Annotated in this window: 104 protein-coding genes (1 of these 104 cut by a window edge); 61 read left to right on the forward strand and 43 right to left on the reverse strand. The window is 59.6% G+C overall.

Features of this window, described 5'->3' with window-relative positions:
- Window positions 1–154: 154 nt before the first annotated feature.
- Complete coding sequence (locus tag FBZ97_RS05885; protein WP_145317150.1) at window positions 155–715, reverse strand: nucleotidyltransferase family protein; 561 nt, start codon at window positions 713–715, stop codon at window positions 155–157.
- Between the two features lie 122 nt (window positions 716–837).
- The gene (gene fumC / locus FBZ97_RS05890; protein ID WP_145317152.1) at window positions 838–2,229 is read right to left on the reverse strand and encodes a class II fumarate hydratase; all 1,392 of its coding nucleotides are present in this window, start codon (window positions 2,227–2,229) and stop codon (window positions 838–840) included.
- 406 nt (window positions 2,230–2,635) lie between these two features.
- Between fumC and FBZ97_RS05895 the strand changes: the two genes are divergently transcribed.
- On the forward strand, window positions 2,636–4,534 hold the full coding sequence (locus tag FBZ97_RS05895) for a L,D-transpeptidase family protein (protein WP_145317154.1): 1,899 nt from the start codon (window positions 2,636–2,638) through the stop codon (window positions 4,532–4,534).
- Window positions 4,535–4,633: 99 nt separating this feature from the next.
- On the opposite strand, the gene FBZ97_RS05900 is transcribed toward FBZ97_RS05895, so the two are convergent.
- Together FBZ97_RS05900 and FBZ97_RS05905 are read right to left on the reverse strand one after the other, a co-directional pair.
- Window positions 4,634–5,809: a TIGR02281 family clan AA aspartic protease gene (locus FBZ97_RS05900; protein WP_186449452.1), complete on the reverse strand. Its 1,176-nt coding sequence runs from the start codon at window positions 5,807–5,809 to the stop codon at window positions 4,634–4,636.
- Between the two features lie 177 nt (window positions 5,810–5,986).
- Complete coding sequence (locus FBZ97_RS05905) at window positions 5,987–6,661, reverse strand: HAD family hydrolase (protein WP_113333104.1); 675 nt, start codon at window positions 6,659–6,661, stop codon at window positions 5,987–5,989.
- A 195-nt stretch (window positions 6,662–6,856) separates the two neighbouring features.
- Between FBZ97_RS05905 and rpiA the strand changes: the two genes are divergently transcribed.
- From rpiA to FBZ97_RS05930, 5 genes are all read left to right on the forward strand, one after another.
- On the forward strand, window positions 6,857–7,558 hold the full coding sequence (gene rpiA / locus FBZ97_RS05910) for a ribose-5-phosphate isomerase RpiA (RefSeq protein WP_113333105.1): 702 nt from the start codon (window positions 6,857–6,859) through the stop codon (window positions 7,556–7,558).
- 13 nt (window positions 7,559–7,571) lie between these two features.
- Window positions 7,572–8,126, forward strand: a complete 555-nt coding sequence (locus FBZ97_RS05915) for a DUF2059 domain-containing protein (RefSeq protein ID WP_069613069.1) — start codon at window positions 7,572–7,574, stop codon at window positions 8,124–8,126.
- 184 nt (window positions 8,127–8,310) lie between these two features.
- Window positions 8,311–9,696, forward strand: a complete 1,386-nt coding sequence (gene gor, locus FBZ97_RS05920; protein WP_145317158.1) for a glutathione-disulfide reductase — start codon at window positions 8,311–8,313, stop codon at window positions 9,694–9,696.
- Window positions 9,697–9,850: 154 nt separating this feature from the next.
- The gene (locus FBZ97_RS05925; RefSeq protein WP_113390945.1) at window positions 9,851–11,224 is read left to right on the forward strand and encodes a 3-deoxy-7-phosphoheptulonate synthase class II; all 1,374 of its coding nucleotides are present in this window, start codon (window positions 9,851–9,853) and stop codon (window positions 11,222–11,224) included.
- A gap of 159 nt (window positions 11,225–11,383) precedes the next feature.
- Entirely contained in the window at window positions 11,384–11,809 is a 426-nt protein-coding gene (locus FBZ97_RS05930) for a GFA family protein (RefSeq protein ID WP_145317160.1), read from the forward strand.
- A 3-nt stretch (window positions 11,810–11,812) separates the two neighbouring features.
- On the opposite strand, the gene FBZ97_RS05935 is transcribed toward FBZ97_RS05930, so the two are convergent.
- Window positions 11,813–12,349 carry a DUF1003 domain-containing protein gene (locus tag FBZ97_RS05935; protein ID WP_145317162.1) on the reverse strand — a complete coding sequence of 179 codons (537 nt, stop codon included), beginning with the start codon at window positions 12,347–12,349 and terminating at the stop codon, window positions 11,813–11,815.
- Between the two features lie 156 nt (window positions 12,350–12,505).
- The gene (locus tag FBZ97_RS05940; protein WP_246661703.1) at window positions 12,506–14,380 is read right to left on the reverse strand and encodes an LTA synthase family protein; all 1,875 of its coding nucleotides are present in this window, start codon (window positions 14,378–14,380) and stop codon (window positions 12,506–12,508) included.
- A 246-nt stretch (window positions 14,381–14,626) separates the two neighbouring features.
- On the opposite strand from FBZ97_RS05940, the gene FBZ97_RS05945 reads away from it, so the two are divergent.
- The 3 genes from FBZ97_RS05945 to FBZ97_RS05955 all read left to right on the forward strand — a co-directional run bounded on the left by FBZ97_RS05945 (window position 14,627) and on the right by FBZ97_RS05955 (window position 19,069).
- Window positions 14,627–16,306: an NAD+ synthase gene (locus tag FBZ97_RS05945; RefSeq protein ID WP_145317640.1), complete on the forward strand. Its 1,680-nt coding sequence runs from the start codon at window positions 14,627–14,629 to the stop codon at window positions 16,304–16,306.
- A 31-nt stretch (window positions 16,307–16,337) separates the two neighbouring features.
- On the forward strand, window positions 16,338–17,162 hold the full coding sequence (locus FBZ97_RS05950; RefSeq protein ID WP_145317166.1) for a TolB family protein: 825 nt from the start codon (window positions 16,338–16,340) through the stop codon (window positions 17,160–17,162).
- 164 nt (window positions 17,163–17,326) lie between these two features.
- The gene (locus FBZ97_RS05955; RefSeq protein WP_145317168.1) at window positions 17,327–19,069 is read left to right on the forward strand and encodes an ankyrin repeat domain-containing protein; all 1,743 of its coding nucleotides are present in this window, start codon (window positions 17,327–17,329) and stop codon (window positions 19,067–19,069) included.
- Window positions 19,070–19,118: 49 nt separating this feature from the next.
- Here the strand turns inward: FBZ97_RS05955 and FBZ97_RS05960 are convergent, their stop codons facing one another.
- Both FBZ97_RS05960 and FBZ97_RS05965 read right to left on the reverse strand, forming a co-directional pair.
- On the reverse strand, window positions 19,119–19,874 hold the full coding sequence (locus FBZ97_RS05960; RefSeq protein WP_145317170.1) for a hypothetical protein: 756 nt from the start codon (window positions 19,872–19,874) through the stop codon (window positions 19,119–19,121).
- 195 nt (window positions 19,875–20,069) lie between these two features.
- A complete protein-coding gene (locus FBZ97_RS05965; protein ID WP_162749471.1) occupies window positions 20,070–22,382 on the reverse strand; it encodes an NADP-dependent malic enzyme in 2,313 nt (770 codons plus the stop codon).
- Between the two features lie 428 nt (window positions 22,383–22,810).
- Here FBZ97_RS05965 and FBZ97_RS05970 point away from each other — a divergent pair, with 428 nt between their 5' ends.
- The 6 genes from FBZ97_RS05970 to FBZ97_RS05995 all read left to right on the forward strand — a co-directional run bounded on the left by FBZ97_RS05970 (window position 22,811) and on the right by FBZ97_RS05995 (window position 29,221).
- Window positions 22,811–23,617, forward strand: coding sequence for a UDP-2,3-diacylglucosamine diphosphatase (locus FBZ97_RS05970; RefSeq protein ID WP_069613061.1), 807 nt, complete (start codon window positions 22,811–22,813; stop codon window positions 23,615–23,617).
- Window positions 23,618–23,783: 166 nt separating this feature from the next.
- Window positions 23,784–25,001, forward strand: coding sequence for an MFS transporter (locus tag FBZ97_RS05975; protein WP_145317172.1), 1,218 nt, complete (start codon window positions 23,784–23,786; stop codon window positions 24,999–25,001).
- 150 nt (window positions 25,002–25,151) lie between these two features.
- Window positions 25,152–26,312 (forward strand): ABC transporter permease, encoded by a 1,161-nt coding sequence (locus tag FBZ97_RS05980; RefSeq protein ID WP_145317174.1) that lies wholly within the window; start codon window positions 25,152–25,154, stop codon window positions 26,310–26,312.
- Window positions 26,313–26,324: 12 nt separating this feature from the next.
- Window positions 26,325–27,188 (forward strand): ATP-binding cassette domain-containing protein, encoded by an 864-nt coding sequence (locus FBZ97_RS05985; protein WP_113333113.1) that lies wholly within the window; start codon window positions 26,325–26,327, stop codon window positions 27,186–27,188.
- Window positions 27,189–27,197: 9 nt separating this feature from the next.
- Window positions 27,198–28,568 (forward strand): MlaD family protein, encoded by a 1,371-nt coding sequence (locus FBZ97_RS05990; protein ID WP_113390937.1) that lies wholly within the window; start codon window positions 27,198–27,200, stop codon window positions 28,566–28,568.
- Window positions 28,569–28,606: 38 nt separating this feature from the next.
- A complete protein-coding gene (locus tag FBZ97_RS05995) occupies window positions 28,607–29,221 on the forward strand; it encodes an ABC-type transport auxiliary lipoprotein family protein (protein WP_112721200.1) in 615 nt (204 codons plus the stop codon).
- Between the two features lie 6 nt (window positions 29,222–29,227).
- On the opposite strand, the gene FBZ97_RS06000 is transcribed toward FBZ97_RS05995, so the two are convergent.
- A complete protein-coding gene (locus FBZ97_RS06000; protein WP_145317177.1) occupies window positions 29,228–29,626 on the reverse strand; it encodes an SRPBCC family protein in 399 nt (132 codons plus the stop codon).
- Window positions 29,627–29,921: 295 nt separating this feature from the next.
- Here FBZ97_RS06000 and gndA point away from each other — a divergent pair, with 295 nt between their 5' ends.
- Window positions 29,922–31,349: an NADP-dependent phosphogluconate dehydrogenase gene (gndA, locus tag FBZ97_RS06005; RefSeq protein WP_145317179.1), complete on the forward strand. Its 1,428-nt coding sequence runs from the start codon at window positions 29,922–29,924 to the stop codon at window positions 31,347–31,349.
- A gap of 61 nt (window positions 31,350–31,410) precedes the next feature.
- Here gndA and FBZ97_RS06010 read toward each other — a convergent pair whose 3' ends face one another.
- Complete coding sequence (locus tag FBZ97_RS06010) at window positions 31,411–32,442, reverse strand: LacI family transcriptional regulator (RefSeq protein ID WP_145317181.1); 1,032 nt, start codon at window positions 32,440–32,442, stop codon at window positions 31,411–31,413.
- 459 nt (window positions 32,443–32,901) lie between these two features.
- On the opposite strand from FBZ97_RS06010, the gene FBZ97_RS06015 reads away from it, so the two are divergent.
- The 10 genes from FBZ97_RS06015 (at window position 32,902) to FBZ97_RS06060 (ending at window position 44,905) form a co-directional block, all read left to right on the forward strand.
- Complete coding sequence (locus FBZ97_RS06015) at window positions 32,902–34,140, forward strand: ABC transporter substrate-binding protein (protein ID WP_145317183.1); 1,239 nt, start codon at window positions 32,902–32,904, stop codon at window positions 34,138–34,140.
- 91 nt (window positions 34,141–34,231) lie between these two features.
- Window positions 34,232–35,122: a sugar ABC transporter permease gene (locus FBZ97_RS06020; RefSeq protein WP_113333117.1), complete on the forward strand. Its 891-nt coding sequence runs from the start codon at window positions 34,232–34,234 to the stop codon at window positions 35,120–35,122.
- 11 nt (window positions 35,123–35,133) lie between these two features.
- A complete protein-coding gene (locus tag FBZ97_RS06025) occupies window positions 35,134–36,030 on the forward strand; it encodes a carbohydrate ABC transporter permease (protein WP_069613050.1) in 897 nt (298 codons plus the stop codon).
- Window positions 36,031–36,033: 3 nt separating this feature from the next.
- A complete protein-coding gene (locus tag FBZ97_RS06030; RefSeq protein ID WP_145317185.1) occupies window positions 36,034–37,125 on the forward strand; it encodes an ABC transporter ATP-binding protein in 1,092 nt (363 codons plus the stop codon).
- 58 nt (window positions 37,126–37,183) lie between these two features.
- Window positions 37,184–39,649: a glycoside hydrolase family 2 protein gene (locus tag FBZ97_RS06035; protein ID WP_145317186.1), complete on the forward strand. Its 2,466-nt coding sequence runs from the start codon at window positions 37,184–37,186 to the stop codon at window positions 39,647–39,649.
- Between the two features lie 104 nt (window positions 39,650–39,753).
- The gene (locus FBZ97_RS06040) at window positions 39,754–40,515 is read left to right on the forward strand and encodes a sugar phosphate isomerase/epimerase (RefSeq protein ID WP_113390929.1); all 762 of its coding nucleotides are present in this window, start codon (window positions 39,754–39,756) and stop codon (window positions 40,513–40,515) included.
- An 11-nt stretch (window positions 40,516–40,526) separates the two neighbouring features.
- Window positions 40,527–41,660: a Gfo/Idh/MocA family oxidoreductase gene (locus FBZ97_RS06045; protein ID WP_113390928.1), complete on the forward strand. Its 1,134-nt coding sequence runs from the start codon at window positions 40,527–40,529 to the stop codon at window positions 41,658–41,660.
- A gap of 68 nt (window positions 41,661–41,728) precedes the next feature.
- Window positions 41,729–42,760: an L-glyceraldehyde 3-phosphate reductase gene (gene mgrA, locus FBZ97_RS06050; RefSeq protein ID WP_113390927.1), complete on the forward strand. Its 1,032-nt coding sequence runs from the start codon at window positions 41,729–41,731 to the stop codon at window positions 42,758–42,760.
- Window positions 42,761–42,838: 78 nt separating this feature from the next.
- Window positions 42,839–44,449 carry a glycoside hydrolase family 43 protein gene (locus FBZ97_RS06055; protein ID WP_145317188.1) on the forward strand — a complete coding sequence of 537 codons (1,611 nt, stop codon included), beginning with the start codon at window positions 42,839–42,841 and terminating at the stop codon, window positions 44,447–44,449.
- A gap of 129 nt (window positions 44,450–44,578) precedes the next feature.
- The gene (locus FBZ97_RS06060) at window positions 44,579–44,905 is read left to right on the forward strand and encodes an RcnB family protein (protein WP_145317190.1); all 327 of its coding nucleotides are present in this window, start codon (window positions 44,579–44,581) and stop codon (window positions 44,903–44,905) included.
- Between the two features lie 137 nt (window positions 44,906–45,042).
- Here the strand turns inward: FBZ97_RS06060 and FBZ97_RS06065 are convergent, their stop codons facing one another.
- A complete protein-coding gene (locus tag FBZ97_RS06065; protein WP_145317192.1) occupies window positions 45,043–51,924 on the reverse strand; it encodes a hypothetical protein in 6,882 nt (2,293 codons plus the stop codon).
- A gap of 491 nt (window positions 51,925–52,415) precedes the next feature.
- Here FBZ97_RS06065 and FBZ97_RS06070 point away from each other — a divergent pair, with 491 nt between their 5' ends.
- Both FBZ97_RS06070 and FBZ97_RS06075 read left to right on the forward strand, forming a co-directional pair.
- Window positions 52,416–52,784, forward strand: a complete 369-nt coding sequence (locus tag FBZ97_RS06070; RefSeq protein WP_113389954.1) for an Hpt domain-containing protein — start codon at window positions 52,416–52,418, stop codon at window positions 52,782–52,784.
- Between the two features lie 149 nt (window positions 52,785–52,933).
- Window positions 52,934–53,254 carry a 2Fe-2S iron-sulfur cluster-binding protein gene (locus FBZ97_RS06075; protein WP_015340086.1) on the forward strand — a complete coding sequence of 107 codons (321 nt, stop codon included), beginning with the start codon at window positions 52,934–52,936 and terminating at the stop codon, window positions 53,252–53,254.
- Window positions 53,255–53,695: 441 nt separating this feature from the next.
- On the opposite strand, the gene FBZ97_RS06080 is transcribed toward FBZ97_RS06075, so the two are convergent.
- A complete protein-coding gene (locus FBZ97_RS06080) occupies window positions 53,696–54,319 on the reverse strand; it encodes a DUF922 domain-containing protein (RefSeq protein WP_145317644.1) in 624 nt (207 codons plus the stop codon).
- Window positions 54,320–54,497: 178 nt separating this feature from the next.
- Between FBZ97_RS06080 and folP the strand changes: the two genes are divergently transcribed.
- The 3 genes from folP to folK all read left to right on the forward strand — a co-directional run bounded on the left by folP (window position 54,498) and on the right by folK (window position 56,224).
- Window positions 54,498–55,280 (forward strand): dihydropteroate synthase, encoded by a 783-nt coding sequence (folP, locus tag FBZ97_RS06085; RefSeq protein ID WP_210296388.1) that lies wholly within the window; start codon window positions 54,498–54,500, stop codon window positions 55,278–55,280.
- A gap of 61 nt (window positions 55,281–55,341) precedes the next feature.
- Window positions 55,342–55,713: a dihydroneopterin aldolase gene (gene folB, locus FBZ97_RS06090; protein ID WP_069613040.1), complete on the forward strand. Its 372-nt coding sequence runs from the start codon at window positions 55,342–55,344 to the stop codon at window positions 55,711–55,713.
- Window positions 55,706–56,224: a 2-amino-4-hydroxy-6-hydroxymethyldihydropteridine diphosphokinase gene (gene folK / locus FBZ97_RS06095; RefSeq protein ID WP_281406118.1), complete on the forward strand. Its 519-nt coding sequence runs from the start codon at window positions 55,706–55,708 to the stop codon at window positions 56,222–56,224. Before folB ends, folK begins: the two co-directional genes overlap by 8 nt.
- 75 nt (window positions 56,225–56,299) lie before the next feature.
- On the opposite strand, the gene FBZ97_RS06100 is transcribed toward folK, so the two are convergent.
- The 4 genes from FBZ97_RS06100 to FBZ97_RS06115 all read right to left on the reverse strand — a co-directional run bounded on the left by FBZ97_RS06100 (window position 56,300) and on the right by FBZ97_RS06115 (window position 60,122).
- Window positions 56,300–56,851: a hypothetical protein gene (locus FBZ97_RS06100; protein ID WP_113355475.1), complete on the reverse strand. Its 552-nt coding sequence runs from the start codon at window positions 56,849–56,851 to the stop codon at window positions 56,300–56,302.
- 105 nt (window positions 56,852–56,956) lie between these two features.
- Complete coding sequence (locus FBZ97_RS06105; RefSeq protein ID WP_113355480.1) at window positions 56,957–58,036, reverse strand: TIGR01620 family protein; 1,080 nt, start codon at window positions 58,034–58,036, stop codon at window positions 56,957–56,959.
- On the reverse strand, window positions 58,033–59,508 hold the full coding sequence (locus tag FBZ97_RS06110) for a YcjX family protein (RefSeq protein WP_145317194.1): 1,476 nt from the start codon (window positions 59,506–59,508) through the stop codon (window positions 58,033–58,035). Before FBZ97_RS06110 ends, FBZ97_RS06105 begins: the two co-directional genes overlap by 4 nt.
- Before the next feature lie 122 nt (window positions 59,509–59,630).
- A complete protein-coding gene (locus tag FBZ97_RS06115) occupies window positions 59,631–60,122 on the reverse strand; it encodes a histidine phosphatase family protein (RefSeq protein WP_069613203.1) in 492 nt (163 codons plus the stop codon).
- 282 nt (window positions 60,123–60,404) lie between these two features.
- Between FBZ97_RS06115 and dksA the strand changes: the two genes are divergently transcribed.
- Window positions 60,405–60,824, forward strand: a complete 420-nt coding sequence (gene dksA, locus FBZ97_RS06120) for an RNA polymerase-binding protein DksA (protein ID WP_004109001.1) — start codon at window positions 60,405–60,407, stop codon at window positions 60,822–60,824.
- 94 nt (window positions 60,825–60,918) lie between these two features.
- Here dksA and FBZ97_RS06125 read toward each other — a convergent pair whose 3' ends face one another.
- Window positions 60,919–61,854: a flagellar biosynthetic protein FliO gene (locus FBZ97_RS06125; protein ID WP_145317196.1), complete on the reverse strand. Its 936-nt coding sequence runs from the start codon at window positions 61,852–61,854 to the stop codon at window positions 60,919–60,921.
- Between the two features lie 391 nt (window positions 61,855–62,245).
- On the opposite strand from FBZ97_RS06125, the gene FBZ97_RS06130 reads away from it, so the two are divergent.
- A complete protein-coding gene (locus FBZ97_RS06130; protein ID WP_145317198.1) occupies window positions 62,246–64,864 on the forward strand; it encodes a PAS domain-containing sensor histidine kinase in 2,619 nt (872 codons plus the stop codon).
- Window positions 64,865–65,087: 223 nt separating this feature from the next.
- Window positions 65,088–66,107 (forward strand): tryptophan--tRNA ligase, encoded by a 1,020-nt coding sequence (trpS, locus tag FBZ97_RS06135; protein ID WP_145317200.1) that lies wholly within the window; start codon window positions 65,088–65,090, stop codon window positions 66,105–66,107.
- Window positions 66,108–66,164: 57 nt separating this feature from the next.
- Here trpS and FBZ97_RS06140 read toward each other — a convergent pair whose 3' ends face one another.
- Both FBZ97_RS06140 and FBZ97_RS06145 read right to left on the reverse strand, forming a co-directional pair.
- Window positions 66,165–67,091 (reverse strand): pseudouridine-5'-phosphate glycosidase, encoded by a 927-nt coding sequence (locus tag FBZ97_RS06140; protein ID WP_095435030.1) that lies wholly within the window; start codon window positions 67,089–67,091, stop codon window positions 66,165–66,167.
- Between the two features lie 46 nt (window positions 67,092–67,137).
- Window positions 67,138–68,082, reverse strand: a complete 945-nt coding sequence (locus FBZ97_RS06145) for a carbohydrate kinase family protein (RefSeq protein WP_113389961.1) — start codon at window positions 68,080–68,082, stop codon at window positions 67,138–67,140.
- A 239-nt stretch (window positions 68,083–68,321) separates the two neighbouring features.
- On the opposite strand from FBZ97_RS06145, the gene recA reads away from it, so the two are divergent.
- The 3 genes from recA to FBZ97_RS06160 all read left to right on the forward strand — a co-directional run bounded on the left by recA (window position 68,322) and on the right by FBZ97_RS06160 (window position 73,231).
- Window positions 68,322–69,407 (forward strand): recombinase RecA, encoded by a 1,086-nt coding sequence (gene recA / locus FBZ97_RS06150; RefSeq protein ID WP_095435028.1) that lies wholly within the window; start codon window positions 68,322–68,324, stop codon window positions 69,405–69,407.
- Between the two features lie 173 nt (window positions 69,408–69,580).
- Window positions 69,581–72,241 (forward strand): alanine--tRNA ligase, encoded by a 2,661-nt coding sequence (gene alaS, locus FBZ97_RS06155; RefSeq protein WP_145317201.1) that lies wholly within the window; start codon window positions 69,581–69,583, stop codon window positions 72,239–72,241.
- A gap of 138 nt (window positions 72,242–72,379) precedes the next feature.
- Window positions 72,380–73,231 (forward strand): AraC family transcriptional regulator, encoded by an 852-nt coding sequence (locus tag FBZ97_RS06160; protein WP_145317203.1) that lies wholly within the window; start codon window positions 72,380–72,382, stop codon window positions 73,229–73,231.
- 46 nt (window positions 73,232–73,277) lie between these two features.
- Here FBZ97_RS06160 and FBZ97_RS06165 read toward each other — a convergent pair whose 3' ends face one another.
- Window positions 73,278–73,904 (reverse strand): glutathione S-transferase family protein, encoded by a 627-nt coding sequence (locus tag FBZ97_RS06165; protein WP_113355495.1) that lies wholly within the window; start codon window positions 73,902–73,904, stop codon window positions 73,278–73,280.
- Window positions 73,905–74,022: 118 nt separating this feature from the next.
- On the reverse strand, window positions 74,023–75,237 hold the full coding sequence (locus FBZ97_RS06170) for an NADP-dependent isocitrate dehydrogenase (RefSeq protein WP_004108975.1): 1,215 nt from the start codon (window positions 75,235–75,237) through the stop codon (window positions 74,023–74,025).
- 285 nt (window positions 75,238–75,522) lie between these two features.
- Here FBZ97_RS06170 and FBZ97_RS06175 point away from each other — a divergent pair, with 285 nt between their 5' ends.
- The 6 genes from FBZ97_RS06175 to FBZ97_RS06200 all read left to right on the forward strand — a co-directional run bounded on the left by FBZ97_RS06175 (window position 75,523) and on the right by FBZ97_RS06200 (window position 81,211).
- Window positions 75,523–76,065, forward strand: a complete 543-nt coding sequence (locus FBZ97_RS06175; protein ID WP_145317650.1) for a hypothetical protein — start codon at window positions 75,523–75,525, stop codon at window positions 76,063–76,065.
- Window positions 76,066–76,241: 176 nt separating this feature from the next.
- Window positions 76,242–77,084, forward strand: a complete 843-nt coding sequence (locus FBZ97_RS06180; protein ID WP_113332597.1) for an RNA methyltransferase — start codon at window positions 76,242–76,244, stop codon at window positions 77,082–77,084.
- Window positions 77,065–77,865, forward strand: coding sequence for a glutamate racemase (gene murI, locus FBZ97_RS06185; RefSeq protein WP_145317205.1), 801 nt, complete (start codon window positions 77,065–77,067; stop codon window positions 77,863–77,865). The genes FBZ97_RS06180 and murI overlap by 20 nt, the downstream gene beginning before the upstream one ends.
- A gap of 2 nt (window positions 77,866–77,867) precedes the next feature.
- The gene (locus FBZ97_RS06190; RefSeq protein WP_145317207.1) at window positions 77,868–78,332 is read left to right on the forward strand and encodes a GNAT family N-acetyltransferase; all 465 of its coding nucleotides are present in this window, start codon (window positions 77,868–77,870) and stop codon (window positions 78,330–78,332) included.
- A gap of 85 nt (window positions 78,333–78,417) precedes the next feature.
- A complete protein-coding gene (locus tag FBZ97_RS06195; protein WP_145317208.1) occupies window positions 78,418–79,563 on the forward strand; it encodes an alpha-hydroxy acid oxidase in 1,146 nt (381 codons plus the stop codon).
- Between the two features lie 130 nt (window positions 79,564–79,693).
- Window positions 79,694–81,211 carry an ATP-binding protein gene (locus FBZ97_RS06200; RefSeq protein ID WP_145317210.1) on the forward strand — a complete coding sequence of 506 codons (1,518 nt, stop codon included), beginning with the start codon at window positions 79,694–79,696 and terminating at the stop codon, window positions 81,209–81,211.
- Window positions 81,212–81,218: 7 nt separating this feature from the next.
- Here the strand turns inward: FBZ97_RS06200 and FBZ97_RS06205 are convergent, their stop codons facing one another.
- Together FBZ97_RS06205 and FBZ97_RS06210 are read right to left on the reverse strand one after the other, a co-directional pair.
- A complete protein-coding gene (locus FBZ97_RS06205) occupies window positions 81,219–81,659 on the reverse strand; it encodes a TA system VapC family ribonuclease toxin (RefSeq protein ID WP_145317212.1) in 441 nt (146 codons plus the stop codon).
- Window positions 81,656–81,883, reverse strand: a complete 228-nt coding sequence (locus tag FBZ97_RS06210) for a CopG family transcriptional regulator (protein ID WP_069613201.1) — start codon at window positions 81,881–81,883, stop codon at window positions 81,656–81,658. The genes FBZ97_RS06205 and FBZ97_RS06210 overlap by 4 nt, the downstream gene beginning before the upstream one ends.
- 281 nt (window positions 81,884–82,164) lie before the next feature.
- On the opposite strand from FBZ97_RS06210, the gene rpsD reads away from it, so the two are divergent.
- The 6 genes from rpsD (at window position 82,165) to FBZ97_RS06240 (ending at window position 87,516) form a co-directional block, all read left to right on the forward strand.
- Window positions 82,165–82,782, forward strand: coding sequence for a 30S ribosomal protein S4 (rpsD, locus tag FBZ97_RS06215; RefSeq protein WP_069613020.1), 618 nt, complete (start codon window positions 82,165–82,167; stop codon window positions 82,780–82,782).
- A 71-nt stretch (window positions 82,783–82,853) separates the two neighbouring features.
- Window positions 82,854–83,783: a glutaminase gene (locus FBZ97_RS06220; RefSeq protein ID WP_113389969.1), complete on the forward strand. Its 930-nt coding sequence runs from the start codon at window positions 82,854–82,856 to the stop codon at window positions 83,781–83,783.
- 59 nt (window positions 83,784–83,842) lie between these two features.
- Window positions 83,843–84,730, forward strand: coding sequence for a tRNA 2-thiocytidine(32) synthetase TtcA (gene ttcA, locus FBZ97_RS06225; RefSeq protein WP_145317214.1), 888 nt, complete (start codon window positions 83,843–83,845; stop codon window positions 84,728–84,730).
- A gap of 73 nt (window positions 84,731–84,803) precedes the next feature.
- Complete coding sequence (locus FBZ97_RS06230; RefSeq protein ID WP_145317216.1) at window positions 84,804–85,631, forward strand: inositol monophosphatase family protein; 828 nt, start codon at window positions 84,804–84,806, stop codon at window positions 85,629–85,631.
- Window positions 85,632–85,647: 16 nt separating this feature from the next.
- On the forward strand, window positions 85,648–86,472 hold the full coding sequence (locus tag FBZ97_RS06235; RefSeq protein WP_113332590.1) for an inositol monophosphatase family protein: 825 nt from the start codon (window positions 85,648–85,650) through the stop codon (window positions 86,470–86,472).
- Between the two features lie 114 nt (window positions 86,473–86,586).
- A complete protein-coding gene (locus FBZ97_RS06240) occupies window positions 86,587–87,516 on the forward strand; it encodes an adenylate/guanylate cyclase domain-containing protein (protein ID WP_145317218.1) in 930 nt (309 codons plus the stop codon).
- Between the two features lie 14 nt (window positions 87,517–87,530).
- Here FBZ97_RS06240 and FBZ97_RS06245 read toward each other — a convergent pair whose 3' ends face one another.
- From FBZ97_RS06245 to grxD, 3 genes are all read right to left on the reverse strand, one after another.
- Window positions 87,531–88,826: a multidrug effflux MFS transporter gene (locus FBZ97_RS06245; protein ID WP_113355602.1), complete on the reverse strand. Its 1,296-nt coding sequence runs from the start codon at window positions 88,824–88,826 to the stop codon at window positions 87,531–87,533.
- A gap of 13 nt (window positions 88,827–88,839) precedes the next feature.
- Window positions 88,840–90,072 carry a multidrug effflux MFS transporter gene (locus FBZ97_RS06250; RefSeq protein WP_145317653.1) on the reverse strand — a complete coding sequence of 411 codons (1,233 nt, stop codon included), beginning with the start codon at window positions 90,070–90,072 and terminating at the stop codon, window positions 88,840–88,842.
- 140 nt (window positions 90,073–90,212) lie between these two features.
- On the reverse strand, window positions 90,213–90,548 hold the full coding sequence (grxD, locus tag FBZ97_RS06255) for a Grx4 family monothiol glutaredoxin (RefSeq protein ID WP_047633128.1): 336 nt from the start codon (window positions 90,546–90,548) through the stop codon (window positions 90,213–90,215).
- A 386-nt stretch (window positions 90,549–90,934) separates the two neighbouring features.
- Here grxD and FBZ97_RS06260 point away from each other — a divergent pair, with 386 nt between their 5' ends.
- Window positions 90,935–91,237 (forward strand): hypothetical protein, encoded by a 303-nt coding sequence (locus tag FBZ97_RS06260; protein ID WP_113332585.1) that lies wholly within the window; start codon window positions 90,935–90,937, stop codon window positions 91,235–91,237.
- Between the two features lie 219 nt (window positions 91,238–91,456).
- A complete protein-coding gene (locus FBZ97_RS06265; protein ID WP_145317220.1) occupies window positions 91,457–92,656 on the forward strand; it encodes a hypothetical protein in 1,200 nt (399 codons plus the stop codon).
- On the opposite strand, the gene FBZ97_RS06270 is transcribed toward FBZ97_RS06265, so the two are convergent.
- The 4 genes from FBZ97_RS06270 to FBZ97_RS06285 form a co-directional block, all read right to left on the reverse strand.
- Window positions 92,642–92,875: a BolA family transcriptional regulator gene (locus FBZ97_RS06270; protein WP_004108912.1), complete on the reverse strand. Its 234-nt coding sequence runs from the start codon at window positions 92,873–92,875 to the stop codon at window positions 92,642–92,644. The two genes, FBZ97_RS06265 and FBZ97_RS06270, sit on opposite strands and share 15 nt — an antisense overlap.
- 14 nt (window positions 92,876–92,889) lie before the next feature.
- Window positions 92,890–95,121, reverse strand: coding sequence for a phosphoribosylformylglycinamidine synthase subunit PurL (gene purL / locus FBZ97_RS06275; protein WP_145317222.1), 2,232 nt, complete (start codon window positions 95,119–95,121; stop codon window positions 92,890–92,892).
- 170 nt (window positions 95,122–95,291) lie between these two features.
- Complete coding sequence (locus tag FBZ97_RS06280; protein WP_233789759.1) at window positions 95,292–95,798, reverse strand: acyloxyacyl hydrolase; 507 nt, start codon at window positions 95,796–95,798, stop codon at window positions 95,292–95,294.
- A gap of 225 nt (window positions 95,799–96,023) precedes the next feature.
- Window positions 96,024–97,442 (reverse strand): PLP-dependent aminotransferase family protein, encoded by a 1,419-nt coding sequence (locus tag FBZ97_RS06285; RefSeq protein ID WP_113355521.1) that lies wholly within the window; start codon window positions 97,440–97,442, stop codon window positions 96,024–96,026.
- 105 nt (window positions 97,443–97,547) lie between these two features.
- Here FBZ97_RS06285 and FBZ97_RS06290 point away from each other — a divergent pair, with 105 nt between their 5' ends.
- On the forward strand, window positions 97,548–97,793 hold the full coding sequence (locus FBZ97_RS06290) for a DUF1127 domain-containing protein (RefSeq protein WP_145317224.1): 246 nt from the start codon (window positions 97,548–97,550) through the stop codon (window positions 97,791–97,793).
- Between the two features lie 40 nt (window positions 97,794–97,833).
- Here FBZ97_RS06290 and FBZ97_RS06295 read toward each other — a convergent pair whose 3' ends face one another.
- The 6 genes from FBZ97_RS06295 to FBZ97_RS06320 form a co-directional block, all read right to left on the reverse strand.
- Window positions 97,834–98,367, reverse strand: coding sequence for an AAA family ATPase (locus FBZ97_RS06295; protein WP_145317226.1), 534 nt, complete (start codon window positions 98,365–98,367; stop codon window positions 97,834–97,836).
- A gap of 84 nt (window positions 98,368–98,451) precedes the next feature.
- Entirely contained in the window at window positions 98,452–98,859 is a 408-nt protein-coding gene (locus FBZ97_RS06300; RefSeq protein WP_145317228.1) for a hypothetical protein, read from the reverse strand.
- Window positions 98,860–98,981: 122 nt separating this feature from the next.
- Window positions 98,982–99,653: a phosphoribosylformylglycinamidine synthase subunit PurQ gene (gene purQ / locus FBZ97_RS06305; RefSeq protein WP_145317230.1), complete on the reverse strand. Its 672-nt coding sequence runs from the start codon at window positions 99,651–99,653 to the stop codon at window positions 98,982–98,984.
- A gap of 103 nt (window positions 99,654–99,756) precedes the next feature.
- Window positions 99,757–99,999 carry a phosphoribosylformylglycinamidine synthase subunit PurS gene (purS, locus tag FBZ97_RS06310; protein ID WP_145317232.1) on the reverse strand — a complete coding sequence of 81 codons (243 nt, stop codon included), beginning with the start codon at window positions 99,997–99,999 and terminating at the stop codon, window positions 99,757–99,759.
- Between the two features lie 17 nt (window positions 100,000–100,016).
- Window positions 100,017–100,781 (reverse strand): phosphoribosylaminoimidazolesuccinocarboxamide synthase, encoded by a 765-nt coding sequence (purC, locus tag FBZ97_RS06315; RefSeq protein ID WP_069613005.1) that lies wholly within the window; start codon window positions 100,779–100,781, stop codon window positions 100,017–100,019.
- Window positions 100,782–101,047: 266 nt separating this feature from the next.
- Window positions 101,048–101,602 carry an alpha/beta hydrolase gene (locus FBZ97_RS06320; RefSeq protein ID WP_145317234.1) on the reverse strand — a complete coding sequence of 185 codons (555 nt, stop codon included), beginning with the start codon at window positions 101,600–101,602 and terminating at the stop codon, window positions 101,048–101,050.
- Window positions 101,603–101,770: 168 nt separating this feature from the next.
- Here FBZ97_RS06320 and FBZ97_RS06325 point away from each other — a divergent pair, with 168 nt between their 5' ends.
- Together FBZ97_RS06325 and FBZ97_RS06330 are read left to right on the forward strand one after the other, a co-directional pair.
- The gene (locus FBZ97_RS06325; RefSeq protein ID WP_145317236.1) at window positions 101,771–102,571 is read left to right on the forward strand and encodes a DUF2189 domain-containing protein; all 801 of its coding nucleotides are present in this window, start codon (window positions 101,771–101,773) and stop codon (window positions 102,569–102,571) included.
- A gap of 86 nt (window positions 102,572–102,657) precedes the next feature.
- On the forward strand, window positions 102,658–103,173 hold the full coding sequence (locus FBZ97_RS06330; protein ID WP_145317238.1) for a low affinity iron permease family protein: 516 nt from the start codon (window positions 102,658–102,660) through the stop codon (window positions 103,171–103,173).
- On the opposite strand, the gene purB is transcribed toward FBZ97_RS06330, so the two are convergent.
- The 4 genes from purB to FBZ97_RS06350 form a co-directional block, all read right to left on the reverse strand.
- The gene (gene purB / locus FBZ97_RS06335; RefSeq protein ID WP_092716414.1) at window positions 103,154–104,455 is read right to left on the reverse strand and encodes an adenylosuccinate lyase; all 1,302 of its coding nucleotides are present in this window, start codon (window positions 104,453–104,455) and stop codon (window positions 103,154–103,156) included. The two genes, FBZ97_RS06330 and purB, sit on opposite strands and share 20 nt — an antisense overlap.
- Before the next feature lie 105 nt (window positions 104,456–104,560).
- A complete protein-coding gene (locus FBZ97_RS06340; protein WP_246661705.1) occupies window positions 104,561–104,974 on the reverse strand; it encodes a hypothetical protein in 414 nt (137 codons plus the stop codon).
- A gap of 94 nt (window positions 104,975–105,068) precedes the next feature.
- Window positions 105,069–105,755 (reverse strand): ribulose-phosphate 3-epimerase, encoded by a 687-nt coding sequence (gene rpe, locus FBZ97_RS06345; RefSeq protein WP_113355534.1) that lies wholly within the window; start codon window positions 105,753–105,755, stop codon window positions 105,069–105,071.
- 81 nt (window positions 105,756–105,836) lie between these two features.
- A complete protein-coding gene (locus tag FBZ97_RS06350; RefSeq protein WP_145317240.1) occupies window positions 105,837–106,916 on the reverse strand; it encodes a branched-chain amino acid ABC transporter substrate-binding protein in 1,080 nt (359 codons plus the stop codon).
- Window positions 106,917–107,084: 168 nt separating this feature from the next.
- Between FBZ97_RS06350 and FBZ97_RS06355 the strand changes: the two genes are divergently transcribed.
- From FBZ97_RS06355 to FBZ97_RS06385, 7 genes are read left to right on the forward strand one after another with little or no spacing between them, the layout of a single operon-like run.
- Window positions 107,085–107,579 (forward strand): flavin reductase, encoded by a 495-nt coding sequence (locus tag FBZ97_RS06355; protein WP_145317242.1) that lies wholly within the window; start codon window positions 107,085–107,087, stop codon window positions 107,577–107,579.
- 19 nt (window positions 107,580–107,598) lie between these two features.
- Window positions 107,599–108,528: a MoxR family ATPase gene (locus FBZ97_RS06360; protein ID WP_145317244.1), complete on the forward strand. Its 930-nt coding sequence runs from the start codon at window positions 107,599–107,601 to the stop codon at window positions 108,526–108,528.
- 3 nt (window positions 108,529–108,531) lie between these two features.
- Window positions 108,532–109,779 (forward strand): VWA domain-containing protein, encoded by a 1,248-nt coding sequence (locus FBZ97_RS06365; RefSeq protein ID WP_145317246.1) that lies wholly within the window; start codon window positions 108,532–108,534, stop codon window positions 109,777–109,779.
- Between the two features lie 7 nt (window positions 109,780–109,786).
- Window positions 109,787–110,116, forward strand: a complete 330-nt coding sequence (locus FBZ97_RS06370) for an XdhC family protein (protein WP_145317248.1) — start codon at window positions 109,787–109,789, stop codon at window positions 110,114–110,116.
- Complete coding sequence (locus FBZ97_RS06375) at window positions 110,116–110,823, forward strand: XdhC family protein (protein ID WP_145317250.1); 708 nt, start codon at window positions 110,116–110,118, stop codon at window positions 110,821–110,823. The genes FBZ97_RS06370 and FBZ97_RS06375 overlap by 1 nt, the downstream gene beginning before the upstream one ends.
- Window positions 110,820–112,454 carry a molybdopterin-binding/glycosyltransferase family 2 protein gene (locus FBZ97_RS06380; protein WP_145317253.1) on the forward strand — a complete coding sequence of 545 codons (1,635 nt, stop codon included), beginning with the start codon at window positions 110,820–110,822 and terminating at the stop codon, window positions 112,452–112,454. Before FBZ97_RS06375 ends, FBZ97_RS06380 begins: the two co-directional genes overlap by 4 nt.
- 3 nt (window positions 112,455–112,457) lie before the next feature.
- Window positions 112,458–112,778: a TfoX/Sxy family protein gene (locus tag FBZ97_RS06385; RefSeq protein ID WP_113332568.1), complete on the forward strand. Its 321-nt coding sequence runs from the start codon at window positions 112,458–112,460 to the stop codon at window positions 112,776–112,778.
- A gap of 3 nt (window positions 112,779–112,781) precedes the next feature.
- On the opposite strand, the gene FBZ97_RS06390 is transcribed toward FBZ97_RS06385, so the two are convergent.
- The 3 genes from FBZ97_RS06390 to FBZ97_RS06400 form a co-directional block, all read right to left on the reverse strand.
- Window positions 112,782–113,204 (reverse strand): NUDIX domain-containing protein, encoded by a 423-nt coding sequence (locus FBZ97_RS06390; RefSeq protein ID WP_145317256.1) that lies wholly within the window; start codon window positions 113,202–113,204, stop codon window positions 112,782–112,784.
- Window positions 113,205–113,271: 67 nt separating this feature from the next.
- Window positions 113,272–114,792 carry a DEAD/DEAH box helicase gene (locus tag FBZ97_RS06395; protein WP_095434991.1) on the reverse strand — a complete coding sequence of 507 codons (1,521 nt, stop codon included), beginning with the start codon at window positions 114,790–114,792 and terminating at the stop codon, window positions 113,272–113,274.
- 197 nt (window positions 114,793–114,989) lie between these two features.
- Window positions 114,990–115,343 carry the 3' end of a M23 family metallopeptidase gene (locus FBZ97_RS06400; RefSeq protein WP_145317259.1) on the reverse strand. 963 nt of this gene lie beyond the right edge of the window, so the window shows 354 of its 1,317 coding nt (coding positions 964–1,317); the start codon falls outside the window, past its right edge — the gene reads right to left on this strand; its stop codon occupies window positions 114,990–114,992.

Below are 115,343 nucleotides of genomic sequence, written 5' to 3' on the forward strand. Positions count from 1 at the left end.
CTTTCAAGCCGGATGGCGGGGAAGATGTTTGGAAACGATCTAAATCCGGCTTGAGGCAAAAGCAATTGTTGATAGTGACCTAGTGGTGCGAGGCATCATCCGATTAGTTCAGACAAGCAGAAGGCGAGCGCTTGATGCCTGCGTTGCAATGCTCTCAATATTTTATAGATAACCGAGGCCATCTGATTAGGAAATCGGCGCATTTTCGTTGGAACAGGTCTGGCTGTGCATTGGCGGGGTTTATGCGCAATACGCCGTGCCACATGTCATCGAAGCCATCTGGCGCGTACACGCTTCCATCTTCTGCTCTTATGCCAACACGGGTGCAGGAAATCAGATAGCGATCAATGCCTTCTTCCGCGCGCTTAAGAGGCGGATAGGGCTTTCCGAATTTTTTCGAATACCAAAGATGAACTCGAGCCTGATTTCGAACCTCGATCCGGTCCGCCAAACGTCCGAGAGCCCGCTTCACCTTCTGAATGACTTTATCTTCGGCTTCCCACGATGGATCTCGATCATCAAAATAGAAGATATCATAATCTTTGATGCCCCATGTCGGCGGATGCCCACTTTTGAAATTCCACACCGTTTGAAATAGGCATCCGGCAGTAAGGATGCATTGGGGTAGCTCGAGAGTAGGAAGGCGATCAAATAGTTCCCTATTGATCTGATTCTCCATTACATGCGCGACAAAGTCGGATGTCGTTATCGACATTGATACCTCCATTTGTTCGCTTTATGTTCTAAAGATTGATCAATCTCGTCAAGGGAGTGGAGACTGTCTCCACAGAGGGTGCCCCGGCCATTTGCCGGGACGACTTGTTCCAATGGGTGATTTCACTTCGGACCGATCATCGTTTCCGGCCGGACGATGGCATCATATTCTTCCGATGATACCAATCCACTCGCCAGAGCTTCTTCCTTCAGGGTCGTGCCGTTCTTGTGAGCGGTCTTGGCGATCTTGGCGGCATTGTCGTAGCCGATCTTCGGCGCGAGTGCCGTCACCAGCATCAGCGAACGTTCGAGACCGGCCTTGATATTGTCCTCGCGCGCCTCGATGCCGACGACGCAATTATCCGTGAAGGAGACGGCGGCGTCGCCGAGCAACTGCACCGACTGCAGGAAGTTGTAGGCCATCATCGGATTGTAGACGTTGAGCTCGAAATGGCCCTGGCTGCCGGCAAAGGTGAGGGCTGCATTGTTGCCGAAGATGTGAATGCAGACCTGCGTCAGCGCTTCGCATTGCGTCGGATTGACCTTGCCCGGCATGATCGACGAGCCCGGTTCGTTTTCCGGCAGTGCCAGTTCGCCGAGGCCGGAGCGCGGGCCGGAACCCAGCAAGCGGATATCGTTGGCGATCTTGAAGAGAGCTGCGGCCGCGGCATTGATGGCGCCATGGCTGAAGACCATCGAATCATGGGCGGCCAGCGCCTCGAACTTGTTCGGGGCGGTAACGAAGGGCAGGTCGGTGATCTTGGCGATCTCGTCAGCGACCTTCTCTGCAAAGCCGATCGGCGCATTGAGCCCGGTTCCGACCGCGGTGCCGCCCTGGGCGAGTTCGCAAAGGCCCGGCAGGGTCAGCTCGATGCGCTTGATCGACGAGGCGACCTGGGCGGCATAGCCTGAGAATTCCTGGCCGAGCGTCAGTGGCGTTGCATCCTGCGTGTGAGTGCGGCCGATCTTGATGATATGGGCGAAGTCGGCGACCTTCTTTTCCAGGGCCGCATGCAGGTGCCTGAGCGCCGGCAGCAAGTGATGGACGATCTGTTCGGCGCAGGCGATGTGCATGGCAGTCGGATAGGTATCGTTCGACGACTGGCTCATGTTAACGTGGTCGTTTGGATGCACGGGCTTTTTCGAACCCATGACGCCGCCGAGCATCTCGATTGCGCGATTGGAGATCACTTCGTTGGCATTCATGTTCGACTGCGTGCCCGAGCCGGTCTGCCAGACGACAAGCGGGAAATGATCGTTAAGCTTGCCATCTATGACTTCCTGTGACGCATCGACGATTGCCTTGCCGAGCGCCGGATCCAACTGGCCGAGCTCCATATTGGCGCGCGCAGCCGCCTGTTTGACGATGCCGAGGGCGCGGACGACCGAGAGCGGCTGCTTTTCCCAGCCGATCTTGAAATTGCCGAGCGAGCGCTGCGCCTGCGCGCCCCAATAGCGGTCGCTGGCGACTTCGATCGGGCCGAAGGTATCGGTTTCGGTGCGGGTGGACGTCATCTTCGTGGTCCTGCTTTCCATTGAGACAGATAGCAGCCATATAGGTGCGAACCGTGCTCATGAAAACATCAAAGCGCCATTCATGATTATAAAAATCATGTTTTCAATGCGGTCGTCGGGCGTGCCCTTTTTAACACGCCTGGCATATATTCGCGGAGGCGCATTTTCCGCCCCTCAAAAAGCCCGGCAAATTTCAATAAAAGATTAACCAATAATTTCATAATTCGGTGTGGACTAAGCGCGGAAGACGCCACTGCTTCGTCACGTGAAGTTGAGGCATTGAACGAAAGGCGGGGTCTCGTCGTTTTCAGTGTAGTGGGTGTATGATGTCTGAGACATCGCGGCCGAGTTGAAAACAGCACCGTCGAGCTCGAAGTTACCGTACGATACAGGGACTGATTAGAGAATGAAACTTGCCATCAAAGCCACAGCATCCGTCCTGGCTCTTTCCTGCTGCCTTTCCTCGATTGGCGCAACCTCCGCAAGTGCTATGACCCTCATGGATTTTATCCGTGGCGGTCAGGGCCGTCAGCAGAGCACGCAGGTTTCGGCTCCGGTTCCCGTCAACCCGGCGCAGACGCTGAACTCCGTTGAGCCTCCGCGGGCAAAGCAGCCGCTGCCGACCGTCGATGCGCCGAAATACTATACTTACAAGGCCGACCAGATGCGTCTGGTGTCGACAGTGCATTTCGCCGATCCGGTTGTGACCGGCGCCGTTGCAGACGCCTCTCCCACGCCGGTCGCTATCGATGCCGAAGTCTCGCAGCGCCGCTATCTGGCGGATGCCCGTGTCATGGCGACCAACGATATCGCCAAGGCGATCGAAACCTATTATGCCGATCAGAGCAAGCCGCTTCTCTGGGTTGCAGATCATGCCGTTAGCGACAAGGCGAAGGCCGCGATGGCGGTCCTTGCCGATGCTGGTTCCGTCGGCCTCGATCCTGCCGACTATGCGGTAACACTGCCCGGCGACAATGCCGCAAATGCCGACCCGGTGCTGCGTGATCGGGCTCTCATGCAGTTTGAGCTCACGCTCTCCAGCAAGGTGCTGATGTTCGTCCAGGATACGGTTCGCGGTCGTCTCGACCCGAACAAGATCTCCGGCTATCACGACTTCAAGCGCAAGGACGTCAATCTGACGGCTATGCTCGATGTATTGCGCGCCAGCCCCGATGCTGCCGCCTATCTCAACAGCCGCAGCCCGTCCAACCCGCAATTCATGGAATTGAAGGCGGAGCTTGCGAAGCTTCGTTCCGAGGCCGGAACGGACGGCAGTCACATTTCCATTTCGCTCGCCGGTACGCTGAAGCCGGGTGATAGCTCGCCGGAAATGGCCAATATCGTCAAGGCGATAGAGAATCGCGGCTCGAATGCACTGAAAACGGCTCACGCCGATCTTTTCTCCGCTTATCTGGGCACGCCGAGCTATACGCCCGAGCTCGTGTCGCTGGTCGAGGACTTTCAGCGCGAAAAGGGTCTGACGGCCGACGGCGTGATCGGCCCGTCCTCCGTTCGCGCGATGGTCGGCGAGAATAATGATGTGAAGATCCAGAAGCTGGTCATCGCCATGGAGCAGCTGCGCTGGCTGCCGGACGAACTGGGCCCGCGCTACGTCTTCATCAATCAGCCGGCCTTCATGGTCTATTATTACAATAACAATCAGGAGCAGCTGTCGATGCGCGTCGTCGTCGGCAGCAAGCAGCACCAGACCTTCTTCTTCGAAAATCAGGTGCAGACGGTCGAATTCAACCCATTCTGGGGCGTTCCGCAGTCGATCATCATCAACGAGATGCTGCCGAAGCTGCGTTCCGATCCGAACTATCTCGATCGCATGGGCTATCAGGTCGAAGTGGGCGGCCGCGCCGTCGCTTCGTCCAGCGTCGACTGGTATGGCTCGACGAAGAGCATTTCGGTTCGCCAGCCGCCGAGCAGCGACAACGCACTCGGTGAACTGAAGATCCTCTTCCCGAACTCGCACGCCATCTACATGCACGACACGCCGCAGAAGAGCTTCTTCAAGAAGGATATGCGCGCACTCAGCCACGGCTGTGTCCGTCTTGCCGATCCGCGCGCGATGGCCGCCGCCGTACTGAACACCACGGTCGACGACGTCGCCAAGCAGATCGCTACCGGCCAGAACAAGGCTGTGGCCGTACCGCAGAAGTTCCCGATCTACATCGCCTATTTCACCGCCTGGCCGAACAAGGACGGCGTGATCCAGTATTTCAACGATGTCTACGATCGCGATGCTGCCACACAGAAGGCGCTCGATGCGACCTCAAAGGCGCGGACTGCTCAGATCTAAAGTCTGTTCAGTGGCGAAAACAAAAATGGCGGCCATGTGCCGCCGTTTTTTGTTGCCTGTCGTATGAGAATATCACGCAGCGTCAGCGGGCGTTTCAGTTCAATTCTTCGCCTCGATCCGCCATTCCCTGCTGCCGAAGGTAACGTCGAAGCGGGAGAGGAAGGAACGACCGAGTAGTCCGTCGACTTCGGCGCCAAGTGCCGCGGTGTCGTCGAGAACCACGGCCGTGATATCGCTAGCTTGGACATGACCGACCTTCACCGTGGTCGCCGTTGTGCGTGTGGCTTGAGAAACGCCGTTTGCCGTTTGAAGAGATATTCCGTTGTTGCCGTCGACCGGCAGCTTGGCTCGTGCGGCGAAAGCTTTGCTCACCGCGACGAAGCTTGCACCGGTGTCGACGATGAACACGCCGTCTGTGCCATTGATCGAGACCTTGGCAAGGATGACGTTCTTGCCCTGCGTCGGAAATCGATCGCTGCCTGTCGCGTAAGTCGAGGCGCATTTGCCCATTGTTTCATAGAGTTTAATGATCCCACGCACGACCGCTGTGTCGTTTCTATCGGGGTTGGTTGAAACCCAGAGTTGCAGCGGTCCGATCGCCTCGCAATATTCACCAAGCTCGCGGTAGCTGGCGGAGATTCCCTCAAATACGGCACTATTCAGTATCGCGATATTGTCGGTAAGGCCGATGACCGAATAGTAGTCGTCAATGGCGTCCCGATATTTCTTGGCATTTTGGCGAATTCGCGCTCGCTGGAAATAGAAATCGGGCATCCCCGGGGACATTGCTATCACTTGGTTAGAGACTTTCAGCGCTTCGTCGAAGTCGCTGAGATCGTCAAGAATTTGTGCCGCTGAGCTCAAGGCGATGTTCGACGGCTTGCACTTGTCGGAGAAGGCAATGAAGACTTTGGCCGCTTCGCGGCGATAGCCCTGCTTCGTTAGCTCATCTGCGAATTTGTAGACCGCGTTCCAATCACAATGCTCTCGCCGTAACATATCGAGATCGGCTGCCATCGCGGGTCTGCCTGCAACAATATTCGGCAAAGGTGCGATGTCGAAATGCTTATAGACCGCGGTCAGAGCGGCATCGGGTTTGGCTCCAGCTCCGGTTTCCGTCTCGACGTACCCTATAATGCGGTCGCCGTAGATGTAGAACCAAATACCTGCGCATAGTGCACCACAGATAATCAATGTTCGGACAATAGAAGCAAACCACCCCCTGCGGCTTGGCAATCTACCGGCGTTACGGTCTTCAGGATCTGCTACGAGCAAGGGGGAGCGCTCCGCTATCGAGTGATCGTCCCACCTCGGCAACATCGCGCAGCGGGCCTTTCGCTTGCGCGGTTATGACGCTGATAGCAGAACGTCGATAAGTTGTGGCTGAAGCGCGTGAATCGCGCAAGACCCGTTACAACCGCGCCGTTCGAACCAACAGGGATTTTAGTATTCTCAGGCCGCCAGCAGTCCCTCGACCAGTTCAGGCGTCAGCTCGTCATAGTGATAGATGATGCGGTTCGGTCCAAGCGTTTCGATGCCGACATCGGAGTAGCCGAAGGGGACCGCGATGGAGGGGACGCCGGCATTGCGGGCGACAAGGATGTCGTTGATGCTGTCACCGATCATGATCGTCCGGGCGATGTCGCCGCCCGCGCGCTCGATGGTGCCGATCAGGTGTTCGGCATTCGGCTTGCGGACAGTGAAGGTGTCGCCGCCGGTAATGGCCTCGAAATATTGGGTCAGTTCGAGCCGGTCGAGAAGTGTGCGCGCAAGCGATTCCATCTTGTTGGTGCAGACGGCCAGCTTGTAGCCTTTGTTCCGCAGTGTTGTAAGCGCGGCCAGGAGCCCGGGGTAGGGCTGCGTGACGCCGGGCATCGTCTCGGAATAATGGGTTATGAAGCGCTGTAGCAGAGCCGGTAATTCTTCCGATGTCAGCGTATAGCCATGCAGCTTGCAGGCCCGCTCGATCATCACCTGCGCGCCGTTGCCGACAAGATGCGTCACGTCGTCGTAAGTGACCGGCGGAAGCTTGAGTGCGGCGATCGTATGGTTCAGGCTGACGATCAGGTCCGCATGCGTGTCCAGCAGCGTGCCGTCGAGATCGAATACGACAAGGGGAGATTTCACGAAGAATCGGCCTTTGCATAGAAAAGAGTGCGTCTTCCGGAGTTAAAAGATCGCGCGGGCAATTGCAACCGAAGTGCCGGAAAGCCTAGGCGGGAAGGCCTCGGGGATTTCTATATCATGCCGTTATTTTGGCTTTCGTTTGGCTGGAGAGCCGTGTAAACAGCAGACCAACGTAACAATGGGAGCAGGTGGCGCATGGACGCCCGCCAGATGAAAATCGAGGCTGCGAGAGCCGCGCTCGCTCACGTCGAAAGCGGCATGCGGCTCGGGATCGGCACCGGCAGCACGGCGGAGGAATTCGTTCGCCTGCTCGCCGAAAAGGTCGCCGCCGGCCTCTCGATTGAGGGCGTTCCCACATCTGAAAGAACGGCCAAGCTCTGCAACGAACTCGGCGTGCCGTTGAAGTCGCTCGACGATCTTCCGGAACTTGACCTGACCATCGACGGAGCCGACGAGCTGGATGGTGCGCTGACGTTGATCAAGGGTGGCGGCGGCGCGCTGCTGCGCGAGAAGATCGTTGCTGCTTCCTCAGCCCGCATGATCGTGATCGCGGATCAGAGCAAGGTCGTTGAGACCCTCGGAGCCTTTCCGCTACCGATCGAGGTCAATCCCTTCGGTCTCGTTTCCACTCGCATCCTCATCGAGAAGGCGGCCTCGCGTCTTGGGCTTTCCGGCGCGCTCAACATGCGCCGCGCGGGCGACAGCCTCTTTGTCACCGATGGGGGGCATTATATCGTCGATGCATCTTTCGGCCGTATTCCTGATGCAGAGGCGCTGTCGAGCGAGCTCTATTCGATTCCCGGCGTTGTCGAACACGGGCTCTTTATCCATATGGCGACACAAGCGATCATTGCCGGCCCCGCCGGTGCGCGCACGTTGCAGGCGAACAATACATAGGAGCACTCATCTCATGATCAAATTTGCGGGTCTTGGCCGTCTTGCCGCTGCAACCATCCTTCTCTCCGGCATTGCTTTCGGTTCCGTAAGCGCTCAAGAGGTTTCCGAGGATCAGATCAAGGCTGCCCGCGCCGCGATCAATGCTCTCGGCATCACCAACCAGTTCGACAACATCTTGCCGAACCTCGCCGAGCAGCTGAAGAGCACGATGATCCAGGCAAACCCGAATTTCGGCGATGCGATCAACTCGACCGTCGACGCCACCGCGCTCGCGCTCGCACCGCGCCGTGCCGATCTGGAGCGTGAAGCGGCCATCACCTATGCCAAGGCCTTCTCTGCCGACGAACTGAAGGCGATTGCAGATTTCTACAATTCGGCGGCAGGCAAGAAGCTTCTCAAGGACGGTCCGCTCGCCACCCGCGAACTCTACAAGGCGGCCGATATCTGGAGCCAGGGCATTTCGCGCGATCTCGCAAAGCAGAGCAACGATGCTCTGCAGAAGGTCGTCAAGCAGCCGGTCGTTACGCCGGATGCCGGTGCGGCCGCTCAGCCGGCGCCGAAGCAGTAATTAATGGTTCGCCGCCGCAGCGGTTTCGAAAGCTAGGTTTGTAGTTTTCGGTATCTGCGGCAAGCAGTTACAAATTCGAAGCCCGGATCGATTCCGGGCTTTTCTTTTTGGGTCTCGGCTCCCTATATGAGTGCCGACCCCCAATGGCGCTTCGCGCGCAACTTGATGTCTACAGGAGCGATCCATGCCTTCGTTTGATTTCGACCTTTTCGTGATTGGCGGCGGCTCGGGCGGTGTGCGCAGCGCGCGCGTGGCCGCATCGCTTGGCAAGAAGGTCGGGATCGCGGAGGAATATCGCTATGGCGGCACCTGCGTCATTCGCGGCTGCGTGCCGAAGAAATTGTTCGTCTACGCTTCGCAATATAGCGAGCATTTCGAGGATGCGGCCGGTTTCGGCTGGACGGTTGGCGAAAGCAGCTTCGACTGGAAGAAACTGATCGAGGCGAAAGACAAGGAAATCGCCCGGTTGGAGGGCCTCTATCGCAAGGGGCTCGACAATGCCAAGGCAGAGATCTTCGATACCCGCGCCGAGCTGGTCGATGCCCACACGATCAAGCTGCTGAAGACCGGCCAGACCGTGACCGCCGAGACCATCGTCGTTGCGACTGGCGGTCGGCCGAATCTGCACACGGCACTGCCGGGTCACGAGCTTTGCATCTCCTCGAACGAAGCGTTCCATCTGAAGGAACTGCCGAAATCGATCCTCATTGCCGGCGGCGGCTACATCGCCGTCGAGTTCGCCAACATCTTTCATGGTCTGGGCGTCGAGACGACGCTGATCTATCGCGGCGCCGAGATACTCTCGCGCTTCGATCAGGACCTGCGCAAAGGCCTTCACGAGGCCATGGAGGAGAAGGGCATCCGTATTCTCTGCCATGACATCATTGAGAATGTCGAGAAGGTAGAGGGCAGGCTCAGTGCTCGGACGAAGAACGATAAGCTCCTGACGGTCGATACCGTCATGCTGGCGCTCGGCCGTACGCCGAATACCGAAAATCTCGGGCTTGAGGCTGCCGGGGTCGCAATCAACGAGCAGGGCGCCATTATCGTCGACGAATATTCGCGCACTTCCGTTGCGAACATCTACGCACTCGGCGACGTCACCGACCGGGTACAACTGACGCCCGTGGCGATCCACGAGGCCATGTGTTTCATCGAGACGGTCTACAAGGACAATCCGACCCGGCCGGATCACGAACTCATCCCGACGGCCGTTTTCTCGCAGCCGGAGATCGGTACGGTCGGCCTGACCGAGGAAGACGCTGCCAAGCGTTATCCGGAGCTCGAAGTTTACCGGGCGCAGTTCCGGCCGATGAAGGCGACGCTTTCGGGCCGAGCCGAGAAGATGATCATGAAGCTGATCGTCAACGCCGCGGACCGCAAGGTCATCGGCGCGCATATTCTCGGCCACGATGCCGGCGAGATGGCGCAGCTTCTCGGCATCACACTGAAGGCCGGTTGCACCAAGGACGATTTCGACCGCACCATGGCGGTGCATCCGACGGCGGCGGAAGAATTGGTGACGATGTATTCGCCGAGCTATCGCATTCGCAACGGCGAGCGCGTGTAACGCGCTCGTTTTGGCTCTGAGATCGACTGCACCATAAAAGATTCGCACAGTAGTTTGCCCGCCTTTGCAAGCGGGCGGCAAAGGTTTATAAGCGCGCGTTATTTACGACGACGGGCCGCCCGACCAAGATCGGGCGTACAAGCAGGTGAGTGAGATGGCACAGAATTGGACCCCGAGCAGTTGGCGGCAGAAACCGATCCAACAGGTGCCGGATTTTCCGGACAAGGCAGCGCTGGCAGAGACCGAAGCGCAGCTTGCAAGCTATCCGCCACTCGTTTTTGCCGGTGAAGCCCGTCGCCTGAAGGCGCATCTCGCCAATGTCGCAGAGGGCAACGGTTTCCTGCTTCAGGGCGGCGATTGCGCCGAAAGCTTTGCAGAACACGGTGCCGACACGATCCGTGACTTCTTCCGCGCCTTCCTGCAGATGGCCGTCGTGCTGACCTTCGGTGCCCAGCTGCCGGTCGTCAAGGTTGGCCGCATTGCCGGTCAGTTCGCCAAGCCGCGCTCGTCGAACATCGAAACGCAGAATGGCATCTCGCTGCCGAGCTATCGCGGTGACATCATCAACGGCATCGAGTTTACCGAGGAAGCACGCATTCCCAATCCCGACCGTCAGATGATGGCCTACCGTCAGTCTGCCGCGACGCTGAACCTGCTGCGCGCCTTCGCCATGGGCGGCTATGCCAACCTGGAAAACGTCCAGAAGTGGATGCTCGGCTTCGTCAAGGACAGCCCGCAGGGCGAGCGCTACCGCAAGCTTGCCGATCGTATCGGCGAGACCATGGATTTCATGCGTGCGATCGGCATCACCGCCGAGAGCAACGCAAGCCTGCGCGAAACCGATTTCTTCACCAGCCACGAAGCGCTGCTTCTGGGCTATGAAGAAGCCTTTACCCGTGTCGATTCCACGACCGGCGACTGGTATGCGACCTCCGGCCACATGCTCTGGATCGGCGACCGCACGCGCCAGGCCGATCATGCCCATGTCGAATATTTCCGCGGCATCAAGAACCCGATTGGTCTGAAGTGCGGTCCTTCGCTGCAGGCGGACGATCTGCTTAATCTGATCGATATTCTGAACCCGCAGAACGAAGCTGGTCGCCTGACGCTGATCTGCCGTTTCGGTCACGACAAGGTTGCCGACAACCTGCCGCGCCTCATTCGCGCCGTCGAGAAGGAAGGCCGCAAGGTCGTCTGGTCCTGCGACCCGATGCACGGCAACACGATCACGCTCAATAACTACAAGACGCGTCCGTTCGAACGCATCCTGTCGGAAGTCGAAAGCTTCTTCCAGATCCATCGCGCCGAGGGCACGCATCCGGGCGGCATCCATATCGAGATGACCGGCAAGGATGTGACGGAATGCACGGGCGGTGCCCGCGCGGTCGGCGCCGAGGACCTGCAGGATCGCTATCACACGCATTGCGACCCCCGTCTCAATGCCGACCAGGCGCTGGAACTCGCCTTCCTGCTCGCTGAGCGGATGAAGGGCGGTCGGGACGAGAAGCGTATGCGCGCACACGGCTGAGCGAAGCCGCATTCATGATCTCTCGAACGGGCCGGCGAAAACCGGCCCGTTCGCTTTTGGGCTAGGAGCGATCAGCTCGGCTGAAAGACGCTTCAGTTCTTTGAAATTGACCCAAATTCCGTTCTCGGGAAGGCTGCCTTCAAAACAAGGGGAGCGATGATGAGCGACGAACACACGGGAGCCTGCCTTTGCGGCAGCGTACGTTTCAGGGCGCATGGCAAGCTGCGCGAGGTCGTCGCCTGCCATTGTTCGCAGTGCCGCAAACAGACCGGCCTCTATTATGCCGCGACCAATGTCGCACGCGAAAATCTTGTCATCGACGGAGAAGAGGCGATCACCTGGTATCGTGCCAGCACATTCGCTCGCCGCGGCTTTTGCAGGATCTGCGGCTCGGCTCTGTTTTGGGTGGCCGATGGCGCCGAGGAAATATCGATCATGGCCGGTCTGTTCGATCAGCCGAGCGGCCTTGAGATGGGCTATCATATCTATTGCGCCGACAAGGGCGATTATTACGAGATCAGCGACGGACTGCCGCAATATCGGCAGGGGCGACCGGGGCTGTTGACGGGCGGCCCCTCCGATTGACCCTCAGATACTGCCTTTTTCGGTAACGAGCTTGCTCAGTTTGGCGAGTTCTTCACGCACCACCGCAAGCTCGGTCAACACCTGCATATCGATCTTCTGATGCAGGGACAGCACTTCCAGCTCGGACTTGAGATTGACTTCATAATCCTTGGCCGCCTCGAAACGATCCCGCTCGGCCTGCCGGTTCTGTGACATCATGATGATCGGCGCTTGGATGGCGGCGAGCATGGAGAGAACGAGATTCAGGAAGATGAAGGGGTAGGGGTCGAAGGCGTTCGTGGTGAGGAGGATCGTGTTGATGACGCACCAGAAGGCCAGAAACAGCAGGAAGGCGATAATGAAGGACCATGAGCCGCCGACACGGGCGATGCTGTCTGCGAGACGCTGCCCCCGGGAGGATTCCGCCGAGATGGCGGCGTTGATATCGGTGGAGATGATTTTCCGCTCGTGCGCCTTTTTAAGAACGCGCTTTTCGATATCGCCGAGCTGATCGGCTGTCTTGTCAAAATGCAGATGAACGAAGTTGGGAAGATTATGCATTGGGAGGGCTCCAAGGTCCTTGTGGCATTGAATGCAACTATTCGACCAATGGGGAAAAATGCAACGAGGGAAGGGTTTCAAACTCGATTGCGCATGGAGCTGCTGCGCGTACTGTTATCGCAAAAAACACCCGCACTAACTCATGTTTATAATGGGCTAGCTGTCTTCCTGGTCCATTAGCTCCGCATGAGACGGGAAGAAGCGCTCCAAACCATATTGGTGGCCGAACATCATGTCGTGCTGCAGATAGCGATAGTCGCGCACGGTCGGGTCAAGCTCCGGCTCCTTGCGGCCCCAATCGGGGAAGGTCTGGCTGTCGCGGGTTGCCAGCTGATAGCGGTCGACGATGTTGTATTTCTTCTGCACGCGGCCGAGAAAGCCCGTGTAGAAAGGATGCTCATAGCCTGCCGTTTTCAGCAGGTGATAGGGCAGCTGCGAGGGGCTGATGGTACCGATATCCTTGCGAACGCCCTTCTTGCTCGACCAGACGACGAGCGGCGTTTCGTGCTCCTTCTTCATGACGTCGAGCGGTGCCTTGCGGGTTGCCACCTGCTGCGGCATGTAGCCGGTGTTCGGATAGACGCTGCCGAGCGGCGGCAGATGATCGCCCCAGAGGACGATAATGGTTTCCCGGTCGCGCTTTTCGGCCCAATCCATCAGCATCTTCAGGCTGTCATCGGCTTCGCGAACGCCCTGTGCATAGGTAGCGAGCGCCGCGCGGTCATCGTCGTTCAAATTGCCCGCGATATCGACGGTATTCTCAGAATAGCGGTCGGCTTCGTAAGGCCCATGTCCCTGAAGAGTGACCGCGAAGAAGAAGAAGGGACGCTCGGCGGCGTCTCCTTCGCTCATGATTTCCTTCATAAGGGAGTCGTCGGCGGCGAACATGCCGCGTTTATCCATGGGCGGCAAAGTCTCCTGGGTATGAAATTCTTCGAAGCCGAAAGCCCTGTAGACCTCGTTACGGTTCCAGAACCAGCCGCTGAAGGGATGCAGTGCGCGCGCCGTATAGCCTTCGCCGCGGAAGAAAGTGGCAAGCGACGGCAGCGGGCGGCGCACATATTGCTGATAGGGAATGCTGCCATAGGGGAGAAAGGCGTTGGAAAAACCCGTCAGTGCCTCGAACTCGACATTGGCGGTCATGCCGCCAAATTCCGGCGAGAAGACATTGCCCGATTGTCTGGCGCGGATCGTCGGCATCGGATCCGGTGTGAAGGCGATGTTGGAAAGCCGCGTTGGATCCCAGAGGGATTCGCTCATCAGCATGATAATGTCGGGCTTTTGGCGCGGACCGGAGAGATAGCCGTAATTTCTTGCGGGCATGGCGTCGATGGCGCCAGGGCCGTATCCGGCCGGTGACTTGATGTCGGCCATGGGCAGGTTCAGCGCGAAGGCGACGATGAAGCCGTTGTGGTTGTAATTTTCCGTCTGGTCCCAGACGATCGGTATGATCCCCAGCTTCTCGCGAACATAGGAATATTGTGTGGGGTCCATCTGTGAGGCGAAAAGTGCTGCCAGCGGCAGGCAGATCGAAAGCCGGGCAAGGCGCTCGTTTCGCGAAAGTGCGACCGTGTGGCTCCGGATATAGCGCCAGAACAGGATCATGGCGCCGGTGCCGGCGATGATGCCGATTGCCAGGGCAATCGCCGTCCAAGGGCGATCACGTACCATGACCGGCATCAGCTCCATGATCTGCCGCCCAAACAGGAAGTCCGAAGGGTAGAGCGGATCGGAGAGAAAATTCTGCTTCTGGCTGGAAATGAAGGCCGGTATGAGCAGCACTGGAGCGACGATCAAAGCGGATAGATGCGCGCGACCGATCAAGGCATCCAGTGTCAGCATGGTCAGCATGACAACGCCGATGGTGGCAAGGCCCGGACGGGACGGGGAAAGGAGATAGGTCCAAGCGGAGGCGAATTCGCCGCGTGCAACCCATTCGACCGTCATAACGATGGACAGGGAGAAAAGGAGGGTCAGCGTAAGGCTCAGAAGCAGGCGCAGAGCGGCAGACTTCTGTTTTGCCGCGCCGATCTTCTGGAAAAGGGCAAGCTTGCCCGCCAAGGCGGACACGATGACCAATGCGACCAATGCTTTCTCCAAAAGCTACAAAATATTCATATAAGCGTCACGCTTCTGTCATGAATGCTTCATGAACCGCAAGGCTGGCCTGGTATTTTTTGGGGCAAAAATACCTCCTCTGCGCGTAGTGCGATCTTTGATGCGTGTGCGGGAAGGAAGGCGGTTGCGGAAGAAAGATGGCATCGCTAAATGTATGGCATGACAGAGCAAAGCCAGATTACCCACACCATCCGCATCGCCGTCGCGCAGCTCAATCCGACGGTCGGCGACGTCTCCGGCAATCTCGCCAAGGCGCGTGAGGCCCGGGCCGAAGCGGCGCGCGAAGGCGCGCAGATCGTCCTGCTGACGGAGTTGTTCATTTCCGGCTATCCGCCGGAAGATCTCGTGCTGAAGCCGGCATTCATCCGCGCCTGCTGGAAAGCGGTCGAGGCTCTGGCTGCCGATACGGCCGATGGCGGCCCTGGCGTGATCATCGGCTTTCCCCGGCAGGACGAGGCGGGCCGCTACAATTCGATTGCCGTGCTCAATGGCGGCAAGGTGATTGCGATCCGTGACAAGGTAGACCTACCGAACTACGGCGAGTTCGACGAAAAGCGCGTCTTCGACCAGGGTGCCATGCCCGGTCCGGTCAATTTCCGCGGCGTGCGGCTGGGTATCCCGATCTGCGAGGACATCTGGGGCGAGCTCGGCGTCTGCGAGACGCTGGCTGAGAGCGGTGCGGAAATCCTTCTGTCGCCGAATGGCTCGCCGTACTATCGCGGCAAGGTCGACGTGCGCCATCAAGTCGTGCTGAAGCAGGTCATCGAGACGGGCCTGCCGATGATCTATGCCGCCCAGCTCGGCGGCCAGGACGAACTGGTTTTCGATGGCGCCAGCTTCGGTTTCAATGCAGACAAGACCCTGGCCTTCCAGATGAGCCAGTTCGAGACCGCGCTGGCGGTGACGACCTGGAAGAAGAATGGCGATGGCTGGCATTGCGCCGAAGGGCCGATGGCCCATATTCCGGAGGGCGAGGAGGCGGATTATCGCGCCTGCCTGCTGGGCTTCCGCGACTATGTCAACAAGAACGGCTTCAAGTCGGTCGTGCTTGGCCTGTCCGGCGGCATCGACTCGGCGATCTGCGCAGCGATCGCGGTCGACGCGCTCGGCGAAGAGCGTGTGCGCACCGTCATGCTGCCTTACCGCTATACGTCGCAGGATTCGTTGAAGGATGCGGCCGATTGCGCCAAGGCGCTCGGCTGCCGTTATGACATCGTGCCGATTGAGGATCCCGTTACCGGCTTCAGTTCGGCTCTGTCTGATCTTTTCGAAGGCACGGAAAGCGGCATCACCGAGGAAAACCTGCAGAGCCGCGCCCGTGGCACCATCCTGATGGCGATCTCCAACAAGTTCGGTTCGATGGTGGTGACGACGGGCAACAAGTCGGAAATGTCTGTCGGATACGCCACGCTTTATGGCGACATGAACGGCGGCTTCAACCCGATCAAGGATCTCTACAAGATGCAGGTCTATGCGCTGTCGCGCTGGCGCAACCTGCACGTGCCGCCGGGCGCGCTCGGCCCTTCGGGCGAGGTCATTCCCCATAATATCATCGACAAGGCGCCTTCGGCGGAACTAAGGCCGAACCAGACGGACCAGGATTCGCTGCCGCCCTATCCGGTGCTCGACGATATCCTTGAATGCCTGGTGGAAAAGGAAATGTCGGTCGAGGAGATCGTGGCCCGAGGCCATGATGTTGCGACCGTGCATCGCGTTGAACATCTGCTCTATCTCGCCGAGTACAAGCGCCGCCAGTCGGCGCCGGGTGTGAAGATCACTAAGAAGAATTTCGGTCGCGACCGTCGCTATCCGATCACCAACCGGTTCCGCGATCGCTGATCGCGGTATCCAGCGGCAAGGGAGAGGAAGAATGCGCAGCTCGGTCGAGATTTATAATATCCGCACGGGTGCGAACCGGATCGTCTGGCAAACGGACCAGCTGATCGAGGCGCCGAACTATTCGCCTGACGGGCGCTATCTGCTGCTGAATGGCGACGGGCTGCTCTATCGGCTGCCGCTGGATGGCAGTGGGATCGTCCAGGTCGATACCGGCTTTGCGACCCTGTGCAACAACGATCACGGCATCTCGCCGGACGGTTCGCTGATTGCCATTTCCGACAAGACGCAGCACGGTAAATCCTGCATCTATGTTCTGCCGGCTGAGGGCGGCACGCCAAGGCAGGTGACGACCAATCTGCCCTCCTACTGGCATGGCTGGTCGCCGGACGGAAAGCGCTTCTCCTACTGCGGCATCCGCAACGACGTTTTCGATATCTATACGATCTCGATCGATGGCGGCGAAGAGACCCGCCTGACGCATGGCGAGGGCCGCAATGACGGACCTGATTATTCGGCCGACGGGCAATGGATCTATTTCAATTCGAGCCGCACCGGCCTGATGCAGATCTGGCGCATCCATCCTGACGGCACTGGCCTCGAGCAACTGACCGACGACAATTACGGCAATTGGTTCGCGCATCCATCTCCGAAGAACGACAAGGTGGTCCTGATCTCCTATGATCCTGACGTCTTCGATCATCCGCGCGATCTCAATGTGCGGATGCGGCTGATGGATATGGATGGCGGCAACCTGACGACGCTGTTCGAGCTCTTTGGCGGGCAGGGATCGATCAATGTGCCGAACTGGTCACCGGATGGGGACGAGTTCGCCTATGTCCGCTATGAGCCCGCCTAAGCTCTGGACAGAGCGCAACCGGCGCGATAGATCTGGATGCGTTCTCAGGGCGCATCCGATCCGCGGGAAGGGCTAGGCCCACCTGATGCATTTAAAGTGAGACTGCCACACCTCTTTTCAGTCTGTGGGCGCGGATACCGGACGTAAATGGAAGGAGGTCTACCGTGACCACGCGCTCTTTGGCTGTCGACGCCACTCTCGATTCCCTGAAAAAGCAGGCCAAATCTTTCCTCAAGGCCGTTCAAGCCGGCGATACTTCGGCGCGCAGCCGCGTTGCGCCCTATTTTGCCGATATCGACAGCGTTGGACTGCAGGACATTCAGCTCGTTCTTGCCCGCGAATTTGGCTTCTCCAGCTGGACGAAGCTTAAGGCACATCTGGAAAGCGGCGATCGCAAGCATATCCCACGGGATCAGCTCGCCAACCGTTTCCTGTCGCTGGCGACGGTTTCGTATTTTGCCAATATTCCCGCCGATCCCGCGCGCTTCGATGAGGCGCTAATGCTGCTGAAGGCCAATCCGGAGATTGCAGACGAAAGCATCCATGTCGCCGCCGCGCTTGGCGACGCCGACCGGGTAGGTCGCTGGCTTGATCGACAGCCACAGCTTCTCGATCGCAGGGGCGGGCCGCATGATCTAACTCCGCTGATGTACGCAGCCTATGCTCGCGTGCCGGGTCGTTCCAGCCTGCCGGCAGCCCGTGAGCTGGTTCGGCGCGGGGCCGATGTCAACGCCTTCTTTCTCGATGCCGGTCAGTATCGCTTCACCGTTTTGACCGGCGTCTTCGGCGAAGGCGAGGCGGGAAAGGATCGTCAGCCGCCGCATCCGGAATGCGAGGCATTCGCGCGGCTGCTGCTCGATGCGGGCGCTGAAGCCAATGATAGTCAGGCGCTCTACAACCGCATGTTCGAACGGGACGATACATGCCTGAAATTGCTGATCGAATATGGCTTGTCCGCTAGGGATAAGAACAATTGGCTCGTGCGCGAAGACGGGAAGTTTGTCGAGAACACGCAGACTGTGTTCGACTATCAGCTTGCCTGGGCGCTGGAACATCGCATGGGCGAGCGAGTGCGCCTGCTGGTGGAGCATGGCGCGGATGTTCACAAGGTCGTCAATGGCAGAACGCCGTATGAGTGGGCACGGTTAGGGAACGACAAGGATCTGGCGTTGTATCTCGTTCAGCAGGGAGCAGTGGCGGTTCGCCTTAAGCCCGAGGATTCGGTCTATATCCAGATTCAGCAAGGGGCCAGGAATGAGGCAGCGGGTCCGGCAATAGTCGTCGAACACATAAAGAGAATTGCGAGGGAATTCGATATTCCTGAGGCGATGCGCCAGGCTCATCCCGACATGCTGCACGAGGCTGCTGGCGAAAATGATCTGCGCGCCGTGGGTCTCATGTTGGCGCTGGATTTTGACGTCAATGCCATGACAAGCCGAACACCGCTGCATGAAGCCGCGCTGCATGGCCATATGGAGATGGCGAAGCTGCTGATCGAGCATGGAGCGGACACCACCGTTCGTGATCCCAATTTTCATGCGCCGCCGATCGGTTGGGCCGAATATAACGGCAAGGATCAGATGGTCGAGTTTCTGAAGGCCTATCCGCTCGATATTTTCGCGGCGGCCACTTTCGGTCAGGTCGATCAGCTGGCTGCTATTCTCGATAGGCATCCGGAACAGGTGAATATCCGCTTCGGAGACTTCCGCCCTCATGGGCAGGCCACCGATCGCGATTGGATGACGCCGCTTGGCTTTGCCATTGTCAATCGCCGCGGCGAGGCGGTGCGCATCCTGCTGGCGAAGGGTGCGGATCGCTCGGTCAGGGATGTTTCCGGACAGTCCTATCGCGATCTCGCGAGAGAGACGGGCGATGAGGCCATCATCTCCTTGTTGCGCCAGCCTTGAACGACATGAAATCAACGCAGTCGGCGGATGGGCGACATCCCCCTACGCATTATTGCGTTGGCTGCGGCCCGGCCTCTTTCGGATGTTTGAGGTCGATGCTGCCCTGGTCGGTCGCGAGAAATTGCGGGCCGACCTGGCGAACCTTATGGGCCGAGGGATCATAGGGGCGATCCGGCGGAAATTGCTGCGGCTGCGCCTGTGTTACCTTGGGCGCCGCCGTCGGTGGTGCCTGCTTTTGTTCGAGGCTGGAATTCTTCTGGAGCCTTGGCGTCTCGATGACGGTAATGGAGCTTTCTGGCTTGGCCAGGGATTGCTCCTGCGGCGCATAGGCATCCATTTTCGTATGGGTATCGATGACGATATCCGGCGTTGCCGAAGCCGGCAGGCTGCAGCCGTTGCGCTGCATCGTGTCCAGCAACTGCCGGCGCTGCATGGCAACGGCATCGACGCGGCCGACGCTCTGCTCGCGCTGATCCATCAGCAGGGAGAGATCCTGCCGCATCTGATCGATCGACTGCCTGATGTCATCGCAGACGCCCTGACTGTCCTGGCCGCTAAATACGCCATCGTCGCCTTCGACGCAGCCCTGGTTGCGCAGATCGTTCATCGTCCGGCGGATCATCAGGTTCTGTTGCACGATGGCGCGCGAGAGCTGGCGCGTTTCCTGGCTGGCGCCGATCACTTCGCTGATGTCGACATAGCGGCCGCGCAGTTCGTCGCAGAGATCGACCTGTGCGAGGGCCGCCGATGTGGCCGTCAGCAGGGAAAAGAAGGCAATGGAAGCTTGTTTTATGCCGCGGTTCACGGTTCTGCTCTCGAAAGCGGTTTTAAGTCGCTGAAGATTACACGCAGCAGCTTAACAACGTATCCATGAAAAAGCACGGATTTCGAGAGGATTTTCGTGAAATTGCAGGTCGCAGCCGCCGATAGCCAGGGGATAGGCGACACCGCGAATGCATGAAACGCGGTGTCATTCTGGCTGTGGCTGCTAGACGTGATATCAGGCGATCTGCGAGGCTTCGACGACGGCGAGCGCCGCCATGTTGACCACGCCGCGCGAAGTGACAGACGGCGAGAGAATGTGGGCCGGGAGCGCCGTCCCGAGCAGAATCGGGCCGACATGCAGACCATCGGTCATGGTCTTGACCACGCCGAGCGTGATATTGGCCGCATCGAGATTGGGGAAGACCAGTAGATTGGCTTCGCCGGAGAGCGCGCTGTCCGGCATTACGTGCCGGCGCAGACTCTCGGAAATGGCACTGTCGCCATGCATTTCGCCGTCGACCTCCAGATCCGGCGCTGCCTCGCGAATGAGAGCCAGTGCTTCGCGCATCTTGGTAGCGCTTTCCGACTCCCTTGAGCCGAAGTTGGAATGCGAGACGAGGGCGGCGCGGGGCTCGATGCCGAAGCGCTTGATCTCCTCGGCTGCCAGCCAGGTGGATTCCGCGATTTCCTCGGCGGACGGATTAAACGTCACATAGGTATCGGTATAGAAGGTGGCGCCGCGCTGCGAAATGAGCAGGCTCAATGCCGAGAAATCCCGAACATCAGGCCGCTTGCCGATGACCTGACGGACGATGCGCAAATGACGCTCATAACGGCCTTCGAGACCGCAGATGAGCGCATCAGCTTCGCCGCGCTTCAGGGCAAGCGCGCCGATAACGGTTGTATTGGTGCGGACGATCGTGCGGGCCGCTTCTGGGATAACGCCCGCGCGGCCGACCAGCGAGAAATAAAGTTCGACATACTCGCGGAAGCGCGGATCGTCTTCGGGATTGATGACAGCGAAATCCGTATGAGGGCGAATCTTCAGGCCGTAGCGCTTGAGGCGCGTCTCGATGACGGAAGGACGACCGATTAGGATCGGGACGGCGGTGCCTTCCTCGAGCAGGACCTGGGCGGCGCGCAGCACGCGCTCATCTTCGCCTTCGGAGAAGACTACGCGCTTGCGCTCGGCAATCTTCGCTGCCGCAAAGATCGGCTTCATCACGAAGCCCGAGCGGAAGACGAAGCGGTTAAGCTCGTCCATATAGGCATCGAAATCCTTGATCGGGCGCAGAGCGACGCCGCTTTCCGCAGCTGCCTTCGCCACAGCCGGCGCAATACGCAGGATCAGGCGCGGGTCGAAGGGCGAGGGGATCAGGTAATTAGGCCCGAAGACCGGCGTTTCGCCGGTATAGGCGCGGGCGGCGACGTCGGAAGGCTCTTCGCGGGCAAGCGCGGCGATGGCGCGCACGGCGGCCATCTTCATCTCTTCGTTGATCGTCTTGGCACCGCAATCGAGCGCGCCGCGGAAGATATAGGGGAAGCAGAGGACGTTGTTGACCTGGTTCGGGAAGTCCGAGCGGCCGGTGCAGATCATCGCGTCCGGGCGGGCGGCACGGGCGAGATCCGGCATGATTTCCGGCGTCGGGTTGGCGAGCGCCATGATCAGCGGCTTTTCGGCCATCTGCGCCAGCAACTCGGGTTTCAGCACGCCGGCGGCGGAGAGGCCGAGGAAGACGTCGGCACCCGGAATGGATTCGGCGAGCACGCGCTTGTCGCTATCTTGAGCGTAGACGGATTTCCACTCGTCCATCAGGACGTTGCGATCCTTGTAGACCAGACCCTCAATATCGTGGACCCAGATGTTTTCGCGCCTGGCGCCAAGGATGACGAGCAGGTTGAGGCAGGCCAGCGCCGCCGCACCGGCGCCGGAGGCAACGATCTTGACGTCTTCGATCTTTTTGCCGGCCAATTCCAGCCCGTTGAGGATGGCGGCGGCGACGATGATAGCGGTGCCATGCTGATCGTCATGGAAGACGGGAATTTCCATTTTCTCGCGCAGGCGGCGCTCGACGTCGAAGCATTCCGGTGCCTTAATGTCTTCGAGATTGATGCCGCCGAAGGTCGGCTCGAGCGCCGAGACGGTATTGACCATCTCATCGACCGTCGGTGCTGCGATTTCGATGTCGAAGACGTCGATGCCGGCGAATTTCTTGAAGAGAACGGCCTTGCCTTCCATAACAGGCTTCGAAGCGAGCGGACCGATATTGCCGAGCCCGAGCACGGCGGAACCGTTGGAAATCACCGCTACGAGATTGGCGCGGGACGTATAGTCCGCTGCCGTTTCCGGGTTGTCGCGGATGGCGATGCAGGGGGCAGCGACGCCGGGGGAATAGGCAAGTGCCAGATCGCGCTGATTGCCCAGCGGCTTGGTCGCTTGAATTTCGAGCTTGCCGGGACGGGGATAACGATGGAAATAAAGCGCCTGCTCGTCGAAATTTCCGCTCGCCATGTTCTTGGCTGCTTTCGAAGTGTCGTTCGTATCCAACTTGCGTCTCCATTCCTGCCTGCGCTTTGAGTCTTCTGCATACATCAATCGCTTCGCCTTCACAGTATGGAATTGAGGTCACAAGGCGTTTTTGTCGTGGCAAAACTGAATTGCCTTTTCCGCAATGATCGCAGATCGCGCGATGTCCTTTCCGCAAGTCGAAGGCTGCGATCGCGTCATCTTGGAAAGAATGGCGTGAAAGTGCACAGATGGGCGGCTCATCCAAGCGAGGCGGCGCGGGCCATGTTTCGCCTTGGTATCGCCAGCTTTACAAGCAATCGTCCTGACCTCGCAGTTGCCGCGAAACTTGGTTGAACGCCGCCGCTGGGCCGCCAAGCACAGGGTTTGTCATCTTCCTGAAACACGAGTCTGGTTTTGGAATAGCCAACGTAGGATAGGGCACGGACATAAAGTTCGTGAATGAAAACATGGACCCCCGGCATTTCCGAACGCTATTCATTTCTGACGTGCATCTCGGCTCGAAGGCCGCCAAGGCGGATTACCTGCTCGATTTTCTCCGTTATCACGAGGCCGATACCATCTTCCTGGTTGGCGACATCGTTGATGGCTGGAGACTGAAGCGAAACTGGTACTGGCCCCAGGATTGCAACGACGTCGTACAGAAGCTCCTGCGCAAGGCGCGCAAGGGCACGCGCATCGTTTATATCCCCGGCAATCACGACGAATTCCTGCGTGACTTCCCTGGAATGCACTTCGGCGGTATCGAGGTGGCGCAGCGCGCTATGCATGAAACGGCCGATGGGAAGAAATATCTCATCCTGCACGGCGACGAATTCGATGTTGTCGTCCGCAATGCCCGCCTGCTCGCCTATCTCGGCGATTGGGCCTATGACATGGCCATCTTGATCAATATCGGGCTTGCGGCGGTGCGCCGACGCCTGAACATGCCCTATTGGTCTTTTTCGGCCTGGGCGAAGCTGCAGGTGAAGCACGCCGTCAATTTCATCGGCGAGTTTCAGCGTGTCGTGGCCGAAGAGGCCAAGCGCAATGATGCCGATGGCGTCATCTGCGGTCATATCCACCATGCCGTGATCGAGGATCTCGATGGGATCCGTTACATCAACACGGGCGACTGGGTGGAAAGCTGCACCGCGATTGCGGAACACGAGGACGGCACGTTCGAGCTGATCACGTGGCAGAATATTCTCGAAACGCAGCCAGTCGGCTCGCAGGTCGGAGAAATACCGCAGGCCCTCGGCGCACAGGCGGCCTGATTTCTGGATCTTCACAGGCTTGATAATGGCTTGTTATAATTATTGATCGCTGCAAGACAGCCCTGGCTTCGGATTTTTCCGAAACGTTACGGTTTTGGCCATTTCTCGCCATAGTCGTATTCTCGATAGCATGATAGGGACAAGTACGTTCCCCTTCAGGTCTGTCATGATTCCCGCGATCAAGTCCTTCCAGGGCGAGGGTGCGCCTCCATATTTCCGCTTGCGCGCCGCCTTGTCCTATTGCGCTCCGTTGTTCGTCAACGGCATAGCCGTACCCTTCTTTCCCGTCTGGTTGGCGGGGCTGAATTTCAATGATCACGAGATTGGCCTGGTGATCGCCATTCCCATGGTCGTGCGCGTCCTCGTGACACCCATCATCGCGGTACTCGCCGATCACATGAGAGAGCGGGCCGATGTATTGTTGTGGTCGGGTGCCTTGTCGCTGCTGACGGCAATCGCGCTTTACTGGACCAGCGACTTCTGGCCGGTGCTTCTGGTCTACGGCATTCAGGGCGCTACTTATGCGCCTTATGTACCGGTGGTCGAATCGATTGCCATGTCGGGCGTGCGCCGCTGGGGTTTCGACTACGGTTCCATGCGGGTCTGGGGATCGATCACCTTTATCCTGTCGACCCTTCTCGGCGGCCAGCTGATCGGCATGTGGGGCGGCACGACAGTATTGCCCGTGATGGTGGCGGGGTTCATTCTGACGACGATGATGGGCTTTTTCGCGCCACGTATCGGGCCGACGCGCCGGCGCAACCAACCGATCAATCTGCAATCGCCGACCGGAAATCTGCGCTCGCCGCAATTGCTTATAACCATGATGGGCGTATCGATACAGCAATCGAGCCATGCGATGCTCTATACATTTGCGTCGATCTACTGGCATAAGCTCGGCTTTTCCGGCGCCGAGATAGCCGTGCTGTGGAGCATTGGCGTCACGGCCGAGGTGATGGTGTTTTTCCTGTCGAGAAAACTGAGCAGGAGGTTCAGCGCCTGGACGCTCATCTTCTTCGGTTCGACCATGTGCATTCTGCGCTGGGTCCTGTTTCCGAGCAATTTCGGCTTCATCGGCTATTTTGTGCTGCAATGTTTTCATTCATGCACCTATGCCTGCGTCCATACCGGCGTTCAGCGTCGTATCGTGGCGTCCGTCCATGAGACGCAGGAATCATCGGCTCAGGGCGCCTATTATTTCTACAATGGCATGTTCCTGGGATTGATGACGCTTGCATCCGGCTATCTCTACGCCTGGCTCGACCTGACGAGTTACTATGTCATGGCCGGCATCGCCGCCTTTGGGCTCGCCATGGTCGTTTTTGCCTATGGGCTGCAGGCGAGAAAGCCGGCAATCGGCGGAGGCGCTCACGGCGTATCCTGACGCGGTGCAACAAATTCATTTGGATATCAAAAAGCCGTGACATATGTTGGCGCCGGCGCGAGATGGAAATTCCATGCATAGTCGGTGTATTAAGCACTGACCATGCGGACTCACCGAGTCGGCGTATGTTGTGCCAGATTTGAAAGACGCATGAGTTTGAAAGCAGCCGAGCAAAGGTCCGATGCACCGAAGATCGATGATGCGCCCGAGGGCGCAGGCCATCGCTATCGGCTGCAAGGCAATTGGCGCAGCGCCAATGTGCACGGCGTGCTGCGCCAGATCGAGCTGCTGTCGAAGCGCAGCTCCGGCGGTGAGGTTGTGATCGATCTTTCCGGTCTTTCGGATGTGGATACGGCGGGTGCGCTGCTGATCCGCCGGCTGAAGGAAAGCCAGGAAGCACACAAGGCCCACGTCACGATCGAAGGCTCAAATCCTCATATTGACGAGTTGTTAACGACATTCGATACGCATCCCGACGATGAGGCGGCAGCGGCAAAGCCGAGGAAATCATGGGCGGAGCGTGTCTTCGCGCCTATTGGCGAAAGTGTCTACGATATCTGGGGCAACCTCATCGCCGCCATGTATATCCTGGGTTCAGCCGTACGCGGCGGTCAGCTCAAGTTCGGCCGCGGTAGCGGGGTTTCGCCTGCCTCGATCATCAACCAGATCGATCACATGGCGGTACGCGCGGTTCCCATCATCCTGCTGATGTCGTCGCTGATCGGCGCGATCATCGCCCAACAGGGCGCTTTCCAGCTGCGTTATTTCGGTGCGGAAATCTTCGTGGTCGATCTGGTGGGCATCCTGCAATTGCGTGAAATCGGCGTGCTTTTGACCGCGATCATGATTGCGGGTCGGTCCGGCAGCGCGATTACCGCTGAAATTGGTTCCATGAAGATGCGCGAGGAAGTGGACGCGCTGAAGGTCATGGGCCTCAATCCCGTCGGCGTACTCATCTTTCCCCGGCTGGTGGCGCTGACGGTTGCCTTGCCGCTGCTAACGGTCATTGCCAATTTTGCCGCGCTTTTTGGTGCTGCCTTGGTGTCCTGGGCATATTCCGGCATTACCTTTGCAACCTTCATCTCGCGACTGCATGAGGCCGTCAGCCTTTCGACGGTCATTTCGGGCATGATCAAGGCACCGTTCATGGCGCTCGTTATCGGCATCGTCGCGGCGGTCGAGGGATTGAAGGTGGGGGGCAGTGCCGAGTCTCTCGGTCAGCACGTGACGTCATCGGTGGTGAAGTCGATCTTCGTCGTTATCCTCATGGACGGGCTCTTCGCCATGTTCTACGCAGCAATCGATTTCTGAGGGACGATAACGATGAGCGCGCTTCACTCGGAAATCCCGTTGGAAAAGGATGAGCAGGGCAGGGACATCGTGCTGTCGGCACGGGATGTCACCGTTGGCTTCGGATCGAAAATCGTCCTCGACAAACTGAACCTCAACATCTATCGCGGCGAGATTCTCGGTTTCGTCGGCGCTTCCGGGGCGGGTAAGTCCGTGCTGTTGCGTACGGTGCTGCGGCTATTGCCGCGCCGCTCGGGCAAGATTGAGATTCTCGGCGAAGATTACGACAAGCTCGACGAGCAGGACCGCAACCGCCTCGACATGCGGCTCGGCGTTCTCTTCCAGCAAGGCGCGCTGTTTTCCTCACTGACGGTCAAGGAAAACATCCAGGTGCCGATGCGGGAATATCTGGACCTGCCCAAGGAGATGATGGACGAGTTGGCGCTGATGAAGATCCGCATGGTGGGTCTGGCCGCTGATGCCGCCGACAAATATCCTTCCGAACTTTCCGGCGGCATGATCAAGCGCGCGGCGCTTGCCAGAGCCCTGGCGCTCGACCCCGATCTCGTTTTCCTCGATGAGCCGACATCGGGTCTCGATCCGATTGGTGCGTCGGAATTCGATGAACTGATCGCCAAGCTGCGCGACACGCTCGGCCTGACCGTTTATATGGTGACTCACGACCTCGACAGCCTATTTTCCGTCTGTGACCGTATTGCTGTCCTCGGACAGAAGCGGGTATTGGTGGAAGGTACGGTTGAGGACATGCTCGCCTGTGATGATCCCTGGGTGCAATCCTACTTCAGGGGCAAACGCGCACGTTCGATCGTGCCGCGCGAGGACATCAAGGGGCACAACGACGACAAAGGCGCAAGCGCCCACAGCCGCGAGAAGTGACTGGAGACTATGGAAACCAAAGCCAATTATACGATCGTTGGGTTCTTCACGCTGCTCGTCATCGCGGCTGCCTTCGGTTTCGTCTACTGGATGGCCGAGTATGGCCGCGGCGGCCCGATGGTCGAGCTCGTCGTGCGCATTCCCGGCTCGGCAAACGGCTTGAGCGTCGGCTCGCCAGTTCGCTTCAACGGCATTCAGGTTGGTTCGGTGCAGGGTCTGTCGATCGATGCCGACGATCCGAACTATTCGCTTGCCTTCACGCAGGTGCGTGCCGATGCGCCCGTCTATACCTCGACCAAGGCCATTCTTGAGATCCAGGGTTTGACGGGAGCGGCCTACATCGAGCTTTCCGGCGGACGCAATGGCGACGAGAATATTTTGAAGCGTTCGATCGATACGGGTAAGCGGGCGGTGTTGCTTGCGGATCAATCGAGCGTCACCAATCTCTTGACGACGGCCGATAAGATCCTGAACCGCGCCAATGATACGATTGGCGACATTCAGGGCTTCGTCTCGGATTCGCGTGGGCCGTTGACGGATACCGTGCGCAATGCGCAGAAATTCTCGAAGGCCATCGCCGACAATTCCGACAATATTGACAAGTTCCTGGCGAGCGTCGGGCAGCTTTCCGATACCTTCAAGACGGTTTCGGTCCGCGTGGATTCGACATTGGATGCGATCGAGAAGCTAGTGCGTGCAGTCGATGCCCAGAAGGTCAACGACGTCATCTCCAATGCCGACAAGATCACGGCCAATGTTGCCGACGCGACGACCGACTTGAAGGCGACGATTGCGAGCTTCAAGCAGACGGCCGACACCTATACGACGTTCGGTCAGAATGCACAAAAGACGCTGGACCGGGTCGATGCGATCGTCGCACAGATCGATCCGGCCAAGATCAAGGGATCGGTTGACGATATTGCCGACGTGACGAAACAGGCGCGCACGGCGGTCGCATCGATCCGCGACGTCGCCAATTCCGTTGCCGCGCATCAGCAGGATATCGACCAGACAATCGCCAATGCCCGCGACATCTCCACCAAACTCAACGCGGCGTCCGGCAAGGTCGACGGTATCCTGACCAAAGTCAATTCCCTGCTCGGCGACGACAGTACGAAATCGCTGTTCGCAGAAGCCAAGGACACGCTCGAATCCTTCAAGAAGATGGCGGACAATCTCAATTCCCGCATCGGCCCGATCGCCGACAATCTGCAGAAATTTTCGAGCGGCGGCTTGCGCGATGCCCAGACCCTCATCAACGACATGCGGGGCACGGTTGACAACCTGAATAGTACAATCACTAATTTCGACCGCAATCCGCAGCGACTGATTTTCGGTGGGGATACGGTCAAGACTTATGACGGCCGCGCGCGGCATTGATGAAGAGCGATATCTGGTCTCCAGGGGATAAGCGAAATATGGTCGGTTGCGTGTCGAGTGAGCGTCATCAGGTGTGGAAAGCTGTGATCGCGTTGCCGTTGCTTGCAGCTTTGCTGGGGGGCTGTGGAACCTCCTCCAACAACGATACCTATGATCTTTCCGCGTCGGCGAAGGCGAATGGACCTTCGGTCAAAAGCCGCCAGATCCTCATCCCGCCGCCAACCGCGCTGCAGGCGCTGGACAGCAATCAGATCGTCATTCGCGTCTCGCCCTCGGAAATTCAATACCTCGGCAAATCGCAATGGAGCGACAAGCTGAGCAAGATGGTGCAATCGAAACTGGTCGAGGCCTTCGAAAACACCGGCAAGCTCGGCGGCGTCGGCGTGCCAGGGCAGGGGCTTGCGATCGACTATCAGATCGTCACCGATATCCGCTCCTTCGAGATCAATGCGTCCGGCGGCCAGAAGACGGCAATCGTCGAGATCTCCGAAAAGATCCTGAACGATCGCACCGGCACAGTGAAGGCCCAGAACGTGTTCCGGAAGGTCGTGCCGGTCAGTGGTGGCAGCAATCCCGATTTCGTCCGAGCACTCGACGCTGCATTTGCTGGCGTGACCGGCGAACTCGTCGACTGGACATTGCGCTCGCTGTAAGGGCGATCAGCGCTCCATCAACTCTTTCAGTGTCTTCAGATCGCGCATGACATGCGCGGCATCGGCTGCGAATTGTGCTTCCTCCATGCCTGGTAGCTGGAGCACGGTGAACATGATCTCGCAGCCGTCGCCGTTCGGTACGACGCGCAAGGCATTGTAGACCTGCAAATCGGACTCCAGCGTTACCCAATGATCGATGACGCCGAAGTCATTGCGAGGCGCGAAGCGCACGCGTGCAGTCCCGAGCATGCCTTCGGCGATCCAGTCGTCCCCATCCTGCGTCAGCCCTGATGCCAGGCCAGAGGCCCAGAAAGGCATGTTTTCCGGGCGGCTGGCGTAGTCGTAGACCTCCCTCCAGTCGCGAGCGATGGAGACATGTACGATCTTCGCGCTCATGGTCGACATGATGGTTTCCTCCTCTATATCACCCTCATAGGACTGCGATCGGCAGAAAAAACGTTAGTTCGGAAACGGATGAATCGCGAATTCCGCAACATTGTTGCACAGTCCTGCAAAGAGAACGATTCACGGCTTTCGAAGACTTGCCGTTTTCCGTCCGGAGTGCAACAACAGCCCCCAACGCAGGGCTGTCGCCGGTCGCGTCGAGCGTCGGTGGCATTGCGTCATATCGGATGTTGCTGTGTCTTCCGGGTCTTCAGGGTGGGGCCGGGCGCAGTCAACGGCTCATTGGAGGATTGTCGTGGAAAAGGCAGAAATCGGGCTGATCGGTCTTGCTGTGATGGGATCGAATCTGGCGCTCAACATCGCCGAGAAAGGCAACAAGATCGCAGTGTTCAACCGTACACCTCAGGTAACGGATGAATTCTATGCGAATGCGGGCGCACTCAAGGACAAGATCATTCCCTGCAAGACGATCGAGGAATTCGTCGAGGCGATCCGTCCGCCGCGGCCGATCATCATCATGATCAAGGCTGGAGAGCCGGTCGACCAGCAGATGGCGGCGCTGCAGCCCTATCTCGACAAGGGCGACATCATGATCGATGCCGGCAATGCCAATTTCCGCGATACGATTGCTCGCTTCGATCGTCTGAAGGATACCGGCCTGACCTTCATCGGCATGGGCGTATCCGGTGGCGAGGAAGGGGCGCGTCATGGTCCGTCGATCATGGTCGGCGGCACGGAAGAGTCCTATAAGCGCGTCGAGAAGGTGCTGACCTCGATCGCTGCGAAATACAACAACGATCCATGCGTTGCCTGGCTCGGCAATGATGGCGCTGGTCACTTCGTCAAGACCATCCACAACGGCATCGAATATGCCGATATGCAGATGATCGCCGAAATCTACGGCATCCTGCGTGACGGTCTCGGCAAGAGCGCGGCCGAGATCAGCTCGATCTTCGGCGACTGGAACAAGGGTCGCCTCAACTCCTACCTCATCGAGATCACCGAGAAGGTTCTGGCTGCGAAGGACCCGGCAACCGGCAGCGCCATGCCCGATGTCATCCTCGACAAGGCCGGCCAAAAGGGTACCGGCAAGTGGTCTGCCATCGAAGCCCAGAACATGGGCATTCCCGCGACGGCGATCGAGGCTGCCGTTGCCGCCCGCAGCCTCTCGGCGATCAAGAGCCAGCGCGAAGCAGCCGAGAAGATTTTTGGCACGCCCGACTACAAGTTCCCGATCGCCTTCGGCCCCGACTTGCTGAAGGACCTGGAGCTGGCGCTCTTCGCCGCCAAGATCGGCGCCTATGCCCAGGGATTTGCCGTCATGGCCGAGGCCTCGAAGGAGTTCAATTGGTCGCTGCCGATGCCTGTCATCGCTAAGATTTGGCGTGCCGGCTGCATCATCCGTTCGCAGTTCCTCGACGAGATCACCAGCGCTTTCACCAAGACCCCGGATGCGGCGAACCTGATCGTCACCCCGGCCTTTGCCGAGATGGTCAAGGAATCGATCCCGTCGCTGCGTCGCATCGTTTCGGCTGCGACCGCATCCGGCCTGCCGGTTCCAGCCCTTGCTTCGGCGCTGACCTATTTCGATGCCTATCGCCAGGCGCGGGGCACCGCCAACCTGATCCAGGCCCAGCGTGACTTTTTCGGCGCACATGGTTTCGACCGCGTCGACGGCAAGGACATTCACCACGGCCCATGGGGCAGCGGGGCTCAGGGCTGAGAAAACAGTCGGATGAGATTATGAAAGAGCCCGCCGGAGGAATCCGGCGGGCTTTTCGCTGTCAGCTCGTCGGCCAGACGGGTGGGCTGATGCTTTGCAGCAGTTCCGGTTCTACACCGTCGATACGGGCGATGACCGCCTTGGCGAGTTCGCGGCCGGCATGGCGGAAATCCTCCGATACCGTAATGATCTCGGGCCTGATCCAGCTCAGCACGTCTGTCGATTGTTTGGCGACCATGTCGATGTCGCGACCCAGGCGGAAGCCGGCTGCCTCGATGCCGGCATTGACGGCAATCGCGCCGCCGCTGCTGGAGCAGACGATCCCGTCAGGCGCATGCGGTGAGCGCATCAGCGCCTCGACCGTGTCCTTGATATCGGCCAGCGCGTTATCGGTCGTAATCCTCAAGGGGATTTCTTCGGCGCCATATTGGTGCAAGCCGGTTTGGAAACCGATGCGGGTGTGCGAATAATAGGTCAGCTTGCTGGAGGGCTGCAGCAACGCCAGGCGGCGACGCCCTCTTGCGACCAGTGCCCGCACGGCCTCATGCGCGAAGGCCTCGTTGTCGAAGTCATGGAAGGGGTGGATGATGCCCATATCCGTCCGCCCATGCGTCGAGAAAGGCATGCCGCGCTCATGCATGAGCTCGACGCGCGGATCATCCGGCTCCGTACGCGATATGATGACGCCATCGGCCGAGCCGGTGTCGAGAATGTAGCGCACCGGCACCAGTGGATCCTTACTGTGCGAATGCGGCGTGATGACCAGGTGATATTGCGTGCCGGCGAGAACTTCGGAAATGCCGAAGACAATGTGGCTGGTGAAGCCCATGATTTCTTCATCGATGCTCAGCACCAGGGCAATCACATTGGTCTTGCCGGTTCTCAGGCGCACGCCCGCGCGGTTCGGTTGATAACCCAATTGTCGGGCGACCATGCGCACCCGCTTCTTGGTCTCGGCTCCGATATCAGGGGCATCCTTCAATGCGCGAGAAACGGTGGTGATCCCTAACCCCGTCATGAAGGCGATTGTTTTCAATGTCGGCCGTTCGGGAGTGGCTGGCGCGCCGCTCCCTGACATTTTTTTATTGTCCATTTCGCTCACGCTTGCCTCCCGGCCGCCTCCCGCAGCCAATCCGCTTATATTGCCTACATGGCCACCGCAAGCATAGACGCCATGCGGCTTCGCCAATGCAATGAGAAAAACTGTAACGATACAGTTGAAAAGTCGAGCCTTATTTTTATGCCGATTTTCATGCCTATTCTCATGATTGTATTCGTACTCCTGTCTCGAAAATTGAGCGGGCCAGGATTATGCAAGAGGGCCGCATGAGTGCGTCCCTGAAATAAAACATTTAATATCAGCTATTTGTAGAGGGTACGCAGATTTTTTGGCGACCGATATCACGACGGAATGAAGTTATCTTCCACAGGTAAAATGTAATCAATGATTGTATATTCACGCAGTCATGAAAAATTTATGGTCAGGCGGTTGCGCGTTGAAAATGATTCGAATACGTTTTTCCGGCAACGTTTCAGTGAGGGAGGAGAACTCATGAATATTCGTTTGATGGCTGCCGCTTTGCTTGCATCTGTCGCGTTTCCCGCTTTCTCAGCAAATGCGACCGATCTTGAGGTAACGCATTGGTGGACATCGGGCGGCGAAGCAGCTGCCGTGAAGGTTCTGGCTGAGCAATACAACGCCTTGGGCGACAATCACTGGGTCGACGGCGCGATCGCCGGATCCGGTTCGACCGCAACGCCCCTCATCGTCAGCCGTATCCTGGGCGGCAATCCCATGGGTGCAACGCAGCTCAACACGGGCCGCGACGCCGAAGAGTTGGTCAAGGCCGGCCTGATGACCGATCTGACCGACCTTGCCGAGAAGGAACATTGGAAGGACATCATTCGTCCGGCCAGCCTGCTCAACTCCTGCACCTATGAGGGCCGGGTCTATTGCGTGCCGCTCAACATTCACTCCTGGCAGTGGATGTGGGTCAATCGTCACGTCTTCGAAGACAACGGCATGAAGGTCCCGGCCAACTGGGATGAATTCGTCGCCGATGCGCCGAAGCTGCGCGAGAAGGGCATCACCCCACTTGCGACCGGCGCTCCCTGGCAGGTCGACGGTATCCGCAACGTCATGCAGATCGGCATCGGCGGCAAGGAGACCTATCTGGCGATCTACCAGAAGAAAGACGCAGACGCTGTGAAGAGCTCCGAAAACCGCAAGGTTTGGGACGCTTTCGCGCAGGCGCGCGATCTGGTTGATGAGAGCTATTCCGGCCGCGACTGGAATGTCGCCACCAACATGGTCATCACAGGCAAGGCCGCCGCACAGATCATGGGCGACTGGGCGCAGGGTGAGTTTGGCGTTGCCAAGCAGGTTGCCGGCAAGGACTATGATTGCCTTCCGGGCCTCGGTTTCAACGGTTTGCTCGATACTGGCGGCGATAGCTTCTACTTCCCGAAGAACAGCAATCCCGACATCACCAAGGCGCAGCTCGAGCTTGCCAGCATGCTGGTTTCCAAGGAAACCCAGGTCAAGTTCAACCTCGCCAAGGGCTCCCTGCCGGTGCGCGGCGATATCGATCTGAGCGCGGCCAGCAGCTGCATGAAGAAGGGTCTGGAAATCCTGAAGAATCCGGACAACGTGGTGCCGGGTGTCACTCAGCTGATCGACCCGGATACGCGCGGTCAGATGACCGATCTCGGACTGCAATTCTTCTCGTCGAAGATGACCGTGGATGAGGCGATCGAAAAGCAGGCCGCCATCTTCAAGCAGGCGCAATAAGCAAGACGACCATCTATCAATCGCGATGGCCGGCATCGGGGCAGGCGAGGGATCTCGCCTGTCCTGAGGCAGGTCACCAACGGAGGTATCGATGGCTAACGCTGTCCGGCCACTGGGTCTGTTCCGTAACCTCAATGCGAAGATCGCCGCCATTCCAATGGTGCTGACGGTGATCGTCGTCTTCGTCGGTTGCACGCTCTGGACCGTCATCTATTCGTTCACAGATTCAAGGCTGCTGCCGAGCTCCAATTTTGTCGGTCTGGCGCAGTATCAGCGTCTGTGGGGTACCGATCGCTGGAACATCTCGATCGGCAATCTTGCGACATACGGCATTCTCAGCCTGGTTTTCGCTTTCGTCGTCGGCTTCTTTCTGGCCGTGCTGATGGATCAGAAAATCCGCTTCGAGAATACGTTCCGAACCATTTTCCTTTATCCTTTCGCTCTGTCCTTCATTGTGACCGGCCTCGTCTGGCAGTGGATCCTCGATCCTGCGCTCGGGCTGCCGAAGCTGATGCAGGATATGGGCTTTACGAGTTTCAACTTCGCTCTGCTCGGCAATCAGAAGACCGTGCTTTATGCGCTCGTCATTGCCGGTCTCTGGCAGGGCACCGGCCTTGTCATGGTGCTGATGCTGGCGGGCCTGAGGGGGATTGACGGCGAGATCTGGAAGGCGTCGCGCGTTGACGGCATTCCAGCCTGGCGGACCTACATCTTCGTCGTCATTCCAATGATGCGAGGCGTCTTCGTCACCACGCTCGTCATCGTCGCGTCAGGCATCGTGCGCGTCTATGATCTCGTCGTCGCCATGACATCAGGCGGGCCGGGCTTCGCATCCGAAATGCCGGCCAAATACGTCTATGACTTCATGTTCCAGCGCTCCAATCTCGGTCAGGCGCTTTCCGCCTCCACCGTCATGCTGGTGACCGTGTTCATCTTCGTCGTGCCGTGGGCTCTCATCGAGTTCCGCCAGAAGCGCCGGTAAGGGAGGAAACCATGGCACTTGCCGCTACCATCGAACCTTCGGGCACCAAGCCCAGGCGCCGCTTTGCCCCGCGCACGATCATGCTCTATGGCATACTCGGGCTGGCCGCGCTCTACTATCTCCTGCCGCTCTATGTGATGGTCGTCACTTCGCTCAAGGGCATGCCGGAAATCCGCATGGGTAATATCTTTGCTCCGCCCATGGAGATTACTTTCGAGCCCTGGGTGAAAGCCTGGTCGCAAGCCTGCACCGGCCTTTACTGCCACGGCATCCAGGTCGGCTTCTGGAATTCGGTGAAGATCCTCGTTCCGAGCGTCATCGTCTCGATCGCCATTGCGTCGGTCAACGGCTATGCGCTCGCCAACTGGCGGTTCAAGGGATCGGAAATCTTCTTCACGATCCTGCTGTTCGGCGCCTTCATTCCCTATCAGGTCATGCTCTATCCGCTCGTCATGGTGCTGCGTGAGCTTGGGCTGTTTTCGACGCTCGGCGGCATCGTCCTCGTGCACACCATCTTCGGCATGCCGATCAACACGCTGTTGTTCCGCAACTATTTCGCCTCGCTTCCGCCTGAACTCTTCAAGGCGGCACGCGTCGACGGTGCGGGCTTCTGGCAGATTTTCCTGCGCATCATGCTGCCCATGTCGCTGCCGATCTTCGTCGTCGGCATGATCATCCAGATCACCGGCATCTGGAACGACTTCCTGTTCGGCGTCATTTTCGCCGGCACGCAGAACTATCCGATGACCGTGCAGCTGAACAACGTCGTCAACGCCGTGCAGGGTGTCAAGGAATACAACGTCAACATGGCCGCAACGCTGCTGACGGGCGCGGTGCCGCTTATCGTCTATTTCGTGTCCGGGCGGCTCTTCGTCCGCGGCATCGCCGCCGGCGCAGTGAAGGGGTAATTCATGAACAGTAGCGTTTCCATCAAAGACCTTTCGCTGAATTTCGGTGCGGTCAACGTTCTGAAAAATCTCAATCTCGAGATCAATGACGGCGAGTTCCTGGTGCTTCTCGGCTCATCGGGATGCGGCAAGTCGACCTTGCTCAACTGCATCGCCGGCCTGCTCGATATCAGCGAGGGACAGATCTTCATCAAGGGCAAGAATGTCACCTGGGAAGAGCCCAAGGATCGCGGCATCGGCATGGTGTTCCAGTCCTATGCGCTCTATCCGCAGATGTCGGTCGAGAAGAACCTCTCCTTCGGCCTGCGCGTTGCCAAGGTGCCGCAGGACGAGATCAACAAGCGTATCGCGCGCGCTGCCGAAATCCTGCAGATCGAGCCGCTGCTGAAGCGCAAGCCGGCCGAGCTTTCGGGCGGTCAGCGCCAGCGCGTTGCGATCGGCCGTGCCCTGGTGCGTGATGTCGACGTTTTCCTTTTCGATGAGCCGCTATCGAACCTCGACGCCAAGCTGCGTTCGGAGCTGCGCGTGGAAATCAAGCGGCTGCACCAGTCGCTGAAGAACACGATGATCTACGTCACCCACGATCAGATCGAGGCGCTGACGCTCGCCGACCGCATCGCGATCATGAAGAACGGCGTCATCATGCAGCTCGACGACCCGACGACGATCTATAACGCGCCGCGCAATCTCTTCGTCGCCGGCTTCATCGGATCGCCCTCGATGAACTTCCTCAAGGGCGAGCTGGTCAATCGCGAAGGCAAGGTCGTGTTCGCGACCAACGACGTGCTGTTTTCGCTCGATGGCTACAAGGCTGGCGAGGCTCTTCAAGGGGGGCGCAAGGTCGTGCTCGGTGTTCGCCCGGAGCACATCAAGGTCAATGAAGCGACCGCTCCCGGTGCGGAGGTTCACGATGCCATGGTGGATATCGAGGAGCCGATGGGTGCCGATAACTTGCTGTGGCTGAAGCATGCCGGACATACGATGTCGGTTCGCGTCAACGGTGCCCGGCGCTTTGGCCCCGGTTCAGCCGTAAAGCTTAGCTTTGATATGTCGCTCGCATCGCTCTTTGATGCGCAGACAGAACTCAGAATATAATCCCATGCCCGGAGGCGGTTTGACCGCCTCCTTCTCTACAGCGGTCCGGGGAGGTCCGATGTCGTCTTCGATCAATGATAATCTTGCCATCGATCTCGTCGGTTCGTGGAGGCTGACCTCTCCCGACAGCGATCATTCCCTCTCCATGTCGCTGCCCGGTGATATTCATTCCGCGCTACATGCGGAAGGGCTTATTCCCGATCCCTATTTCGCGCGCAACGAAGAAGTCGTGCAGTGGGTTGCCCAGCAGGATTGGGAGCTGACACGCAGCTTCACGCTCGATGATGCCGGCGGCGACTGGTATCTCGATATCGACTATCTCGACACCGTCGCCAGTGTCTATGTCAACGATACGCTCGTGCTGGAGGCCAACAACTGCTTCCAGCGCTATCGCCCCGATGTCTCGAAGGCGCTGAAGGCGGGCGAAAATACCATTCGCATCGTCCTACATTCGAGCATTTCGGCTGGTGCTGCCCTTCAGGCGAAACAGCCTTTCTACATCCCCTACAGCACCGGCAATTCGCCGATCCCGAACGGCAACATGCTGCGCAAGCCGCAATGCCATTTCGGTTGGGATTGGAACATTGCGATCGCGCCGCTCGGTCTCTATGGCACCATCGCGCTGAAGAAGCTCGAGATCGCCCGTATCGAGAATGTCGTCACCCAGCAGGTTCACAATGATGACGGTTCGGTCGACCTCAAGGTGACGGTGGCGCTGTTTGCCAAGGGAACGGGGATTGCGCAGCTTTATTTCTCGCTCGACGACGAGCGCGTGCGCCTCGATGTCGGCGTCAATGCCGGCGAGACATCGATCACTCACTTCTTCCATATCGACAAGCCCAGGCTCTGGTGGCCGGCCGGCAATGGCGAGCAGGCGCTCTATGCGCTTTCAGTGGAAACCAATTTCGAAACCGTCACGCGGCAGATCGGCTTGCGCACGGTCGAGTTGATCACCACCGAGGATGAAGCTGGCAGCCGTTTTGCCTTGAAGGTCAATGGCCGCGAGATCTTTGCCCGTGGCGCGAACTGGATTCCGGCCGACGCGCTGTTTTCACGTTCCAATCCGGCCGCGACCGAGGATCTGCTGCAATCGGCCGTCGATGCCAATATGAATGCGATCCGCGTCTGGGGCGGTGGCTTTTACGAGCATGACTGGTTCTATGACACTTGCGACCGCATGGGGTTGATGGTGTGGCAGGACTTCATGTTCGCCTGCAATCTCTATCCCTCGACGGGTGATTTCCTCGAGAATGTCGAGGAGGAGGTTGGCTATCAGGTTCGCCGGCTTGCGACGCATCCCTCCATCGTTCTCTGGTGTGGTGATAATGAGCTGGTGGGCGCGCTTACCTGGTTCGAGGAGTCCCGCAAAGATCGGGATCGCTATCTCGTCTCCTACGATCGCCTGAACAGGACGATCGAGACGGCGATGAAGAAGGCTCTGCCGGATGCGATCTGGTGGCCGTCGAGCCCGGCTTCGGGCTATCTCAACTTCGGCGACGCTTGGCATGCCGATGGTTCCGGCGACATGCATTACTGGTCGGTCTGGCACGAGAACAAGTCCTTCGATAACTATCGGACCGTGCGTCCGCGCTTTTGCTCGGAGTTCGGCTTCCAGTCCTATACCTCGCTACCCGTCATCAAGACCTATGCCGAGGCGAAGGATATGAATATCGCCTCTCCGGTCATGGAGCTGCACCAGAAGAATGCCGGCGGCAACGAGCGGATTGCCGGCACGATGTTCCGCTATTTTCGCTTCCCGAAGGATTTCCCGAATTTCGTCTATCTGAGCCAGGTCCAGCAGGGTCTCGCCATCAAGACGGCGGTGGAATACTGGCGGTCGCTGAAGCCGCATTGCATGGGTACGATCTACTGGCAGCTCAACGACACCTGGCCGGTGGCCTCGTGGTCGAGCCTGGATTACGGCGGCCGGTGGAAAGTGATGCATTATCTGGTGCGGCGCTTCTTCCAGCCCGTATCGGTTGCGGCCATTCCCTCCGAAGACAACAAGACGATCCGCTTCTCCCTGGTCAACGATACGAACGCCGACATCATGGCCGATATTTCGGTATCGCTGCTGAAGCTCGACGGTGAGCGCGTGCCGCTGACGACGGCGCACGCCGTCTGCACGCCGGATGCGGCTGTGACGGCATTGTCGATCGACGCGGATCAGGTGCCGGCCGATTGCCTGCTGGCGTGGCGCTTCACCGCATCGAACGGCATGGGCGGCGAGGGGCATTATGTTCACGGCACCTACAAGGCGCTCGAGCTTCAGCCCGCCGGCCTGACGGTGTTGAGGGAGGAGAAAGAGGAAGATGGGACGATCGAACTCGTCGTCACCGCAAAGGGACTTGCGCTGTTCGTGATGATCGAGAGCGAGACGGACGGACGCTATTCCGACAACGCCTTCGATCTCGCTGCCGGTGAGAGCCGCCGCATCGTCTTCACGCCGGCCAAGCCGCTCACAAGCGGCGTGCCCGAATTCCGCATCTATGATCTGCAATCCAGCCAGTCGGTGGACAGCTAGCCGGTGGCCAGCAACCGACGGATTGAGCTATCGCGCCGTTAAGGCGGCGCTTTCGGGGCCACAAGCCCAAGACAGACGGCCGGGAGGCCATTGGAGGACTATCGATGACGAAACTTGGATTTCAGCTTTATAGCGCCCGCAATTTCCAGCCCTATTCAGAGATCTTCGCCAAGCTCGGCAAGGCCGGCTATGCCGAAGTCGAGGGCTTTGGCGGCATCTATGCCGATCTCGACGAGACCGGCCTCAAGAACCTGCGCGCCGAACTCGACAAGAACGGCCTGCGGATGGCAAGCGGCCATTTCAGCCCGGATTTTCTCGATGGCGAAGTGCAGAAGTCTCTCACCATTGCCAAGACCCTCGGCATGGATTCGATCTATGCGCCGCATATCGGCGCCGACCAGCGCCCGAAGGATGCGGCCGGCTGGCGCGCCTTCGGCAAGCGCCTGCATGAGATGAGCAAGCCCTACAAGGATGCGGGCTTCGAATTCGGCTGGCACAACCACGACTTCGAATTCGTCAAGCAGGCCGACGGCTCGCTCCCGATCGAGCAGATCTTCGAAGGCGCTCCGGATATTTCCTGGGAAGCCGATATCGCCTGGGTCATCCGCGGCGGCGGCGATCCCTTTGCCTGGATCGAAAAGCTCGGTCCGCGCATCACGGCCGTTCACGTCAAGGACATCGCGCCGGCTGGCGAGAACAAGAATGAAGACGGCTGGGCCGATGTCGGTCATGGCACGGTTCCGTGGGCAAAGCTACTCAAGGCGCTCGCCGGCACCAAGGCTAAGCACTTCGTCGTCGAACACGACAATCCGAGCGATGTCGATCGCCTGATCACCCGCTCCATCGCATCCTTCAAGAGCTTTTGAGGCATTTCCACATGGCTAAGGAACTTGGCGTCGGCATCATCGGATGCGGCAACATCTCAACCACCTATTTCTCGCTCGCGCCGCTCTTCAAGGGCCTGAAGGTGCTGGCCTGCGCAGATATCAACATGGAAGCGGCGCGGGCGCGCGCCGAAGAATACAAGGTCAAGGCCCAGACCATCGACGAACTGCTCGCCAATGACGAGCTCGATGTCATCGTCAACCTGACCATCCCGGACGCGCATTTCCCGGTTTCGAAGCGCATCCTCGAAGCCGGCAAGCACGTCTATTCCGAAAAGCCGCTGGTATTGACGCTGGAGCAGGGCGAAGAGCTGCGTCGCATCGCCAAGGAAAAGGGGTTGGCCGTCGGCTGCGCCCCGGACACCTTCCTCGGTGGCGCCCACCAGCTTGCCCGCAAATTCATCGATGACGGCGGTATCGGCCGCGTCACTTCGGGCGCATGCTATGTCATGAGCCCGGGCATGGAAATGTGGCATCCGAACCCGGACTTCTTCTTCCTGCCCGGCGGCGGCCCGATTCTCGATCTTGGCCCCTATTATGTCGCCAACCTCATCAACCTGATCGGTCCCGTGAAGCGTGTCGGTGCGATGACCTCGATGGCATCGCCGACCCGCACGATCACCAGCCAGCCGCGCAACGGCGAGATCATCCCGGTGAAGACGCCGACGACCATCCAGGCGCTGCTCGAATTCGTCAGCGGTGCGCGGATCACGCTGACGGCAAGCTGGGATGTCTGGTCACACCGCCATGCCAATATGGAGCTTTACGGCACCGAGGGCTCCCTCTATGTGCCCGATCCGAACTTCTTCGGCGGCACCGTCGAGGCGAGCGGCCGCGACAAGGACATCAAGCCGCTGGAAAACTGGGCGCATCCTTTCGGTATCGTCAATCAGGAAAGCCCGAACGGCTCCCGGGCCAACTATCGCACGGCCGGGCTTGCCGACATGGCGGCCTCACTGATCGACGGCCGCGATGCGCGTTGCTCGCTCGACCGCACGCTGCATGGCGTCGATGTCATGACTTCGATCCTGAAGTCTGGCGAGGAAGGCCGCTTCATCGATCTGACGACAACCTGCACGCAGCCGGCAGCCCTCGGCATCGAAGAGGCACAAGCGCTCTTGAAGTAAGCGCCGGAAGAGCTAGTTTGCGCGCGGGTGACCAACCCGCGCGCTTTTCATCTCGAAGGAATTCCATCATGGCCTGGCAACCGGCATCCGATCGTTATTCAAAAATGAAATACAACAGGACCGGTCGTTCCGGTCTGAAACTGCCGGCGGTCTCGCTGGGGCTCTGGCACAATTTCGGCGGCGACACACCGCATGACCGCAAGGTCGACATGTGCCGCACGGCCTTCGACCTCGGCATCACCCATTTCGATCTCGCCAACAATTACGGACCGCCTCCCGGCAGCGCAGAAACCGCATTCGGCGAGATCCTGCGAACCGATTTTGCCGGCTTGCGCGACGAGCTCATCATCTCCTCCAAGGCAGGCTATGACATGTGGCCGGGTCCCTATGGCGAATGGGGCAGCCGCAAGTATCTGATCGCCTCCTGCGACCAGAGCCTGAAGCGCATGGGCCTCGACTATGTCGACATCTTCTATTCCCACCGCTTCGATCCGGACACGCCGCTCGAAGAAACCTGCGGTGCGCTCGATCACATCGTCCGCTCGGGCAGGGCGCTCTATGTCGGCATTTCCTCCTACAACTCGCAGCGCACGCGCGAGGCTGCCGCCATCCTCAAGGACCTCGGCACGCCATGCCTGATCCATCAGCCGAGCTATTCCATGCTCAACCGCTGGATCGAGGACGACGGTCTGGTGGATACGCTCGAAGATCTCGGCATCGGCTCGATCGTCTTCTCGCCGTTGGCTCAGGGCATGCTCTCGACCAAGTATCTCGGCGGTATTCCGGAAGACAGCCGTGCCGCGCAAAACCACTTCCTGAAGCGCGATTTCATCCGTCCGTCGATCATCGACAATATCAGAAAGCTCAACGAGATCGCCGAGAAGCGCGGTCAGACGCTGGCGCAGATGGCGATCGCCTGGGTTCTGCGCGGCGGCCGTATCACCTCTGCCCTGATCGGCGCGAGCCGTTCGTCGCAGATCGTCGATTGTGTCAAGGCGCTCGATAATCTCGACTTCACCGCCGAAGAGCTGAAGCAGATCGATGTCTACGCCAAGGAGGCCGACATCAATCTCTGGGCCAAATCCGCGGAACGCGATTGATCATCCCAAGGCGCCCGGAACTGGTTTCCGGGCGTTTTACCTTATTGCCGTTGCCATGGTCTCCGGAGGAGAGAGTTCATGATCCGCAATCCGATCCTGCCGGGGTTCAATCCGGATCCGTCCATCTGCCGCGTCGGCGAGGACTACTACATCGCGACCTCGACATTCGAATGGTATCCGGGCGTGCAGATCCATCATTCGCGCGACCTCGTGAACTGGACCCTGGTGAGGCGGCCGTTGGAGCGTGCGTCGCAGCTCGACATGCGCGGCGAACCCGACAGCTGCGGCATCTGGGCACCTTGCCTCTCCTATGCGGATGGTCTGTTCTGGCTCGTCTATACCGACGTCAAGCGCTATGACGGCAACTTCAAGGATGCCCATAACTACGTCGTGACCTCGCCGGCGATTGAAGGCGAATGGTCCGAGCCGGCCTATGTCAACTCCTCCGGTTTCGATCCGTCTCTGTTCCATGACGATGACGGACGCAAGTGGTTCGTCAACATGCAATGGAACCACCGCACGGAGAGCTATGGCGGCTCGCCGAAGACGCCGGCCTTCGACGGTATTCTGCTGCAGGAATGGGATCCAGCGACGAAATCCTTGAAAGGGCCGATCAGGAACATCTTTGCCGGCACGGAGCTGGGACTGGTCGAGGGGCCGCATCTCTTCAAGCGCAACGGCTGGTATTATCTGACCACGGCAGAAGGCGGCACTGGTTACGATCATGCCGTGACCATGGCGCGCTCCCGCGACATTGCCGGGCCGTACGAACTGCATCCCAACAAATACCTAATCACCTCGAAGGACCATTCGGAAGCGGCATTACAGCGCGCCGGCCACGGACAATATGTCGAGACGCATGACGGACAGTTCTATCATACGCATCTTTGCGGGCGGCCTCTGCCGCCGCATCGTCGTTGCACGCTCGGTCGCGAGACCGCTCTGCAGAAATGCGTCTGGAAAGAGGATGGCTGGCTCTATCTCGAAAACGGCACCAGCGTTCCCGATGTCAATGTGGCCGGCCTGAACGGTGCGGTGCCGATCGAGAGGCCGCGCCGTAGCGGTTACAATTTCGATCAGGCCAGACTGCCAACGGATTTTCAGTGGCTGCGCACGCCGCAGCCGGAACGCATTTTCAGCCTGACGGACCGCCCCGGCCATTTGCGGCTTTTCGCACGCGAAAGCATCGGTTCCTGGTTCGAGCAGGCGCTCGTCGCCCGTCGCCAGGAGCATCACAGTTTCCGCGCCGAAACGGTCGTCGATTTCCAGCCCGACACCTACCAGCAGGTTGCCGGCCTGACCCATTACTACAATCGCTTCAAACTGCATGCCATCGCCGTGACCCTGCATGAGAAGCTCGGCCGCTGCATCACCATCATGACCTGCCCGGGCGATTATCCGAACGGCCGCCTGAGTTTTCCGATCGAGGGTGGCGTCGCAGTGCCCGATGGGCGGATCCAGCTTGCCATGGAGGTGCGGGACAACGATCTGCAGTTCTTCTGGCAGGCCGAGGGCATGGACGCATGGCAGGCGATCGGGCCTGTGCTGGATGCTGGCGTCATCTCGGATGAGGGCGGGCGCGGCGAGCATGGCTCCTTCACCGGTGCTTTCATCGGCATGTTTGCTTTCGACACATCCGGCCGGGCAAAGACGGCGGATTTCGACTGGTTCAACTATGATGAGCTATAAGACTTCCAGCGGAGCAGGCGCCTGGCCGAACCAATCGCGCCCATTACGGAATTGTAATTCGACTGTCAGACTCGTTTCATGTCTGTCACGATAAATTCGCGTGCAGATTCTGAAATGAGGAAACAACCAATGAGAAAAGTCTTCACTGTCCTTCTTGCAGCGTCCATCATCGGAATGCCGCTGGCTGCGACTGCGCAAGTCAAGCCTGCGCCCGCCGGCAAGCAGGCCGTCGTCCAGAAGGAAGTGGTGAAGAAGAAGGTCGTCATCCGCAAGGGCGGTTGGGTCAAGGGACGCCGCCTATCGGTCTCCGACCGCCGCCGCGCAACGGAAATCGACTATCGCGCCTACCAGCTTTCCATGCCTCCGCGCGGCTATCACTGGGTTCGCCTGAAGAACAACTTTCTCCTCGTCGGCATTACCAGCGGTTTGATTTCGAAGGTGCATGAGGCCCGGTAAACCCGGACGGGGCTACTGCCAAGCAAAGCAAGGGCGGGCGAGAACCGCCCTTTTCCGTGCCCTAAAACTTTGGAGCAGCCTGAAACAGAAATCCCCGGCATCTCTGCCGGGGATCGCTTATTCGTTCTTTGTCTATCTCAGCTCAGGCGACCCGCTGCGTGGGCCAGCATGGTGTAGACCTTGCCGGTATCCGATGTGAGATAGGATTGCGTGACCGTCTTGTCGCGATCGGTGCGAGCAACGTCGGTGAGCAGCTTTTCGAAATCGGCGATGTAGCGATCGACTGCGGTGCGGAATTCCGGCTCGCGGTCGTATTTGCGCTTGATCTCATCAAAGGTCTGCTGGCCCTTGAGCGTATAGAGGCGGCGTGTAAACACGTCGCGTTCGCCACGCTGGTAACGGCGCCACAGATCGACCGAGGCGTCATGATCGATCGCGCGGGCGATATCGACCGAAAGCGAGTTCAGCGATTCCACGACATGGCGCGGGTTGCGTGCAGCAGGAGCAGGAGGCTGTTCAGCCGGCGCTTTCGGTGCCGGTTGACGGGCTGGCTGGAGACCGGCATTTTCATCGCGCGATGCGCCACGCAGCAGATCGCTGATCCAGCCGCCGCCGGCTGCTTCCTGACGGACAGGAGCTGCTGTTTCCGCCGGACGCTGCGGCTGTGCCGCCGGGCGCTCGGCCGGGATCGACCCGCGCAAGCCGAGGGACTCGATCGAGGGCGGCTGCGGTGCCGGGCGCTGTGCGGGCTGCTGGGCGACCGGCGGCTGTTGCACCGGTTGCTGCGGAGCAGGTTGTTGCTGCCGCGGAGCTGCAGCTGCCGGGGCAGGTGCGGCGGGTCGTGGCGCAGGCTGCGCATCCGCCAGGGCACGGGCTGCAGGCTCGGAAATCTCCAGCTGCTGCGTCGAGCGGCCAACAATTTGCGAGATGTCCTGCAGGGCCTTGATCTGTTCAGCAACGGCGCGACGCATGGCGGCGGCGCTTTCCTTTGCCTCTTCCGGAAGGTCGAAGGCACCCCGCTTCAGTTCGCTGCGGGTGAGGTCAAGCTCGCGGCGAATATCACCGGCCGAGCGGCGGATCTCATCCGTCGCACCGGCGAAGCGGCCGATCGCATCATCCACCGCAACGCGCAGGGTTTCACGCAGTTGCTGGGCTGCCGTCTCGGAGGTCTTGCCGGCGTCGGCGAGCATTTGCTCGACCTCTGACAGCGAGGCCGTGAGACCGCCGCGCAGGCGATTCGTGAGATCGCTGGAGCGGCGCTCGGCATTGGCGAATGTATTTTCGACAGCCTGGTTCGCTTCCTCGCCGGCCTTCTGCAAGGCGGCGCGCATGTTTTCCGCCGCATCTTCGGCGCGTTTCTCGGCGTCGGAAAGAACGCGGCCGATATCGCCGAAGGAAGACTGCACGCTCTGGCGAAGGTTGCCGGTCACCTGGTTCGACCGCTGCTCCGCCCGATCGAAAGCTGTTTCGACCATCGAGCCGAGGGCGCGCATGGTGTTTTCGATCTCCTCAGAGCGCTGAACGAGGCCGACGGCCAGATTCTGCAGTGCCGTTTCGCGCTCTTCCAGCGTCGATACGAGGTTCGACTGGGCTGCGCCCAGGAGCTGGGATGCCTGCGTCAGCACCTTGGAGTGATCGTCGAAACGACCGACGATGCTGCCGACCTGCGACAGGGTCTGGCCGGTTATCTCCGACAGCTTGTCGACCTTGCCTTCGAGGAGGCGGCTCGACGCCGAGACCATCTCGCCGGCTTTCGCGGCAGATTCGGCGAAGCGCGACGAGGTTGCGGTGAGGCGATCGTCGACGTTTGCGAATTCGGTGGCCGCATTGGACAACAGGCCGGCAATCGCCGAGTTGTTGTCCGCCAAGCGCGCAATGATGCCGTTGACGCTTGCAAGCAGGTTGTTTTCGAGCGCGCTGACCGTGTTGACCGCATGCTCTGTGCGCGATGAGATCGCGTTGATGAGAGCGGCGTTTTCAGCGCGCAGGCGCTCCGTGCTTTCCTGAGCTGCCGCCGAAATGAGGGCTGCAGCTTCCTGACCCGTTGCCGCGTAGCGATCAACGATCGGGCGAGCCTTTTCGTCGATGAGTCGCGACAACTCGGTAGAGCGTCCGGCAAGCATCGAATTCAGCTCGCGGGTACGCTCGTCAAGCGAGGTGCGGATGGATGTGCCACGGGCTTCCAGCGCCTTGTCGACATCGGCAAGCGTCGAGCCGATTTCACGGGCTCGCTCTTCCAGAGAGCTGCGGATCGCGGTGCTGCGCTCGTCGAGTGCACGCTCGACCTGGGCCATGGAGGCAGCAATCTGCTCGCTGCCGCCGGCAAGCGTGTTGCGAATAGCTGCGCCGCGGGCTTCCAGCGACTGTTCCGCGGAAGACAGGGCCTGCGAAATCGTATTGACCTGATTGCTGACGAGGCCCTCGGCTTCGGCAACCTTGTTGACGATCGCATTACCGGCTTCCGAGAAGGTCTGGGCGACGGCCGCAGCTTGGCTTGCCAACCGGTTCTGCGTTTCGGAGACACGGTTGACGAGGTCGTTGGAGCGCTCGGTCATGGCGCGGGCGAAGGCATCGCTGTGGTTGCCGAGGTTTTCGGCGAATTGCTGGCCGGTGTTGGCGAGCAGCTCGGCCGTGCGCGTCGCCTCCGTGTCCATGCCTTGCGCGGCGTCGGCGACGGCCGTGCGCAGCGTGGTGGCCAGATTGGCGGCCTTGCCTTCGATCGTGCGATTGACGGCTTCGAGGCCGACATTGAGGGCACGGTCCATCGTTGAAAGGCGCTCTTCGATGCGGGCGGATGCCTGGCTGCCGCTGTCGTCGATCTTCGCCGCGCCACTCGCCAGCGTATCGGAGAGGCGGTTGCCGGCAGCGTCGACCTGAGCGGCAACGCCTGTAACACCTTCATTGATGCGGTTTTCAAGAGCCGACAGGCTAGCCTCGACCCGCGAGCCGGTCTCGGCAAAGCGGTTCGTCATGCCGTCGATCGACTGGTTGAGGTTGGACGAGAAGGTTTCGGCCGAGCGCGCGATGTCGCCTGCTGCCTGCTGGATACGGCCGGCAATGTCGCCCGCGCCGCTATTCAGCCGCTCTTCCAACATCCTTGCGCTCGCGTCGATGGTCTGGCGCAGGGAAGCCTCGCGATCTTCCAGCGACATTTCCAGCATGCTGGCGCTGGTGGCGATCGAGGTGCCGATAGCGGTCGTCTGCTCCATCAGCGTATTGTCGATCTGCGCATGGGCGTCACGCAGGGCGAGATTGATCGCATTGCTGCGATCTTCCAGCGTGGAGCGCATACGCTCGTAGGCCGAGGCCAGGTTCTGATCCATCTGCGACAGACCGGCACCGAGGGCGTTTTCGAGCTGACGGGTGGTGGTGCCGAGAACGGTCTCGACGCGATCGCTGTTGCTGCCAAGCATTTCGGAGAGGGCGCTCGTATGGGCAGCGAGCGAGCGGTCCAGGCGATCCTGGTTTTCGCTATAGGCGGCACGAATGGCATCCGCCTTGTCGCCAAAGGCGCCGGCGACGCGGGACTCTGCGCCGGAGACGCTGTCCAGAAGCGCGTTGGCACGGTCTTCCAGGGCGCTTTCGAAACGGTTCTGGTTTTCGGCGAGCGAGATCGCGAAGGCCATGCTCTTGTCATCGAGCGTGTTGGTCAGTGCCTCATGACCGCTGGTGACGGTATGGGCAATGGCCTTGGCGCTGTTGGAAAGAGTGTCTTCGAGCTTCGCGTGGCCTTCCGAAAGGGCGATAGCCAGGGCCATCGTCCGGTCGTCGAGGCTGTTGACGATCCTGTCGTGAGTGCCGGCAACCGTTTCGGAAAGGGCGTCGAGACGGCTCGATACCGCATCCTCGAGGCGAGACTGGGTGTCGGAGAGCGAAATGGCCAGCGCCATCGCCTTGTCGTCCAGTGCGTCGGCCAGCGCGTTGTGGTTGCTGCTGAATGCGTTGGTGATCGCCTCGGCGCGGTTGGCAAGCGTTGCTTCAAGGCGCGACTGGCCGGAGGTCAGCGCATCGGAGAGTGCCCGTGTCTTGCCTTCGAGCGTATCGGCAACGCGTTCGGCGTGGCCTGAGACGGTGTCTTCGAGACGGGCCTGAGCCTCCGACAGCGCGATGGCGAGTGCCATCGTCTTGTCGTCCAGTGTGGCGCCGACGCTTTCCGCATGGCCGGAAACGGCGTTTTCAAGGCGGGCCTGGCTTTCGGAGAGGGCAACGGCCAATGCCATCGTCTTGTCATCCAAAGTGCTTGCAACGCTTTCCGCGTGTCCGGCTATGGTGCTTTCCAGGCGGGATTGGCTTTCACTCAGCGCGATGGCGAGCGCCATCGTTCTGTCGTCCAGCGCCTCGGTCAGAGCATTGTGGTTGCCTGCAAATGCCTTGATGATCGCCTCGGCGCGGTTGGCGAGGGTTTCTTCGAGACGAGATTGGCCGGACGTCAGGGCGGCCGCGAGCGCACTGGTCTTGCCTTCGAACGTGTCGGCGACGCGATCGGCGTGACCGGCAACGGTTTCCTCCAGCCGGGCCTGGCTCTCGGAAAGCGCGATAGCGAGCGCCATCGTCCTGTCGTCGAGGGCATTGGTGACGCTTTCGGCGTGACCGGAGACCGTGCTTTCGAGACGAGCCTGACCCTCGGCGAGCGCACGCGCAAGGTCCTTGGTCTTCGCATCCAGCGTGCCGGCAACGTGTTCCGCATGACCGGAAACGGTGTCTTCCAGGCGGGATTGGCCCTCGGAAAGCGCAATAGCAAGCGCCATCGTCTTGTCGTCGAGCGTGTCGGCCAGCTTGCTATGGGTGTCGGCCATGGCACTGTTGATGGCATCGGCGCGGCTCGCCAGCGTGTTTTCGAGGCGCAACTGGCTTTCGGCCAGCGAAATGGCCAGCATCGAAGTGCGTTCGTCGAGCGCGGCGGTCAGATGCTCGTGGGAACCGCTGACGGCATTGGTGATCGCTTCCGAACGTTCGGCAAGCGTCTGCTCGAAACGAGACTGGTTGTCTGCCAGGGCGCCGAAAAGCGCGTTGCTGCGAGCGGCCATCACGGCATCGACGCGCTCATGGGCGGAACTCAAAGCCTGCGTGATCTCGCTGGTGCGGGCAGAGAGGGTATTGTTGATGTCATTGGCGCGGCCGGTAAAGGCCGAGGTCAGTTCTTCCGTGCCACTTTGCAGGGCGGCGGAGACGTCGCGCGTGACACCCTGCACGGCGGAGGTGAAGGCGCCGGCATGCGACGCGAGCGTGGTGTTAAGTTCGCTCGTGCCCGAGGTGAGGGCCGAGGAAATGCCAGTCGTGGCGTTCTGCAACGCCGACGTGATCTCGTTCGCCTTGGAACCGATGGCGCTTTCGAGCACTTCCTGTCCGGTTGCCAGCGTCGTTGCCAGCGCGAGGGACTGATCGGTGAGATGCGAACCCAGGCGCTCGATGCTGGAGGTCAGGATGCCTTCCAGCGCATCGGAATTGCTGCCGAGCGACTGATTGATGCGGGCGAGGCTTTCCGTGAGCTTGGTGTCCAGGGTGCCGGCGCGCTTGTCGAAGGCCGAGGTGAATTCCGATACACGCTCGTCGAACGCCGTCGAAAGCTGCGCGATGGTCGACTGGAAGCGCTCGTCGAAGAAGCCGGAGCGCAGATCGATGTCCATGATGGCATCATCTGCGGTCGACTGCAGGCTTTGACGGAAGCTCGCGCCCTTTTCGTCGAGGGCCGTGTTGAGGCGGGACAGAACAGTGTCGAGCGTGCCGGTAATGGAACGTTCGCCACCGGTGAGGCTCTCGCTGATTTCCCGGGTGCGGGCAACCAGCGTCTCGTTGAGCTGGCGCGCACGTTCGTTCAGTGCAGAGTTCAGCTTTTCGGTGTTGGCATCGAGCGTCGACGCGCGCGTTTCGAACTGGCCGAGCAGCGCGTTGCCGCGTTCGGCAAGGGTCGAGGACAGAGATTCCAGGCGGGTGTCGAATTCGTGGCTGAGGGCGAGGCCCGAAGCGTTGAGGTTCTGAAGCAGGCTGTCTGTCTTGGCGGCAAGGAGGGTACCGAGGGCCTGGACGGCGGAATCCGATTTCTCCATCAGCGCGGCGGCGCGCGTATCGATCATCGATGCGAAGGCTTCGCCCGAGGTCGAGAGGCGCACGGCGATTTCCTCGGTCGCCAGCGACAGGTCTTCCTTGATCTGATCGTGCACGCCGGAGATTGACGAGCGGATCCGCTCGGCGTGATTGACGATGGCGTCACGCTCGGTACCCAGCTCGTGGACCAGGCTGCGCACGCGCAATTCGTTGTCGGCGTAGCTGCGCTCCAGCGCATTGACCTCGGTATGGACGAGGGTTTCGAGCTCCGTGGCGCGCGCAATGGTGCGTTCGATGCCTTCGTTCATGGCCGAGACTTCGCGGCGCACGGCCTGACCGACCGTCATGATACGCTCGGATGCAACGGTTTCCGGCTCGACGAGACGCAGAGCGACTTCCGCCATGGAGCGGGCTGCATTGCGCATGTCGTGCGCACGCGAAATCATCATGCCGAAAGCATAGAAGAGCAGCACCGGAACGATGATGCCGACGATGCAGGCGATGACGCCTGGAAGGGCTGCGAGATCCGCGATCGAATGGATGTTTCGGATCTGCGTGCCATAGAGCATGAAGGCGAGGCCGGCGCCGCCGATGATCCAGAACAGCGAGAAGATCGTGGCGTTTCGCACCGCGTGGCTCTGCGAGGCTCCGTCGAGCGCTCTCAATATGCTAGCGGAACTCGCCCGGCTGCCGTCATTGGCGGCTGCAAGGTTCGGGTTCTTCGGCGCCTCGGCGGGGCGGGGCGGCGTAGCAGGGGCGGCGGTGCTGCGTGCGCCGCCATTCTTGCGGGCGGCATCATCCCTGGTCTGCTTTATCGGCTGTTTCGGCGGCTCAGACACATTTCGCTCCGGGACATCGGGCGTAGTGCCGCTGCGGGACTCCAAGCTCTCGTCACTGAAATCGATCTGCAGCGCTTCGTCCAATGCCTGAAAGGCCTTGTCCTCGACCGACTCGATGTACTTTTTGTTCGCCATGCGGTTACGCCTCGTTACAACTCACTCGGGCTTGCCGTGTCTTTTCCGGTAATTCCGCCGCGTCCGGAAAAGACAAACCCTGCCTCCCGCGGGTCTTCCGCCTTCGATCAACATCGAATTTGGATTTCCCATTACATTCAGAGTGGATAACTGGTTTTTCAAACGGATGTTATGAAAACATTACCATCATCCACTTCCGGGGCAAAGGCATGTGCCATCTACCCAATTTACTAGTATCGTAGTGACACATTCCCCTAGTCATGACAATTAATTCCACCTTAAAGCCAGTGGATCGTTAAGGTGACATTAACCCTGTTTATCTGTTCAACGCCATGAAAACCCAAGATTTTGAGCATGTTTAACGCACGTTAACCATGTCTGGAGTTTTCGGCCCTCAATGTGCCAAAATTTAACTGGATGGCCATGTCCGAGCCGCAACTATGCGGCAGGTCCCTAAAACAGTCATAGATAAATGACGGGAGCATTGGCACATGGCAGCTTTGAACATCGCATTTGAATCTCCTGATAATTCGCGGGGCGCTGCTCCGTCGCGGGAGCGGGCGATCGATCTCGTCCATCTCGGCAAGCAGACGATGGGCGACAAGGCACTTGAGGTCGAGGTGCTGCAGATGTTTGCAAGGCAGGCCCGTTCCTGTCTGCAGGAGATCGGCAGCGGCGATCCCAAGCGAGTGGAGGCCGCATCGCACAAGCTGAAGGGCGCTGCCAGCGCTGTTGGTGCCTTTCGCGTGGCGGATGCGGCTGGAGCGCTCGAAAGCAATGTCGGCGACGCCGCTCACATGGCAGCGGTCACAACCAGCGTCATCGAGGCCGAAAACTTCATTTTGAAGCTTTCGCGCTGAGCCGATCCGCTCGACGATCAATGATGTGCACCCTTGCGCCGCCGGACGGGACAAACCGTTTCGGCGGCGCAAATGTTGACTGCCCCATCGATTTGTTGGAAGTAAAATTCCGATCACCCTTCATTCACGAAATATCGGAATTCACCCACATGACCAAATTGACCATCGTCGCCTTCGACGGGACGCGCTTTGACCTCAATGTCGACGAGGGCTCCACCGTGATGGAAAATGCCGTACGCAACTCCGTTCCAGGCATCGAAGCGGAATGCGGCGGTGCGTGCGCCTGTGCCACCTGTCATGTCTATGTCGATGAGGAATGGACCGAGAAGGTCGGCGGCCCGGAAGCCATGGAAGAAGACATGCTCGACTTCGCCTTCGACGTTCGTCCGAACTCGCGGCTCTCCTGTCAGATCAAGATGAAGAGTGCGCTGGACGGCCTTGTCGTCCACGTGCCGGAGCGGCAGGCCTAACACCGGACCTCGGGCACGTCCCGTCCGATCCGTCGCGATAATCCCGCTGAGGGTCGAATGCCCAAAAAAGATGCCCCGCTCAGCTGGTGCAGCGAGCGAGGCAAGGCGGGCGCATCACCGCAGGCAAGGGAGGAAACACCTGCGGCTTCAGGACGCGCCAGGAGAACACTTAGCGCATGCTTTAAGAAACAAACCCGACTGCGCCGAAGAGCGAAGAAACCCGCCAACGCAGGTACTCAAAATCGATTCTTTTGCGACATCCGCCCGGTCTTCTTCGAATCAACCAGTGCGTTTGTCTCTGTAATTGATAGAAAAAACCTATTTCAGATTCTCGTAAAGTTCAAAGAGCGACGAGATCACACGATTCACAGGATATAGTGACTGATTTCCCACAGTTGGCGCTTCTGATCGCCTTTTGCACCGAAGGTAGTTTTTGAAAGGCTACTGCCGGGCACCTTGGCGGCTGCGATAGTGGAGCAGCCTCTGCATCCGGCTCGTAAAATTGATCGCTTCGATGCGGTCGAAGCGCGCCTGATCGGCATCGTGCCGGTCGGTTTCCCGCGACGTCACCTCATTCGCCTTTTCCTGAAGCGCATCACAATTGCCGGCTGACGGCAGAGATAGGATCTGCCTTTCCATCTGCCGCGCATGTTGACGGGCGATTTCGACATGCCGGTCCTCATGGCGCCGGATATCGGCGGCCAATGTATCCCAGATCATGGAAAGCTGCTTGCTGGCATGCCGCCGGTCACGCCAGCGCGGCAGAATGATTTCCGTATCGACCGTAACCTTGACGCCGGAAATATAGCAGCGGCCGTTTGCTTCGCTGTAGGTCGCATTGCCGCCGAAGCGGATTCTCGTCGCACCGGGATGGTGACTGCTGGAGCCGATCGCCAGCGGTCCGCGTTGGTTCAGGGCGGCATCGAGCTCGTCGGCAGTGCTGCCCTTGATGTCGAAATAGGAAATGGATTTGCGGGCGATGACTTCCGCGCCGGCTACATTGGGTATGCAGAACGCGAGCAGCAATGCACACGAAAGACTGAACTTATGGGATGCAAGCGGCATTCGTGTCGCTACCATGTTGAACTTCTGCGAACCTTGCGGCATAGCCACTGTGAGCGCAATATCAAGCGCGAGGTTTTTTCCTTTTCAATGGGATGGACGGTTCGTGACGGAGCTTCGCAGCCAAACCTGGCATGTCGCGCATGGCCGCAGTATCGATGTCGGCGGACAAAGCGTCATCATGGCTATCGTCAATGTGACGCCGGATTCCTTTTCCGACGGCGGGCATTATGAGGCCGTCGATGCGGCCGTTGCCCATGCGCTGGCCTGTGTCGAGGACGGGGCCGGCATCATCGATATCGGCGGCGAATCGACCAAACCGGGTGCCGCCGCCGTCAATGCCAGCGAGGAGCAGGGGCGGGTACTGCCCGTCATCGAAGCCTTGCGCGGCAGGACCGATGCGCTGATTTCCGTCGATACGTATCGCGCCGATACGGCGCGATTGGCGATCGGCGCCGGCGCGCATATCGTCAACGATGTGTTCGGTCTGCAGCGCGAGCCAGATATTGCCACCGTGGCGGCGCAAACGGGTGCTGGTCTCTGCATTATGCATACCGGGCGTGAGCGGCAGAAGCTGCCTGACGTGATCGATGACCAGCTTTTCTTTCTCAATCGCTCGCTGGAGATTGCCGCTGCGGCCGGCGTCGACAGGCAGACGATCGTGCTCGATCCGGGCTTTGGCTTCGCCAAGGAGAATGCCGAGGAAAATCTCGAGCTGATGACGCGTTTCAATGCTCTGCTGCGCTTCGAGCTGCCCCTGTTGGTCGGCACCTCGCGCAAGCGGTTCGTCGGCACTATAACGGGTCGCGACGCAGCCGATCGGGACGTCGGCACTGCCGCAACCAGCGCGATCCTGCGGTTGCAGGGGGCTGCGATATTCCGCGTACACAATGTCGCAATCAACAGGGACGCGCTGGCGGTTGCGGATGCTATTCTCAGGACGCGCGCGAGGCTTAAAGCATAATGCTCGAATGCAGGGAGCGGTTTTCGGACCCGATCGCGCCTGTTCGAAACGGAGAGACGCCATGAGCGCTGTGACATATACCATTACTTTGCAGAATTGCGCCTTCTTTGCCCGGCACGGCGTCCATGATGAGGAGGAATTCCTTGGCCAGCGCTTCTTCGTCGATGCCGAACTCGATGTCGAAGCCGGCGATGCGCTGGAGCGTGATTCGATCGACGACACCGTCAATTACGGCATCGCATTCAGCGTCATCGAGGAAATCGTGACCGGGCGCCGACGCTATCTGATCGAGGCGCTGGCGCTTGATGTGGCGAAGGAACTATGCCGTCGTTTTCCGGGTATCCGCCGCGCCAAAATCACGGTACGCAAGCCCAATGCCCCGGTTCCGGGCGTTCTCGATTATGTGCAGGTGAGCATTGAGCATTTTGCCTGAAGGTGTAGCCGTGCGGACGACGCTCGGTTTGGGTGGCAATCTGGACAACCCGGTCCGCGCCATGGCGCTCGCCTTGCGTACTCTGGATGCCCGTGCCGATTGTCAGGTGATTTCGGTGTCGCGGCTTTATCGCACGCCGCCCTGGGGCAAGACGGACCAATCCTTCTTCTACAATTCCTGTGCTGCGGTCGACACGACCCTCACGCCGGAAGCTTTGCTGGACGTGTGCCTCGACATAGAGCGGCAGATGAAGCGGGTGCGGATCGAGCGCTGGGGTCCGCGAACGATCGATATTGATGTGCTGACCTATGGAGATCTGGAACAGGCCGAGCCGCTGCTCACCATTCCGCATCCGCGAATGGTCGAGCGTGGTTTCGTGCTGATGCCGCTTGCCGATTTCGCCGCGGATCTCGTGGTAAAGGGGAGGGCAATCGCCGATTGGCTGCGGGATGTTGATGTCGAAGGTATCGAGGTCGCGGACGAAAACCGTGACTGGTGGCGAACGGCCTGAGCTGGACCATATGACTATAAAGAGAAAAGCCGGCAAAATTGCTGGCCTTTCTCTTTGTGAGTTGCTGTCGGACGCTTACTGGATCGATCCAACCGCCATCTGGTCAACGTCGGCGCGCTTCAGCGTGACGCCGATGACTGGCACCATCTGTTCGCCGACCTTCACCGAAATGGTGACGTTCATCGACTTGCTGTCCGGAATGCGGGCGATCATGGCACCGTTCAGCTTCTGACGGTTCAGTCCAAGAACGACCGTATTGTCGTTGACTGTGCCGGAGGTGACATCGAGGCCCTTGCCGGCCGCACCATCCAGGAATTTTCCGCTATAGGAGCCACCGCTCTGCGTGATTTCGGCCGACATCGGCTGCTGGAAGACGCCGACGCGGCAGGTGCCGTCGAGCTTGACGCCGGCGCTGCTGCCATCGGATGGCTTGCCCGTGAGATTGCAGGTGAACTTCGTGCCTTTGTACTTGCCGGCAACGATCTCGCCGGGGCCGCTCCATGTGCCCGAGATCGACTGGAAGAACGCCTTGTCGCGGGGAGCCGCTTCGGCTGATTGCGTCCAGGCGCCGGTGGAGATGGCTGCGGCGGCAAGGCTGCTTACAAGAAGAAATCGACGCGAAAACATGGACATTCCCTAGCGAGGCGAAACCGTGAAACTGGTTGTCACTTTTGCCCGAGAATGGTTAATGCTTGGTTTCCGAAGGTGCTGAAGTCCCTAATTTGCAGGTCATCACGCCGGGTTGCGGCCGGTGACATTCGGCGTGAGGTCGCCGGCGAAATCGGTAATGCCCGGACGTTTGAGCGCCTTGAAGGGGAGCGGTCGGCAAAGGTCCATGGCGGCGATGCCGATTCTCGCGGTCATCATGCCATTGACGACGCCCTCGCCGAGGCGTGCGGAGAGTTTCGACGCCAAGCCATGACCGATCAACTGCTGGACAATGCTGTCGCCGACTGCGATGGAGCCGGTGACGGCGAGATGAGCGATCACATCGCGCATCAATCTGACCATGCCGAGCGTGCCGGGTCTGCCGCCATAGAGTTCGGCCATGGCGCGGACCAGTTTGGCCGCTTCATAGAGAACGTAGAGAATATCGACGAGGGCGCGGGGACTGACGGCTGTTACGACGGACACGCGTTTCGACGCGCCAAGAATCAGCGCCCGGGCGCGGCGGTCGAGTGGGCCGAGCAGCTCGCGTTCGGCAAGATCAATGAGCTGAGGCGCATCGATGATGTCGTCTTCTGCCGCCTTCAGGGTTGCGCGGCCTCTCGCCGTGTCTGGATTGGATTCGAGTAGAGTGCAGAGTCGCTTGACCAATGCTTTGGCGCGCGCCGGTCGGGTTTCGACGATGGCAGCTTCCGCCTCCGCCTTGATGGTCTGCACGGCGGCGAGCCGCATCATTCCTGCGGTCTCGCGGATGACTATGGCAAGGACGGCCAGAATGCCGATGGCGACGACCGCAAGGGCGGTATAGCCAAGCCAGTCGGCCCGGCTGAACAGGTCGCGGATGAGCTGATCCGTCCAGAGGCCGAAGGCGAGGGACACCAGAATGCCGAGCGCACCGAGCGCCACCTTGCCGAAGGAGAATCTCTTGCGGCGGGGCTTGGCGATGGCAGTTGCATCCGAATCGGCGCCGAGGGCCGGATTGATGAACGGATCTTCCGCGTCGGGCGTCAGCACGATGTCGGTATCGAAGCTTTGCGGCTTGCGAACCGTTGGTGGTGTCGCTTCTGTTCTGGAGGTTTCAGGTTCCACTGTGAAAGCGCTGGGACGACGATTGCCGTTCGGCTCGTTTTCGGTCGATTTCGTCATGCGAGACGGTCTCCGAACAGGAACTGCATGGCGCGGTCGAGGCGGATATGCGGCACCGAAAGCTTGATGCCTTCACCGGTTTCGTCGAGCTCCGGCGGGCGAAACCGGACAACGTTCACCTCGGGCAGATGGACCTTCGCCCCATCCGATTCAAGGGCTTGGAACAGCCAGCGCGGGTTTTCCGGCAGATCGCCAGGGAAGATCGCCATCTTGCGATTGCCGTCGAAAGCCTCGCCAGCGATAGTTTCCTTGTCCATCGGCGTGCCGACGATGACGGGAAGCGTCTGGCCGTCGCGGGTCACGGTTGCCTCGCGGGTTGCGCGCACCGAGGCTATGGCCATGACCTCTATGCCGGCACCCGCCATGCCGATGCGCTCGATCGCACGCTCGACGAGCCGGCGAGTGAGAGCCTCCAGGCGGTCGTGGCTTTCATGATGGAGGTGGTCGGCTTTGGTCGCGGCCACTAGCACACGGTCAATCCGACGGCCGAGCAGCGAGGAAATGAGCGAATTCGTGCCGGGTCGGAAGCAGGCCAGTACGTCCGTCAGCGCCCGTTCCAGATCCTGCACGGCTTCCGGGCCGCGATTGATGGCCTGCAGGGCATCGACAAGGACGATCTGCCGGTCGAGGCGTGCGAAATGTTCGCGAAAGAAGGGTTTGACGACAACGGACTTATAAGCCTCGTAGCGGCGTTCCATCATCGCCCAGAGTGAGCCCTTCGGCGCGCTACCTTCGGGGGGCAGTTTCAGCGGCGCGAAGGTGAGGGCCGGCGAGCCGTCAAGATCGCCAGGCAGCAGGAAACGGCCGGGCGGCAATGTCGAGAGTGAGCGCTCATCGGATTTGCAGGCTTTGAGATAGTCCGCAAAGGCGGTGGCGAGGTCGCGTGCTTTCATTTCATCCGCCGATGCTGCGATGTCTGCCGCCTCCGTCATGGCAAGCCAATGACGTGAAAGCTCGGCGCGAATGCCGGTGTTTGCCAGAGCCAGCGTTTCCTCGCTGAAGGTACGGAAATCCTTGGCGAGCAGCGGCAGGTCGAGCAACCATTCGCCGGGATAGTCGACAATATCGATGGAGAGGCGGCCGGGGGAGAACAGGCGGTTCCAGCCGCTGGCGCTTTGATAATCCAGCGTGATACGCAGCTCGGAGATGGCACGCGTCGAATCCGGCCAGATGCGGTCTTTGACCAGGGCACGGATGTGGTCCTCGTATTGAAAGCGCGGCACGGCATCGTCCGGCTGCGGCTCGAGGCGGACGGCGGAGACGCGACCGGATTGCACCGGCTCGAACAGCGGCAGACGTCCGCCATTCAGGAGATTATGCACCAATGAGGAGATGAAAACGGTCTTGCCCGAACGGGAGAGGCCTGTAACACCCAGACGGATCGTCGGATTGACGAGGCCGGCGGCGCGATCGGCCAGATTGTCAAAGGCAATGAGGGCGTCGTCAGTAAAAGAGGTCAGGCTTGGGGGCAAGGCGGGATCCCTGGATGACAGCGTGGCCGTGAATATAGGGATCGAAACTCGCGCCGAAAAGGTGAGCAGATATGGCTCTGCAATCACTCGCGAGCGGGATTGCGGCTCATATTGGTAAGTCCCTACTCGGTGACAAAATCCGTCAGAGTCCAGCCTGACGATGTCGCATCGATTACAGCAAGGCCGGCTGTCGGAAAACCACGTGGGAGGGCATCGGCGAAGGCCTCATGTCCGATCAGCGCGGCGAGCGTCAGCTCGATGATCGGATTGTGCGCGACCAGCATGACGGACTCCTGGTCGGTCTGCGCCGAGATGAGCGACAGATAAATATCCGGCGTGCCGTTATAGAGCGCATCGACAAAGCGGAATTCCGTTGAGGGCGTGACGGCGCGGCGCATGGCGGCGGCCGTCTGACGACAGCGCAAGGCAGTGGAGGAAATGACGAGGTCCGGCTTATAGCCTTTGCCGACCGCTTTCTCCGCGACGATCTCGGCCGCCGCATAGCCATTGTCGCTCAAAGGGCGATCGAAATCCTTCTGTCCGGGCGTAGCCTGCCGGGCCTCGGCATGGCGTAGAAGATAGATCCTGGACGGCGGCGGCGAAATTCTGGTCATGGCGAAATTCCAGGGCTCGATTCCCCCCAATGAGGTAGCGTCTGTTCGCATGCGCCGTCAACTGCGAGGCGATCCGCGAGAGGGCGAAATGCCTCGTCTTCACGGGAAGGTTACGAGCGCGGAGAATCGGGGCTGGCGAGAAGAAGTGATGAAAAAATAGACCCTTAGCCGAATTTTATGACAAATTTAAAAATCAGTTGACAGCATCTATTTGGCTTGAATCGGTACTATTGGTTGGGATATACACCCCAGCCATATGAGATGTTCTTCAGGAGAATCGCGTTGAGTGAGAAGATCGATCTTAGCAACTATGTGCCCTCGGAAGACGAGGAGTTCATGAATCTGAACCAGCGAGCTTATTTTCGAGCGAAGCTGATAGCATGGAAAAACGACATCCTTAGAGAAGCGCGCGAAACCCTGGATCATCTAGCAGAAGAAAGCGCAAATCATCCCGATCTTGCTGATCGGGCTTCCTCGGAAACCGACAGGGCCATCGAACTTCGGGCTCGCGACCGCCAGCGCAAACTCATTTCCAAGATCGATGCCGCCTTGCAGCGTATTGAAGATGGCACTTACGGCTATTGCGAAGAAACCGGCGAGCCGATCGGCTTGAAGCGTCTGGACGCTCGTCCCATTGCCACCTTGTCGATCGAAGCACAGGAACGCCACGAGCGCCGCGAAAAGGTTTACCGCGACGAGTGAATGGCGCTTCGGTTTTAACGGGGCTTATAGAACAAAGGCACGACGGGGATATCCGTCGTGCCTTTTTCCATTCCGGCGGTTGAGAGGACGCGGCCTATTTGTCGCGGCTGACGCTCATTTCCCCGAAGATGCGAGCGACTTCTTTCTGAAGGGCGCTGTCGGCTCCGGTCAGCGGTGCAAGTTCGGGTTCGACGCGTTTTGCGGGGCTTGAGACGGGGGATGGCGCGGCATTTGGCTGCTGCTGCACCTGCCGTGGTGCCGGCGCGTTCGGAATGATCCGTTCGGCGGTCAAGTTCTTCGACATTTCCGCTTCGAGGATGCGCTGGAAATCGTTGCCGGGCTCGGCAGCAGGCGTCGGCGCCGATGCGACGGTGGGTTCGACTGCCGCCTGGCGCGCGGGAGCAGGCTGCTGCTGCGGCAGGACAACGTGGCGAGCGGCATCCAGTATGTCGGCTGCCTCAGCCTCGCTGATTGCCGGAGCGGGTTGTTGGGCGGGTTGCGGCGGCTTGACATGGGCGGCTTGTGGGTGCTCGGCAACCTGCGGCACTGAAGCGGGTTCCGTTGCAGGCGCAAGGCGGGGTTCGTTGCGCAAATAGGCTTCGATCTTGTCTTCGGCGGATTGCTGGCGCTGCGGAAGCGCTGCGGGAGGAGCTTCCACCGCAGTCGCCTTCTGCAGCTGCGACTGCCTCTCTTCAAATGCCATGGGAATCTCGACCGGCGTCGCGGTGGTTCCAGCCCGGGTGGCATCGGAAATGCCCGATTCGATGACGATGTCCGTTGGGCCGCCGATCATGATCAGATGTTCGATCCCATCGCGTCGCACGAGCACGAGACGGCGGCGGGCATCGACGGCGGCGGCATCCAGCACCTGCAGGCGAGGCTGACGGTTCTTGCCGCCGCGCACGAAGGGAGAAGGCGCTCGGTTGCGCATGATCCACAGAATGCCAATGAGTACGAGCAGGGCAATGCCAACTCCACCGGCTGCGAGAAAGAAGCGGCTGCCATAGGCTCCGGCGATATCGTCCAACATATCGAGATACTCCGTAATTGTCCCCGATGTCGCGGTTTACAGCGCAGCGCGCCAGATGTGACGCGCAAAGGTCGCTGTAGTACTTTAAATCCACTGCATAATTTTACCCTTAAATCGAATCCTATTTAAGGAATTATGCAGTAGGCGCAACTGTTGCGGGTAATGCTTTGACCGTGACCCTTCTATATCGCGATCATATGAACAGGATTGCGCCGGAGACAAGATGCGATTGCAGGCTGTTGTATTCTATTGCTTGTGAATTCAAGTCTTTCTGGTCCGGCAAAGCTTTTTGCGGATGACGCAAATTGATAAAGAAGATTCGAAAGGTCCGGCTCCGGCGACCCCAAGGTGTATGACATGTCGCGAGGAGAACGGCCGGTACGAGGGGTTTATGACGAAGCAGCGTCCGTCCGACGAGTATAGCGTGCCGCTGGTGGATCGCGGAGTTCGTTCTGGAACCGTGCTGCGCATCATCCTGCTCGCGCTCGTTCTCGTGGCCGCCGCGGCGGCCTTTGTCGTCTTCAAGAACCAGCTCGACAATGAAGCGGTTCTCGGCGGTCTCGGCATTCTTGCCATGGTCGGCATCTTCTTCCTGGTCTCTTCGATCATCGGTTTCGTCGAGGTCATGCCGCAGCCGCAGTCCGACAGTCTGGCGCGGTCCTTCCTCAACAGCCATCCCGACGGAACGCTGATTACGGACGAGAAGGGGCGCATCGTTTATGCGAATGCCGCGTACGGCCGCCTGACCGGTGCGACGAAGGCGACGGAAGTGCAGTCGCTGGAGATGCTCCTGTCGCGAAATCGCGAATCCAACGAGGCTCTCTATCGTCTTGCCAATGGCCTGCGCGATGGCAATGAGGGATCGGAAGAGTTTCGCCTGCTGAAGCCGCTCGGCCCGGTTGACGGAAGCGGCAATAGTGCACATTGGTACCGGCTGAAAGCGCGGGTGCTGCCGCCGGAGCAGGGCAGCAGCAAGGTACTGCATATCTGGCAGGTCACCGACATCACTTCCGAGCGTGACGATCAGGAACGTTTCTTCAAGGAATTGCAGAACGCGATCGATTATCTCGACCACGCGCCAGCCGGCTTTTTTTCCGCCGGACGCAAGGGTGAGATCTTCTATCTAAACGCGACGCTTGCCGAATGGCTGGGCTTCGACCTGACGAAGTTCGTGCCGGGCTCGATGACGATTGGCGATCTGGTGGCCGGCGAGGGCCTAGCGCTCATTCAGTCCGTTCAAGCCGAGCCGGGCTTGAAGAAGACGGTGACGCTCGATCTGGATCTGCGCCGTTCCAATGGTCAGAGCCTGCCCGTGCAGATCGTCCACAGCGTAACCTCAATGCGCGATGGCGCTCCGGGCGAGAGCCGTACCATCGTCCTGACCCGCCAGAACGGTGGGGATACCGAGCAATCGGCCTCCGCCGCCGCGATGCGTTTCAGCCGCTTCTTCAACAATACGCCGATGGCGATCGCGTCCGTCGATGGCAATGGCCGTATTCTTAGGACGAATGCGCCTTTCCTGAAGCTCTTCTCGGATCTCGTCTCGCGCGATGATATCGAGCGCGGTGCCGCCCTTGAGAGCGTCGTCAACGAAAGTGATCGGCCGCAGCTGCAGCAGGCGCTGGCGGCCGCCAAAGACCGGCAGGGCGATATTCCGCCGATCGACTCCCGCAATCCGAAAGACGAAACGCGGCATTTCCGCTTTTACGTCAATGCCGTCATCGACCAGACCGACGAGGCGCCGGAAGAGGCTGCCATCGTCTATGCGGTCGAGGTGACCGAGCAGAAGGCGCTCGAAACACAGATGGCGCAGACGCAAAAGCTCAATGCCGTCGGCACGCTCGCAGGCGGCATCGCGCATGACTTCAACAACGTTCTAACGGCGATCCTGCTTTCATCAGACCATCTGCTGCTTCAGGCGCGGCCCTCCGATGCCAGCTTTGCGGATCTGATGGAAATCAAGCGCAATGCCAATCGCGCGGCCGTGCTGGTTCGGCAGTTGCTCGCCTTCTCGCGCAAGCAGACGATGCGGCCAACGGTTCTCAATCTGACCGATGTGATCGGCGATCTCCGCATGCTAGTGGACCGGCTGCTGTCCGGTACGCATGTGAAGCTCGACGTGGATTACGGCCGCGATCTCTGGCCCGTCAAAACCGACCTGTCGCAGTTCGAACAGGTGCTCATCAATTTGTGCGTCAATGCCCGCGATGCCATGCCGGGCGGCGGGACGCTGACGCTGCGCACCCGCAATCTGCTTGCGGCCGATGTCAGCGCCTTCAACTATCCCTATCTTCCGCATGAGGACATGGTGCTCGTCGAGGTCAGCGATACCGGCACCGGCATCGCGCCCGAAATCATGGACAAGATCTTCGAGCCCTTCTTCACGACCAAGGAAGTCGGCAAGGGCACCGGCCTCGGCCTTGCGATGGTCTATGGCATCATCAAGCAGTCCGGCGGCTATATCCAGCCGGAATCGGAAGTGGGCAAGGGAACGACCTTCCGCATCTTCCTGCCGCGACACATCGTCGAAATGCCCGCGGTGACCGAGACGAAAGTGTCGGAAAGCCGCGATGTCGCGGCCATGGACCAGAGTGTCGGTATAGCCACCTCTGCAGAAGAACCGGCCGATCTCACCGGCAAGTCCGCTGTCGTGCTACTTGTCGAAGACGAGGAGGCGGTGCGTCGCGGCGGCAAGCGTATGCTCGAGACGCGCGGCTATACCGTCCACGAGGCCGGGTCCGGCGTCGAGGCACTGGATATCATGGACGAGCTCGACGGTCAGGTCGATGTCGTCGTCTCCGATGTCGTCATGCCCGAGATGGACGGGCCTTCGCTGCTGCGCGAACTGCGCAAGAAATATCCGGATCTGAAGTTCATCTTCGTTTCGGGCTATGCCGAGGATGCTTTCGCGCGCAATCTGCCGGCGGATGCGCAATTCGGCTTCCTGCCGAAGCCGTTCTCGCTGAAGCAGCTTGCCGTCGTCGTGCGCGAGACGCTGGACAAGAACTAACTGAGGGGCGTTCGCGCCTCTCCATGTTGCCGATTGCGGCGCAACGGTGTAATCAACCGCCCATGATCGACCTTGCCAAGCCCATTTGCCAAATGTGGTGGCGCTCCTTCTAGGAGCGGCAGTCGTCATGTCTTGAAATCGACCCTGCCGCCGTGATCCGGCAGGCATGGTCCATTCCGTTTTTCCTTCCCGATTGCGGCGGCTCCTTTTACGGAGCAACGAAATGCAATCTCTTATCAATACCCGTCTCGTCATTCTGACAGGCGACCGGACCACCGGTCCACTCCATCTCGGCCACTACGTCGGCTCGCTGAAAAGCCGCGTTGCGCTTCAGCATAGTCACGAGCAATTCCTGCTCCTGGCGGATACCCAGGCGCTGACCGACAATGCCCATGATCCCGAAAAGGTCCGGCGCAACGTTCTTGAGGTCGCCACCGATTATCTTGCCGTCGGCATCGATCCGGCGCTGACGACGATCTGCGTGCAATCCGCCTTGCCGGCGCTGGCGGAGCTGACACTGCTCTATCTGAATTTCGTCACGGTCAGCCGCCTGGAGAGAAATCCGACGATCAAGACGGAGATCCAGCTGCGCGGTTTCGAACGCGATGTGCCGGCCGGCTTTCTCTGCTATCCGGTCGCCCAAGCCGCCGATATCACGGCCTTCAAGGCGACCGTCGTTCCCGTCGGCGAAGATCAGGCACCGTTGATCGAGCAGACCAACGAGATCGTTCGCCGTCTCAATCGGCAGATCGGGCGAGACATTCTCGTCGAAGCTGCAGCCATGGTGCCAAAAGTCGGGCGCCTTCCGGGTGTCGACGGCAGGGCGAAGATGAGCAAATCGCAGGGCAATGCGATCCCGCTCTCGGCATCGCCTGACGAGATCAGGAATGCGGTGCGACGCATGTACACCGATCCGGATCACCTGCGCGTCAACGATCCCGGCAAGATCGAGGGAAATGTCGTCTTCACCTATCTCGATGCCTTCTGCGAGGATCGGCAACTGGTCGAGGAGCTGAAGGTGCATTATCGCCGCGGCGGGCTTGGCGACATCACCTTGAAGGGACATCTTGAGGACGTCCTTCAGGCGTTGCTTGCGCCGATCCGCGAACGGCGCGCGCGTTTTGCCGCCGAGCCGGGCTATGTCCTTGATATAGTGCGCGAGGGTACGCGAAAGGCGAGGGAGCGGACGGAGGCGACGCTTGCCGAATTGCGCGACACCTTGGGCTTGTTCACGCTCACCTGAAACAAGGGGCCGGGCGATCTTCTGACGCGCCCGGCCGCTCTCGTAGCTGCTGTCTGATTATTCCGCGAGCGCGACGGCGATCTCGGCGGCCAGGCGCGCATTGTTTTCGACAAGCGCGATGTTGGTCTTGAGGCTGCGGCCTTCGGTAATGTCGAAGATCGTGCTCAGCAGATAGGGCGTAACCGCCTTGCCGCTGATCTCGTCCCGTTCCGCGCTGTCGAGTGCGCGCTCGATGTAGATTTCCATCTCCTCACGCGGGATCTCGTCGGCTTCCGGAACCGGGTTGGCGATCAGCATGCCGCCGTCGATACCGAGCTGTTCGCGCGTCGTCTGGAAGTTGGCGATCGCAGCAGGGCTGTTCAGCGTCAGCGGGCTCGTCAGACCGGAGGAGCGCGACCAGAAGGCCGGGAATTCGGTGCTGTCGTAGGTCACGACCGGGACACCGCGAGTTTCGAGCACTTCAAGCGTCTTCGGAATATCGAGGATCGCCTTGGCGCCGGCGCAAACGACGATGACGCCGGTGCGGGAAAGCTCTTCAAGATCGGCCGAAATATCGAAGCTCTCTTCGGCGCCGCGATGCACGCCGCCGATGCCGCCGGTGGCGAAAACCTTGATGCCGGCGCGGGCGGCGGCAATCATCGTGGCGGCGACCGTGGTCGCGCCCGTGCGGCGCTCGGCGATCGCAAAGGCGATGTCGGCGCGCGAAACCTTCATCGCACCTTCCGTCTTAGCGAGGGCTTCCAGCTCTTCCGGCTCAAGACCGATATGCAGCGTACCGTGAATGACGGCGATAGTCGCCGGAACAGCGCCCTCCTGCCGGATGATCGCCTCAACGCTGCGGGCCATCTCGATATTGCCCGGATAGGGCATGCCGTGGGTGATGATCGTCGATTCCAGGGCAACGATCGGCGCACCGCGCAGCTTGGCGGCAGCGACTTCCTTCGAATAGGAGATCGGAAGCAGGGGCGAGATAGGCTGGGTCATTGTCGTTTCCAATTCACTGAAACAGTATACGCGTCTTGAGCAGGCTTCATGACAGAATTTCGGCCTCGGGAACAAGGGCCAAAGCCGCCTTTAGCAGCTCTGGAGAGAGATTTTCTGCCGTCGCATAGGGGGACTGGACGGTGATTGCTGCCGCCGCTGCCCCATGACGGACGGCTTCAGCGAGATCGTGGCCGGCCAGCAGCGCCGAAAGAACGCCGGAAGCAAGCGAGTCTCCCGCGCCGGTGACATCGGCCACATCTTCGACCACAGGCGGCTGCAGGCTGACGATGGCATCACGCGAGAATGCGATCAGGGGGCGTTTCCCGCGGGTGACCACGCCATTGCGCAGGCCGAGCGCACGCAAAGCATTTACCCATTCGCGCGGATCCTCCGGGCGGATTTCGGTCAGCGCCGCGGCTTCGGCCTCGTTGAGGAACAGGTGATCGATGCCGGCAAGGCTCGGTTTCAGCCGCACGACTTTGGCCGGCGAGATGGCGATAGCAGCGACCGGCTTGCCGCAAAAGACGGCCCTTGCCGCAATTGCGCCTAAGGTTTCGGCTGGCAGATTGGCATCGCAGAGAATAAGGTCGGTTTCTTCGAAGGCGTCTCGAACGGCGCGAATCGCCAGGCGTCTTGGCACGAAGAGCTTGTAGAGCTCCATGTCGGCAAGCGCGATGACGAGATTGCCATCATTCTCAAGGATCGCCGTATAGCTAGGCGTCTTGCGATCGAGGAAGACGAAGGGCTTGTCATCGATGCCGGCATGGCTTGCGGCTTCCGCCACCATTTCGCCGGAGGGATCGCCGCCGCGCGGCGAGATCAGCTTTACGTCGAAGCCGAGGCGAGCGAGGTTTCGAGCCGCATTGAAGCCGCCGCCGCCGGGCTCCTCGAACCATGCGCCGGGATTGCTGGCGCCGGGTGCCGTCTCGCCGAAAATGCGGCCGCGCCGGTCGATATGGGCGCCGCCGAGAACGAGAATCTTTTTCGCCATAGGGTTATCCTCAGCAGTCGAAAAGGCGAATCGAGCGAGTCGCAAACATCTCGCAATTCACCGTTTCTGGCATGTAAGTGCCTGGGAAGAAAGAAGAAAACAAAAATAGAACGAAATTCATTTTACCTTTTTCTTTCAATCGCTTGTTGTGCCCTTGCGATACGAGAACAAATCGAGTACACAATTCTCATCAGCGGCGACATTGCTAGAGCGGCTTCAATAACCTAAAGGTGGATCGAATGTCTCAGAATTCTTTGCGGCTTGTAGAGGACAAATCGGTGGATAAAAGCAAGGCACTTGAAGCGGCACTCTCTCAAATTGAGCGGTCGTTCGGCAAGGGCTCGATCATGAAGCTCGGTTCTAACGAGAACGTGGTCGAAATCGAAACGGTTTCCACCGGCTCTCTGAGCCTCGATATCGCTCTCGGCATTGGCGGCTTGCCGAAGGGGCGCATCATCGAAATCTACGGGCCGGAAAGCTCGGGTAAGACGACGCTGGCGCTGCAGACCATCGCAGAGGCCCAGAAGAAGGGCGGCATTTGCGCCTTTGTGGACGCGGAACATGCGCTCGATCCGGTCTATGCCCGCAAGCTCGGCGTCGACCTGCAGAACCTGCTGATCTCGCAGCCCGATACCGGCGAACAGGCGCTCGAAATCACCGATACGCTGGTGCGCTCCGGGGCCATCGACGTTCTCGTCGTCGACTCCGTTGCGGCCCTGACGCCGCGCGCCGAAATCGAAGGCGAGATGGGCGACAGCCTGCCGGGCCTGCAGGCCCGTCTGATGAGCCAGGCGCTGCGCAAGCTCACGGCTTCGATCTCCAAGTCCAACTGCATGGTGATCTTCATCAACCAGATCCGTATGAAGATCGGCGTCATGTTCGGCTCGCCGGAAACGACGACGGGCGGCAACGCGCTGAAGTTCTACGCCTCGGTTCGCCTCGATATTCGCCGTATCGGTGCCGTCAAGGAGCGCGAAGAAGTGATCGGCAACCAGACCCGCGTCAAGGTCGTCAAGAACAAGATGGCGCCTCCCTTCAAGCAAGTCGAGTTCGACATCATGTATGGTGAAGGCGTTTCCAAGACCGGTGAATTGGTCGATCTCGGCGTCAAGGCCGGTATCGTCGAAAAGTCTGGTGCCTGGTTCTCCTATAATAGCCAACGCCTCGGCCAGGGCCGCGAAAACGCGAAGCTCTTCCTGCGCGACAATCCGGATCTTGCCCGCGAAATCGAATTGTCGCTGCGCCAGAATGCCGGTCTCATCGCCGACCGCTTCCTGCAGAATGGCGGTCCCGATGCCGATGATGGCGACGCCTCCGGGGAATAAGGATTTTCGGGAGCACTTCCCGACCAGAGACCGAGATTAAGAATTGGAACCGGCCGCATTGTCCAAGGGATGTGCGGCCGGTTTTGTTCGTGCGGCTGGACAGCGCCCGGAGCGGACGATAAAAGCCACTGACTTTGATGCAAGTTGCTGAGCGCAGGACTGAAGGGCCCCATATGAGCGGTGTGAATGAAATCCGGTCGACCTTCCTCGACTATTTTAAGAAAAACGGCCACGAGATCGTGCCGTCGAGCCCGCTGGTGCCGCGCAACGATCCGACATTGATGTTTACCAATGCCGGCATGGTGCAGTTCAAGAACGTGTTCACCGGTCTGGAGCAGCGTCCCTATACGACGGCTTCGACGGCGCAGAAATGCGTTCGCGCCGGCGGCAAGCACAACGACCTCGATAATGTCGGCTATACCGCGCGCCATCACACCTTCTTCGAGATGCTCGGCAACTTCTCCTTTGGCGACTATTTCAAGGAGCGCGCCATCGAGCTTGCCTGGAACCTGATCACCAAGGAATTCGGCCTCGATGCCAAGCGCCTGCTTGTCACGGTCTATCATACCGATGACGACGCCTTTAACCTGTGGAAGAAGATCGCCGGCCTTTCCGACGACCGGATCATCCGCATCGCCACCAGCGACAATTTCTGGGCAATGGGCGATACCGGTCCTTGCGGTCCCTGTTCGGAAATCTTCTACGATCATGGCGATCATATCTGGGGCGGCCCTCCCGGATCGCCGGAAGAAGACGGTGACCGCTTCATCGAGATCTGGAACCTCGTCTTCATGCAGTTCGAGCAGATCACCAAGGAGCAGCGCGTCGACCTGCCGCGTCCGTCGATCGACACCGGCATGGGTCTCGAGCGCGTTGCCGCCGTGCTGCAAGGCAAGCATGACAATTACGATATCGATCTCTTCCGCGCGCTGATCGAAGCCTCGGAAGAGGCAACGGGCGTCAAGGCTGAGGGCGAGCATCGCGCCAGCCATCGCGTCATCGCCGATCATCTGCGTTCCTCCGCCTTCCTGATTGCCGATGGCGTGCTGCCGTCGAACGAAGGCCGCGGCTACGTGCTTCGCCGCATCATGCGCCGCGCCATGCGCCACGCGCAGCTGCTGGGTGCCAAGGAGCCGCTGATGTGGAAGCTGCTGCCGGCGCTGATCCAACAGATGGGCCGCGCCTATCCCGAGCTGGTTCGCGCCGAGGCGCTCACCTCCGAGACGCTGAAGCTCGAAGAAACCCGTTTCCGCAAGACGTTGGAACGTGGCCTGTCGCTGCTCAACGATGCCACTTCGGACCTGCATAAGGGCGACAGCCTGGACGGCGAAACTGCCTTCAAGCTCTACGACACCTATGGTTTCCCGCTCGACCTGACGCAGGACGCGCTGCGCGCCCGCGGCATCGGCGTCGATATTTCCAGCTTCACGGATGCGATGGAGCGCCAGAAGGCGGAAGCGCGCTCGCATTGGACCGGTTCCGGCGACAAGGCGACCGAGACCATCTGGTTCGAGCTCAAGGAAAAGAACGGTGCCACTGAATTCCTGGGTTACGATACGGAATCTGCTGAAGGCGTGATCCAGGCGATCGTCAAGGGCGGTGTTGCAGTCGATAGCGCCTCGGCCGGCGACAAGGTGCAGATCGTCGTCAATCAGACGCCTTTCTACGGCGAATCCGGTGGTCAGATGGGCGATACCGGCGTGATCTCCAGCGACCACGGCAAGCTCGCCGTCAACGACACCCAGAAGAAGGGCGAGGGCCTTTTCGTTCACAGTTCGGAAGTGTCGGAAGGCAAGATCAAGGTCGGCGATGCCGTCGTCCTGACGGTCGATCATAACAGGCGCTCGCGCCTGCGCGCCAATCACTCCGCCACCCATTTGCTGCACGAAGCACTTCGCGAAGTGCTCGGCACCCATGTGGCACAGAAGGGATCGCTGGTCGCGCCGGAGCGCCTCCGTTTCGACGTTTCGCATCCCAAGCCGATGTCGGCCGAGGAGCTGAAGGTCGTCGAGGATATGGCCAACGAGATCGTTCTGCAGAACTCGCCGGTTACGACCCGCCTGATGAGCGTCGACGATGCCATCGCGGAAGGTGCGATGGCGCTGTTCGGCGAGAAATATGGGGACGAGGTCCGCGTCGTATCGATGGGGCAGGGCGTGCGCGGTGCCAAGGCCGGCAAGCCCTACTCGGTCGAGCTTTGCGGCGGTACGCATGTCTCCGCCACCGGCCAGATCGGTCTCGTGCGTATTCTCGGCGAAAGCGCAGTTGGTGCCGGCGTACGCCGCATTGAAGCCGTCACCGGTGAATCCGCGCGCGATTATCTCGCCGAGCAGGACGATCGCGTGAAGAGCCTCGCCTCGGCGCTGAAGGTCCAGCCGGCCGATGTCGTCTCACGCGTCGAAGCCTTGATGGACGAGCGCCGCAAGCTGGAACGCGAACTGGCTGACGCCAAGCGCAAGCTTGCCATGGGCGGCGGCCAGGGCGGTTCGGCCGATGCGGTACGGGACGTCAACGGTGTCAAGTTCCTGGGCAAGCCGGTTTCCGGCGTCGACCCCAAGGATCTCAAGGGCCTGGCGGATGAAGCCAAGGCAGGTCTCGGTTCTGGCGTCGTTGCGCTGATCGGCGTTTCGGATGACGGCAAGGCCAGCGCCGTCGTCGCTGTCACTGAAGATCTGGTCGGTCGCTTCAGCGCCGTCGATCTCGTACGCGTCGCTTCGGCTGCGCTCGGCGGCAAGGGCGGTGGCGGCCGTCCCGACATGGCCCAGGCCGGCGGCCCAGATGGCGCCAAAGCTGATGAAGCCGTTGAGGCGATTGCGGCGGCGCTTGCCGGCTAAGACGCTAATCTCCGATGGATAAACAAGAATGGCGGATGCTTCGGTGTCCGCCATTTTTCTTTGTCCGGACAACTCCGCAGGATTTGTCAAATCGAGTTATGCTCTTGTCGGGCCGATCGAATTTGCAAGAGGTTTGATATGAGTGGCGGCACGGCGTGGACGCTTTACGAGACCCGGCTGCGGCGGGTTTCGGCCTACATCCATGAGCATCTGGATGATGAGCTCGATATGGAAAAACTCGCCGAGATCGCCTGCATGTCCAGCTATCACTGGCATAGGATCTATCGGGCGATCTATGGCGAGACGGCAGCAGCGACCGTCAAGCGGCTGAGGCTGCATCGCGCCGCCGGCGATCTCGTCAACACCCGTCTATCCGTCAGCGACATTGCAAAGCGGTCGGGCTATCCCAACCTCCAATCGTTCAACCGCATCTTCAGATCCGTCTACGGCATGCCGCCGGCGCGATATCGGAATGAGGGAAGCCATACGATCTTCGAACCCAGTACCCAAGGAAGGATCATGGTCATGTTCGACATTACGCTTCGCACGATTTCCCCGATGTCACTGATCGGTGTCGCCCATCGCGGCTCCTACATGCAGATCGGTCAGGCATTCGAAACACTCTTCGGCACTATCTTTGCTCGCGGCCTTGCCGCGCCTGACATGCGCATGATCGGCATCTATCTCGATGATCCCGATGCCGTGGAGGCAGAGAAGCTGCGGTCGTATGCCTGTGTCACCGCCGGTGAAAGCATAACAGTCGATGCGCCGCTGGAGCGCCGCTCTCTCGATGGTGGCGAATATGCCGTGCTGCGCCACAAAGGGCCTTACGCAAACATGCATAGGGCATATCAGTGGCTCTATGCACAATGGCTGCCAGCCTCGGGTCGGCAGTTGCGCGATACTGTCATGTTCGAGGAATATATCAACAATCCGCGCGACGTGCCGCCGACGGAGCTTTTGACCGATATCTATATGCCGCTGCAATAGCGGCATATGACTTCGATCGAGGATTTCCTCTTAATGCCTTGTATTGTCAGGCATTGGCCGGCTTCGGCATAGCAGCATTGTCGATATCGTTGCCTCGGCGGTAGGCGTCGCGATCGCTGACCCTGGCCCAATAATCGATGAAGGCTTGGCGCTTCTCAATGGTGCCGAAATTGAGACCCCAGCCGACATGCGAACCGACATAGACGTCGGCGGCCGTAAAGCGGTCGCCAGCTATGAAGGGCGAGGCTGTGACCGCCTGTTCCAATGTATCGAAAACATGGTCCAGACTGCCGCAGCCCGCCATGCGCAGGCGTTCCGCAGGGATTTCAAAGCCGAGGGCGCGGTTGGTCACCGCCATCTCCATCGGGCCGGCGGCAAAGAACATCCAGCGGAAGTAGCGGCCGCGCTCGGCTGCCGTCGGGGCAAGACCTGCCTGCGGGAAGGTTTCCGCCAGATAGGCACAGATGGCCGCACCCTCGGTGACGACCGTATCGCCATGCTTGATGGCGGGAACCTTTCCCATGGGATTTACGGCCAGATACTCAGGGGCCTTCATCGTCGTGCCAAAGTCGAGATATTCGGTGCGATAGGGCTGGCCGATCTCCTCGAGCATCCAACGGGCGATGCGTCCGCGTGACATCGGATTGGTATAGAAAACGAGTTCTTCGGCCATCTGCCTCTCCCTTTTGCTGCAAGCATTTTTGTCACCGGTTCGCCCGCGCGGCAAGATTCAGGGCAAAAGAAAACCCGGCGTTGAGGCCGGGTTCCCGTATCTGCTTTGTCGGTGAGGCTTAGGCAGCCATGGCCTTCTTGAGGTTCTCGTCGATCTTGTCGAGGAAAGCGGTGGTGGAGAGCCACGGCTGGTCGGGACCGATCAGCAGTGCCAGGTCCTTGGTCATGTAGCCGGCTTCAACCGTGTCGACGCAAACCTTTTCGAGCGTGGAAGCGAACTTCGCGAGTTCGGCATTGTCGTCGAGCTTGGCGCGATGAGCGAGGCCGCGGGTCCAGGCGAAGATCGAGGCGATGGAGTTCGTCGAGGTTTCCTGGCCCTTCTGATGCTGGCGGTAGTGACGTGTCACCGTGCCGTGTGCGGCTTCGGCTTCGACCGTCTTGCCATCGGGCGTCAGCAGGACCGAGGTCATCAGGCCGAGCGAACCGAAGCCCTGGGCAACGGTGTCGGACTGGACGTCGCCGTCATAGTTCTTGCAGGCCCAGACATAGCCGCCGGACCATTTCAGGGCGGAGGCAACCATGTCGTCGATCAGGCGGTGTTCGTAGGTGATGCCGGCTTCATCGAACTGAGCCTTGAACTCGTTCTGGTAGACTTCTTCGAAGATGTCCTTGAAGCGGCCGTCATAGGCCTTGAGGATGGTATTCTTGGTCGAGAGGTAGACCGGCCACTTGCGCATCAGGCCGTACATCATCGAGGCGCGGGCGAATTCGCGGATCGACTCATCGAGGTTGTACATGGCCATGGCAACGCCGGCGCCAGGAGCGTTGAAGACTTCCTTCTCGATGACCGTGCCGTCTTCGCCGACGAACTTGATGGTCAGCTTGCCCTTGCCGGGGAACTTGAAGTCGGTGGCGCGATACTGGTCGCCGAAAGCGTGACGGCCAACGACGATCGGCTGCGTCCAGCCCGGAACCAAGCGCGGAACGTTCTTGCAGATGATCGGCTCGCGGAAGATGACGCCGCCGAGAATGTTGCGGATCGTGCCGTTCGGGCTCTTCCACATTTCCTTGAGGTTGAATTCCTTCACGCGGGCTTCGTCCGGCGTGATCGTGGCGCACTTGATGCCGACGCCATACTTCTTGATGGCGTTGGCGGCGTCAACGGTCACCTGGTCGTTGGTGGCGTCGCGGTTTTCGACCGAGAGGTCATAATAATCGATATCGATGTCGAGGTAGGGGAAGATCAGTTTTTCTTTGATGAGCTGCCAGATGATGCGAGTCATTTCGTCGCCATCGAGATCGGCAACGGGATTTGCGACCTTGATCTTCTTCATGCTTCTGCCTCGTTTAAGCTGATGGGACCAGATGGTCCTGTGGGTAATAGGAAGTCCCGAGGGCTATAGCACCGCAAGTGCAGAACGCAAAGCCGATAGAGCCTTCGGCATCGCGTTTTTGATCATTCGTGACATCACCCGCTTTTTGCAGTCCGGCCATTGCCAAAGCGATCCATGGGTCTAATGTCGCGCATGTTTTGCCTGCTGCCACGGAATCAAATCATGCAGAAATTTGCCGCCTCCGCACTCGCCTTCACGCTTTTTCAGTTCTCGCTTGGCGCGCATATGGCGCTCGCGGCCGATGCGACGACGCCGGTCAAGACCATCATGGACGCGACCGTCTCCAATTGGGCGGGCGGCGACAGCGACTGGCAGGATATTTTCGGTGAGGACAAGCTCAAGGATTACTACAGCAAGGATTTTGGTGCGAAATACCAGGCGGCGGCGCAATTTCCCGCGGCCGACGAGGATGGTATCTCGCCCTTCGACTACGATGTCATTGTCAATGCGCAGGATGCGTGTCCGCTGGAGGACGTGAAGATTGCCGCGCAGCCGTCGAAGAACAATGTGACTGAGGTGCTGGCGACCTTCAAGAAATCGACCTGCATGGGCTCCGACGCCGACTATCAGAAGGTGACCACGGTTCGTTTCGAGGTCATCGAAGAGGGTGGCAGGCCCGTGGTGGACGATATCGTCACCAACGACGACAACGGCAATCCGAGCTCGCTCAAGAGCGTGATGGTGGATCTTGTCAAACAGCAGCAGCAGCAGCCGGCAGACCAGACGCAGCAGCCGTCGGATCAGAAGAAGCCCGTCAATCCGCAATGATCGGGCCGGATTCGTTCTGCCTTTCAAGCGCAAAAACCTTGCCGATCGGCTGGCGTCTCGCTATTGCGACACCGGAATCAGGATACTGAGCATGATGTCGCCCGAAAACCGCTAACACTTTTCGGCATCATGCTCGAATTAGCGCGATTGGTTTCGCGCGCGGAGATTTAGGCATCATGGCAGGCACGAACAGCGAGCGTCAACTTCTGGCCGAAGGGCCGGCCATAATTCTGGTCGAGCCGCAGATGGGCGAAAATATCGGCATGGTGGCGCGCGCAATGGCGAATTTCGGCCTTGCCGAGTTGCGCCTCGTCAATCCTCGCGACGGGTGGCCGAACGAGAGGGCACAGGCGACTGCCTCCAAGGCGGATCATATTATCGAGGCGACAAAGGTCTACGAGACGCTGGAGCAGGCGATCGCTGATCTCAATTTCGTCTATGCGACAACCGCGCGGGAGCGGGATGGTTACAAGCCGGTGCGCTCGCCTGTCATTGCGGCCGAAACGCTCCGTACCAAATTCAAGGCGGGCGAGGGGACGGGCATTCTTTTCGGCAGGGAGCGCTGGGGCCTGACGAATGAGGAAGTGGCGCTGGCCGACGAGATCGTGACATTTCCCGTCAATCCCGCCTTCGCTTCTTTGAACATCGCGCAGGCCGTGCTGTTGATGTCCTATGAATGGATGAAATCGGGCATGGAGGATCTCGGCGATGTGCCTTTCCAGGCTATCGAACAGCGGCCTTCGACGAAGGAGCAGCTTTTCGGTCTGTTCGACCAGCTCGAAGAAGCGCTGGATGCGCGCAATTATTTCCATCCTGCCGGGAAAAAGCCGAAAATGGTCGACAATCTCCGGGCCGTCCTCTCGCGCCGGGCCTTCACTGAACAGGAAATCAGCGTCTTGCGCGGGGTGATCTCGTCTCTTGACCGCTTCTCGCGGAAGTCCCCGCGCGGCAGTGGCTCGCATCCCCGATCCTCGAAAGCACCGAAGGAAGCTCCAAGCGATGACAGCAGCGGCGAATGAGCTGAAACCAATACTCGTTTTCGATTCAGGGATCGGCGGTTTGACGGTGTTGCGCGAAGCACGCGTGCTGATGCCGGAGCGGGGTTTCATCTATGTCGCCGACGATGCCGCGTTTCCCTATGGCAGTTGGGAAGAAGCGGCGCTGAAGGAGCGCATCGTCGATCTCTTCGCAAAGCTGCTCGTGCAATATGATCCGGAAGTCTGCATCATCGCCTGCAACACGGCGTTCACGCTGGCCGGTGCCGCTCTTCGTGCCGCCTTTCCGCAGATGACGTTCGTGGGTACCGTGCCGGCGATCAAGCCAGCTGCGGAGCGCACGCGTTCAGGCCTCGTTTCGGTGCTGGCGACACCAGGCACTGTGAAGCGCGCCTATACACGCGACCTGATCCAGTCCTTCGCCACGCAATGTCATGTCCGGCTTGTCGGATCGGAAAATCTGGCACGTCTGGCGGAAGCCTATATTCGTGGCGATGTCGTCAGCGACGAGGCCGTCATGGCAGAGATCGAGCAGTGCTTCGTCGAGATGGATGACCGCAAGACCGATATCATTGTGCTTGCCTGCACGCATTATCCTTTCATGGCGAATATTTTCCGTCGCCTTGCGCCCTGGCCGGTCGATTGGCTCGATCCGGCTGAAGCTATCGCAAGGCGTGCCCGCAGCCTGGTGCCGCAGGTGGCCGATGCCGTCCATCCCGATAATCTCGACTTTGCGGTGTTTACCTCTGGGGCACCCGATTTCCCCACCCGCCGGCTGATGCAGGGCTTTGGGCTCAAGGCTTGATCATGAAAGACAAGGTTTCGCTGCGAAAACTCGATCTCGCGGATATGCCGGCGGCTGCCGCTGTCCATCGCGCTTCCTTCAACGAAAGGCTGCCGACGCTTGCGGGGCTTCATACGCCCGAAGAAGATGTTGGCTTCTGGAGTGCTGTCGTTTTCAAAGATTGCCAAATCTGGGGTGCGGAAGAGGGCGGTCGTCTCGTCGGCGTCATCGCCTTTCTCGAGGATTGGATCGACCAACTCTACGTGTTGCCTGAGGCGCAAGGGCGCGGCATCGGCAGCCGGCTTCTTGATATCGCCAAGTCGGCCTATCCGCAGTTCTCGCTCTGGACGTTCCAGAGAAATGAGCCGGCGCGCCGCTTTTACGAGAAGCACGGCTTCTTCGTGGTTGACGAGTCGGATGGGGCAGGCAATGAGGAAAAGGAGCCGGATGTGCTTTACAAGTGGGAGGCACGCTTGCACCGGTTGTAATGCAGGATTGGGCTGAGCGGCGGAATATTGGGAGGGCGATATTTGATGTCTTTTGAGATTGATTGCAGTGTTGTCGGGGCAAGCTATGCGTCTGAGTGAGTGCCACAACTTCCATGATTTTCGCCTTCTCGCGAAGAAGCGTCTTCCCGGTCCGATCTTCAACTATATCGATGGTGCTGCCGACGACGAAGTGACGCTCCGGCGAAACACGACGAGCTTCGAAAGCTGCGATCTCGTGCCCAACGTTCTCCGCGGGGTCAGCGAGATCGACATGTCTGTCACCGTCATGGGACAAAAGCTTGCGACGCCCTTCTATTGCTCTCCGACGGCGCTGCAGCGGCTCTTCCATCATCAGGGCGAGAATGCGGTTGCAGCCGCCGCCTCTTCGCTCGGCACCATGTTCGGCGTCTCCTCGCTCGGCACCGTCAGTCTTGAGGAAATCCGCAAGAAGCATGCGGGACCGCAGGTCTACCAGTTCTATTTCCACAGAGATCGTGGCCTGAATCGGGCAATGATGGAGCGGGCTAAGGAAGCCGGCGTCAACGTCATGATGCTGACTGTCGACAGCATTACCGGCGGCAATCGCGAGCGCGATCTTCGCACTGGGTTTTCCATTCCTTTCAAGCTCAATCTGGCCGGGATCACCCAATTCGCCATCAAGCCCGCTTGGGCGCTGAACTACGTCACCCACGAGAAGTTCCGCCTGCCGCAACTCGACGAGCATGTCGATATGAGCGGCGGCGCCATGTCTATCGGCAAGTATTTCACCGAGATGCTCGATCCGTCGATGAACTGGAACGACGTCGCTGAGATGGTGATGCATTGGAACGGACAGTTCTGCCTGAAGGGCATCATGTCGGTCGAGGACGCCAAGCGTGCGGTCGATATCGGATGTACCGGCATCGTGCTGTCGAACCATGGCGGCCGGCAGCTGGATGGCTCGCGCTCGGCATTCGACCAGCTGGCGGAGATCGTCGATGCCGTCGGCCATCGCATCGATGTGATGATGGATGGCGGCGTGCAGCGCGGCACGCATGTGCTGAAGGCTCTGTCGCTCGGCGCCAAGGCCGTTGGCCTCGGCCGCTTCTATCTCTATCCGCTGGCCGCTGCCGGTCAGGCGGGCGTGGAGCGGGCGCTCAGGCATCTGCGCACGGAAGTCGAGCGCGACATGAAGCTGATGGGCTGCACGTCGGTCAGCCAGCTTTCGCGCGCGAACCTGCGCTTCAGGTAGGTCTCGCAATCGCCTGTGGGTTTTTTCAATCCACTGGCGCGAAGCCTGGAAATCTTTGCTAGACGGAGGCGCGTCCTTTCAGAAAGATGGGACGCATCCACATTTGATTCTTGCTCATAGGGGAAGTGCATTGCAGGTCGGCATCGACATGGGAACGGCGTCCGGCGGGACCAGCGCCCAGCTCGATATCGAGGAGCTGCTGGCGACGCGTCTTCTGGTGCAGGGCAATTCCGGCTCCGGAAAATCGCACCTGTTGCGGCGGCTGCTGGAGCAATCCGCACAATGGGTGCAGCAGGTCATCATCGATCCCGAGGGTGATTTCGTCACGCTGGCCGATAAATTCGGCCATGTCGTCGTCGATGGAGAGCGTACGGAAGCCGAACTTGCCGGTATCGCCAACCGCATCCGCCAGCATCGCGTTTCCTGCGTTTTGACGCTGGAGGGGCTCGATATCGAGCAGCAGATGCGCGCTGCCGCAGCCTTCCTGAATGGCATGTTCGATGCCGATCGCGAATTCTGGTATCCGGTGCTTGTTGTGGTCGACGAAGCGCAGATGTTTGCGCCTTCGGTCGGCGGCGATGTTTCGGAAGATGCACGCAAGATGTCGCTCGGCGCCATGACCAATCTGATGTGCCGCGGCCGAAAGCGCGGCCTTGCCGGCGTCATCGCGACGCAGCGGCTTGCGAAGCTTGCCAAGAACGTTGCAGCGGAAGCCTCCAACTTCCTGATGGGCCGTACTTTCCTCGATATCGACATGGCTCGCGCGGCCGACCTTCTCGGCATGGATCGCAGGCAAGCGGAAATGTTCCGCGACCTTAAGCGCGGCAATTTCGTCGCCCTCGGACCGGCACTTTCCCGTCGGCCGCTGCCGATCACCATCGGGGCGGTGGAAACCTCGGCACGTTCTTCCAGCCCCAAGCTGATGCCGCTGCCGGATGCACCGCAGGATGTCGAAGATCTGATCTTCACGCCGGATCCGGAAGAGTTCACTCGCCCCGTTGTCCGCCGTACCACACCGGCACCGCGTCCAACGACCGATATTCTGGCAGAGCTTTCCCGCTCCGTGCCGGCGGCAAGCCCGGCGCCTTCCGAGCCGAAGATCAGCCAGCCGGAACTATCGAGCGAGGATCGCGAGGCGAGGGTGAGCGCCGTACTCTCCGAAATCCTCGACGACCCTGCCTCCGGCTTCCGCACGGATTCGGTGCTCTATCAGGAGTTTCTCGTTCGTTTGCGCATGCGCCGCGTTCCCGGCGCGCCGATGAGCCTGTCGGAGTTCCGTCGGCGCGTGGCGATCGTCCGTTCCGGTGCGGACGAAGAGGTCATGGCGACGGACCAATGGGCGACCGCGCTCTCGCTCTCCTCCAGCGTCACCGATGACTTGCAGGGCGTGTTCCTGATGCTAGCGAAAGCCGCCATCAGCGGCGAGCCATGCCCGTCCGACGCCCGCATCGCCCGCGCCTACGGCACCCATTCTGCACGGCGTGCACGGCGACTGCTGAGCTATTTCGAGGAGCAGGGCAGCGTCGTCGTCCACACGGATTTTTCGGGCAAGCGCATCGTCGCCTTTCCGGATATGGCATCGCAGACGGCTCCGGGCGATGCCAATGCGCCCGATCTGGACGGTGGCGAGCAGGCGGCGGCGGAATAGCTGCCGGTTACGAATTGCTGCTGATGATATGGAGTGCGGCTTTGCCGTCTTTAACGGCTGAAGTCGATAGGCGCCGGTCGAGCGTTGCCAGTTGGCCTCCATGGAATTTCGCCAATGCCAACAGATAGGTGTCGGTGATCTGTCCAGGAGTCAGAATGCGTGTCGAATCCACCAAAGTATCGTCCAGCAGACTGATATCGTCGGCCCAGAACTGGTGACCGGGCAAACGGCGAAGCTGGGCAACAAGAAGCGCGGGCGTCGATGGTGGACCGGGCGAGTTGGGATAGCTCGGCTGACTGAGAATTCGGATAACGCCATTTTCCGTTAACGGGCACGTTGCCCAACTGTCGCCGCCTAGGGAGTGAAACCACTCATGGGCGACATCATGCGATACATGGCTCGGATCGAATAAAGCGATCAGAACATTGACGTCCAACAGAAATGTCACGGAAGCTCGTCACGAAGTTTGTTGACAAGATCGAGCGTAACAGGGGGATTGCCTGTCTTGGGCGTGAGCAACGGAATACCATTCCGCTCCTTTGCCGGCTGTGAGCGGTTTAGCGATCGGCGAGCAAGGTCGGAAATGACATCACCGATGCTGCGGTGCTGCTGCTCTGCCATCGCCTTTGCCGCGGCAAGTACGTCGTCATCAATTGCAAGGGTTGTTCGCATCATTGCACCTTGATCGAGCATCAGTCATCACGCATCAAATATAGCATTTGTTGCTTCATTCTCAACAGCAACCGCGCGGGCTGTTGACATTTTCATGACGACCCCTTACAGACCGCGCCAACGCCGGGCAGAAATGTCCGGTGTTTCATTTGACATGTCCCGTGGCCTCGTCCGTTCGCTAACGTGAGAGGCCTGTCAGAGCTCGAAAACGGAGTTCAGAGGAGGGCGTGTTTCCTTCGCGGTTCGGCAACGGGCCGCCATAACACTTGAAAGGAAATGCGATGAGCAAGCGCGAATCGTCCAAGTATAAAATTGACCGCCGTATGGGCGAGAACATCTGGGGCCGTCCGAAGTCCCCGGTAAACCGCCGCGAATACGGCCCGGGCCAGCACGGCCAGCGCCGCAAGGGCAAGCTTTCGGACTTCGGCGTGCAGCTGCGCGCCAAGCAGAAGCTGAAGGGCTACTACGGCGACCTGCGTGAAAAGCAGTTCCGTGCCATCTTCGACGAAGCCAACCGCCGCAAGGGCGACACTTCGGAAAACCTGATCGGCCTGCTTGAATCGCGCCTGGACGCGATCGTCTACCGCGCCAAGTTCGTTCCGACAGTCTTTGCTGCCCGTCAGTTCGTCAACCACGGCCACGTCACCGTTAACGGCGTTCGCGTCAACATCGGTTCCTACCGCTGCAAGGCCGGCGACGTTATCGAAGTTCGCGAAAAGTCCAAGCAGCTCGTAACCGTTCTCGAATCGGTTGCTCTGGCTGAGCGCGACGTTCCGGACTACATCGAAGTCGATCACAACAAGATGGTTGCGACCTTTGCTCGCGTTCCGGCTCTCGGCGACGTACCGTACGCCGTCGTCATGGAACCGCATCTGGTCGTCGAATTCTATTCGCGTTAATAAGCGGATAACTTTCTTGATGAATGAAAAGCCGCTCGGTTCGAGCGGCTTTTTTGTCTTTGGAGCGCCTCATGACGGATTTGCAGGCCATTCTCGACGGCATTCATGCGGAGCTTTCGCCGCGCATCGGCGAAGGCAAGGTCGCCGATTACATTCCCGAGCTGGCAAAGGTCGACCCGAAGCAGTTCGGGATGGCAATCGCGACGGTCGACGGCAAAGTCTACAGCATCGGTGATGCCGGCGTTCCTTTCTCCATCCAGAGTATCTCCAAGGTCTTTATGCTGACCCTGGCGCTGGGCAAAGTCGGCGAGAGCTTGTGGAATCGGGTAGGGCGCGAACCGTCCGGCACGGCCTTCAACTCCATCGTCCAGCTGGAGCGCGAAGAGGGAATACCGCGCAATCCCTTCGTCAATGCGGGTGCCATCGCCGTCAGCGATGTCGTGCTGGCCGGCCACGAACCGCGCGAGGCCATCGGCGAGCTGCTGCGCTTCGTCCGCTATGTGGCTGACGACGAGACGATCAGCATCGATGACAAGGTCGCGCGTTCGGAAACCCAGACTGGGTATCGCAATTTTGCTCTTGCCAATTTCATGCGGGCCTATGGCAATATCCACCATCCGGTCGAGCATGTGCTCGGCGTCTATTTCCATCAATGCGCGCTGTCGATGAGCTGCCAGCAGCTTGCCAAGGCGGGGCTCTATCTCGCTGCGCGCGGCAGCAATCCGATCACCGGGCATTCCGTCGTTTCGCCGAAGCGGGCGCGGCGTATCAATGCGCTGATGCTGACCTGCGGCCATTATGATGGCTCTGGAGATTTTGCCTATCATGTCGGCCTGCCGGGCAAGAGCGGCGTCGGCGGCGGCATTCTGGCCGTAGCGCCGGGTATCGGCTCGATCGCTGTCTGGTCGCCGGGCCTGAACAAGGTCGGCAATTCACAGCTCGGCGCTGTTGCGCTGGAGATGCTGGCGGCGCGCACCGGCTGGTCGGTATTCGGCGATTGATGCGGTGTCTTCTCGTTCCGCTTTCTGCTATCAGCGTGGCGAGATGCAAGGAATGAGCAATGAATATCGCGACCATGGTGAAAGACGATATCGATATCGAGGCTGACGATGGCGGTTCTGCCGTCCATCCGATGTTTTTCGATGCGCCGCGTACGGTCTCCTTCAACAGGCTTCGCAAGCGCCTGTTGCGGCAGGTGCGCCGGGCAATGGAAGACTTCCAGATGCTGAAGGGCCAGAAGCGCTGGCTGGTCGGCCTTTCCGGCGGCAAGGATTCCTACGGTTTGCTGGCGCTGCTCCTTGATCTGAAATGGCGAGGCTTGCTGCCGGTGGAGCTGATCGCCTGTAATCTCGATCAGGGGCAGCCGAATTTCCCGAAGCATATCTTGCCCGAATACCTCACGAAAATCGGCGTCACGCATCGCATCGAGTATCGCGACACCTATTCGATCGTGAAGGAGAAGGTGCCGGAGGGGGCAACCTATTGCTCGCTCTGTTCCCGCCTGCGCCGCGGCAATCTTTATCGCATCGCCCGCGAGGAAGGTTGCGATGCGCTGGTGCTTGGCCATCACCGCGAGGATATTCTCGAGACCTTCTTCATGAACTTCTTCCATGGCGGTCGCTTGGCTTCGATGCCGGCAAAGCTGCTCAACGACGAAGGCGACCTCATGCTGCTGCGCCCGCTCGCCTACGCGGCAGAGGACGATCTCGCCAAGTTTGCTGCGGCCATGCAATTTCCGATCATTCCCTGCGATCTCTGCGGCTCGCAGGATGGGCTGCAGCGCAATGCCATGAAGGACATGCTCGCCGATATCGAACGGCGGATGCCGGGCCGTAAGGACACGATGCTGCGCGCTCTGGCGCATGTAAATCCGTCGCACCTGCTCGATCCCAAGCTGTTCGATTTTGCAGGGTTGATGACGCAGGGCTCTTCGAGCGACCCGGCGTAAATTCGGCGCTTTTGCCACACCGATGTCATCGAATCGGGCATAAGAGGAAGCCCTTTCAAAACAGAGGCTTCCGATGACCTTCTCCGATACGGATTTCGACTATGTGATGACGACCGTTGCCGCAGCGGCGGCAAAGGAGATCATGCCGCGCTTCCGCAATCTAGATGCCGGCGACATATCGGAGAAAACCTCGGCTATCGATCTTGTAACCGAGGCCGACCTTCTGGCCGAACGCCATATTACCACGGCGCTGAAGGCACGGTTTCCAAGCGCTTTGATCGTTGGCGAAGAGGCCTATGAGGCGGATAAGTCCGTCGTGCCGGCGCTGGCGCATGCGGAATTGGCTTTTACAATCGATCCGGTGGATGGCACCTTCAATTTCGCGGCCGGACTGCCGGTCTTCGGAACGATCGTCGCCGTCATTGCCAATGGCGAGACGATCGGCAGCATTATCCACGATCCCGTGCTGGGTGACACCGTGACTGCCATGAAGGGCGGCGGCACTTTCCTGCGCCGGGAAAGCGGGGAGGCGAGGCGGCTTGCCGTTACCGCACCTGCCCCTTTGACTGCTATGACGGGCGCCATATCCTGGGGGCATATGGATGAGCCCGACCGGTCGCGGATCAACGCCAATCTATCGAAGACCCGCATGGTTTTCTCAGTGAATTGCTCAGCTTACGAATATTGGATGGTGGCGTCTGGCAAGTGGCATTTCATCGGCCATTCCAAATTGATGCCCTGGGATCATCTGGCCGGCGTGCTGGCGCATCAGGAGGCGGGCGGCTATACCGCCAAATTCGATGGTACGCCCCATAAGCCCGGCGAAACGATCGGCGGCATCATTTCTGCGCCTGACGAGGAAAGCTGGCGGATGATCCGCCGCGAGATCATCGGCGCCTGACGCGAAAGGAAAATGCATGACATCGCTCGTTGACGTTACCACGCTCGCTCATGTGCTGCGCCGCGCGGCGCAGACGGAGATCCTGCCGCGCTTTCGCAGGCTCGGCAGCGATGATGTCCGCGCCAAGAGCGAGGCGACGGATCTGGTGACGGAAGCCGACGAACGGGCTGAGCGCATGATCAAGGCAGAAGTTGCCCGGCTCTGGCCCGAAGCTTTGTTCATCGGCGAGGAATCGGTTGCGGCCGACCCGTCGCTACTGAAGAAGCTGCAGGATGCCGATCTCGCAATCATTGTCGATCCCGTCGATGGCACGTTCAATTTTGCCGCCGGCATTCCGGCTTTCGGCGTCATGGCCTCGGTCGTGTCGAAGGGCGAGACCGTTGCCGGTATCATCTTCGATCCGATGGGTGATGACTGGGTGCTGGCGGAGCGCGGCAGCGGCGCATGGCTACGCCGTCCGGATGGCGAGACGCTGCGTCTCAACGTTGCTCCTTCCGTCCCGCTGGAAGAGCTGGTCGGCATGGCGGCTACCGGCTTCCTGCCGAAGGAAAAGCGCGCCGAAATCATGGGCAATCTTGCCAAGGTGCGCTACACGACCTGCTATCGCTGTGCTGCGCATGAGTACCGCACGCTCGCTGGCGGCTATGTGCACTATCTCATGTACAACAAGCTGATGCCTTGGGATCATCTGGCGGGATCGCTGATCTCGGCCGAATCCGGCGCATATGTCCGCCGTTTCGATGGTTCGCCCTATCTGCCGCATCACCTCGATGGCGGGCTGCTGGTCGCGGCGGACAAGGATACCTGGGAGCTGCTGCGGCGCGAGGTCTTCACTCTTTAAGGTGAGTCACGCGCGAGGATAGTCCGCGAGGCCCTTGGAAAGTCACTGCGGCGGGGCTATCTTTGCTTCGACAGGCAAGAGCCTTGGTCGGCGCTTGCCGCGGGGATGAGACAGATGTCCGAGACGAGCCGCAAGCTGACCACCATTTTCTGCGCCGACGTGCAGGATTATACGCGCCTCATGGGGAAGGACGAGGAGGGGACGTTATCCACTCTTCGTCGTTACCGCGACGCGATGAAACGGCTGATCGAAGCGCATGGCGGCCGGGTCATCAATACCTGGGGCGATGGCGTCTTTGCCGAGTTTCCAAGTGTCGTCGAAGCCGTGCGCGCTGCGATCGATACGCAAAACGAACTTGCCGGTTACAATGCCGTGACTGACCCCGACAAGCAGATGCTGTTCCGCATCGGGCTCAACCTTGGCGATGTGATCGCCGATGGCGATGACCTTTATGGCGACGGCGTCAATATTGCCGCCCGGCTACAGTCGCGCGCCGCTCCGGGTGGAATTGTCATTTCCAACACGGTTTACGATCAGGTCCGCAACAAGGTAGCGGTCGGTTTCGATTTTCTCGGGCAGCTCGAGGTCAAGAACATCGAAGGCGGCGTACCGAGCTATGCTGTGCGCATCGGCAGCGTGCGGGTCGTCGATACCACGTCCGATTATCAATCGGTTCCGGAGCCCACTCCCGCGCGGGCGCCCGAGCCGGTGATGCGGGAACCTTTTCCGCAAGACTGGCGGCGGAGTTATGGTGGCGTTGTCATCATCTGCGTCGCTCTCGCCATCATCAATGGGCTGACCTGGCAGGGCGAATTCTGGGCGAAATGGCCCATACTCGCGATTCTATGGGGTGCGGCGTTCCGCTACGTCCGCAGCAACAGACAGATCGATATGGCGATTGCCAGCCTTGTGATTACTGGCATCGGGATCGTTGCCATCAACCTTTTCACCTGGCATGGAACACCTTGGGCGATGTGGCCGCTCTTTGGGCTTGCGATCGCTGCGGCGGTGCGCTGGGTCAGTCGGCCGCGCAGCGGCGCCTGAGGAAGGCACGTCGTTCAGACGTGCCCCATGCCCGGTTCCAGCGCCGGCGCATCGCCGGGATGGGTGAAGAGCTTGCCGCGTTCCGCCCATAGCGTCGCGACGATCGACAGCGCGCCAAACACCGTGAAGCCGGCAAGCAGCGGCTGTGCCGTGCCGTCGAACATCTGGCCGACGATGCCGCCGAGCAGGACGCCGACCGTCGTGGAGATCGAGCTGGTGATGGCGGCCGCCGTACCCGCCAGGTGTCCCATCGGCTCGAGGCTTATCGCCATGCAATTGGTGGTGATCACTGCAAACATCATTAGCATCACCGAGATCAGTACATAGATGAAGGTGAAGCTCGGCTGGCCGAACATGCCGACGATGTAGCCGATGGCGCCTAAAACGGTGAAAAGGATCATGGCAGCGTGGGAAATGCGGCGCATGCCGAAGCTGCGGACGAAATAGCCATTAGCGAACTGTGCGACGGCGGTGCCGGCTGCCGTTGCCGCAAAGGCGATCGGAAACGTGTCTCCAAGCCCGTAAACTTCGCCGAAGACCTGCTGCACCGAAACGACGTAGGCGCAGATGATGCCAGTGTAGAGCGTCAGGCCGATCATGTAGCCGCAGGTGATGCGGTTGGTCAGCACTGTCTTGAAACCGGACAGTACGGAGGTGACCGAGAGCGGCAGGCGCTCTTCAGCGGGCAGCGTCTCCTTCATGCGGAAGAAGGCAACCAAGAAAAGGCCGGCGCTGACGATGCCGAGCAGAATGAAAATCCACTGCCAGTTCGAATAGGCGACAATCATCTGGCCGACGAAGGGCGCAACCATCGGCATAATCATGAAGACGATCATGATATAGGACATCACGCGGGCCATTTCGCGACCGCCGAAGCAATCGCGGACGATGGCGAGCGTGGTGATGCGCACGGCCGCGGCGCCGACGCCCTGCGCAAAACGCATTGCCAGCAAGGCAAACAGGCTGCCACTCCAGGCTGCGGCAAATAGGGTCACCGTATAGAAGGCCAGACCGCCGAGCAGGATGTACCGTCGGCCATAGGTGTCCGACAAGCTGCCGAAGAAAAGCTGACAGATGCCGAAACCGAGGAAATAGACGCCGATAACGAGCTGGGTGTCATTCGGATTGGCGACATGAAGCGACTGGCCGATATTCGGCAGTGCCGGCAGCATGCTGTCGATGCCCATCGAAATGCTCGCCGTCATCAGGGCGATCGTGAGGATGAATTCCACGATGCCGAGGCCGATGCGGCTGGAGCCGGACTGTGCAGGCTGCTGGGCCGGCTGCTGGGATTGAGGCGGGGTTGTCATTCGAATATGCCTGTCAATGTAAAGCGAGAGACTGGTCGGCCGGAGGCGGCGCATTGTGCGAGCGGAACAGCTTTCCCTTTTCGGCAATCAGCACGAAGACGACGCCGATGAGAGAAACGGTGAAATAGCCGATGACCATCGGTGTCGCCGTGCCGTTATAGAACTGCCCGATGCAGGCGCCGATCGATGCGCCGCCGACCGTGCTCATAAAGCCGAGAACGGAGGATGCCGTGCCGGCGACGTGGCCGAGGGGTTCCATCGCCAGAGAGTTGAAGTTGGAACCGATCCAGCCGAATTGGAACATGGCCAGTGCGAAAAAGACCATGAACAGAGGGAACGGCATCGGTGATGGCCCGTAAAGCTGCACCAGCAGCCAACAGAAGGTGATGGCGACAAAGCCGAGCAAGGCCGTGTGCGACAGCCGGCGCATGCCGAACCGACCGACGAATTGGGAGTTGACGAAAGACGACAGGGCCATGAACGCCGCCACGCCGCCGAATGCCAGCGGCGTATAGACGCCAAGGCCGTAGATGTTGTTGTAGATCTGCTGGGCGGAATTGATGAAGCCGAACAGCGCGCCGAACAGGAACGTGCTCGCCAAGGTGTAACAGAGTGCTACCCGGTCCGTCAGAACGATCTTGAAGCCGGCGGCAACCGATCTGACGGTCAGGGGGCGGATATTTTCAGGCTTAAGCGTCTCCGGAAGCCGGAAATACATCCAGAGACCGACGAGGGTTGCCATGGCGCCGATGAAGACGAAGATCATGTGCCAGGTGCTGACCAGCAGGATGATCTGGCCGCTTCCCGGCGCGATGACCGGAACGATCATGAAAACCATCATGATGAGCGACATCACCTCGGCCATCAGGCGGCCGCCGAACACGTCGCGGACGATGGAGACGGTGATGACGCGGGTGGCCGCCGAGCCGAGGCCCTGAATGAAGCGGAGTGCCAGCAGGCCGGCGAAAGACGGGATGAGGGCGATGCCGAACGCCGAAATCACGTAGATGGTGATGCCGATCAAGAGTGGCATGCGGCGGCCGAAGCGATCCGACAAGGGGCCATAGATAAGCTGGGCCGAGCCGAAGCCGATCAGATAGGCTGTTACCACATATTGCCGATGGTTTTCATTCATCACGCCGAGGCTGGAACCGATCTGCTGCAGCGCGGGAAGCATGATGTCGATTGCGAGTGAGTTAATCGCCATCAGGAAGGCCGCGAGTGCGATGAACTCACGTTTGCCCATGGGCAGTTGCCCATGGGACATGGCCTGGGATGAAGTCGTCACGGTTTTATTCCCATAAACATGTCAAGGGCGCCGCCCGGCGGCAGCGCCTTATCGATCAAATTGAACTATGGAAACCGGACGGGGAGCCCGGTGCCCGGTCAGGCGGCGCCGCGAACGCTGATGCCGTGTTCCTGAAGGTGTTGCTGCAATTCGCCCGCCTGGAACATTTCGCGCACGATGTCACAGCCGCCGATGAATTCGCCCTTTACGTAAAGCTGCGGAATGGTTGGCCAGTTGGAATAGTCCTTGATGCCCTGACGGATTTCAGCGTCGGCCAGGACATTGATGCCCTTATAATCGACGCCGATATAGTCGAGAATCTGGACCACCTGGCCGGAGAAACCACACTGCGGGAACTGGGGGGTGCCTTTCATGAAGAGAACGACGTCGTTGTTCTTAACTTCGTTGGCGATGAATTCCTGAATGCCGCTCATTGTCCAGTTCCTTTCACATGCGGGGTCAAGGTCCGCAGCGTTACATCTGTCCCTTAAATAGCAAGCGCCCGGCTTGATTTCCAGCGGCAAAACGTAGGTGCCGTCTTTTTCATCGCATGAATAGATTTCCGGCATCAGTCGTTAACAGGAACGTTCAAAAGGTGTCGATTGACTGCCTTTTCTGAACAGTGCGTTTTGAAATCACCCCTTCAACTCCAGCCGTGAACAACACACATGAATTTGAAATCAAGGGACGATGAATATTAGTATGCTACCTAATTTACAAACCATCGGTATGTTTGTTAGAGTTTGCCGATTGATGCGATTTGGCGCGTATCGGTCCCTGGCGGCATTGCATTCGCATATTTCTTGAGGGAGCGGACTCCATGAGCCACCATCACTATTCCGAAGGGCAGGTTGGTGAAGAGCGGGAATTTTATAGCTCTGAAGATACGAGCGAAGGCGAGCGGGAATATTACGAGCATGTGCGCACACCACGAGCATCGATTCTGAACAGTACCGTGACCGTCAGTGCCATCGTGCTCATTCTGAGCATCGCTTTCGGTTACCGGGCCTCGACCGCACCGACGCCGCAATCGACCACGCCGCCGGTCGCCGAGAAAGTAATAACTGCGCCGTCGCTGGACTCCTGTGCCGATATCTCTCCATATCCGCGCCGGGAATGCTGATATGCCGGAATTCGGATTTTACACTCGGCATGGCGAAAAAGCCGGCTGAGGACGATTGTGCATCCGTCATGCGGGCTGACGCGATTATAAGCGTTTGACCCTATCTTTTTGTTTTTGGACGATTTGTTGCGGTCTGCCATGAAAAAGCCAGCAGGCCATGGTCTTGGCTGATTTTCAAATTTCATCAGTACTACTGGCGCCCCGGGGACAGACTACAATATGAATTCTATCAAGAAGAGGGTGGTTCTCCACTTCCCTGGCTTCGAGCCGCTGAATGCTGCCGCACATCGGGCTCGTTATGAGCGTTCCGCCCGGCAGAGCGCCGCCACCTGGGATTTTTCCGCCTCGGTGGGAGAATTGAAGAATTTTGGCAGGGCACCGTATTTTGATGTCACGGCGACGGCTGCGGATTGGCATACCCAAAGCCGCATTCATATCGTCGATCATAACGATCTGGTTGCCGTCCTGAACGGCAGGCCGTTCTTTACGCGGCTCATCCAGGGCTATCTCGCTGCCGCAAGGGTTGCCATTTCGGGCGGCATGGCCGGCTATTTCCGTCATGCATGGCGCTTCGGCCTGTTCTTCATCTTTCCCTTTCTGCTGATGCTCGCAGGCCTTGTTCTCAGCCTGTCGATTGCGTTTACGCCAATCCTGTTAGGATTGCCGGCCTGGAGCCATATCGGCAGTATCGCGCTCGCGGTCGCCTTCTTCGTCTATGTCTTCCTGCCGCAGGCCGAGAAGTTGCATACTCTGCATCTTTTCTCCGACTGGGAAATGGCAGTCGCGATGGCGGGGCTGAACGGAATAGGCGCAGAACAATGGCTGGAAGCGAGCGCCGTCAGCGTCCGGCAAGCCTTGGATGAGCCCGACGTCGAAGAATTCGTCATCTCCTCGCATAGCATGGGCTCGTCCGTGGCAGCTCACGTGGTCGGCCTGTTGCTTGAGCGCGAGCCGGAGCTGCTGCTGGGCAAGCGCGTGGTATTTACGACGCTTGGCAGTGCCATCCTGCAATGCGCCCTCATGCGGCCGGCAAAGGTGCTGCGCTCACGCGTGGGATTGATCGCACGCTGCAAGGACATCTTCTGGCTCGACGTTCACTGTCTGACCGATGCGATCCATTTTTATAAGACAAAGGTTGCCGCCGTTTGCGGGCACGAGGATGCCCGGCAGGCTTCGATCCTGTTCATACGTTTCAAGCAGATGCTGTCGGAGACGCATTACAAGAAGATCAAGCGCGATTTCCTGCGGGTTCACCGGCAATATGTGCTCGGCCCCGATGTGAGGGCGTTTTTCGATTTCACGCTGATGACGGCCGGTCCGCTGCCGGCCTCGGATTTCGCTGAATTCTCACCGAAGAGATTGCCGGAGCTGAGCTTCAACTCCGGCGAAGAGGCGCTGGCGCTCTCAGTCGGGCGCTGACGTCTGCAGCGCAAGGGCGTGCAGCACGCCGCCCATATTGCCTTTCAGGGCATCATAGACCATCTGGTGCTGCTGCACGCGGCTCTTGCCGCGGAAGGCTTCCGCGACAACTTCGGCGGCATAGTGATCGCCATCCCCGGCCAGGTCGCGAATCGTCACCTTGGCGCCGGGAATGCCGGCCTTGATCATGTCTTCGATATCGCCGGGATTCATTGGCATAAGTGGTACCTCGATTATTCAGCAGCGGCGAGCGCGCCGCCATCCATGAAGGCAGGAAACCACGATTCATGCGCCTCGCGCAACTGTTCAACCGGAAGCGTTAACAGCCCGTCGACGACGAGTGCGTCACCGCCAACGGTACCGAGGCGGCGGAAAGGCACGCCGGCGCTTTCGGCATTGATGCAGACGAAGTCGGCGACATCGGCCGGAACAGCGATGACATAGCGAGCCTGATCCTCGCCGAACAGGGCTGCATGCGGCAATGTCTTGCATTCGCCGAGATCGATCCGCAGGCCCTTGCCTGAAGCCATCGCCATTTCCGCCAGAGCGAGCGCCAGACCACCGGAGGAGATGTCGTGGCAGGCGGTGACCTGACCGTTGCGGATGGCGGAGCGCACAAAATCGCCGTTGCGGCGTTCGGCGAAGAGATCGACTTCCGGTGCAGGGCCATCCGTCGAGCCGATGATATCGCGAAGATAGATCGAAGAGCCGAGATGGCTGCCGTCGAGGCCGATCATCAACACGCGGTCGCCTTCGGAGGCTGAGCCGATGCGGGCCATCGCCTTCCAGTCCGGAAGGAGACCGACGCCGGCGATGGTCGGGGTCGGCAGGATCGCGACGCCATTGGTTTCGTTGTAAAGCGAGACATTGCCGGAGACGATCGGGAAATCCAGCGCGCGGCAGGCTTCGCCGATGCCTTTGATGGCGCCGACGAACTGGCCCATGATCTCAGGCTTTTCCGGATTGCCGAAGTTCAGGTTGTCGGTCGCAGCCAGCGGCTCGGCGCCGGTTGCCGTAATGTTGCGCCAGCATTCGGCGACGGCCTGCTTGCCGCCTTCGAACGGATCGGCTTCGACATAACGCGGTGTGACGTCGGACGAGAAAGCGAGAGCCTTGGTCGGATGGCCTTCGACGCGGACGACGCCGGCGTCGCCGCCGGGAAGCTGCAGAGAGTTACCCTGGATCAGCGTATCGTACTGCTCGTAGACCCAGCGGCGGCTGGACTGGTTGGCGGAGCCAACGAGTTTCAGCAGAGCCTGCGCGTAGTCTTCCGGCGCGGCAACGAGGTCGGCCGGCAGGGCGGCGCGCTTGTCTGACTCGCGCCACGGCCGATCATATTCCGGGGCCTGGTCGCCGAGATCCTTGATCGGCAGGTTGGCGACTTCCTCGCCCTGATGGATGACCCGGAAGCGCAGGTCGTCCGTCGTCTTGCCGACGATCGCGAAATCCAGGCCCCACTTGACGAAGATCGCCTTGGCGATGGCTTCCTTTTCCGGCTGCAGCACCATGAGCATGCGCTCCTGGCTTTCCGACAGCATCATTTCATAGGCCGTCATCCGCTCTTCGCGCACCGGCACCTTGTCGAGATCGAGCTCGATGCCGAGGTCGCCCTTGGCGCCCATTTCGACGGCGGAGCAGGTGAGACCGGCGGCACCCATGTCCTGGATGGCGATGACGGCGCCCGTCTGCATCAGTTCCAGGCAGGCTTCCAGCAGGCACTTTTCGGTGAAGGGATCGCCGACCTGAACGGTCGGGCGCTTTTCCTCGATCGATTCGTCGAATTCAGCCGACGCCATTGTCGCGCCGCCGACGCCATCGCGACCGGTCTTGGCGCCGAGATAGACGACCGGCAGGCCAACGCCCTTGGCTTCAGACAGGAAGATGGCATTCGACTTGGCCAGGCCTGCCGCGAAGGCGTTGACCAGGATATTGCCGTTGTAGCGCGCATCGAACTCGACTTCGCCGCCGACAGTCGGAACGCCGAAGGAATTACCATAGCCGCCAACGCCGGCAACGACGCCGGAGACGAGGTGGCGGGTCTTCGGATGATCCGGCTCGCCAAAGCGCAGGGCGTTCATGGCAGCAACCGGCCGGGCGCCCATGGTGAAGACGTCGCGCAGAATGCCGCCGACGCCGGTCGCAGCACCCTGATAGGGTTCGATATAGGAGGGGTGATTGTGGCTCTCCATCTTGAAGACGACGCAATCGCCATCATCGATGTCGACCACGCCGGCATTCTCGCCCGGGCCCTGAATGACGCGCGGTCCCTTGGTCGGCAGAGTGCGGAGCCACTTTTTGGAGGATTTGTACGAGCAGTGCTCGTTCCACATGGCGGAGAAGATGCCAAGCTCGGTGAAGGAAGGCTCGCGGCCGATCAGATCCAGGATGCGCTGATATTCATCCGGCTTGAGGCCGTGAGCAGCAATCAGTTCGGGGGTGATCTGGATCGAATTGGAAATGGTCATGGGCGCTCGAGTGTCCTTGCCTGTAAAGGATTTGAAGACCGGTCAGGGATCGGGGTCTCTTTAGCGCAAGTCTCCCTGTCGTGCGACAGGAAAATCACCGGCGTTCACAACACGCCGGCGTAGATGCAACGAAAATCAAGCGCGCGGCCATAGGAGACCGCCTCGCGCGGTTAGAATTTATAGCCAACCATGATACCGGCGCGCGTCATGCCGCCATTAGGCCCATCGCAAAGATTGGCATGCGAGGAGTGCGCGATCTGCGCCATTACGTTCCAATGGCTGTCGAAATTATAACCGAGGCCGGCATATTCGTGGAAGAGCAGACGGCAGCCGAGCATCGGACCGTGCTCTCGCCAGTCGTCCAAGTTACCCGTGTGCACCGTGCCGCCGAAGCCGAGTTCGGTGAAGATGCCGTTGCTGTGAGTCAGCGTCCAGGAAAGGCCACCATAGACCTGCGTCGCGGAGCCTGACGTGCCGATCGATGTGCCTACGTGGATACGCGGATGCGTCAGCTGATCCTTCCAATCTGCTGTCGGATTATAGCCGAACGGATTGAAAAGTACCTGGACATCCGGGAAGACACCGCTTTCATGCTCGTTGCCGTTCTGGATGGAGCCGCTCGCGCCGAAACGCAATTCGTCGAAAATCTTGACTGGGGCGGCGGGAGTAGCTGCCACCGCATCTGCAGCGGTTGCGGCCGATTGACCTGCAACAAATACCGAACTGATTACCAGAAAACTCGAAACTAAACGTTTGCTGAAAAAGCTTGCAATAGCCATGCACTCCCCCTGGTGTGGCGGGCGAATCCTCATTTTTCATTGATAGAATGGTAGCGTGCTAAGAGTCGAGACGGCGAAATCGCATTTGCGCAAGATGTACGTCGATAAATTGATAAGGCTTGCTTAAATGTGACTATCGTATCCCGATGAGCCGTTTTCCAACAACCTGCGTAATGTCATAAAGCCGGCCGCAACATCTTCTCGCTGTGGGGGCGACGAAAAGGCGACACGGACCCTGTGGAAAACCCGTTCGATTCGCGCCGCCTTGAACTCGTCTTCGTCATCGATCAACACACCCTCGGTCAGGGCGGCGTTCTTGAAGGTGCCTGACAGCCAGGGTTCGGGCAGCTTCAGCCACAGGAAGGGCAGATGCGGATGCGAATTGAATTCAAAGCCCGCCAATGCCACGCGCGCCAGCTGTTCGCGGGCCTTGATTTCTTCGACCGCCTTGCGACGCAATTCCAATGCGTGACCACCAAGGACGAGCCGCGCGCAGGTTTCGGCCAGGATGAAGGGGAGGCCGCCAGTCGTCATCTTATGGGTGACTTTGATGCGTTGGGCGAAATGCGGCGGGCAGGCGACCCAGCCACCGCGCACGCCAGCGGTCACCGATTTCGAAAGGCTGCTGACGACAAAAGTTCGCTCCGGCGCAATGGTGGCCATAAGCGGGTTCTGGTCGCCGGTCATGCCGCCATAGAGATCGTCCTCGATCAGCCAGACACTATGTCGGCGCGCAATGGCGGCAATCGCGCGGCGTCTTGCCTCGGGCATTGTCACCAGGGTGGGATTATGGGCTGTCGGCATCAGGAAGGCGAGGCGAGGATGCTGCTGCTGACACAGGCGCTCGAAATCCTCAGGGATCATGCCATGCTCGTCCGAATCCACCAGGATCGTGCGGCGTCCGAGCAGGCGTGCGGCGCGGCTGATCTGCGTATAGGTGAGATTCTCGAAGACGATCTTGTCCCCCGGCGAGGTAACGGCCGAAATGACGGCAATGGCGCCGGCATGGGCGCCGAGCGTCGGCACGATCGTCTCGATTGCCGGCTGCCAGCCGTTGCGGGCAAGCCAGATCTGTCCCGCCTCAAACCAGCTCGCCGGGAAATTCCTTGAATAAGAAGAGATCTCGGATTGATGCTCGCTGCTGATGTCGGCGAAAAGCTTGCCGATGATCGTGCCCTGACCGATATCGGGAGCGGCGGTCGTATCGAAGCGGATCTTGGCATCCGGCGTGTTCAGGCCGCGCGTGCCGGCAAGCGCCTGCGTGATCGGATCCACGAGTTCGATCTGCTTGCCGTTCGAACGTTCCAGAACATAGGTGCCGCGGCCGACTTCGCCGGCGACCAGACCGCGTTCATGCACAAGGGCATAGGCCCTGCTCACAGTGCCGATGGTCACGCCGATATCATAGGCGAGATTGCGCTGCGGCGGCAGCTTGGTGCCGGGCGGCAAGACGCCATGGGTAATCGCGTGTTCGATGGCGTCGGCGACGCGGATATAGACCGGGCCGGTTCCGCTGGAAATGTCAGGAAGCCAATTTGTCATAATGACAATTTCCTAGATTGTCCCTGTCATTGAGTCAAGAGTATGAGTCAATTTGCATCGTTTGGCTCGATGCATCGAAATTGTCACCATCATGTGGAAATGAAGATGAGTACAATGGCTACAATCTGTTCGACCGAAGCGGGAGATCCCTGCGCGGCGGGCGTTGGAATTAGAGCGGCGCAGCCAAGGCCGCATATGTTGCGCCGGCTCTGGACGTCCTATTGGGATTGGCTGGAGAAGCGCGAGGGACGGCGTGTTTTAAGAGATCTGACCGATGATCAGTTACACGACATCGGCCTGACGCGTCGCGAGGCGGCAAAGGAAGTCAGTAAGTCATTCTTCTGGGATTGAATGGGCTGAGCCGCATATCAGGCATCGAGCTGTCCGGCGTCTAATTGAGACCCAGAACGGAATGAACGAAATCGGCGCGTTCCTCGACGTCGATTTTCGGCAGGACATGGACGTCGTAGCCGAGCGTGGGATAGGCGGCGGTTAGCCGGTCATACTCTGCAACCGCCGCCGCAAGATTGTGTCTCCGCTCGCGATCGCCAACATAGATTTCCGGCCATGGCGGCGTCAGGAAGACATGTCGGTTGTAGCGGTGCAATTGACCGAGCGAAGCCAGGGCCGGTTCGCCCGTCAAATGTTCGAGCGCCGAAGCGGCATCGATCAATCCTCTGTCGAAAAAGACCAAGCCGGATAATTGCGCCGCTTTCTCGCGGTCAGTCAGCGACATGGCGATCGCCCGACGGGCAAATGCCGGCGCATCGACCCATGGCAGGGCCGATCCGTCGCCTTCCAATTCCTCGATGACGATGCGGCGGCCCGGCTCCTCGACGACGTGGTGACCACGTCGCTTGAGCGCCTCCAGCAACGTCGATTTGCCGCCGCCGGAGCAGCCCGAAAGAATGATAAATTTGTCCATGACAATGATCCCTGATCATAAGAGGGCACGTCATGCGTTGGCTGTGAGGTTTCCGCATGAAGCGGAAAGCCTCGGGTCATCAGCCTAGCTGCAAGCTTTCGAGCCTGCAGCCCAACGGTTGACGTCGCCCGTGATGCGGCCGCCGGAGGCGCCTGACATCATCGGACCGAAGGCCTGCAATTGCGCGGGATTGCCTTCCGCTTGCACGACGAGCGATGGCCGGCCGGTCGGATGCTTCTTGTCGACCACGAGGATGCGTGGGCGACCGGTGAAGGAGTTGAGCTCCGGAGCGAGCTGATAACTCGCGAAAGCCGGGTCCGAAGACTTGAACCAGCAGGCATTGGCGTTGAGCATGATGCGCTCCATCGTCGACAGGGCGCTGTGATCGGTCGCAGTGATGCTCGGCGGACGCGGGCCGCAAGAGGTGACCAACAGCCCAAGCATCGCAATGGCAGCGGCGGAATAAAGTCCTGTCAGGAGGCGAGGGCGCATCAATCTCTTTCCAATGAAGCGGTTAGGGCTGGTCTGCTAATGTGTACCGGGCCGCTTTCCGGCGCCCTGCTGTTCTATGCAAAGACGCCGATTTTATGGTTCCGATAGTGGATCGGCCGTTATCAGGCTGCGACCACCCCAAGCGCGGAGGCGAAGAGGCCGCGGCCATCGCTACCGCCATGGGCTGCCTCGATCAGGTTCTCCGGATGCGGCATCATACCGAGCACATTGCCCTTGGCGTTCATGACGCCGGCAATGTCATTGACGGAGCCGTTGGGGTTCGTGCCTTCGGCATAGCGGAAGACCACCTGACCGTTGTCTTCGATCGCCTTCAGTGTCTCGGCATCGGCAAAATAGTTGCCATCGTGATGCGCGACCGGGCTGCGGATGACCTGGCCCTTGGCATAGGCGGCCGTGAAGTCCGTCTCGGCATTGACGACTTCCAGCTTCACTTCACGGCAGACGAATTTCAGCGAGGCGTTGCGCATCAGCGCGCCCGGCAGCATGCCGGCTTCCAGAAGGATCTGGAAACCGTTGCAAACGCCCAAAACCTTGACGCCCTTGTCGGCCTTGTCCTTGATCGCCTGCATGATCGGCATGCGGGCGGCAATCGCGCCGCAGCGCAGATAATCGCCGTAGGAGAAGCCGCCGGGAATGACGATCAGGTCGACATCCGGAATCTCGGTCTCCGTCTGCCAGACCGTTACGGGCGCCTGGCCGGAAATCTTGGTCAGCGCCGCGATCATGTCGCGATCACGATTGAGGCCTGGAAGTTGGACGACTGCTGATTTCATGATGCTGGTCCCGCAATAGGCAAAGGGATAATCGCTGGAAGTGCTTCGCGAGCCATACTCCATTGCCTCAGACAAAGGAAGAATGGCTCGCGAAAGAGGACAATCAGTCGATCGAAATGCTGAAGTTCTCGATGACCGTATTGGCGAGAAGCTTTTCGCACATGGCCTTGAGATCGGCTTCAGCCTTGTTCTTGTCGGTGCCTTCAAGCTCGAGATCGAAGACCTTGCCCTGGCGGATCTGATGGACGCCGTCAAAGCCGAGTGCGCCGAGCGCGCCCTCGATTGCCTTGCCCTGCGGATCGAGAACGCCGTTCTTCAGCGTGACGGTTACACGAGCCTTGATCACGATTGTCCTTTCTGAACTTACTTGACGAGAACCGGGCCCGTGCCGCGCACGGGTTCGTTTTCATTGATGATGCCGAGGCGGCGAGCCACTTCGGAATAGGCTTCGAGCAGGCCGCCCATGTCGCGACGGAAGCGGTCCTTGTCCATCTTTTCCCGGGTTTCGATATCCCAGAGACGGCAAGAGTCCGGCGAGATTTCGTCGGCGAGGATGATGCGCATCATGTCGCCTTCGAACAGGCGGCCGCATTCGATCTTGAAGTCGACGAGCTGGATGCCGACGCCGAGGAAAAGACCCGTCATGAAGTCGTTGACGCGGATGGCAAGCGCCATGATGTCATCCAGCTCGGCCGGGTTGGCCCAGCCGAAGGCGGTGATGTGCTCTTCGGAAACCATCGGGTCTTCGAGCGCGTCGGACTTATAGTAGAACTCGATGATCGAACGCGGCAGAACCACGCCTTCCTCGATGCCGAGGCGCTTGGCGAGCGAGCCGGCGGCAACGTTGCGCACGACGATCTCGAGCGGAATCATCTCCACTTCCTTGATCAGCTGCTCGCGCATGTTGAGGCGGCGGATGAAATGGGTGGGAATGCCGATCTTGTTCAGATGGCTGAAGATATACTCGCAGATGCGATTGTTCAGTACGCCCTTGCCATCGATGACTTCATGCTTCTTTTTGTTGAAGGCGGTGGCGTCGTCCTTGAAGAACTGGATCAGCGTGCCCGGCTCAGGCCCCTCGTAAAGGATCTTGGCCTTGCCCTCGTAAATACGGCGGCGACGGTTCATTGGTATTGTTCTCTGTCTTTGGCGCTCATGGGACAGCGCAAGTGGATCGTATGTGGGCGTCCCCATAACGGATAAGAAGCGAATTCACAATCCGCCTGCGCCTCCTTCCTCGGAATTCCGGCCTTGGCGGGGTGCCAACGCAAGATTCGGGGGCCAGTCATGGCCTGTTTTACAAGCTTTTATCTGACGATGGAATGAAGCTGCCAGGTACTTCACAGGCTAGTGAGGCGAGGCATGCCTCTATCCATCATCGTTGATGAATAATACTACGGCTTCAGCTGGCTGAGAAACTTCGAAAAGACCATAGTGCCCTCCGGCCAGGGCCCATGACCGGATTCGGTATTGATATGGCCGGATTCGCCGGCATCGATCAGCAGCGAGCCCCAGCTGTTGGCAATATCATCCGCATGTTCGTAGCTGCCGAAGGGATCATTGCGGCTTGCGATCGTGATCGACGGAAATGGTAGGGGGTCTCGCGGATAGGGGCCGAACGTCATCAGATGCTTCGGCCGGATGGCTGGATTGGCGACATCGGGCGGCGCGACGAAGAAGGCACCAGCGACCTTGTTGCGGAAATGCTGGATCGCATGGATCACCGAGGGAACGCCGAGCGAATGCGCGACCAGGACGACGGGCTTGTCGGAGGCATTCACTTCTTCCGCAATGCGGGCCACCCAATCGTCGCGTACGGGCTTCGACCATTCCGCCTGTTCCACGCGCCGTGCGGTCGAGAGCTTCTGCTCCCAGCGCGTCTGCCAGTGGTCGGGGCCGGAGTTCGTATAGCCGGGGATGATGAGGATGTTTGCGTCGGAGGCTTTCATGATTTCGCCGATTTGGAAAAGGGGAGGCCAACTGTCAAGGGAAAAAGGCGACAATTGCGGCAAAATTTGCTAGCATTGCCGCTGCCGGTAGCGAATGACGATGTCGGCGCCCCGTTTGCCGCCATCTTGAACCGCCAGCCGAGCACCACGGTTGAGGAGGAGAGCATTATGACGGCCTTTCACGTCATGGCTGGAGCAGACCACACTTTTACGCGCCCCGCCATCCGTAAGATCGGTGTCGCCGATCTCGTCGACGCCCTGAAGATGGGGCTGGACGATTTCAGCGAGAAGCCATCGCATTATGTTTTTCTGTGCCTGATGTATCCGATTGCCGGCATTGCGCTGGCGATCTGGAGCACCGACCAGAATCTGCTGCCATTGCTGTTTCCGCTGATGTCCGGTTTCGCTCTGCTCGGGCCGCTGGCCGCAATCGGCCTCTACGAGATCAGCAGGCGGCGGGAAAAGGGGCTGGATACGTCATGGAGCCATGCGTTCGACGTGCGCTTCTCATCGGCCTTGCCGTCGATCATCGTTGCCGGCCTCATGCTGTTCGGTCTGTTCATCGTCTGGCTCTTCGTGGCGCAGAGCATCTACTTCATCTACTTCGGCGACGGTGTTCCTCCGACGCTTTCATCCTTCGTGTCGAGCGTGCTGACGACGCGCGAGGGCATGGCGATGATGCTTTGGGGCGATCTGATCGGCTTCCTCTTTGCTCTCGTCGCGCTGGTGACAACGGTCGTTACGTTCCAACTGCTGCTGGATCGCGACGTCGGTGTCGTCGCCGCGGTGGATGCGAGCATCCGGGCGACGCTGACCAATCCGGTACCGATCGCGGTCTGGGGCTTGATCGTGACGGCGCTGCTCGTCATCGGCACCATCCCGATCTTTGCCGGGCTGGCGGTCGTCATGCCTGTTCTCGGTCACGCATCCTGGCATCTCTATCGCAAGCTGATTGTGACCGGGAACTAGACGAGGCCGGCATTGGCCGAAGCCGTCATCATTGGAACCGCGGCGCGGTTTCTTACGTTGATCCGCATCATCAGGAGATGCGGATCATGGCGCGACTTACGCATATTTTCACTCGTTTCGCGGTTGTTGTTTCGGAACGGACCGGCAAACCGGCCATCTTCGTGCTTGCCCTGTTTTGCGTCGTTCTCTGGGGCGCTACCGGGCCGATTTTCGGTTACTCCGACACATGGCAGCTGGTCATCAACACCAGCACGACGATCGTCACCTTTCTGATGGTTTTCCTGCTCCAGAATGCGCAGACGCGCGATACGAGGGCTATCCAGGCCAAGCTCAATGAACTCATCCTGACCAGTGCCGCCGAGAACCGCTTTGTCGGGATTGAGAATCTTGACGAAGAGGATCTCAAGCACCTCGACCGGCTGGTCGAAAAGGCGGCGAAGCGCGAACCTGAACAACATCAGGGCAAGGCTGGCGAGAGTATCGAGCATGATCGCGCTATCGCGGCCAAATCCACCGACAAAAGAAAGAGGCGGCGCGTCAGCCGCACCGCCTCAAGCAAAGCGCAATCGAAAGCGGGAAATTCTAGCCGAAAACCCGCTTGAAGATCGTATCGACATGCTTGGTGTGATAGCCGAGGTCGAACTTTTCGCGGATATCTGCTTCCGAAAGGGCGGCGCGCACTTCCTGGTCTGCCAGCAGCTCCTCGAGGAAGTCCTTGCCTTCCTCCCAGACCTTCATGGCATTGCGCTGGACGAGCCGATAGGAATCCTCGCGGGACACGCCGGCCTGGGTCAGTGCCAGCAGCACGCGCTGTGAATGAACAAGCCCGCGGAACTTGTTCAAATTCTTCATCATATTGTCCGGATATACCAGAAGCTTGTCGATGACGCTGGTGATGCGGGCCAGCGCGAAATCGAGCGTGACGGTCGCGTCAGGGCCGATCATGCGTTCGACGGAGGAGTGCGAGATATCGCGCTCGTGCCATAGAGCGACGTTCTCCATGGCCGGGATGGAATAGGAGCGGACCATGCGGGCGAGGCCCGTCAGATTTTCCGTCAGCACCGGATTGCGCTTATGCGGCATAGCGGAAGAACCCTTCTGGCCCGGCGAGAAATATTCCTCGGCTTCCAGAACTTCGGTGCGCTGCAGATGGCGGATTTCGGTGGCGAGACGCTCGATCGAGGAGGCGACGACGCCGAGCGTGGCGAAGAACATCGCATGGCGGTCGCGCGGGATGACCTGGGTGGAGACCGGCTCCGGCTTCAGGCCGAGGGCGGCGGCGACATGTTCCTCGACGCGCGGATCGATGTTGGCAAAGGTGCCGACGGCGCCGGAGATGGCGCAGGTGGCGACTTCCTCCCGGGCTGCGATCAGGCGCTGCTTGCAGCGCTCGAATTCGGCATAGGCGAGCGCCAGTTTCACGCCGAAGGTGGTGGGCTCGGCATGGATGCCATGCGAACGGCCGATGGTGACGGTGTCCTTGTGCTCGAAAGCGCGACGCTTCAGGGCCTCCAGCAGCTTGTCGATATCGGCGATGAGCAGGTCGCTGGCGCGCACGAGCTGGACATTGAAGCAGGTATCGAGCACGTCCGAGGAGGTCATGCCCTGATGCACGAATCGGGCGTCGGGACCGACGATTTCGGCCAGGTGCGTCAGGAAGGCGATGACGTCGTGCTTGGTGACGGCTTCGATCTCGTCGATGCGGGCGACGTCGAACGTGGCCTTGCCGCCCTTTTCCCAGATCGTATCCGCTGCCGACTTTGGAATGACGCCGAGCGCGGCCAGCGCGTCACAGGCATGGGCCTCGATCTCGAACCAGATGCGGAACTTGGTTTCGGGAGACCAGATGGCGACCATTTCCGGTCGGGAGTAGCGCGGGATCATAGGCTCAAAGCTTTCTTGGCTAACGGGACAAGGAGAACTCGGCGCCCCCATAACAAAGACGGGCGGTAATCACAATGTTTCATGGGCACAATGTTTAGCGGGACTTCAACGCGCCCGTCGCGCAAGATAGGCCGAAACGGCTGTCAGGCATAGCAGGCCGAATGGCAGAAACAGGGTGAGGCCGAGGACGGCGAACTGGTAGACGGCGCTGGCGCCGGTGAACAGGAACTGGAAGATCCAGATAAGCGAGCCGAATGGCGCGTGCCAGCGCGAATAGAACCAGCGATAGTCCATGGCAAAGAGGAAGGCCGTCATTGCCGCTGTGCCAATGGAGAGGGCCAGAAAGAAGGCGGCGAAGCGTGCGCCGGTCGGCCGCCGACGGGCAAAACGTTGGGTGAGCGGCACGAGGATGGGCCAGGAGAGGGCGCCGCCGAAGAAATAGACGAGGGTAAGGGCGGCAATGTGGCTGGTCAGTAATCCGTTGCGCAAATAGAGCGCCGCGATCGCCGATGCGGACATGGCCGCACCCCAGCAGAGAGCACCGCCCAGAACTTCCAGGCAATGCGAGGCGACGGTCCGTACTCGGCCCGTCGCGATAAAGACATCGGTCGGATTAATTTGATCCAACGCGGCCTCGTTCGGCGGCAGCCCGGAGATCGCCGACCGTCTGACGATAGGCGTCGACCGATTCGCCCTTGAAGATCGCCGAACCGGCAACGAGGACATTGGCGCCGGAAGCGGTGATCAGAGGGGCTGTTTCAACGGAGACGCCGCCATCGACTTCCAGTTCGATCGGACGGTCACCGATCAGGGACTTGGCGTTGCGGATTTTATCAGCCATGGCCGGAATGAACTTCTGGCCACCGAAGCCCGGATTGACCGACATGATCAAAATCAGGTCGATATCATCGAGCACGTTTTCCAGCACAGAAAGTGGCGTTGCCGGGTTGAGGGTGACGCCGACTTTCTTGCCGAGATGGCGGATCGTCTGCAGCGAGCGATGCAGATGCACGCCGGCTTCGGCATGAACCGTGATGCGGTCGCAGCCGGCCTTGGCGAAGGCTTCCAGATAGGGATCCGCCGGCGAAATCATCAGGTGGCAATCGAAGGTCGCGGTCGTATAGGGGCGCAGTGCCTTGATGACATCGGCGCCGAAGGAGATGTTCGGCACAAAATGGCCGTCCATGACGTCGAGATGGATCCAGTCGGCACCGGCTTCGGTCACATCCTTGACTTCCTGCCCGAGCTTGGCGAAGTCGGCGGCGAGAATGGAAGGGGCAATACGGATCGGCAAGGTCATGGGTAGCTGAGCTCCAACTGATTATTTCGCGCCTGGATTAGCACCGCTATCGCGGGCAAACAACCGCCAGAACGGCTTACCTCAGTTCGATGGCGTCACCGGCACGAAGGTATTGCCCCGCCACTCCAGCAGGCGATAGGGATTTTCGGTCAATTCGTGGTTCTGCCCGAAGGAGATCGGACCGATCGCTGTTTGGAAAACTGTTCCCACGAGCTTTTCGGCGACGGGTCTATTGTCCGCCTTGGCGCTGTCGGCTGCCTGGCTGGCAATCTGAGCCGCTGCTGCGGCCGGCAGAGTATAGCCGTCAGGTTCGGTACCGGCCGCACGCATTGCCTGTACCGTGGGCTGAGCTGCCGGCAGGCTGGCATAGTCGGGCAGAGCGATTGCCTGCACACCCTCCAGCAAAGGAAGAGGCTGATCTGCGGCACGCATGGCATCGCCGCCCATCAGGACCAGCGGAATATTCTCGCTCTTAGCGTCGCGTGCGATCACGGCAACATCGCTGCGGTCGCCGCCGATGAAGACGCGTGTCGCACCCGCCTTTTTCAGTCGTCGCACGAGGGCGATCTGTTGATCCTGACCGGGACGATAGGTATCGGTGAAGACCGGTTTTAGCCCCTTTTCCTCGAGCGCATTGCGGATCGCGCCGACCAGTTCGCGACCGTGTATCGTACCGTCATCGATCAGCGCCATCGGTTCCGCGGCCCAATTTTTCAAAATGGTGTCGATCGCCACGGCCGCCTCGGCGCTATCGACCGGCGCGAGGCGAAAGAGCGGCCAGCCATTCTTCAGCGCGTCTTCCATGAGAATGCGCGAGCGTACGGAAACGGTGATGACGGGAATGCCGGCATCCTTGAGGCGCGGCAGCGCGCCTTCCAAGGTCTCCGTGCACAGAAAGCCGATCGCGACTTGTGCTTTGGCGGCTACCAGCGCTTCCGCTGCGGCTCGGCCGCCATCCTCGGTACAAGGCTCGTTGACGACGGTTGCCGTATCCTTTTGGGCCTGGATCGCGAAATTTGCGCCACCGGTTATCTCCGTCCCGAGCGTTGCGAAATTGCCGTCCTGTGGTGCGACCACGCCGATGTGAATTCCTGCGGCATAGCTGCTGCCGGCTGCCGAAAGCAGCGCAAGCAGGAGCGGAAGGCGACGCAGAACGTTCATCGATGGAGTATCCCGGACAATTTTCCTGCTCTATTTATCCGTCTGCGGGGCATCGTCAAAGAAAAAGCAGCAAAATCGCTCTGTTTTCAATAATGCTATTGTAGAAAAGCTAACACCTGACCGTCATATTGAATGTTAGGCAAGCACGACTCAACAAAGGAGACGGTGGTGCTAGACAGGCAACGTATGGACCCGGCGCTTTATCGCGATGCCATGAGCCGCTATGCGGGGCATGTGCAACTGGTGACGACGGCGCTCGGTGCTGAGCGGCGCGGCGTGACGATCACGGCGGCCTGCTCGGTATCGGACAGCCCTGCAACGGTTCTGATCTGCCTCAACAACAGCAACGTCAAGAACGAGATCTTCTTCAAAAGCGGCATTTTCGCTCTAAATTCGCTCGGTGCGGATCATCAGGCCCTGGCCGATGCCTTTTCCGGCAAGACGCAGCTGACCGTCGATGAACGTTTCGCTACCGGCAAGTTCGAGACGCTGGTGACGGGTGCGCCAGTGCTTGCCGATGCTCTTGCCGCCTTCGATTGCCGTGTGATTGAGATCAAGCAGGCCTCTACGCACAACATCATCTTTGGCGAGGTGATGGCTCTACGCTATAGCGAGCCGAAGCCGGCACTCCTCTATATGAACCGAGGCTATCACGCGCTATAACCCCTGCAAGGGAGTTATCATGGCGGATCAGACAATACTTTCGCTGCCGGGTTCCATCGATGAGACCATGACGTTGCTCGGCGCCCATGACTATCTGGCCGGTCGCGCGCTCGGCACTGTTTTGTTTCTCGCATTGAAGATGAAGCGGCCTCTCTTTCTGGAGGGGGAGGCTGGTGTCGGCAAGACAGAGATCGCCAAGGTCCTGGCGAAGGCGCTTGATCGGCCGCTGATCCGCCTCCAATGCTATGAAGGTCTGGATGTTTCCTCGGCCGTCTACGAATGGAACTATCCGGCGCAGATGCTGGAAATCCGCCTCGCGGAAGCATCCGGCCTCACCGACCGCGATCGTATCGAAGCCGATATCTTTTCCGAGCGCTATCTGATCCGCCGGCCGGTATTGCAGGCACTGTCCGGTGTCGGCGGGCGTGCACCTGTTTTCCTGATCGACGAACTGGATCGCACCGACGAGGCTTTCGAGGCATTCCTGCTGGAAGTGCTGTCGGATTTTCAGGTGACTGTGCCGGAACTCGGGACGATCCGGGCAGCAGAGCCGCCTGTCGTCATCATCACCACCAACCGGACGCGCGAAGTGCATGACGCCTTGAAACGACGCTGTCTCTATCATTGGGTCGATTATCCTGAGGCCGAACAGGAGCTTGAGATCATCCGCCGCAAGGTGCCTGGCTGCAATGAAGTGCTCTCGCGCCAGATCGTCGCTTACGTCCAGAGGCTGCGTACGCTCGATCTCTTTAAGAATCCGGGAGTCGCCGAGACGATCGACTGGGCGACCGCTTTAACGGAGCTCGATCGGCTGGCGCTCGATCCGGAGACTGTTTCGGATACGCTCGGCATCTTGCTGAAATATCAGGACGATATCGCCCGCATTCAGGGCGCCGAAGGCAAGCGTGTGTTGGACGAAGTCAAATCCGAACTGCTTGCGGCGGGATGAGCCATGGAGCCGGGTGCAGATGATGGCATTATGGTTGCGCCGTCACCGCCCGGTGACGGGCGCCTCGCTGACAATATCGTGCTATTTGGCCGGGTGCTCCGCAGGGCCGGCCTGAAGATCGGTCCTGGGGCGATTGCCGACGCCATAGAAGCGGTCGAGGCCATCGGCATCGGTTCCCACGAGGAGTTTCATGCTGCCCTCTGTTCCGTTTTCGTCAAGCGGCATGAAGATCTGGTCGTCTTCGACGAGGCGTTCCGGCTGTTCTGGCGCTCGCGCGATCTCGTTGCGAAAATGATCGCGATGATGTCGCCGGTCGCACCTGACCATCGCGAGAAGGAGAAGCCGAAACCGGGCGAGAGTCGGGCAAGCGATGCATTATTGAGCGATCGGAGCGACCGGAGCCCGCAGCGCGAGACGCCCGATATCGAGATAGATGCGCGATTTACAAGCTCCGGCAGCGAGGTACTGCGCCATCTGGATTTCGCGCAGATGTCAGCGGCAGAGATTGTTGTTGCCAAGAAGGAGCTGGAGAAGCTGCAGCTGCCGCTGGATCGTGTGCGCACGCGCCGTTTCGCACCATCTCGCACAGCGGCCAAGGTCGATCCGCGCGCGACAATGCGGTCCGCGTTGCGCACCGGAGGAGCGCTGATCCTGCCGCGCTTCCGGAAGCCGAAGGAAATCCAGCCGCCACTTGTGGTACTTGCGGATATCTCAGGCTCGATGAGCCAATATACGCGCATCTTCCTGCATTTCCTGCACGTGCTGACCGAGCGCCGCCGGCGTGTGCATACGTTTCTGTTTGGAACCCGCCTGACCAATGTCACCAGAGCGATGCGCCACAAGGACCCGGATCAGGCGCTGGACGAATGCGCGGCAGCTGTGCGCGACTGGTCGGGCGGAACGCGGATCGGCGAGACGCTAAAAGAGTTCAACAGATTATGGGCGCGCCGCGTGCTGGGGCAGGGCGCAGTGGTGCTCTTGATCACTGATGGGCTGGAGCGCGAGGGCGTGGAATTGCTCAGTGCGGAGATGGATCGACTGCATCGCTCCTGCCGGCGGCTCATCTGGCTCAATCCATTGTTGCGTTTCGAAGGTTTCGAGGCTCGGGCGCGCGGCGTAAAAGCAATGCTGCCGCATGTTGACGAATTCCGTCCCGTTCACAATCTATTATCTCTGGCCGATCTCGTATCGGCTCTCACCGCCGGCCGCGCGGATATCTATGATCCCCGACGGTTTCTCGGCAAGCAATGAGGCTCCGATGTCAGATATATCCGAAAGTCTGGATCCGCTCGTGATTGCGGAGGAATGGGTGTCGGCAGGACGCAACGTGGCCATGGCGACCGTTGTCGATACGTGGGGTTCCGCGCCGCGCCCGTCGGGCAGTCATCTCGTGATCGATGGCGAGGGTAATTTTCACGGATCGGTTTCCGGCGGTTGCGTCGAAGGCGCCGTCATTACCGAGGCACTGGACGTCATCGAAACGGGCAGGTCGCGCATGCTGGAATTCGGTGTCGCCGATGAAACGGCCTGGCGCGTGGGTCTCTCCTGCGGCGGCCGCATCCGCGTCTATGTCGAAAGGCTCGCCTGATGGATCGGCAGATACTGGCGCGGCTGAATGAGATGCGGCGCAGGCGTCAGGCGACGATCCTCGTCACCGATCTCTCCGGAGGACCGGATCGGCTCATCGTCGAAGGCGATGCGCTGGAAGGCGCGCTCGGCGATGCCGCTGCAGCGGCGTTCCGTTCGGGGAAGTCCGCGGCCCTTGATATCGATGGGCAGAGCCTGTTCTTGAACGTGCATCTCCCACCGCCGCGCATTATCATCATCGGTGCCGTGCATATCAGCCAGGTTCTCGCGCGAATGGCGACCCTAGCGGATTTCGATGTGACGATCATCGATCCGCGCACCGCCTTTGCAACGCCGGAGCGCTTCGAAGGCATAGACCTAATTGCCGACTGGCCCGTGGATGCGCTGAAAGAGCGGCCGCTGGACAGCTATATGGCGCTGGTCGCCGTGACCCATGATCCCAAGATCGACGACGAGCCGATCATTCAGGCGTTGAAGACGGGCTGTTTCTATGTCGGCGCGCTCGGCAGCCGCAAGACACATGCCAGCCGCCTGGAACGTCTGAAGCGGGAAGGCGTGAGCGAAGCTGAGCTTGGCCGCATCCATGCGCCGATCGGACTCCCTATCGGTGCTGCAAGTCCGGCCGAGATCGCCGTCGCCATCCTGGCTGAAATCATCAGCTCGCTTCGCGGGCGGGATGTCTCGTCGCCAAAAGGCGGCCATCCATGATCTTCGGCGAATTTTTGACAATGGAGGCGGAGGGGGCGGTTCTCGCGCATTCCGTTCGGCTGGCGGACGGCGGCTTTTCCAAGGGGCATAAGCTCACCGGCGGAGACATCGAGCGGCTCGCTGCGGCCGGAATTGACCGCGTTATCGCCGCGCGCATCGAACCGGGCGACCTCATGGAAGACGAGGCGGCTGAGCAGCTGGCGCGGGCAGTTGCCCCCGATCATCTGACTTTTTCTGAAGCCGCAACGGGACGGGTGAATGTCCATAGCACCGTCGACGGCCTGTTTGTTGTAAATCGTATAGCGGTCGATCGCGTCAACAATCTCGATCCGGCGATCACCCTTGCCTGCCTTGCAGACCATGTACCTGTTCGAGCAGGCGACATGGTAGCGACCTTCAAGATCATTCCGCTCGCCGTTTCCGGAGTCAAAATCGCTTCAGGTGTCGAAATTTTGCGGCGGATGCCGGTTTTCGAGGTCAAGCCCTTCATGCCGCACGCCATATCGCTTGTCGCCACGGAGCTGCCGTCGCTGAAGGCTTCGGTGATGGACAAGACGGCGCGGATATTATCGCAGCGACTGCAGCCTTCGGGCAGTGTGTTGCAGCGGGAAGAGCGGGTTGCCCATAGAGCAGCCGATGTTGCCGGCGCGATCCGTCGCGCTCTTGCCGCGCAGGACCGGCTGGCGAAACTGGTGATCGTTTTCGGAGCGTCGGCTGTCATCGATGCCGGTGATGTCATTCCGGAGGCGATCCGGCTTGCCGGCGGCGAGGTCATTCAGGTCGGCATGCCAGTCGATCCGGGTAATTTGCTGGTGCTTGGCAGGGTGGGCGACGTTTATGTCGTCGGGGCGCCGGGATGCGCGCGCAGTCCGAAGGAGAATGGCTTCGACTGGGTGCTGGATCGCATATTAGCCGGCGAACGACCGACTCCGGAGGATATCAGTGCCATGGGCGTTGGAGGGCTGCTCATGGAAATTCAATCACGCCCGCGGCCGCGCGACATAGTCAACAAACCGCCGTCGGAGATCTCGGTTGCCATCGTCCTGCTGGCTGCGGGAAAGGCGAGCCGCATGGGCGAGGGGGGCTCGCACAAGCTTTTGGCGGAATTCGATGGCGTGCCGCTGGTACGCCGGTCGACATCTATCGCCATTGCAAGCGGCATATCGGATATCGTCGTCGTCACGGGGCACCGGCGCAATGAGATCGAAACCGCACTCAATGGTCTCACCGTCGAGGCGGTATTCAATCCGGATTATGGCTCGGGCATGGCCAGTTCGCTGGTTGCAGGTGTCGGCACACGGGCAGCACGTAGGGCCGATGGTGTTCTTGTCATGCTGGCCGATATGCCCGGCGTCACCAGCGATGATCTGAAAGCCCTGATGGCCGCCTTCCGGGAGGCGAACGGCAAGGCGATCGTGCGGGCGGTATCGGGCGGCAAGCGCGGCAATCCCGTCATCCTGCCGCGCTCGGTCTTGAACGCCGTGATGCGGCTGGAGGGCGATGTGGGCGCCCGGCATATCATCGAGACATCGGGCCTTCCGGTTGTCGATGTCGAGATCGGCGAGGCGGCACATCTCGATGTCGATACGCCTGAGGCCGTTGTCGCGGCCGGTGGGACTTTGAAGGGGTAGGGAATGGACAATATCGATATCGAGGAGATGTTTCAGTCGCTCGGGCCGATCACCATCAAACGGATGTTCGGCGGGAAGGGAATTTATCATATGGGGCGAATATTGGCACTCGAGGTCGATGACGAGATTCTCCTGAAAGCGGACGATGCCAGTGCCTCCCAATTTGAGGCCGCCGGCGCGCGACGCTGGGCCTACGAAGGCAAGAAAGGCAAGGCCGTCAACATGCCCTATTGGTCGATACCCGACGACGCGTTCGACGATCCGGATGTGATGGCGCGCTGGGTGAGGCTTGCCTATGAGGCGGCATTGCGCTCGGAGAAGTAGGTCTCAGCGGAAGTCGTCTTCGCTGAGATGGGCAATGGTTGCTCTGGCGAATTCCGAAAGCTGAGCCGGCAGCTCGTCGCGGCCAAACCAGCCGAAATCGGAGAGCTTATCCGGTTCCATCAGGCGCGGTTCGCCGGAAAAATCCCTGCAGATATAGATGAGCGAGATCCAGTGCTGGCGGTCGGCCTCGATGATAACTTCTTCAGTGCAAAGATAGTCGATCTTGCCGATCGCGAGGCCAGTTTCCTCCTCCGCTTCGCGGATAGCGGCCCTGGCGGCTGGCTCCATATGGTCGACCTTGCCACCGACGATGCTCCATAAACTGGCTTCCGGCGCCTTGAGACGCCGATAGAGCAGAAGCTTGCCGTCCCGCAAGATTGCGAGACCGGTTCCTAGTCCTGGGAAATCGATGCCGGGCTTGCCCAATATTCAAATCCCGAGATTGGACGCAACATCCGGCAAGCCGATCTGCTGCGTGTCTGAGCGGAATCTATCAGGCCTTGGCGTTTGCCACGATGAGCATGAAAGCCGGGATATCATCGCCGAAGCCGACTGGCGTCGGACCGTCATCCTGATCGCGATAACGGTTGCGGCGCTCGCGGTGATCGTCATTGGCAGCAGGAAAGGGCCGGTGGTTGTTGCGAGAACCGTTATGGGATCTGTTATTGTTGTTCTCAGACTTGCGCTCGTTCTTCACGCTTTCGGCCTTTGCTGGTGCTGCTTCGATCGCTACGACGTCATTATCCTCGACGTCGATATCAGATTTATGACTCGAGGCGTTGCGGCCTCCACGGCTGCGATCTCGATCGCGGCCCTTGCCCTTCTGGTCACGGCGGCGAGACGAACGGTTGTCGTCGCTGCTCTCGTCTGCCGGTGGCAGAGCCGAAAGGTCGCCGTTCAGCCACTGAACGTCTTCACCAATGAGCTTCTCGATGGCGTCGACATGCTTGGTGTCGCGCTTCGTGACGATGGTGAAGGCGGCGCCGGAGCGGCCGGCGCGACCGGTGCGGCCGATACGGTGAACATAGTCTTCCGAATGGATCGGAACATCGAAATTGAAGACGTGGCTGACATCGGGAATGTCGAGGCCGCGTGCTGCGACGTCGGAGGCAACGAGCAGCTGCAGGTTTCCATCCTTGAAGTTCTGCAGCATGGTCATGCGCGAGCGCTGATCCATGTCACCATGCAGCGCGCCGGCGGAAAAGCCGTGGCGATCTAGCGAGCGGAAGAGGTCGGAAACGTCCTTCTTGCGATTGCAGAAGATGATAGCGTTCTTCAAATCCGTCTGGGCGCGGATGAGATCGCGCAGCGTGGCGCGTTTCTCGTAATCCTTGCCGTGGGAGGCAACGAAACGCTGTGTCACGGTCTTGGCCGTCGATGCCGGCTTGGCGACTTCAACGCGTTCCGGGTTCTGCAGGAAACGATCGGCTAGCTTCTGGATTTCCGGCGGCATCGTTGCCGAGAAGAACAGCGTCTGGCGCGTAAAGGGGATGAGCTTGGCAATGCGCTCGATATCCGGGATGAAGCCCATGTCGAGCATACGGTCGGCTTCGTCAATTACGAAGATCTCGACGGCGCTCATCAGCAGCTTGCCGCGTTCGAAATGATCCAGCAGACGGCCGGGCGTGCAGATCAGCACATCGGCGCCACGCTCCAGCTTACGATCCTGCTCTTCGAAGGAAACGCCGCCGATGAGAAGGGCAATGTTCAGTCGATGGTTCTTGCCGTATTTTTCGAAGTTTTCGGCGACCTGCGCTGCGAGTTCGCGCGTCGGCTCCAGAATAAGCGTCCGCGGCATGCGAGCGCGGGCGCGACCCTTTTCCAGCAGCGTCAGCATCGGCAGCACGAAGGAGGCCGTCTTGCCGGTTCCGGTCTGGGCAATGCCGCAGATGTCACGGCGCTGAAGCGCAAAGGGGATTGCACCGGCCTGGATCGGAGTCGGTGTGGTGTAGCCCGCGTCAGTCACCGCGGAAAGGACTTTTTGGCTCAGGCCAAGGTCAGCAAATGTTGTCAAAGGGAAATCTAATTCCGTCTTGGTTCAGTCGAACACCATGAGTCGACACGCAGGAGCGTGCCGCAATGCAGCGCGACATAGAACCAAATACCCGGGAAGTCAAGGAAAGCAGGCGCTTCAACAGGCCTGAAGTTCATTGATAACGCAATTTTTGGATTAGTGCCATCTTTGTTGCGCGTTTGTCACAATTCCGGCAGCTAAATTGCGCCCAATCCGCTGATGTAACTTGCGAGTTTCGTGCCGGCACCGATGAAATACATGGGGTCTATGGGATGTCCGTTCTCGCGCACTTCATAATGCAGATGTGTTCCTGTCGAGCGCCCGGTACTGCCGGCCAGACCGATCGCATCGCCGGCGCCGACCTTGTCGCCGACTTTGACGAGCACCTGTTCCATATGCCCATAGCGAGTGGAGATGCCGTCGCCGTGGTCGATCTCCACCATGTTGCCGTAGCCGCCGGTCCATCCAGCCGAAACCACCTTGCCGGGAGCGGTAGCCTTGATCTTCTCACCGGGACTGAAATGGAAATCCGTGCCGGTGTGAAGTGCCAG

Origin of the sequence: Rhizobium sp. ERR 942, assembly GCF_007828395.1 — a bacterium.
Taxonomy (GTDB): Bacteria; Pseudomonadota; Alphaproteobacteria; order Rhizobiales; family Rhizobiaceae; genus Rhizobium; species Rhizobium dioscoreae.

Coding starts and splice junctions, on each gene's coding strand:
- FBZ97_RS05885 (WP_145317150.1), bottom strand. CDS start 715: ATGTCGATAACGACATCCGACTTTGTCGCGCATGTAATGGAGAATCAG.
- fumC (WP_145317152.1), bottom strand. CDS start 2,229: ATGACGTCCACCCGCACCGAAACCGATACCTTCGGCCCGATCGAAGTC.
- FBZ97_RS05895 (WP_145317154.1), top strand. CDS start 2,636: ATGAAACTTGCCATCAAAGCCACAGCATCCGTCCTGGCTCTTTCCTGC.
- rpiA (WP_113333105.1), top strand. CDS start 6,857: ATGGACGCCCGCCAGATGAAAATCGAGGCTGCGAGAGCCGCGCTCGCT.
- FBZ97_RS05915 (WP_069613069.1), top strand. CDS start 7,572: ATGATCAAATTTGCGGGTCTTGGCCGTCTTGCCGCTGCAACCATCCTT.
- gor (WP_145317158.1), top strand. CDS start 8,311: ATGCCTTCGTTTGATTTCGACCTTTTCGTGATTGGCGGCGGCTCGGGC.
- FBZ97_RS05925 (WP_113390945.1), top strand. CDS start 9,851: ATGGCACAGAATTGGACCCCGAGCAGTTGGCGGCAGAAACCGATCCAA.
- FBZ97_RS05930 (WP_145317160.1), top strand. CDS start 11,384: ATGAGCGACGAACACACGGGAGCCTGCCTTTGCGGCAGCGTACGTTTC.
- FBZ97_RS05935 (WP_145317162.1), bottom strand. CDS start 12,349: ATGCATAATCTTCCCAACTTCGTTCATCTGCATTTTGACAAGACAGCC.
- FBZ97_RS05945 (WP_145317640.1), top strand. CDS start 14,627: ATGACAGAGCAAAGCCAGATTACCCACACCATCCGCATCGCCGTCGCG.
- FBZ97_RS05950 (WP_145317166.1), top strand. CDS start 16,338: ATGCGCAGCTCGGTCGAGATTTATAATATCCGCACGGGTGCGAACCGG.
- FBZ97_RS05970 (WP_069613061.1), top strand. CDS start 22,811: ATGGACCCCCGGCATTTCCGAACGCTATTCATTTCTGACGTGCATCTC.
- FBZ97_RS05975 (WP_145317172.1), top strand. CDS start 23,784: ATGATTCCCGCGATCAAGTCCTTCCAGGGCGAGGGTGCGCCTCCATAT.
- FBZ97_RS05980 (WP_145317174.1), top strand. CDS start 25,152: ATGAGTTTGAAAGCAGCCGAGCAAAGGTCCGATGCACCGAAGATCGAT.
- FBZ97_RS05985 (WP_113333113.1), top strand. CDS start 26,325: ATGAGCGCGCTTCACTCGGAAATCCCGTTGGAAAAGGATGAGCAGGGC.
- FBZ97_RS05990 (WP_113390937.1), top strand. CDS start 27,198: ATGGAAACCAAAGCCAATTATACGATCGTTGGGTTCTTCACGCTGCTC.
- FBZ97_RS05995 (WP_112721200.1), top strand. CDS start 28,607: ATGGTCGGTTGCGTGTCGAGTGAGCGTCATCAGGTGTGGAAAGCTGTG.
- FBZ97_RS06000 (WP_145317177.1), bottom strand. CDS start 29,626: ATGTCGACCATGAGCGCGAAGATCGTACATGTCTCCATCGCTCGCGAC.
- FBZ97_RS06010 (WP_145317181.1), bottom strand. CDS start 32,442: ATGGACAATAAAAAAATGTCAGGGAGCGGCGCGCCAGCCACTCCCGAA.
- FBZ97_RS06015 (WP_145317183.1), top strand. CDS start 32,902: ATGAATATTCGTTTGATGGCTGCCGCTTTGCTTGCATCTGTCGCGTTT.
- FBZ97_RS06020 (WP_113333117.1), top strand. CDS start 34,232: ATGGCTAACGCTGTCCGGCCACTGGGTCTGTTCCGTAACCTCAATGCG.
- FBZ97_RS06025 (WP_069613050.1), top strand. CDS start 35,134: ATGGCACTTGCCGCTACCATCGAACCTTCGGGCACCAAGCCCAGGCGC.
- FBZ97_RS06030 (WP_145317185.1), top strand. CDS start 36,034: ATGAACAGTAGCGTTTCCATCAAAGACCTTTCGCTGAATTTCGGTGCG.
- FBZ97_RS06035 (WP_145317186.1), top strand. CDS start 37,184: ATGTCGTCTTCGATCAATGATAATCTTGCCATCGATCTCGTCGGTTCG.
- FBZ97_RS06040 (WP_113390929.1), top strand. CDS start 39,754: ATGACGAAACTTGGATTTCAGCTTTATAGCGCCCGCAATTTCCAGCCC.
- FBZ97_RS06045 (WP_113390928.1), top strand. CDS start 40,527: ATGGCTAAGGAACTTGGCGTCGGCATCATCGGATGCGGCAACATCTCA.
- mgrA (WP_113390927.1), top strand. CDS start 41,729: ATGGCCTGGCAACCGGCATCCGATCGTTATTCAAAAATGAAATACAAC.
- FBZ97_RS06055 (WP_145317188.1), top strand. CDS start 42,839: ATGATCCGCAATCCGATCCTGCCGGGGTTCAATCCGGATCCGTCCATC.
- FBZ97_RS06060 (WP_145317190.1), top strand. CDS start 44,579: ATGAGAAAAGTCTTCACTGTCCTTCTTGCAGCGTCCATCATCGGAATG.
- FBZ97_RS06065 (WP_145317192.1), bottom strand. CDS start 51,924: ATGGCGAACAAAAAGTACATCGAGTCGGTCGAGGACAAGGCCTTTCAG.
- FBZ97_RS06070 (WP_113389954.1), top strand. CDS start 52,416: ATGGCAGCTTTGAACATCGCATTTGAATCTCCTGATAATTCGCGGGGC.
- FBZ97_RS06075 (WP_015340086.1), top strand. CDS start 52,934: ATGACCAAATTGACCATCGTCGCCTTCGACGGGACGCGCTTTGACCTC.
- FBZ97_RS06080 (WP_145317644.1), bottom strand. CDS start 54,319: ATGCCGCTTGCATCCCATAAGTTCAGTCTTTCGTGTGCATTGCTGCTC.
- folP (WP_210296388.1), top strand. CDS start 54,498: ATGGCTATCGTCAATGTGACGCCGGATTCCTTTTCCGACGGCGGGCAT.
- folB (WP_069613040.1), top strand. CDS start 55,342: ATGAGCGCTGTGACATATACCATTACTTTGCAGAATTGCGCCTTCTTT.
- FBZ97_RS06100 (WP_113355475.1), bottom strand. CDS start 56,851: ATGTTTTCGCGTCGATTTCTTCTTGTAAGCAGCCTTGCCGCCGCAGCC.
- FBZ97_RS06105 (WP_113355480.1), bottom strand. CDS start 58,036: ATGACGAAATCGACCGAAAACGAGCCGAACGGCAATCGTCGTCCCAGC.
- FBZ97_RS06115 (WP_069613203.1), bottom strand. CDS start 60,122: ATGACCAGAATTTCGCCGCCGCCGTCCAGGATCTATCTTCTACGCCAT.
- FBZ97_RS06125 (WP_145317196.1), bottom strand. CDS start 61,854: ATGTTGGACGATATCGCCGGAGCCTATGGCAGCCGCTTCTTTCTCGCA.
- FBZ97_RS06130 (WP_145317198.1), top strand. CDS start 62,246: ATGACGAAGCAGCGTCCGTCCGACGAGTATAGCGTGCCGCTGGTGGAT.
- trpS (WP_145317200.1), top strand. CDS start 65,088: ATGCAATCTCTTATCAATACCCGTCTCGTCATTCTGACAGGCGACCGG.
- FBZ97_RS06140 (WP_095435030.1), bottom strand. CDS start 67,091: ATGACCCAGCCTATCTCGCCCCTGCTTCCGATCTCCTATTCGAAGGAA.
- FBZ97_RS06145 (WP_113389961.1), bottom strand. CDS start 68,082: ATGGCGAAAAAGATTCTCGTTCTCGGCGGCGCCCATATCGACCGGCGC.
- recA (WP_095435028.1), top strand. CDS start 68,322: ATGTCTCAGAATTCTTTGCGGCTTGTAGAGGACAAATCGGTGGATAAA.
- alaS (WP_145317201.1), top strand. CDS start 69,581: ATGAGCGGTGTGAATGAAATCCGGTCGACCTTCCTCGACTATTTTAAG.
- FBZ97_RS06160 (WP_145317203.1), top strand. CDS start 72,380: ATGAGTGGCGGCACGGCGTGGACGCTTTACGAGACCCGGCTGCGGCGG.
- FBZ97_RS06165 (WP_113355495.1), bottom strand. CDS start 73,904: ATGGCCGAAGAACTCGTTTTCTATACCAATCCGATGTCACGCGGACGC.
- FBZ97_RS06170 (WP_004108975.1), bottom strand. CDS start 75,237: ATGAAGAAGATCAAGGTCGCAAATCCCGTTGCCGATCTCGATGGCGAC.
- FBZ97_RS06175 (WP_145317650.1), top strand. CDS start 75,523: ATGGCGCTCGCGGCCGATGCGACGACGCCGGTCAAGACCATCATGGAC.
- FBZ97_RS06180 (WP_113332597.1), top strand. CDS start 76,242: ATGGCAGGCACGAACAGCGAGCGTCAACTTCTGGCCGAAGGGCCGGCC.
- murI (WP_145317205.1), top strand. CDS start 77,065: ATGACAGCAGCGGCGAATGAGCTGAAACCAATACTCGTTTTCGATTCA.
- FBZ97_RS06190 (WP_145317207.1), top strand. CDS start 77,868: ATGAAAGACAAGGTTTCGCTGCGAAAACTCGATCTCGCGGATATGCCG.
- FBZ97_RS06195 (WP_145317208.1), top strand. CDS start 78,418: ATGCGTCTGAGTGAGTGCCACAACTTCCATGATTTTCGCCTTCTCGCG.
- FBZ97_RS06210 (WP_069613201.1), bottom strand. CDS start 81,883: ATGCGAACAACCCTTGCAATTGATGACGACGTACTTGCCGCGGCAAAG.
- rpsD (WP_069613020.1), top strand. CDS start 82,165: ATGAGCAAGCGCGAATCGTCCAAGTATAAAATTGACCGCCGTATGGGC.
- FBZ97_RS06220 (WP_113389969.1), top strand. CDS start 82,854: ATGACGGATTTGCAGGCCATTCTCGACGGCATTCATGCGGAGCTTTCG.
- ttcA (WP_145317214.1), top strand. CDS start 83,843: ATGAATATCGCGACCATGGTGAAAGACGATATCGATATCGAGGCTGAC.
- FBZ97_RS06230 (WP_145317216.1), top strand. CDS start 84,804: ATGACCTTCTCCGATACGGATTTCGACTATGTGATGACGACCGTTGCC.
- FBZ97_RS06235 (WP_113332590.1), top strand. CDS start 85,648: ATGACATCGCTCGTTGACGTTACCACGCTCGCTCATGTGCTGCGCCGC.
- FBZ97_RS06240 (WP_145317218.1), top strand. CDS start 86,587: ATGTCCGAGACGAGCCGCAAGCTGACCACCATTTTCTGCGCCGACGTG.
- FBZ97_RS06245 (WP_113355602.1), bottom strand. CDS start 88,826: ATGACAACCCCGCCTCAATCCCAGCAGCCGGCCCAGCAGCCTGCACAG.
- FBZ97_RS06250 (WP_145317653.1), bottom strand. CDS start 90,072: ATGGGCAAACGTGAGTTCATCGCACTCGCGGCCTTCCTGATGGCGATT.
- grxD (WP_047633128.1), bottom strand. CDS start 90,548: ATGAGCGGCATTCAGGAATTCATCGCCAACGAAGTTAAGAACAACGAC.
- FBZ97_RS06260 (WP_113332585.1), top strand. CDS start 90,935: ATGAGCCACCATCACTATTCCGAAGGGCAGGTTGGTGAAGAGCGGGAA.
- FBZ97_RS06265 (WP_145317220.1), top strand. CDS start 91,457: ATGAATTCTATCAAGAAGAGGGTGGTTCTCCACTTCCCTGGCTTCGAG.
- FBZ97_RS06270 (WP_004108912.1), bottom strand. CDS start 92,875: ATGCCAATGAATCCCGGCGATATCGAAGACATGATCAAGGCCGGCATT.
- purL (WP_145317222.1), bottom strand. CDS start 95,121: ATGACCATTTCCAATTCGATCCAGATCACCCCCGAACTGATTGCTGCT.
- FBZ97_RS06285 (WP_113355521.1), bottom strand. CDS start 97,442: ATGACAAATTGGCTTCCTGACATTTCCAGCGGAACCGGCCCGGTCTAT.
- FBZ97_RS06290 (WP_145317224.1), top strand. CDS start 97,548: ATGAGTACAATGGCTACAATCTGTTCGACCGAAGCGGGAGATCCCTGC.
- FBZ97_RS06295 (WP_145317226.1), bottom strand. CDS start 98,367: ATGGACAAATTTATCATTCTTTCGGGCTGCTCCGGCGGCGGCAAATCG.
- FBZ97_RS06300 (WP_145317228.1), bottom strand. CDS start 98,859: ATGCGCCCTCGCCTCCTGACAGGACTTTATTCCGCCGCTGCCATTGCG.
- purQ (WP_145317230.1), bottom strand. CDS start 99,653: ATGAAATCAGCAGTCGTCCAACTTCCAGGCCTCAATCGTGATCGCGAC.
- purC (WP_069613005.1), bottom strand. CDS start 100,781: ATGAACCGTCGCCGCCGTATTTACGAGGGCAAGGCCAAGATCCTTTAC.
- FBZ97_RS06320 (WP_145317234.1), bottom strand. CDS start 101,602: ATGAAAGCCTCCGACGCAAACATCCTCATCATCCCCGGCTATACGAAC.
- FBZ97_RS06325 (WP_145317236.1), top strand. CDS start 101,771: ATGACGGCCTTTCACGTCATGGCTGGAGCAGACCACACTTTTACGCGC.
- FBZ97_RS06330 (WP_145317238.1), top strand. CDS start 102,658: ATGGCGCGACTTACGCATATTTTCACTCGTTTCGCGGTTGTTGTTTCG.
- purB (WP_092716414.1), bottom strand. CDS start 104,455: ATGATCCCGCGCTACTCCCGACCGGAAATGGTCGCCATCTGGTCTCCC.
- FBZ97_RS06340 (WP_246661705.1), bottom strand. CDS start 104,974: ATGTCCGCATCGGCGATCGCGGCGCTCTATTTGCGCAACGGATTACTG.
- rpe (WP_113355534.1), bottom strand. CDS start 105,755: ATGACCTTGCCGATCCGTATTGCCCCTTCCATTCTCGCCGCCGACTTC.
- FBZ97_RS06350 (WP_145317240.1), bottom strand. CDS start 106,916: ATGAACGTTCTGCGTCGCCTTCCGCTCCTGCTTGCGCTGCTTTCGGCA.
- FBZ97_RS06360 (WP_145317244.1), top strand. CDS start 107,599: ATGGCGGATCAGACAATACTTTCGCTGCCGGGTTCCATCGATGAGACC.
- FBZ97_RS06365 (WP_145317246.1), top strand. CDS start 108,532: ATGGAGCCGGGTGCAGATGATGGCATTATGGTTGCGCCGTCACCGCCC.
- FBZ97_RS06370 (WP_145317248.1), top strand. CDS start 109,787: ATGTCAGATATATCCGAAAGTCTGGATCCGCTCGTGATTGCGGAGGAA.
- FBZ97_RS06375 (WP_145317250.1), top strand. CDS start 110,116: ATGGATCGGCAGATACTGGCGCGGCTGAATGAGATGCGGCGCAGGCGT.
- FBZ97_RS06380 (WP_145317253.1), top strand. CDS start 110,820: ATGATCTTCGGCGAATTTTTGACAATGGAGGCGGAGGGGGCGGTTCTC.
- FBZ97_RS06385 (WP_113332568.1), top strand. CDS start 112,458: ATGGACAATATCGATATCGAGGAGATGTTTCAGTCGCTCGGGCCGATC.